This is a genomic window from Ruegeria sp. BF6, assembly GCF_056538665.1.
Genome location: NZ_JBQFTN010000002.1, coordinates 340,943 through 456,285 on the forward strand (window position 1 = coordinate 340,943; position 115,343 = coordinate 456,285).

Sequence of the window (115,343 nt, forward strand, 5' to 3'; positions counted from 1 at the left end):
TGCCGAGGCCGGCACGCTGGCGAAATCCGAACCCGGCGTCGGCATCAACCTGTCTGCTATCGCCAAGGGCTATGGTATCGACGCCGTGGCCGAGACCCTGCGCGAAGCGGGGATCGAGGATTATCTGGTAGAAATCGGCGGCGATCTGGTCACCAAGGGTCAGAACGACAAGGGCGAAACCTGGCGGATCGGCATCGAAAAACCGCAGGCCGGAGCCCAAACCCCGCAGCTGATCGTATCGGTGGGCGATCTGGGTATGGCCAGCTCGGGCGATTACAAGAATTTCTTCGAACAGGACGGTGTGCGCTATTCGCATATCATCGATCCGACGACAGGCCGTCCGATCACGCACCGGACGACCTCGGTCACCGTTCTGGCCGAAAACGCGATGATGGCGGATGCCTGGGCCACCGCGATGCTGGCTTTGGGACAGGAAAAGGGCCTCGAACTGGCCGAAAAGCATGAACTTGCCGTGTATTTCATCTCGCGGGATGTGACAGGCGGCGAAGAAGCCTATATCACCGTTCACAGCACTGCGTTCAAAGACGCGCTTGGCACCAACTAACCGGTAGGACCCACGATGAGCACCTTTATTCTGGCCTTCATTCTGCTGACCCTCGTCGTGGTAGGCATGTCGTTGGGCGTGATGCTGATGGGCAAGACCATCAAGGGCAGCTGTGGCGGCCTGAACGCGATCTCGGGCGCGGATAAATGCGTAGTTTGCCAGAAAGACGTCGATCCGAACTCACCGCTGCGGGATAAGCTTCAGTGCAAGCGCGCGAAGAAGAAGCAGGAGCAGATGGAACGTCAGGCAGAGGTGTAGTTTACGCTTCGCCCAGGGCCGGGAATTGGCTAACTAGGTCCCCATAGACACTTGGGGGGCAATGCCTTGGCCAAAGCCAAAAACATCCTGTTCATCATGTTCGACCAGCTCCGCTGGGATTATCTGAGCTGTTACGGCCACCCGCACCTCCATACTCCCAATATTGACCGTCTGGCCGCGCGGGGCGTTCGGTTCGACCGGGCCTATATTCAATCTCCCATTTGTGGCAGCTCGCGCATGTCCACCTATACCGGGCGCTACGTGCATTCGCATGGAGCCTCATGGAACGGTATCCCGCTAAAGGTGGGTGAGATCACCATGGGTGACCATCTGCGCAAGGCGGGGATGGACTGCTGGCTGGTTGGCAAAACCCATATGAAAGCGGATGCCGAGGGGATGGCGCGGCTGGGGCTAGAGCCCGACAGCCTGATCGGCGCCCGCGTAGCGGAGTGCGGGTTCGACGTCTATGAGCGCGACGATGGAATGCGCCCCGAAGGCCCGGATGGGTTCTATGACCCGGACGGGGCGAAGAAATACAACCAGTACCTCGCCGACAAAGGCTATGAGAGTGACAACCCCTGGCACGACTTTGCCAACTCCGGTCTGGATGCGGATGGCAACGTATTGTCGGGCTGGTTTCTGAAGAACTCGAGCGAGGCGGCAAATATCTCCGAAGAAGATAGTGAAACACCTTATCTGACCGGCCGCGGCATCGAATTCATGGAAAGCCACGATGCCCCGTGGTGCTGTCACCTGAGCTTTATCAAGCCCCACTGGCCCTATATCGTGCCGGAACCCTATGCCTCGATGTACGGGCCCGAGCACGTGCTGCCGGTGATCCGGTCCGAGACCGAGCATGAAGACGCCCACCCGGTGCTGCGCGCGTTCATGGACACGAAAATCGGCCGGACTTTCTCGCGTCAGGACGTGCGAGACGCAGTGATCCCCGCCTATATGGGCCTGATCAAACAGGCCGACGATCAGATGGGCCGTTTATTCGACTGGATGGAGAAAACCGGCCGGATGGACGACACGATGATCGTTCTAACCTCGGATCACGGCGATTTTCTAGGCGATCACTGGATGGGCGAGAAGACCTTCTTCCACGACGCCTCAACCAAAATACCGCTGATCATCTATGACCCATCGCCCGAGGCAGACCTGACGCGCGACACCGTTAGCGATACGCTGGTGGAATCCATCGACCTCGCCCCGACCTTTGTGAATGTGGCAGGCGGCGACGTCGCCTCACATATCCTCGAAGGGCATTCTCTGCTGCCGATCCTGCATGGGCAACAGGATGAAACGCCGCGCAATGTGGTGATCTGCGAATACGATTACTCCGCCTCACCCATCGCCGAAATGCTGAATGCGTCCGTCCGCGATGCGGTGATGTTCATGGTCGCCAACAAGAAATGGAAGCTGATCCATTGCGAAGGTGGCCACAGGCCAATCCTGTTCGATCTGGAGAATGATCCGGAAGAGCTGACAGACCTGGGCGGCAGTGCCAAACATGTCGAGGTCATCGCTGAGATGTACGACCACCTTTTTGCCTGGACCCGCCGCCCGTCGCAGCGCACCACCAGGTCGGAACAACAACTGATCGAGATGCGCACGAAAAGCCGGGGAAGGGGGGTTGTCTTGGGGATCTATGACGAAAACGAGGCTCCGCTGGATCTGACCGTCAAATACCGGGGGCGCAAAGCACGGCCTTTTGCTGAATATATCGGCAAGGACAAACCGCAACGTTATTAATTCTGACCGGCGCGGGTCAAAAGGCGGTTCACCCGCCGGTGGTCAGGCGATACAAGACGGATCAAGAGCAGAAATCCGGAGAGCCGAAATGACCGCCCCCAAACCCGTTGTCCTGTGCATTCTTGATGGTTGGGGCCTGTCCGAGGACACCAAAGCTAACGCGCCCTATCTGGCCAACACGCCGACCTTCGACGCGATCATGACCGCTGGTCCGCACGCGACTTTGACAACGCATGGGCCTGATGTAGGCCTGCCCAGCGGTCAGATGGGAAACTCCGAGGTCGGCCACACCAATATCGGAGCAGGCCGTGTTGTGGCGATGGACTTGGGGCAGATTGATCTGGCGATCGAGGATGGCTCATTCTTCAATAACGACGCCCTGCAGGATTTCATCGCCAAAGTGAAATCCTCGGGCGGCACCGCGCATCTGATGGGGCTGGTGTCTGATGGCGGTGTCCACGGCCACCTGAACCACATCGTTGCCGCGGCCAAAGCGATAACCGACGCTGGCGTTCCCGTCGCGCTGCACGCGATTACCGATGGGCGCGACGTAGCTCCGAAATCGGCATTTACCTGCATCTCCGAGCTGGAAGACCGCCTGCCCGAAGGCGCGCGTATAGTCACGGTCAGCGGGCGCTATTTCGCGATGGACCGCGACAATCGGTGGGAACGCGTCAGTGAGGCCTATGAGGCAATGATCAAGGGGCAGGGCCGTACAGCTGCCTCCGCGCATGGCGCGATTGACCATGCCTACAACCAGTCGGAAACCGATGAGTTCATCGTGCCCACGGTTCTGGATGGTTTCGACGGCGTGAAAGACGGCGACGGGTTCTTCTGTCTCAACTTCCGCGCAGACCGCGCACGAGAGATTCTGCGTGCGATTGGTGAGCCAGGTTTTGCCGATTTCGACACCGGCCCGCGCCCGCAACTGTCTGCCCTGCTGGGAATGGTCGAATACTCGGACGGGCACAACGCCTATATGACCACCGTGTTTCCCAAGCGCGATATTGTGAACACACTGGGCGAATGGGTCGCCAAACAAGGCCTGCGCCAGTTCCGCTTGGCCGAGACCGAGAAATACCCGCACGTCACCTTCTTCCTCAACGGCGGCAAAGAAACACCCGAAGTGGGCGAAGACCGTTTTATGCCGAAATCGCCCAAAGTGGCGACCTATGATCTGCAGCCCGAGATGTCCTCGGCCGAAGTAACCGCCAAGTTCGTAGAGGTGATTGAGGCGGGATACGACCTGATCGTCACCAACTATGCCAACCCGGACATGGTTGGTCACACTGGTGACCTGCAGGCGGCGATCAAGGCCTGTGAGGCCGTGGATCAGGGTTTGGCTCAAGTTGTTGCTGCGCTGAAAAAGGCAGGCGGCGCAATGATCGTGACCGCCGACCACGGCAACTGCGAGCAGATGGTCGATCCTGATACCGGCGGGCCGCATACTGCACATACACTGAACCCGGTCCCTGTGGCATTGGTTGGCGGCCCGGCGGACGCCACGCTGCGCAACGGACGACTGTCTGATCTGGCGCCAACCCTGCTGCAGCTGATGGGGTTGGAACAGCCACCGGAAATGACCGGGAAGAGCCTGCTGTCATGACCATTCGCGCGCTTTTTCTGGCGCTACTGTTTATGACACCAGTTCACGCGCAAACCGACCCGGCCACGGCCGCGCTGAAAGCGGCGCAGATGCTGGAGGGGGCTTCGGTCGCTCTGACCGAAGCGGACAGTGCCCGCGACCGCGTGCGCGCCTTGACCGAAACCATTCAGGCCTTTGAGGCCGGTCTGACTGCCATGCGCGAAGGCCTGCGCCGCGCCGCCACGCGCGAGGCGCAACTGACCGCCGAACTCCGCACCCGTGAAAAAGAAATCGCACAGTTGTTGGGCGTGTTGCAGACCATTGAGACGACTGCCCCGCCGGTACTGATGTTGCACCCCTCGGGGCCGCTCGGGTCGGCCCGGGCGGGGATGATGCTGTCCGAGGTCACGCCGGGCCTTAACGCCCGCGCGCAGACCCTCGCCCACAATCTGCAAGAGGTGCAGACCCTGCGCCAGTTGCAGCAAAGTGCGGCCGAAACCCTGACCGAAGGACTGGCCGGCGTCCAAACCGCTCGCACACAATTGAGTACCGCCATCGCCGACCGAACCGACTTGCCCAGCCGTTTTGTCGAAGATCCGGTGCGCACCGCGATCCTGATCTCGTCAACGGAGACGCTGGAAGGGTTTGCAAGCGGTCTGTCGGAAATCGCGGAAGGGGAAATCGCCGACACTAAGGCCGATATCTCCGACCGCAAGGGCGCGGTCGCATTACCTGCACAGGGTATCCTGCTGCACCGCGCGGGGGAAACGGATGCGGCTGGCGTCAAACGTCCTGGTGTGGTCTTGGGCACGCGTCCCCGTGCAATTGTGACCTCGCCGACAGCCGCCACAATACGCTATCGCGGACCGCTTCTGGACTTGGGGAACCTGGTGATACTTGAGCCTCAACCCGGACTTTTGTTCGTGTTTTCGGGCCTGCAAGAGGTTTATGGCGATACCGGGCAGGTGATCCCCGAGGGAACTCCGGTCGGGCTGATGCCCGGAGAAACGCCTGAAATCGGCGCTATTTTGTCAACAAGCGGTGATGGCACTGGAACTGACCGGTCAGAAACGCTCTATATAGAGGTAAGACAGGATAACAGCCCCGTGGACCCGGAATCATGGTTCCGGACCAGCAAGGATGGATGAACACGTATGAAGAAATTTATGATGGCCGGTCTGGCCGGAACCGTGGCAGGTATAATTGCGACCACTCAGATCGCCGGCCCTCTGCTGGCGCAGGAGGCCGAGAACAATGCCAGCGTCTATGAACAGCTGGACCTGTTCGGCGATATTTTCGAGCGCATTCGTGCGCAATATGTCGAAGAGGTCGAGCCCGAAGAACTGATCGAAGCCGCGATTGATGGCATGCTAACCTCATTGGACCCGCATTCCAGCTATCTGTCGCCCGACGACGCGGAACAGATGCGGGTACAGACCCGTGGTGAGTTCGGTGGGCTGGGTATCGAGGTCACCCAAGAAGAGGGCTTTGTGAAAGTCGTCTCGCCCATCGACGATACGCCTGCGGATGCGGCGGGTATCGAGGCAGGGGATTTCATCACCCACGTCGACGGCGAGAGCATTCTGGGCCTGACGCTGGACAAGGCGGTCGATCTGATGCGCGGCCCGGTCGGCTCGGAAATCGTCATCACCGTTGTGCGCGAAGGTGAGCAGGAACCGTTTGACGTCACCATCATCCGTGACACCATAAAGCTGACGGCTGTGCGCGCCCGCACCGAAGGCACCAGCGTCGTGCTGCGTGTGACAACCTTCAACGACCAGACTTTCCCCAACCTCGAGGAAGGCCTGAACGAACAGATCGAAGAGGCTGGCGGCATCGACAAGGTCAACGGCTTTGTTCTGGATTTGCGCAACAACCCCGGTGGTTTGTTAACGCAGGCGATCAAGGTTTCGGATGCCTTCCTGAATGAAGGCGAGATTGTTTCGACCCGTGGCCGTGATCCAGGCGAGGGCGAGCGATTCAACGCCACCCCCGGCGATCTGACCGAAGGCAAACCGATCGTGGTTCTGATCAATGGCGGCTCGGCTTCGGCGTCCGAGATCGTCGCCGGCGCGCTGCAGGATCACCGCCGTGCCATCGTTGTCGGCACCAAGAGCTTTGGCAAAGGTTCGGTGCAAACGGTCATGCCGCTGCGCGGTGACGGTGCGATGCGCCTGACCACATCGCGTTACTACACACCGTCGGGTCGCTCGATCCAGGCGCTTGGTGTCAGCCCTGACATCATCGTCGAGCAGCCGCGCCCGGCGCCTGTGACGGACGAGGAAGACTCGAACCGTCCCTCCCGGTCCGAGGCCGACCTGCGCGGCAGCCTGAACAATGACAGCCTCAGCGAGGATGAAATCCGTCAGATCGAAGAAGATCGCGCCCGCGCCGAAGCCACCGCCGAGCTGCGCGAGCAGGATTATCAGCTGGCCTATGCCATCGATATCCTCAAAGGTCTGTCGGCTTTCAACCCGAACGGGCCGTCGCAGTAATAGGCCCAGACCGCCCGATGAGCGGTCACTGAAAGCAAATGTTGAAAGCCCCGCTCGTTTTTCGGCGGGGCTTTCTGTTTAGGCTGCGTTTGTCCGGGAAAAATTCTTTGAAGGGCTCAGATCGGCTTCCAGCCAGCATTCACCCAGTTCGCAAACTCCACTTCATCTATCTGACCAGCAGCCAAGCCTTCCATCATCAGCACACCCTTGGCCGGGTCGGGAAGAAAGGCGTACCCATTGAGCCGCAGGAAGGTCAGAGCAGTCACAAATGCCGTTCTCTTGTTGCCGTCGATGAAAGCATGCGCCTTGGCGATGCCAAATGCGTATGCTGATGCAATTTCGGCAAGATCGGCATCAGCGTAGGCCGCAAGGTTCATGGCTCTTGCGCAACCCATCTCCAAAAGGGCGCGATCTCGCGTTCCGGGGGCGCCGCCATGTCGTGAGATCTGTCGGTCGTGAATAGCCACAACCGCCGCCAGCGGTACCCAGATCGGGGTTTTCACGCCAGCGCCTGAAGCAGATCGCGGTTCTCGTCCATGATGATTTCAGCCGCCTCAAGCGCTTCGGCGACCGACGGGTCGTGGGCCATGACTTTTAACGTGCCATCGTCACCGCGCAGGACAAAAAGGGTGTCACCCTCTTTGGCATCGAGGATGGTCAACATCTCGGTGGACAGTGTCATGACGGCCGAGTTTCCGACCTTGCGGATTTTGGTTTCGATCATTGCACCCTCCGGTATATATTAATGTATATACTCATTCGGAGTAAAACTGACAAGTTTCAACTGATTCATGCGGAGTTGGACTTTGTTGGGGTGTGTCAGCTCTCCACCTTATGCAGCTTTTCTTCATCCAGCATCATTGCCAGAAAGACGCCTACCGAAACGGAAACGGTCGCGAAGATGAAGGCCATGTTCATTCCGGTGTCAAAGGCGGCGGCAATGGCGGATTTGACCTTTTCCGCCTCGGCGGTGCTCAGTTTCTCCATGACGGCCTTGGCAGAGGGTGTGGTCAACGTCCCCCCGTTTATAGCTCTTTGATTGGCATCCGACATATCAACTCCGGCGGACTGCAGGCGTTCCCCCAAGCTGCGCAAGCTGACAAGGTACATGATTGCTGTGGCGCAGGCGACGGAAATGGCGCCGTAAACCAGATGAGTCATGAAACTCAGCCCGCCGACAAGCCCTGCCCGTTCCGGTTTCACGGCACAGACGGCGGCGGTGCCGGATGGCCCAACCGTCAGTGTGGCCCCCAGCCCGATCATGGCCATGCCGGGCAGGATCTGGAAGTACCCGAACCCGGCGGGCATCACCACAACGCTGGCTGCCCCGACCGTGGCGCAAAGATACCCCCAGAGCAAAAGCCGCTTGGGACCGAAATCGTTATATAATCGGCCCGACAGGATGGACCCAACCGCCAGAAGAACCGTCAGAGGCGCCAACCCAAAGGCCGATTGCAGAGTCGACCATCCCAGAACCTTCTGCATGTATTGCGGAAAATACATCAGCCCGACGAATGCTGCCGAAACGTTGAACATGTTCAGCCCCAAGGTGATGCGGAACTCGCGGTTCGCCATCATCTGCGGCAGCAGCAGCGGCTCTTTCACCCGATTTTCCACCTGCGGGAACAAGACAAACAACACTGCGCTGACAAGAAACAGCATCAGCAAGGGGGCCGAGGTCCAGCCCCAATCCGCCCCCACATCCAATCCATAGAGCAACAGCAAGACGGCAAAGGACAGCACGGCCATACCGGCAAAGTCGATATGCTCCCCCTGTTTATGCTGGGTTTCACGCTGCATCAACAGCAGGGCGGTCACCATCGAGATGGTTGAAAAGACAACGTTTGCGAGGAAAAACAGCCGCCAATCCCCCAAATTCACCACTGTTCCGCTGATCAGGGGCCCAAACACATTGCCGCAGGTGACACCAGCCAGGATCAACCCCATGATCATTGCCCGATGCTCGGGCCGCGAAACCTTTGTTGCACCAAAAGCCAGCGTGCAGGGCCAGACGCATCCTGCGCCGATACCTTGCAGGGCGCGGGCAACAATCAGGAAGTCCAGGCTGGGCGAAACAAAGCACATAATGGACGAAAACAGAAAGATCGACAGCCCGATCAGCATCATCTTGCGGTGCCCGAACATGTCTCCCATACGCCCCCCGGCAACCATGGTCATGGCAAAGAACAGAGCGTAGATGTTTAGAACCCACTGAGTGCTGGTGATGTCCGCATCGAAGCTGTTCTCAATGGCCGGAACCAGGATCAGCGCGCCGGTAAAGTCGATGCCAATCCCGAACCCCGTCACCATCAATGCAATGACTTTGACGATGCTGCTGCGATCCATAAGCTTGCCCAGACTGCTGCGGGTTTCCCTAGGATGCACGGAATTCCGATGAAAAGATAGGGACTTGCCCCGGGCGGATCACTCAGTAGTGCTTTGCGTCCGTCGAAACGCCCGTTTCAGCATGTCCAGTTCAGCGCGCAAAAGCTCGACCTCGGCCCGCAGGTCATCCGCCGCTGGGATGCCTGCAATGATGGTGAAATCGCCAAGCTTTTCCGAGGTCGCTGCATCAACAATCACAAAGCAATGCACTCCGTCAGACAGCGCGGCCACGGGCACCGGAACCGTCAGGCCCCACCCGTCCTCAGACGCCGAAACGCGCACATCATCGAGATTTTCGCCAAGGTAGCGCACTTCGACCCTTGGCTCGCTATTGGCCTTCAAGTGCCCCTGCCAGAGGCCATTCTCGAACCGTATAGGCGTCAAAGTCGGAAGCGTCATGGTCGGAACTCTCACAAATCGGCGCGGTGGTGGCGACAGAAGGTCAGATCGCGCAACGTGGCCCGGTTCATATCGGGATTCTCGAAGATCAGGTCCAGCCAAATCTTCTCGATCCGCGACTCGTTCAGGGGCAGGTGAGCCAGATCGAAGTCCACCGAATTGGACGGGCTGGACAGGTCCAGTTTACGCAGCACCTGTTCGGTGTTGGGGCCGTGCTGGATGTTGAGGCGGGAAAACATTTCAAGTGGTTGTTCCAGTTCGACCTGCACATCGGCGCGCATCAAATGCTGTTTGGTCAACCCTTGCGCGGCTTCGGCTGGCAGTTCCACGGACAGCGAAAGGAACGAGCCGGAAAATCCGAACACATCGACCGTCAGCCCAAATGCGGCCAGATCCTTGTCGCGGGCATTCCGGGTCTGTCGCATCCCGATCTCGGCCAAGGGGCAGTCGTGAAACAACGTTACCTGTTGATCCATGTGCGCTCTGCGCGGGGCCGAGGCCACCCCGGGGCGTGGCAGTGGCCCACGCCACAGGTCCGGCCGCCAGCACCAGTCCGTCCCCAAAGGTTTGGGAAACTGGGACGACCCGATTCTGGGTCGGGCCAACCGGCCATCAGCCTCGTGGATCAGCATATCCAGCTGCGTGCGCAACTTCCGGGCTTCGTCTCGCTGTTGGCGCAGTTGCGGTTCGGGCGCTTCAGCCGCACCGCGCAACGCCTCGCGCCAACGCGCGACAACTCGGCGGTGAATGTAACGATCCAGAAGTCTGCCCATGGCCTCATCATTCAGAGTGTGGCCCTGTTTAGTCAAAGACGGCGCAGGGAAAAAGGTGAATAAACGATTATGAAGACCAATACTCGCAAATTCGTGAACAAGTCGACGGATGGTCAACCCGGCGGCAATCTGTTAGCCCGCCGCATTCTTGCAATCACCGGGGCCAGTGCGTACCGTCTGACACCTGATTGCATTGGATAATCCTAACAAAGCATCCAATAGATTTGAGGCACGACCGGGGCATGGAATCCACTCTGTTCGCATTCATCTGGAAACATTCCAGAAAACAACAGCTTGTCCTGCTGTTTCTGACAGTCCTGTCGTTTCCCTTCCTCTATGCCTCGCTGGAGCTGCCCAAGCAGATCATCAACGGTGCCATCGGCGCCCCCAGTGACTCGGTCGCGGTGCTGGGGTTCACGGTGACGCAGGTGCAGTACCTGATGATCCTGTGTTTCGCCTTTCTGGCCACGGTTATCGCCAGTGGCCTGATGAAGATGCGCATCAATACGATGAAGGGCATTCTGGCCGAGCGTATGCTGCGCCGCCTACGGTTCACCCTGATCCACCGCACCATGCGCTTCCCGAAATCCTACTTTGCCACCACCAGTCAGGGCGAGCTGGTGTCGATGATCACGTCCGAGGCAGAACCGATGGGCGGGCTGATGGGCGATGCGATCGCCCAGCCGGTTTTCCAGTTCGGCCAGATGATGACCATCGTCACTTTCCTGTTCATGCAGAGCATTTGGTTCGGGCTGGCCAGCATCGCTTTGATCCCGCTGCAGGCGTGGCTGATCCCGAAATTGCAACGCCAGATCAACCTGTTGAACAAGGAACGTATTCAGGAGGTTCGGAACCTCAGCTCTGAGATCGGAGAAAGTGCGGCGGGCATCAGCGATCTGCGCACCAATGGTGGTTGGCGCTATCGGCTGGCGCAGTTCAGCCGCCGGTTGGGGCTCTTGTTCGAGATCCGTTTCAAGATCTACAACAAGAAATTCTTCATGAAGTTCCTGAACAACCTGATCACACAGATGACGCCGTTCCTGTTCTACTCGGTCGGTGGTTATCTGGCGATCAAGGGAGAGGTCACAGTGGGCGCGCTGGTCGCGGCGCTTGGGGCCTACAAGGACCTCAGCGGCCCATGGAGGGACCTGCTGACCTACTACAATCAGGTACAGGACATGTCCCTGCGATGGGAGGTGGTGACCGAACGCTTTGCCCCCTCGAACATGATCCCGGAAGAGCTCTTCGTGGGTGAGCCCGAGGTGATCCCGCACCTGACCGGCGATATCGAGCTGCGCAACGTGACCGTGCGCGACGACGACGGCAAAACCATTCTGGAAGATATCGACCTGATCATTCCGAAAGGCGCACGAGTGGCGATCCAGTCGGGCCATGCGTCCGAGCGCAATGCGCTTGCTAAGGTGCTGACCCGCGAGGTTCTACCGGTGCAGGGTGAGGTCATCATGGCCGGTCATAACCTGAAAGACCTGCATCAGACCGTGATCGCGGCCCGCATCGGTTATGCCTATTCGCGCCCCTACCTGTTTAACGGCACGCTGGGCGACAACCTGTTGATGCCGCTGCGCCCGCATCCCCAACACGAAGCTGACGCGGCACAATCGCCGAACCGCTGGCAGATCGAGGCCGCCCGCGCGGGCAACCCGACGGATTCACTGACCGACGAATGGATCGATCCCGGTCTGGCCGGGCTGGACGATATCGACGACATCCGGGACTGGTGGTTCAAACTTGTCGAGGCGATGGGGATTGACGAGTTCATGTTGCGGCGTACCTTACGCACTCGGTTCGACCCGCAATTGCACCCGGTTCTGGCGCAAGGGGTCGTCAACCTGCGCGACACGGTTGCGGATCGGCTTAGGGAAAAGGGACTGGACCGCCATGTCTACCGCTTCGACCCCGACCGCTTTAACCCGGCTGTTCCGCTTGGCGGCAACTTGCTGTTCGCCACCCCGTCGCGGGATATTACACCGGATTCTCTGGCTAGTGACAGGCGGTTCAGGAACATGTTCGGAATGCATGATCTGGCCAACGATGCCATGACCATGGCCAGTGCCGTGCTTGAGACGCTGGATCAGGCCTTTGGGCGCGACGGCGCGGATCACCCCCTGTTCCTGCGTCTGGGGATGTCGAAGGACATGTACCACCGTCTGCTCGACATCAAGGACCGGCGCAAGGCCAAAGGGGAAGGCGGGATCAGTGATTCTGAACGTTCGTTGTTGCTGACCATCCCGTTCTTGTTGACGGCTGAGCAGATCGGCCCGGATTTCCCCGAAGAATACAAGGACAAGATCCTCTCGATCCGAAGAGACCATGCCGAACGGTTGCGCGGGGCGCTGGACGGCATGTTCGTGCCGCTGTCGCCGGACAATTACCTGCCGCGGCTGACGGTAATGGAAAACGCTCTGTATGGCCGGGTTTCGCTGATGGCGGGTGCCCATGCCGAAGAGATTGAGGACGTAGTGGCACAGGCCATTAACGAGGCCGGCCTGCGGCGCCGAGCGGCATCCACCATGTTCGACTTGCCCACCGGGTTGGGCGGGAACAACTTGCCGACCGTGTTTCAGGAGCGCGCGGCTTTTTCTCGCGCTGGCATCAAACGTCCCGATATTCTGATCCTCGACAAGGCGCTGGCCAGCCATGACTCGCAAAGCCGTCTGCGCACGCGCCTGCGGCTACGCGAACTGCTACCCGACTCGATCATGATTTTCATGGAAGATCACTTTGCCCACCCCGAGGCCTATGATCTGTTCATCGAAATCAAGGATGGGCGCATCGACGGCGTCGCGCGAACCCAGGAAGACCACAAAGAAGGGACCTCGGCTGATCTGAGCCGGAAACTGCAGATTATCGCCTCGACCGAGCTGTTTTCGGGCATAGACGCGCGTAACCAGCGCCTGTTGGCATTCTCGGCACAATGGTATGAAGTGGCCAAGGGTCAGATGATCTTTACCCGCGGACAGTCACCCGATGCGGCCTATCTGTGCATCAAGGGTCAGGCCAAACTGATCTGGACCGAAGAAGGCGGCGGCAAGCGACCCATCTCGATCATCGAACCCGGTCGCCTGATTGGCGATCTGTCGATCATCACCGGCGATCTTCGCCAATTGGATCTGGAAGCCATCACGGATTGCACTTTCCTGCGCATCGGCGCTGAAGAGTTGAGGGCCGTAATCGAAAGCGACGCCTCAGTCGCAGTTCAACTTTTGCAGACCGTTGCAGGATATCTCACCACATTGTCGAACAGGCTCAACACGGTTGAGAACACCGCAGATGTCTTCCCGGACATACCGCATTCTATCGAAGGCGAAAGCACCGGCAACAATGCATGAACCCGCCGCCTACTCCGCCCACGAACGGCTTGTGGCTGATGCCCGCTCCCGGCCCGAGCTTTGGCGCCTGCTGGTCGGACTGGTTATTGTCGGCGTGCTGTATGTGACGTTGAATTCAGTTCTGTTCGCCCTTATCGGAGGTCTGATTCCCCCGGATCAGGCGCAGGGGTTTCTGCGCGGCACCTCAGTTTTGGCCACTCTGCTTCTGCTGATGAGTTTCGGATTTCTGACGCTGGGCGTCGCTGTTGCGGCCCGGCAAATGCAACACCGGTCGTTGAGGGCGATTCTGGGGCAACGCAATCTGTTCCGGCAGCAGTTCATTCTCGTGGCGTTGGCACTGGTGGTTTTGGGCGTGGTGATGGCCCTTTTGCCACCTTATGGAATGGGTGAGCCGCTGACCCAGAATCTTGCCCTGTCCTCATGGCTGCTTTTACTACCTGTATCAGCCCTTGCGGTACTGATTCAGACCAGCGCCGAGGAAGTGCTGTTTCGCGGCTATATCCAGCAGTCCCTGGCGGCCAGGTTCCGGTCTCCGGTGATCTGGATGGGCCTGCCCTCGGCTCTGTTCGCCGCCGGGCATTACGCGCCGGGTGTGACCGGCGACAATGCGCTTCTCGTGACGGTCTGGGCCTTTGCTTTCGGTCTGCTGGCGGCGGATCTGACCGCAAGATCCGGAACACTGGGACCCGCTATCGCATTGCATTTCCTCAACAATACCGTCGCGCTGTTATTCATCTCACTGCCTGACACCCTTAGCGGTCTTGCACTCTACCTGCTGCCGTATGAGATGACAGAGACCGGGCTGTTGCGACAATGGCTGTTCGTGGATTTCGCCGTGATGATTGTCTGTTGGCTGACAGCGCGTCTTGCACTCAGGCGTTGATTGCATTTCCTGCCGTTGCGTCTTATTTGACGTCAAAGCCGCTCAAGCAAGGTTCCGACATGAACTGGATCACAAACTACGTCCGCCCCCGGATCAACTCGATCTTCTCGCGCCGGGAAGTGCCCGAAAACCTTTGGCACAAGTGCGACGAATGCGGCACGATGCTGTTCCACCGCGAGTTGGCGGAAAATCAGAACGTCTGCACCCAGTGCGGTCACCACATGGCGATCACCCCGCGCGACCGGTTCAAGCACCTGTTCGACGGTGGAATTTTCACCGAAGTCGATGTTCCTGCCCCCAAAGACGACCCGCTGCATTTCCGCGATCAGAAGAAATACCCTGACCGCATGAAAGCCGCGCAGAAAAAGACCGGCGAGAAAGAGGCGATGCTGGTCGCCAGCGGAGAGATCGGCCGCACGCCCATCGTCGCGGCCGCGCAGGATTTCTCCTTCATGGGCGGCTCGATGGGCATGTATGTCGGCAACGCCATCATCGCCGCCGCGCAAGAGGCGGTGAAGCTCAAGCGCCCGCTGATCCTGTTCTCGGCCGCGGGCGGCGCACGGATGCAGGAGGGCATCCTCAGCCTGATGCAGATGCCGCGCACCACCGTAGCCGTCGAGATGCTGAAAGAGGCGAACCTGCCCTATATCGTCGTGCTGACCCACCCGACCACGGGCGGCGTGACGGCGTCCTACGCAATGCTGGGCGATGTGCATATCTCGGAACCAAATGCGCTGATCTGTTTTGCCGGTCCGCGTGTGATCGAACAGACCATCCGTGAAAAACTGCCCGAAGGGTTCCAGCGCGCCGAATATCTGCTGGATCACGGGATGCTGGACCGTGTCACCAAACGCACCGAGATGCGCGAAGAACTGATCACCATCACACGAATGTTGATGAACCAGCCTCCGGCGGTGAAAGGCGACCTGCCTGCGCCTGAACCCGAAGAAACCCCTGCCGAAGCACCGGCTGAGGACGCGGACGGGAAATGACCAGCCAGACATCTGACGTCATTCTCGACAGGATGATGGCCTTGCACCCCAAGATCATCGACCTGACCTTGGATCGCGTCTGGCGCTTGCTCACCGCACTGGACAACCCGCAGACCAAACTGCCGCCGGTGATCCATATCGCCGGAACCAATGGCAAAGGCTCGACTCAGGCCATGATCCGCGCGGGGCTGGAAGGGGCAGGGCTGTCGGCCCATGCCTATACCTCACCGCATCTGGCACGGTTCCACGAACGCATCCGACTGGCCGGAGAGCTGATCTCGGAACCCGATCTGACGAAGGTTCTGGATGAATGCTACGCCGCCAACAATGGTGAAAACATCACCTATTTCGAGATCACGACCTGCGCCGCCCTGCTAGCCTTTGCTCGGGAGCAGGCAGATTACACTCTTCTTGAAGTCGGACTTGGCGGCCGTCTGGACGCCACCAATGTCATTCATGAGCCGGCCGTCACGGTGATCACGCCGGTGTCGATCGACCATGAGCAATTTCTGGGCGACACGCTGGGCAAAATTGCCGCCGAAAAGGCAGGCATTATCAAACCCGGCATACCCTGCATCGTTGGGCCACAACAAGACGAAGCGTTGGAGGTCATCGAATACACCGCTGCACGCCTTGGGGCCCCATTGCTGATCCACGGTCAGCACTGGCATGTGCATGAGGAAAACGGCCGTCTGGTCTATCAGGACGAAACCGGCCTGCGCGACCTGCCACTGCCGAACCTGCTAGGAACACACCAGATCCAGAACGCCGGCGCCGCGCTGGCTGTTCTGCGCCACCTGAATTTGGGCGATGAGGCCTATGAGGCCGCCGTGACCAAAGCCGAATGGCCCGCTCGGATGCAACGCCTTAAAACCGGCCCGCTGGTCGCAGCCGCGCCGCAGGCCGAGCTTTGGCTGGATGGTGGCCACAACGCCGCCGCCGGGGTTGCACTGGCCGATGTTCTGGCCAAGCTGCCCGACCGCCCGACGCATATGATCTGCGGTATGCTCAACACCAAGGACGTCTCCGGCTATCTGGCCCCGCTGGCGAAACAGGCGCAAAGCCTGACCGCCGTTTCCATTCCCGGAGAGGCCGCCACGCTCAGCGCCGAAGACACCGCCGCTGCTGCGGCTAAGGTCAACCTGGCTGCGACAACCGCCGACAGCGTTACCGATGCGCTGAGCACAATCGTGGCCGCAGACCCGCAAGCCCGCGTGCTGATTTGCGGCTCGCTTTATCTGGCCGGTAACATCCTGCGCGAAAACGGCTGAAGAAAGCCCGCAAAAGCTTCATCTAGCCGACAAACCGCATGGGTCGCAAACGACGCGCGGCGGCGATAGAGCCCTCTATTGCCCCCAATCCTGATCTTGCATTTCGCGAAGGCGTGAAGCGGTGCGTTCAAATTCAAACGTCCCTTCGCCTTCGACATACAGCATCTCGGGCTCGGCTGCAGCCGAACAAATCAGGCGCACCTTTGCTTCATACAGTGCATCAATCAGCGTCACGAACCGCTTGGCCTCGTTGAAGTTGTTCCGCGACAGGCGCGGAATGTCTTCCAATACCAAAACCTTCAACTCCTCGGCAATCGCCAGATAGTCTGCAGGCCCCAGCATCCGCCCGCATAGATCGTAGAAGGACGCCCGCGCAACCCCGTTGCGAAAGGCGGGCAACTCGACCGCTCGACCCTTGACCTGCAGGATCAGTGGTTCTGCGTCGCCACCCGACAAGTCATTCCAGACGCTGCGAACGCTCTGTCGTGCTTCTGGGCCGATCGGCGTGAAATAGACCGGCGCCCCTTCCAGCCGGTTCTGGCGGTAATCGGTGGGTGAGACCAACTCCCACACCTGAAGCTGTTCCTTGATATGCGCAATGAAGGGCAGGAACAGCTGGCGGTTCAGCCCGTCCTTATACAGATCATCGGGATGCCGGTTCGAGGTCGTCACGACCACAACGCCGCCATCGTACAGCAGGTCGAATAGCCGCCCCACGATCATGGCATCGGTGATGTCGGTGATTTGCATCTCGTCAAAGGCCAGCAGTTTGACAGTCTTCACAACCTCCTGAGCCACCGGGGCCAGCGCATCCTCGACACCGTCCTGACGGGCTTTGTGCATACCCGCATGGATTTCCTGCATGAAGGCGTGGAAATGTACACGTCGCGCAGGGATATCCTGCAACGCGTCAACAAACATATCCATCAGCATCGACTTGCCGCGCCCGACGCCGCCCCACAGATACAAGCCTTTCGGCGCAGGCGGGGCCTTGCGAAACAGCCCGCGCTTGACCGGAGCGGCAAGGGCTGCGCGAATGCGCTCGAAATGGGGGAGCACGGCCTCTTGCGCGTCGTCCCGTGTCAGACTGCCCTCGGCAACGCGGTCGTTATATAGCGAAATCAAATCCGTCATGAAGCCGAGCCATAGCGCCCCCATTCAGGCTTGAAAAGCAGCCATTTTGTTGACGCATCAATTTTCCTTAACCGAAACCGCAAATCTGCTGATTTGACGCGTTGCCCAAAACCGCTAACTTCCGCCGGACCAATACCCCGAGGTCCGAATGCCGCAATTTGCTCGCCTGCTGAACCCGATCCTGATCGTTGGATGTATTATCATCACGGTCAGTTTTGCCGTGCGCGCCTCATTCGGAGTGTTTCAGATTCCCATTGCCAGCGAGTTCGGCTGGTTGCGGACCGATTTTTCACTGGCGATCGCGATCCAGAACCTTGCCTGGGGCATCGGACAACCGATCTTTGCTGCGATTGCCGAAAAAATCGGCGACCGAAAGGCGATCATCCTTGGGGCTTTGACCTATGCGGCGGGCATGGTGCTTTCGGCCTGGTCGATTACTCCGTTCGGACACCAGATGTATGCGTGGCTGGTGGGCTTCGGCATCGCTGGCACCGGGTTCGGTGTTGTGCTGGCCGTGGTCGGGCGTGCCTCTTCCGACAAGAACCGCTCGATGTCTCTGGCAATTGTCACGGCCGCCGGCAGTTTCGGTCAGGTGATCGGTGCCCCGACGGCCGAGTGGCTTATGACCTTTTTGCCGTGGCAGCAGGTCTTCATTGTCTTCGCCGCCGCAATCCTTGCCCTAGTACTGACGCTGCCCTTCATGCGCGCGCCGCAACCGGTCAGCAATGCCGAGCTGGAGGAGAGCATGAGCCAGATCCTGGGCCGTGCCTTCAGCGATCCGTCTTACGCCATGATATTTCTGGGCTTTTTCAGCTGTGGCTATCAACTGGCCTTCATCACCGCGCATTTCCCGGCCTTTGTGACCGAGATGTGTGGCCCGATCCAGCCCGGCGGTGTCCTGCATTCTTTAGGTATCACAACCACATCAGCCTTGGGCGCTGTGGCAATCTCGCTGGTGGGATTGGCGAATATCGGCGGCACGCTGCTGGCGGGCTGGGCAGGTAACCACTTCCCTAAGAAATACCTGCTTGCGGCAATCTATACCGGCCGCACCCTTGCAGCCGCCATCTTCATCATCATGCCGATCACACCAGTGTCTGTCATCGTGTTTTCCGTCGTTATGGGTTCGCTCTGGCTGGCCACTGTACCGCTGACCTCGGGCCTGGTCGCGCATCTCTACGGTCTGCGCTACATGGGCACGCTCTACGGCTTTATCTTCCTCAGCCACCAGATCGGAGGCTTCCTCGGCGTCTGGCTGGGAGGGCGCATGTATGACGTCTATGGCGACTATACAATGGTCTGGTGGATCGGCGTTGCCGTTGGAGCATTCAGCGCCATAGTCCACCTGCCGATCCGCGAGAACAGACCTCAGGTGGCCGCCGCCTGATCACACCTGATATTTGCTGATGATGTATTGGCTGGTCATCAGGTCCAGATGCGCGCCACCACCATTCTTGAACAGTGTGATCGCTGTTGGGTCGGGGGCAAACTGGTCCAGATCATAATAGTCGGCCACCAAATCACTGCGCGTGATCACGCCTTGTTCGATAGGAATCTTGATCTCACCGATATGATCAACAGTTGAGTCAAAACTGTCCATGAAGATACGCGCACGTTGTAGCGCGAGGTCTTCGGCCTCGCGCATATCGAGCCGATACGCACCGACAAGGTTCAAGTGCTGACCCGGGCGTAACCATTCGCCCTTGATGAATGGTTGAGTGCTCATTGTGGCAGTCAGGATGATATCAGCCCGGTTCACGGCATCCGCCAGATCATATTCAACGTCGATATGCCCCAGTGTCGCGGTCATAGCTTCGGCCTTGGCGGTGGTGCGGTTCCACACTCGTATTTTGGCTTTCGGAAATCCGGCAGCAAAGGCTTCGCACAAGGATCGGGCCACCGGCCCCGCGCCCACGATCAGGATGTCGCGGCTGTTCGGGTTCGCCAATCGCAGCGCGCCCAGCAGGCTGTCCCCGGCTGTTTTCCACTTGGTCACCAGGAAAAAGTCGACCAATGCCGCCAATCGCCCATCTGCGTCGTCATAAATGCTGACGGACCCATCAATCACAGGGCGCCCGGCCTGAACATTGCCCGGGAAAATGGTGGTGGATTTCACGGCGATACCCAGCCCGTCAATCCAGGCCGACCGCGACAGCAGCGTGTCAGCATCGCGATAAAGGAACGTATCTTCTATCTGAGCCTTGGGCCGCTGATGTCCGTCGACAAAGGCTTGCGTCAGTTCCACCCAATCCAGATTGGCCTCTCCTTGTGCAAACGGGATTTGCAGGACGTTCATCGGGCCTCCTCCTCGGTCAACAGGCCCTCGGACACCAGACGGTCTGCCCAGCCTTGCGGGCCGGTAAAGTGATGCGTTTGCCACCCGCGCGCCCGCGCCGTTTCGATATTGTCGATCCGGTCATCGGCGAACAGCAAGGCCTCGGGGGCAACCCCGCAATCAGCTTCGACCATTTCGTAAATCGGAACATGCGGTTTCACAGCCTTCATGCGGCCCGAGACATAGTGCCGGTCAAACTCGTTCAGAAACGGGTAAACCGCGGTGGCATAGTCGAAGTTCTGCACGCCGAAATTGGTCAGTGCGAAAACGGGGATATTCTTGGAACGCAAGGCCCGCTGCAAACGAACCGAGTGGGGAATCTCGGGCGCGGCCAGCTCAATCCACTTGTCATGCCACATGCGGATTTCTTCGCGCCATTCGGGGTACTTCTCGGCCCAGTCGTAGATCGTGTCGGTGAAATGATGCCCCTGATCCACCAGATCGTTCATTCCATGCAGATCGACCTCGGTGAACATGGCGCGACGGCGTTCTTCACCGATCACCTTGTCGTAATAACGTTCCGGCTGCCATTCGATCAGAACGTTCCCGATGTCGAAAATTACGGCTTCAATCGGCATGTTGTGCCCCCGTCAGATCAATCCAGCTCGCACCGACTGAACCAATCCCGGCCCAGATTTACAAGGGCGGAACCGCAGCGCGCAGCGCTGCCCGGCCTAACCGGAGGGGGCGCATCTTTGATGCGTCTCTGACGGGCGGGAGCGCTACCCGTGCTGTGCCGCCCTCAATTCCCGCTCCAGTGCGTCCAAAAACCGCGACCGGTCCGCTTTGCCAAAAGGCTTTCCGCCGCCACCAGCCCCCAATGGATTGGCCGCACGCAGGTCAGCCATAAGATCGCGCATTGCCAGTTGCTGACCTATATTGGCCGCCGTAAACGCTTCACCATTAGGGCGCAGCACGCGCGCCCCAGCCTCAACGCATTTCGCGGCCAATGGGATGTCGGAGGTCACCACTACATCCCCACGCCCGCACCGTTCCGCGATCCACTTATCCGCCTCGTCCGCGCCTTCCGCCACGATGACGACCTGCACCAGAGGATTCGCCGATGGCCGCAGCCCGCCATTCGATACCAACGCCATCGGCACTTTGTGCCGGGTCGCCACGCGTTCGGCCTCGGCCTTTACCGGACAAGCATCGCCATCGACAAACAGGGTTGTCACGCGCGTTTTGCCTCTTTCTTGGCAGGTGCAGCGGGCTTCTTTTTTACCTTGAACTCGTCCGGGATTGGCATCCGGTTGAAGGCGTCCAGACCTGCTATTTTGTAGGCCTCGGCCAACGTCGGATAGTTGAAGGTGTTCTGAACGAAGTAGTCCACCGTTCCTTTCAGGTTCAATACCGCCTGTGCAATGTGGATCAGCTCGGTTGCGCCTTCGCCGACAATCTGTACGCCAAGCACCCGGCGGGTTTTCAGCGAGAACAGCATCTTCAGCATCCCGTGCTCCAACCCCATGATATGCCCGCGCGAGGTTTCACGGAACCGCGCCACGCCGACTTCATAAGGAATGCCGCGTTCCTGCAGTTCCTCCTCGGACATGCCGCAGGTGGAGATCTCGGGCACCGAGTAGATGCCATAGGGATACCACGGGCTTTCGGGCAGGGTGGGTGTGTCCAGAGCATGACAGGCGGCCACCCGGCCTTGTTGCAGCGAAGTCGATGCCAGCGACGGGTGCCCGATCACGTCGCCGGTTGCATAAATATGCGGCACAGCAGTTTGATAGGTTTTGCGATCCACCTTGATCCGGTTGCGGTGATCGGTTTCCAACCCGACGGCGTCCAGGTTCAGCCTGGAAGTCGCGCCCATACGGCCAGCAGCAAACAACAGCATCTCGGCCCGGACATGGCGACCGTTTTCCAACGTCAGTTCGACATGAGCACCCGCATCTTCGATTTTCTCAACCGCAGACCCCAAGCGTAGGTCAACGCCGTTTTCGCGGATCTGATGAGTGAAATCATGGATCAGGCGGCTGTCGATGAAATCCAAGAACGTGTCGCGCGGCTCGATCAGTGTCACCCGCACATCCAGCGCCGAGAACATGGTGGCATATTCCACCCCGATAACCCCGGCTCCGATCACAACCAGCGAGCGGGGGATTTCAGCCATCTCGAGGAACTCATCCCCATCCACGATCGTCTTGCCGTTGAAGGGCACGTAATCCGGGCGATAGGTCTTGGTTCCGGTCGCGATCAGGAACTTGGCCGCTGTCAGGCGCGTGGTTTCACCCGCGTCCGTTGCGACCTCAACCTCGTGCGGACCGACGAATTTGGCCAGACCGTTGAGCGTCTCCACATGGTTTCGGTTGAACTGGTGCTCCAGCACATCGACCTCGTGATCCAGCGTCATGTGCAGACGCGCCTTCAGGTCCTCGGCGCGGATTTGATCTTTGACCCGGTAGGAGCGGCCGTAAAAGCTGCGCTCGCGCCAACCGGACAGGTTCAGCACCGTCTCGCGCAGCGTCTTGGAGGGGATCGTACCGGTATGCACCGACACGCCACCGAACCGGTCCTTGCGATCGATCACCAGCACCCGGCGTTTCAGCTTACCTGCCTGGATCGCTGCCGACCGCCCCGACGGGCCGGACCCGATGATGATCAGGTCATAGTCGAAATTGCTCATGTCTCAGTCTCCATACAGCGCTTCGGCGTGGAAGGTGATGTGGTCTTCCATGAAGGTGGACACAAAGAAATAGGAATGGTCATAGCCGGGCTGCAGGCGATAGGTGACCTGCTGGCGGCGTTCTGCGATTGCCTGCGCCAGCGCCTCGGGGCGCAGCAGGTCGATGAACTGGTCATTGGCGCCGGTGTCGATCAGGATCGGGCCGTCAAAGCCGTATTCCTTCATCAGCACCGAGGCGTCGTGTTTGGCCCAAGCGGCCTCGTCATCGCCCAGATAGGCGCTCAGCTGTTTGCGACCCCAATCCGACCCAGTCGGGTTCGAGATCGGTGCAAAGGCCGAAACCGACCGGAACCGCCCCGGCAGATTCATCGCCAGTGTCAGCGCGCCGTGCCCCCCCATCGAATGGCCGGTGATGGCCTGACGATCCATATCAATGGAAAAGTTTTCGGCCAGCAGGGCGGGCAGCTCGTTTGCCACGTAGTCCCACATGTTGAAATGCGGTGCCCAGGGGGATTGCGTCGCGTTCACATAGAACCCGGCGCCCTGGCCCAGATCGTAGTCTTCGTGATCAGCCACGCCCTCGCCTCGCGGCGAAGTGTCGGGGAAGACCACGGCGATGCCTTGTTCGGCCGCCCAGGCCTGAGCGCCCGCCTTGGTCATGGCGTTCTTATGAGTGCAAGTCAGGCCGGACAGATACCACAGAACCGGAACCGGCCCATCCTTGGCTTCGGAGGGAAGAAACAGGCCAAAAGTCATATCGCATTGGCAGGCTGCGGAGGTATGGCGGTAAACGCCCTGCACGCCACCGAAACAGGCGTTTTCCGAAAGGGTTTCCATCTTGCAATGTCCTTAGCTTTGGGTCGCGACATGGCTAAACCTACAGGGACGCGGCGTAAAGGCCGCGTACCTTCGGCGCGCGTATTTTTTGAAGATGCAGCTCAGAGTGTTGCGACCCAGGCGATCACAACCGGCACGGTCAGGATGCTGGCGGCTGTGGACAGCAGGATCGCTGCGGATGCCCGATGCGGGGCCACGCGGTAATGGGCGGCCAGAATATAGACATTCCCCGCCACCGGCAGAGCCGCAGCTGCAATGGCTACCGCAGCCGGAAACGCAGCCACCGGGATCAACCACAACAGCGCCACGGCAACGCAGGCCGGATGGACGACCAGCTTGCAAAAGCTGAGCCACGCCGCGACCTGCACGCGTTCGGCTGATTTAGAAGCAAGCGAGGCACCGATGGCAAACAGCGCACCCGGCGTGGCGGCCCCCCCGAGAATGGTCAGAAAATCGTTCAGCGGGTCAGGGACCGGCACCTGAAATGCTGACCACAACAGTCCGGCAGATATCGAAACGATCATCGGATTTTTCAGCAAACCCATCCCGATCAGACGCAGGGTCGCCGGCGTCAACCGCCCGTCGCGCCCGGCATTGATCAAGATTACGATCAGGGACGAAAACACCACCAGATCAACCGTCAGAACCAACATAACCGGCCCGATGGCGGCTTCGGACAATAGCAGGGCCAGCATCGGAAGACCCAGAAAGCCGACATTGCCGATGGCGGCGCATTGGGCCTCGACCGCAGCAGTGGGAATGTCGAGTCCCCGCATCCACGCAACCAGTGTCGCCAGCGCATAGACAACGACAGTGCCCAGCAAATAGCCCAGTACAAGACGGCCGTTGAAAATCTCGGCGAAGGGCAGGGTTGCGGCAAAGCGGAACAGCATTGCCGACAGCGCGAAGAAAAACACGAATTTGGTTAGGTAGGCGGTTGCTTCTTCGGTAAAAAAACGGCTGCGACCGGCCCAGTATCCCAGGCCGATGATCGCAAAAAACGGAAGCGTGCGTAGAAAGATATCGACCATGGCCAGAGTGTTAGCATTGTTTGACGGAGCGGCAAGCGTTTAGCAAACGCGGTCATCACGCACTAGGTTCTGACGGGAAAATGAACGGATTCCACAGCGTCATACCGAAGGAGATCACGCGAATCGTTGTATCTGAACCGAACGGTTTATAGTTTTAGGGGATCATTCAACCAAGGAGAGCCCATGACAGAGACAGCCGCCATCCTTCGTACGGGTCGCAAATTCGATCAGGTTTTGCGTGGCGCCCGAGAGGTTTTCATGGCGGATGGGTTCGAAGGCGCAAGCGTCGATGACATCGCCCGCGCCGCCGGTGTGTCCAAGGCGACGCTCTACAGTTATTTCCCCGACAAACGACTTCTGTTCATGGAGGTCGCACAGACCGAATGCAAACGTCTGGCCGAAAACGTCATCTCGATGATCGATGATTCCAAGCCGGCGCGCGAAGTCCTCACGATCACCGCCACTCAGCTGACCGCATTTCTGGTATCCGATTTTTCGCAACAGGTCTTTCGGATCTGCGTGGCCGAGCGCGACCGGTTCCCCGAGCTGGGAATGGCGTTTTTCGAAGCCGGGCCTCAAAATGGCCAGCGCCACATGGTTGAGTATCTGGAAAAGGCCGTCAAAAAAGGCGAGCTGGCCATTGAAAACGTCCAGATCGCGGCGGAGCAATTCTCGGAGCTGTGCAAGGTGCGGATCTGGACCAAGGCTGCATTGGGCATCCAGACCAGTTTTAGCCAGTCGGAAATCGACGAAATCGCGCTGCAGGCGGTGGACATGTTCATGGCCCGCTACGGGGTTTGATCAAGAATTGAGCAGGCGCGCGGGCGTTTGCCCAAAGAAAGGCCGGTCGCTCAGTTGATGTTTGACAGGTGGACCATTCTGGAAAACCATCAGGCGGATACAGCGAAGGCCCTGTGACCCTTGACCAGTGCGAACACCAGCTTTTCCCGCCGACTGAACGATTTGCTCGTTCAGATTTACCCCGATCATGATCAAGCCGATCTGGCCCGCCAGGTTACCGGGGCTTTCTGGCCCGCGGGGACGCACCGGCGCAAACAGGGGCGCAAGCCGGGCAACAAGCTGTGGTCGGAAAAAGACAGCGTCCTGATCACCTATGGAAACTCGATTGAGGATCAGGCCCACAAGCCACTGGACCTGCTGCACGATTTCCTGATCCGGCATCTGAGCGGCGTGGTGAACGGGGTGCACATTCTGCCGTTCTTTCCTTTCACTTCGGATGACGGGTTTGCGGTGTCCGATTACTTCACCGTCAGTCCGCAATTGGGGGACTGGACCGATATCACCCGGATCGCGGGCGACTTTCACCTGATGTCGGACCTGGTGCTGAACCATGTCTCAAGCCAGGGCGCGTGGTTTACAAATTTCCTGCAGGGGAAATCGCCGCACGACCGGTTCTTTTACGAAGCCTCGCCCGAAGATGATCTGTCTCAGGTCGTGCGCCCGCGCACCACGCCTCTGTTGCGGCAGGTCGAAACCAATCAAGGCGAAAAACACGTCTGGTGCACCTTCAGCCACGATCAGGTGGATCTGGATTTCTCAAACCCTGAAGTGCTGGTTGAGATGCTGCGGATCATCCGCCTGCATATCGACAAGGGGGTGCGTATCCTGCGGCTGGATGCAGTGGCCTTTGTCTGGAAAGAGATCGGCACAAATTGCATCCACCTGCCGCAAACCCATGCCATCGTGCAACTGCTGCGGCTGCTGTGCGATTACACCACCGAAACGCTGGTGCTGCTGACCGAGACCAACGTGCCGCGCACCGAAAACCTCAGCTATTTCGGCAACCGGAATGAGGCGCACGCGGTTTACAATTTCCCTCTGCCACCGCTGATCCTGCACGCGATGCAGTCGGGTACAGCACGTTACCTACGCAAATGGCAGGCTGCGATGCCACCCGCGCAACTGGGCTGTGCCTATCTGAATTTCACCGCCAGCCATGACGGCATTGGGATGCGCCCCGCCGAAGGGGTTCTGCCCCCCGATGAGAAAGAGCGCATGATCGACACCGTGCGCCGGATCGGCGGGCTGGTGTCAATGCGAGCACTGCCGGATGGGCGCGAAGAGCCCTATGAACTGAACTGTGGATATTTCGAGGCGATGCGCGGGACATTTGCCGGTGAGGATCAATATCATCTGGCCCGGTTCATCTGTTCCCAGACCATTGTCATGTCACTTGAGGGGATACCGGCCTTCTACATTCACTCCCTGCTGGCCACGCCCAACGATCACGAGGCCGTGGAACGGCGTGGCATGAACCGGGCGATCAACCGGCACCGCTGGCACTATCCCGACCTGCTGGCGCGGCTGGCCGATCCGGGGTCAAATCAGGCGCTGGTGTTGTCGGAGCTTTCACGCCGCCTGCGCCTGCGGGCGCAACAACCCGCATTCCACCCGAATGCCACGCAATTCACTCTCCGGTTGGAAGATCGTGTCTTTGGCCTTTGGCGGCAGAGCCTGGACCGCAGTCAGTCTATCTTTGCGCTGCACAATGTCTCGGCCGAACCGGTCCATGTCAGCCCAGCCGAGATCAACATGATCGCCGAGGAGGTCTGGACCGATGCCCTGACCGGAGAAATCCTAGCCGCCAACGGCCCCGATATCGTACTGGCGCCGTATCAGTGCCGCTGGATCACGAACGCGGAATGAACTCGGCCAGATCGTCGGACACCGCTGCCTTCAGACGCAACAGAAACTCTGGATCGGCTGAATGCACACGGTTCCATGTCGGGATGAACGGCGTTTCGTGCGGGTTGTCGAGGAAGACCTGACCGGCGCGAATGATGTTTTCGGCAAACAGTTCGATGGATTTCTCTTCCTTGTGACGATCCAGCTCCAGCCCGTTCATCTTGGCGTCGGTATAATAGCCCTCCAACAAGTCCAGTGCGGAACGATAATACGTGGCCTTGAGCGTGCGGAAGGTGTTGGGGGTGAAAACCGTGCCATCGGCGGCCAGCTTGCGGAAGATTGCCTTGCAGATATCGGTGGACATGCGGGACAGGCCGCGATTGGCGTCTTCGGGCGACAGGTCCTGATGCTTGTGGTCGTAGTTGTCCGCGATCTCGACCTGACAAACGGATTTCGGCGCCAGATTGCGCCACGCCTCGGACAGAACTCCGATCTCCAAGCCCCAATCTGACGGAATGCGCAGATCGGGCAGGGTAGGCGTGCGAATGGCGAATTCACCTGATAGCGGATAGCGGAAGCTGCGCAGGTAATCGAGGTAATCGCGGTCTCCGATCACTTTCTTCAGCGCAATCAACAGAGGGCTGACCAACAGGCGCGTAACACGGCCGTTCAGCTTGCCCGCGCCAACGCGGGGATAAAACCCCTTGGCCATCTGGAATGGAAAGGTAGGATTGACGACCGGATAGACCAACCGGTCCAGCATCTGCCGATCATAGGTGACGATATCGCAATCATGAATTGCCATCACCGAACTGTCGGCGCAGGCCAGCAGGTAACCGATGCAGGACCAGACGTTCTTGCCTTTGCCGGGTTCCTGCGGGGCCAACCCCAGCTTCCGCAGATGCGATTGCAATTTGGTCAGGCGTGGACTGTCATTCCAAATCACCGCATGGTTTTGTGGGAGATTCGCAAAGAATGCACGCGCGTGGCGGTACTGCGCCTCATCTGCTTGATCCAGACCGATGATGATACGGTGCAAATAGGGCACCTGGGCCAGTTCCTCCAAAATACTCGCCAGCGCTGGCCCTTCCAATTCGGAATAGAGGCAGGGCAGGATCAGGGTGATCTTGCGTGTTTCGGCAAAGACCAAAATCTCATGCGCCAGTTGCCCGGCGGGTCTGCTGCGCAGGTTATGCAGTGTCGTGATGTTTCCGTTCTGGTGAAAATCTGCCATGTCTGGTGCCTTTTCTGGGTCAGAGCCCTGCCGTCAGCGTCAGTATCGCATTGGACCAGCCGCGCGGCCCGCTTTGAGTTGTTCTGAGAATTCGCGCCTCAATTTCAGGTGGGAAGAGGGGAACCGAGAGGCCGTCCGGATTGGCAATCACCACACCCTGATCCGCTGCGCGGATCATCTCTCTGTCGTTGGGTGCATCGCCCAGTGCCATGGTCCGCCGGGGCTGCAACCGCATGACAATTTCGGCCATCGCATCCGCTTTGGTTTTGCCGAAAGAAAGGGTCAGAAACCGCCCTCCTTGTCGGGCATGCAATCCGGCGCGTGCGGCCGCCGACAGGAACTCTCTCAAATCAACCTCTGAGCCGGTCCACAGCCCCGGTTCACTGAACCTGCGCCGCTTGGCTAGGACAGCTTGCGCAAGGCCAAGACCAGTATTCCGTGCCACTTGTTTTTCGGTCAGATCACCAAAGCCGACAAATCCCGACGGCAGAGACCTCAGCGTGGACCGAAGGTGCAGATAGCAATCGGTGTCCTCGTCGGTTCCACCGGGCCAAAGTATCCCGGCCCCGTTTTCGACAATGGCGGGCATATGGGTCAGGCCCATATCCTGCTGCAAAGGCCCGATTTCCGCAGCCGTCTTGCTGCTGGCCAGAACCAGCTCTGCGCCCAGTTTCCTCAGGCGGGCAAGCCCCGGTCTGGCGGCTTCCCAGCCGTAGTCGTGGTGGTCCAATAGCGTGCCGTCCAGATCGGAAAACACCAGAAGGGGCAGGGCAGCTGCATCGTTCATCGCCCTCGAAGTAGAAGTCTGCCGATACGCGATGTAAATCCGTACCGACAATTTTTCCATCAAACCGAATGCCTGTGCCTATTTTCTAAGCAAAGACGGTCCAACTCATTCGATAAACGTTCTGGCCAACCGGTCACTGATCGGTTGCGACAGATAGCTGATTACCGCACGTTCACCGGTATTAACGAACAGATCAGCAGGCATACCGGGCACCAGTTCCAGTGCGGCAACGTCCTGCGGTTGCTCGGCATCCAGCTTGACCCGTGCTTTGTAGTAAGGCTCGCCCGTACGTTCATCTTCCAGTGCATCGGCCGAGATATCGAAAATCCGACCGCTGGCTTCAGGCACGTCCGCCTGCGCAAAGGCCGACAGGCGGATGCGCGCGGTCTGACCAATCCGCAGCTTATCGATGTCACCAGTCTTGACCCTTGCCTCGACGATCAGGACCTGATCGGCGGGAACTATATCCATGATCGGCTCACCCGGGCGGATTACTCCGCCTACTGTCGAAACGCCAAGGTTCACGACTCGGCCGCTGGCAGGCGCCAGAACCTGCATCCGCTTCAACCGAGCCAGAGTTCCCGCAAATTGAGGACGGATCAGATCCAATTGCGCCTCAACCACGGCCAATTCCCCGGCGATGACCTCGTCACGCAGTTTTTGCTGGCTAAGCAGCGACAGCTCCAACTCCTGCACCTGATCCTCGGCCTGCGCGATCTGGGTGCGCAACGAGGCATCTAACCCGCCAAGCCGTTCCAGTTCGACCTGCCGCGCACTGACCCGCGTGACCGCCACCAACCCCTTGGCCAGCAACGATTGCAGGTTGGTCAGCTCGGTCCGCGTGATCTCCATCTGGTTTCGCGTCGCCTTTCGTTGCTCATCCAGGCCGGTGATCTGATTGCGCAGCCCGGTGATGCGCTGCGCGTTGATCTGTTTCTCGGTGCGTCTGGCGCGCGCCTCGGCGTCAAACAGCTGTTTCTGGGTTAGGTAGGGAGACACCCATTGCAAGCGGTCCATCCCTGTGCGGAACCCGGCCAGCGCGGTGACTTCGTCGAACTGGGCCTGCCCACTCATCTGCGCCAGCAGACGCGCGCGGCGGACAGATAACTCGCCAAGCTGGCTACCCTGTACGCTAAGTTCAACATTGATCTCAGTACTATCCAGCTGCACCAGATGTTGCCCTGCCTCGACGAACTGCCCGTCCGCCACCAGGATCGATTGGATAATGCCGCCATCCAGATGCTCGACTGTCTTGCGGTCGCCCTCAACCACGAAAGCGGCGGGTGCGACCACGGCCCCATCCAAATTCGAGGCGAAGGCCCAGTAGACACTGCCACCGACGAATACCGCCAGTGTGAACAGCCCGAACAGTACATACCGCGCGATACTGGATGACGTATCGGTGATTTCTTTCAACTGAGTTTCGTGGAAACCAACGGCATTGCCGGAAGATGCGTATTTGATCAGGTCTGTCATAGGGCCGCTCCAGAGATCTGAGTTTCGCTTGACGGGCGTGGGGGTTTCTGCAGCACATTGCGGCTGTTCACCTTCAACACGTCCTGCTTGTCGCCAAACTGGGCCTGGCCACCGTTGCGCAGAACCAGCACCTTATTGGCCGCCTGCAACGTGGCCGGGCGATGGGTCATGACGATCGCAATCGCGCCCCGGTCCTGTACAGCCAGCAACGCATCGCGCAGGGCCTGCTCGCCCTCCGCATCCAGATCCGAATTCGGTTCGTCCAGAACCAGAACAAACGGATCGCCATACAGCGCGCGAGCCAGAGCCAGCCTCTGACGCTGACCACCGGACAAAAAGAACCCCTGACCAATCCGGGTTTCGTACCCGTCCGGCAGCCTACTGATCAGTTCATGCACTCCGGCTTCTCGGGCCGCGCGCAGAACCTCGGCATCGTCAATGGTGGTCGAGAACCGACCGATGTTTTCGCGAATGGTACCGTCGAACAGGTCTACGTCCTGAGGCAGATACCCGAATTGCTTGCCCAGATCCTCGGCGTTCCATTTCGACATCGGGCTGCCATCCAGAAGAACCTCACCCCGTTGCGGATGCCAAATACCGGCCAGCATCTTGCCCAAAGTGGTCTTGCCCGACCCGCTTTGGCCGATCACGGCCAGAACATCGCCGGCTTCCAGATTGAAATCAATTCCACGAATGGTGGCATTCAGTGCGCGCGGAGGGGCCGCCTGCGCAATACGGACGTCCAGAGATTTGAACGCGCGCGGCAGGTGCAGGTTGGGCGGTAACTCGGCAAAATCATCGGTCAGTTGATTGATCTTGCTGTACGAGCCGCGCGCGGCCAAAAATGTGCGCCACTGGCCGATCAACTGATCAATTGGCGCCAACGCGCGGGCCAGAACAATGGTTGCAGCGATCATTATACCGGCCGTGGACTCTCCGGTGATCGCCAGCGCGGCACCAAGGCCCAGAGCCGCGGATTGCAGACTCATGCGGATGGTTTTGGACATCACCGAAAAGCTTGCGATTCGATCTGCGGTGCGGGTCTTGTGTTGATGCGCATCCGCCTGCAGCGCCGTCCAGCGGCGTACCAGATCTTTTTTCATTCCCAGGGCGTGAACCAGCTCGGCATTGTTGTCGCTGGTTTTAAACAACGCGTCAGAACGCCCGCGCGCCTGCGACGCCTGTTGCATCGGAGCACGGGCGCGAGCGTTGTTTATCAGTGCCATAATGGTCAGGGTGACAGCCCCGCCCAGACCCAGAAGACCCAGAAGCGGATGCAGAACAAACAGTACCAACAGGTAAATCGGTATCCACGGCGCATCGAAGAACGCGGTCAGTGTGTTGCCCGCGATGAACTCGCGAAAGCCGTTTACGTCTTCGACCAGGTTTTCACCGGTCTCGCTTTCACCCTGTACCCGGCGGCGCATGGCGGCTCCGAGGACAGGCGCGCCCACGCTCATCTCGAACCGGGCGGCCAGACGGCCAAGGATGCGCATTCGCATCAGGTCAAGGCAGGCAATCACGACGAAAACTCCGGCCAGCAGCATCGACAGGGCAATCAGGGTATCGGGGTTCTGGCTGGTTAGTACGCGGTCGTAGACCTGAAGCATGTACAGCGGTCCGGCCAGCATCAGAAGGTTCAGAAACAGGCTGAAGACAGCGACCGCAACAAAGCCTTTGCGCAGCGACCCCCAGGCGGATTTGACAGGATTGGCGTTCTGGAACATGTCTTGGGCCCTTTCCGGATTGACAGGCGGGGCGACCAAAGGCCGCCCCGCAGGGGATCACTTATGCGACGAAGTCGTCTTCGTTCAGGTCAGCGCTGTTGACACCGGCCAGACGAACCGAACCCGCATCACCAAAGGTGATCAGCGCATCTTCGCCATCCTGAGCGACATTGACATTGCCGCCGAAGTCAGGACCGAAATCACCGAATTGCAGCTGGTCGATGCCAATCTCGAAGTCCTGAACAACGTCGTCGCCGAAGATGCCCGCGAAGACGAACGTGTCCTGTCCCGCGCCACCGATCAGGATATCGTCGCCACCTTCACCGTTCAGCACGTCGTCACCGGCCTGACCGTTCAGCGTGTTGGTCCCTGAGTTACCCGACAGGATGTCGTTGCCGCCATTCGGGCTGCCCGCGTTGTTCGAACCGTTGATGTTTTCGAACCCAAACACCTGATCCAACGTGGCCCCTTCCGGTGCGTTTACCGTGGCGACACCGTTGCCCTCTTCATCAAGGTCCAGAACAACGCCTGGCCCTGCGGTGAACAGCGCTGTGTCGATGCCTTCGCCACCGATAATGACGTCAGCCCCACCAAACGAGTGGATGGCGTCATTCCCAGCACCGCCGTCGAGCACGTTGAACTCGTTATTGCCCAGGATCAGGTCATCCCCGCTGGAACCGACAACGTTTTCGAAGTTGTCGACTTCGGCGACAATCTGGCCGTTGACGATAACGGCACCGTCCTGCGGGCTTTCATCGCCATTGCCGGTCGGGTTCGGCGCAGGACCGCTCAGGTCCAGGTCAATTGTCACGCCGTCAAACCCGGACACATCGATCGTGTCGCTGTCATCCGAACCGACAACCCGCTCGATCGAGCGCAGAACGTCGACTTCAATCTGATTGTCGATGACGTCCTGGCCGACGACACCGGTGCCTCCTGTGGCTTGGGTATTCAGTGTGGCGCCTGCGTCCACCAGCGTGTCCTGCACCACCGCGCCATTTTGACCGGCAGGTGCATTGTGCAGGTGAATGGCCGAGACAACACCCGGGATCGGCGTATTCAGGTCGGCTTCGTTCAGACCAACAACGCTCAGTTCGCTGGAATAGGTGACAAGACCCGTGTTCAGGTTCTGAGTGATGACGACTGTAGCCTGACCCGTGGCTTCGCTGTCCGACAGCGGGCCCGGCTCTTGCGCCGCGTCCAGACCACCGCTGAGTGTGACTGTCCGGATGCCGTTCTCGGTCACAACGTTGTCAACCAGCAACTGTCCGCGGATTTCCCCACCGGGAAAGTCCGCGGTGTGGATGTTGTAATACAAGTTGCCCAGGATGGCTTCCTCAACAAACCACGACGGGTCCGGGATGTTCGAGCCGAACTGGTCGGGGTCATCGACAACTGCATCGATGACCGTAACGGTAAAACCAGTGTCACGGGTCGCGGTGCCGTTGCCGTTGGCATCCAGAGAGACCTCGACCGCAACATCCAGATCCGAGAAATCGGCTGTGTCGATACCGTCGCCCCCGTCGATGAAGTCATTGCCCAAACCACCGGTCAGAACATTGTCGGCATCGCCTGAGATCAGCACGTCATCCCCCGCGCCACCGGCAATATCGCCATTTGTGACGCCCAGGTCGACAAAGATGTCATCGCCGCCGCCCAACAGAACGTTGCCGTTGATCACGCCTTCGTCGTCATTGACGATGGTCACTTCGCCGGCGTCCGATGCGTCGATCGCGTTGACCGTACCGCGGATCTCACCTTCGTTCAGGATTGCGCCCAGAAGGTTCAAACCGCCATCCACGCGAATACCTGCGGCGGCGTCCGAGTCTTCGGAACCCGCGATCAATCCTTCGTTGACGACCACACCCGCAAACGAGGCATCATCCTGATTGGTGAACAGGCGCAGACCGTCTCCGACCTGATTGCCCTCGACCGCGTCGCCGCGCCCTTGCAGCGTACCTTCGTTGACGACAACTGCCGAAACCACATCACCCAAGGTGTCGCCAGTTTGCAGCGAGACGGCCGAACCATTGTTGCCTTCGCCAGCATCGACGAGGCCGGTGTTGGTGAAGCTGTAATTGTCAGCGGTGCCATCGGCATAGACGGTGCCATTGCGCTGATTACCTGTGCCGAGGATGTCGCCTTCGTTCACAACCTCAAGCCCGTCACCGTCTATATTCAGCGCGCGGCTGTCCGAGGTCACAGTGCCGCGATTGACGAAGGACCCGCCTGCGTGATCACCGGTGCCGAAATACACACCGTTCTGAACACCTGCGAACAGGCCGGTTTTCTCGTTGACCAACTGGCCCTGAAAATCGACGCCGTTTACAGCTCGGAACGCACCAACGGTGTTATTCGCGCCTTCGGAGGACACGGTGCCGGTGTTGGTAACGGTTCCCGTGAACAGGGCCGGGCCAAAGCCGCCACCTTCCTGACGCGCTCCTTCCAACCGGAGACCGTCTCCGGCCGTGCCCAGACCGGCGCCCGCGTTTCCGCGCCCGGCGATGGTGCCATCGTTGGTGATCTCGATCTCGCCATTACCGCCTTCGGCCAGCGACAGAGAGATACCAGCACCATTATTGTGCTCGCCTGCATCGATCGTGCCTGTCGAAATGTTGTTGATCGAGTAGTTGCGCGCCGTGTCGTCTGCATAGACAGTCCCGTTGCGCTGATCACCGATGCCCAGAATGTCACCGCCATTGACCAGATCAACACCCGAGCCATCGATATTCACCGCTCGGCTGCCCGACTGGATAGTACCAAAGTTCAGGACGTGCAGATCATGTTCGCCGTTGCCGATATACAGACCGTTGCGCGGACCTTCGATCACACCGGTCGAAGTGTTCAGGATTTCGCCTTCGGTGTTTGCACCATCCGCGATGCGGATACCGGCGGCGGTGCCCTGATTGCTTTCGGTTGAAATCAAGCCGCTGTTGACGATCTCGGTTTCCAGAATCGTGCCTTCAGCGCCATCGTCGATGCGGATGCCATCACCGGCCAGCCCGGTGTTCGACGCAGCCTGACCGCGGCCCTGAATGGTTGCTCCAAAACCGTTGAACACATCGGTTTCAACGCGGTCACCGACCTCATCGCCGACCTGCAGCGAAATACCGGCGCCCTGGTTGTCCTCACCCGCATCAATGGTGCCGCCCGTGAAGTTCGAGATCGAAACATCTTCGGCGGTGCTGTTGGTATAGATCGTGCCGTTGCGCTGATCGCCGGTGCCGATGATTTCACCAAAGTTTCGCACATCAATGCCTTGGCCCTGAATGTCGACCGCGCGGCTATCCGAACTGATCACGCCACCGCGGAAGTTATCGAGATTGCCCGAACTGCCTGCACCTGCGAACTGCACACCGTTGAAGTCACCCGCAATCTCACCGAAGTTGCGGACCGAGGCGCTGCCGGTGACCTGTACTCCGGTAGCCAGCGCATCGGGTCCGTTGTTGGCCTCAATCCGGCCCGAGCGGAAGTTGAAGACATCGACATCCTGACCTTGCGCCAAAACAGCCGCGACCGCGTTATTGGTGACGATTTCACCAATGTTCAGCAGGCGCGAGAAGTCGTTTGCCAGAACAAAAGCCGGAGTGTCATCGACCACGGTGCTTTGAAAGAAGTTGTTGATCAGGGATTGGCCATCGCGGGATGTCTCTTGCGCCAGGGTAGACGTGGTCAAGAGACGGGCGCGTAAGCCTTCAATGAATTGGGATAACATGGGGGACTCCATCATGGGTTTGCATTTTGCGGCCCGCCCGCTGGTCTGGGCGTTCCACGTAGCAAAGGGGTAGTCGCCACCGTTGGTCAGCTATAATTCATCCTGCGAATTGGGCATATAACCAAAGCAAATAGTCACGCCTGCCGTGATGCGCGGCGGTTGCGTGACAAGTAATTTCAATAAGTTAGACGTATCTCGGGACTCAGTCGGCACTATTCAGTGGCGCAGGGTGACGGTTTTGTCAGTGATTGTGATGCCGTTTTCCTGCATCGAAGCCTGTGTTGAGGTATCTAAAGAGCGTCCCCCGTGCGGTTGGAAAGCACGCAATTGGTTTGCGGTCATGAACTTCAGAGACTTGGAATATGTCCTAGCCATCGCCAGACACGGCCAGTTCAGCCAGGCAGCCGTGGCCTGCAATGTATCGCAACCCGCATTGTCCAATCAGGTCAAAAAGCTTGAAAAGGAATTGGGAACCGACCTGTTTCTGCGCCTCAACCACGAGGTGCGTCCGACCGCCTGCGGCACCCGTGTGATCGCAATCGCCGAACGCATCCTGAAAGACGCTCAAAACATCCGGGATACCGCGACCCAGTTCCGTGACCCCGAGGCCGTTCCGTTCAAAGTGGGTATGACCCCGACGCTGGCCCCATATCTAACGCAGTATTTCTCGGAGCTGTTCAGCACACTGTTTCCCAATATGCGGGTCACGATGGTTGAAGACCTGCCGCAAAACATGCTGCGAATGGTCGAAGATCACACGCTTGATGTGGCGCTGGTAGCCAAGGTTAACACCGAGGCAGCGCTTGATTTCACCTCTATCTGGACCGAGCCCCTGTTTCTGGCCGTCCGCGAAGGACACCCGCTGTGCCATTTGCCGTCCATCGCGCCCGAGGATGTGCCTGCCCATGATTTTATCCGATTGCCGCACAGCTTCGGCTATGAACTGGAAAACCGCCTGCCTAAATCGGACCCCGCGCACCGGGTCAGCAAACGGTTCGACCTGAGCGCCTTGCGGTTCGAAACGATCTGTCGGCATATTTGCCACTCGAACGATTGCACTATTGTCTCTGCGCTAGCGGCCGAACAATTCAGGCGCGACGGGTGGCCCCTGTGCTTTGTGCCGTTTGACGCGCCCGGCAACCTGCGCAACCTCGGGGCGGTGACACGCCCCGGCTGTCCGCGCCGACCACTACTGGACCGCATCGGCGACTTTATCAATGAGAAACCACCGGTCGGTGTCACGCCAACCTTTTCGGGCTGATCTCACACCAAAAGTCGTACGAGCGCCAAGGTAGACGGACACTGGCACCTCAAAACCTGACTCTCATACGCTCCTTTTTCCGGCAATAGAGTGCGGCCATACCATTATAAAATCCTCTTGCCCGTCCGATCCAAAAGGTCGAACGTGTTGGTGTATCCTACAGGTTTGCCAACTGGCCGCGGCTACGCGTGCAAGTCAGTTGACAATGGATTTTGTATTTTGGATACATTGGGCAGAGATTTCGCGGCGAACAGAGTCGTCCAAGAATGCTCTGGCCACAAAGAGCAACGCGAATGTCTGAAAAAAACTATTTCTGGGAGACCCACATGAAACTGAAATTAATGGCCGCAACTGCTGCGATCGCCCTGTCGGCTGCCGCGGCACAAGCGAATACGCTGGTCTATTGCTCGGAAGGCTCGCCCGAAGGCTTCGACCCGGCGCTGTTTACCGCTGGTACGACCTTTGATGCCTCGTCGCACCCAATCTACAACCGCTTGCTCGAGTTCGAAACCGGCACGACCAACGTGATCCCCGGTCTGGCCGAAAGCGTCGAGGCCAGCGATGACGGTCTGGAATACACCTTCAAGCTGCGTCAAGGCGTCAAGTTCCATTCGAACGATGAATTTGCCCCGACCCGTGACTTCAACGCCGATGACGTGATCTTCTCGTTCATGCGTCAGAAAGACGAGGGCCACCCCTACAATCAGGTCTCGGGCGGTACATGGGAATATTTCAAGGGCATGGGCATGCCGGAACTGGTCGAGTCCATCGAGAAGGTCGACGACTACACCGTGAAATTCACACTGACCAAGCCCGAGGCACCTTTTGTCGCCAACATGGCGATGGACTTCGCCTCAATCCTGTCTGCGGAATACGCGGATGCGATGATGGAAGCGGGCACGCCTGAAAAGCTGAACACCGCGCCGATCGGCACCGGTCCGTTCTCGTTCGTGGCCTATCAGAAAGACGCGGTGATCCGCTATGCGCAGAACGCTGACTACTGGAAAGACCCGGCGGCAGTTGAAAACCTGATCTTTGCGATCACTCCGGACGCTTCGGTGCGCTATCAAAAGCTGAAGGCCGGCGAATGCCATATCATGCCCTATCCGAACCCCGCTGACATTCAGGCGATGAAGGATGACGCTGACATCAACATGATGGAGCAAGAGGGCCTGAACGTCGGATACCTGGCTTACAACACCACGATGGAGCCGTTCGACAATCCGAACGTCCGCAAGGCGCTCAACATGGCGATCGACAAGAACGCTATCATCGACGTCGTGTTCCAGGGTTCGGGCCAGGTTGCCAAAAACCCGATCCCGCCGACCATGTGGGGCTATAACGATGCGATCACCGACGACGCCTATGATCCGGAAGCGGCCAAGGCGATGCTGGAGGCCGAAGGCGTTTCCGATCTGTCGATGAAGGTCTGGGCGATGCCGGTGCAACGTCCGTATAACCCGAACGCCCGCCGCATGGCCGAACTGATCCAGGCGGATTTCGCCAAAGTCGGCGTGGACGTTGAAATCGTCTCCTATGAATGGGGTGAGTACCTGTCGCGCTCGAAAGAGTTAAACCGCGATGGCGCTGTTCTGCTGGGCTGGACCGGTGACAACGGCGATCCAGACAACTTTCTGGCCGTGTTGCTGGGCTGTGACGGCCGCGAAGCGTCGAACCGTGCACAATGGTGCCACCAGCCGTTTGAAGATCTGATCCTGCAGGCCAAGCAGACTACCGATCAGGCCGAGCGTACCAAGCTTTATGAGGACGCCCAGGCGATCTTCAAGGAGCAGGCGCCTTGGGCGACTATCGCACACTCGGTTGTCTTCATGCCGATGCGCAACGAAGTGCAAGGCTACAAGGTGCACCCGCTGGGCGGCCACATCTTCTATGGCGTAAGCGTCGAGTAAATCACACTCACTGACCGGAGCCGCCCAATCGGCGGCTCCGGTTTCTTTTATTCTGGAGGTCGGCGCCAATGCCGGATTTGTCCGAGTACCGACAACTGGCAAAGGACATGTCAGTAGATGCCGTGGCGCTTGTGCCCGGTCCGAATTTTACCCGCGCTTTGGGAAAACCCTTCATGAGCCACGAGCGACCTTTTGTGGTCGTAATCCCGGCCGAAGGCGCTCCGGCCGCGGTTGTGCCCAATCTTGAGCTGGGCTCTTGGGAACTCGTCGGATTCGAAGGCGCTGTTTTCGACTGGTACGACCAGACCGGCTATGACGATGCGTTTGCTGCGCTGGCCAAGCAAATGCCGCTGACATCACTGGCCGTTGAAGGACAGGTGATGCGGGTCTTTGTCTCCAAGGCGTTCACCAACGCTCTGCCGGACCTGCAGATTGTCGATGCCGAGCGTGAGATTTCGGGTCTGCGGATCTGCAAGACCGAAGACGACGTTGCGGCAATGCAGGCGGCGATTGATATCTCGGAACGTGCATTGGCCCGTGTAATCGCGGATGTGCGCGTCGGTCAGACCGAAATTCAAATCGAGCAGGCCCTTGTTCAGGCCCTGTTTGCCGAAGGCGCGGCCTCGCTGGCCTTTGCGCCGATTGTTGCGGCCGGGGACAATTCAGCGCGGCCCCACGGCAAGGCGCGCGCGGATTACCAGATCAAGCCGGGTGACGCATTGCTGTTTGACTTTGGCGCCCGCAAACATGGATTTGCCGCCGATATCACCCGCACCTTTTTTGTCGAAGAGGTCTCGGACGAGGGCAGGGACGTCTACGACACCGTTCTGCGAGCCAACCTTGCGGGATTCGAAGCCTGCCGCCCCGGCGTCACCGCCCACGATATCGACGACGCAGTGATCAGCGTTCTTGAAGCCTCGCCCTATGCTGACCGCATTCGCACTAAGACGGGTCACGGGTTGGGTCGCGACGTGCACGAGGCGCCGTATATCATGCGCGGAAATGACCAGAAAATTTTGCCCGGGATGGTCTGGACCAATGAGCCGGGGCTTTATGAACTGGACAATTTCGGCATTCGCATAGAAGATGACGTGCTTGTTACCGAGGATGGCTGCCGGTCTCTGACCAGCTTTCCCAAAGATCTCACAATCATAGGTCGCTGATGTTTGGCTACTTACTCACACGCCTTGGCATGTTCGTTCCGACATTTCTGGGCGTAACGCTGATTTCCTTCATGTTCATCCGGGTCCTGCCGGGCGATCCCATCATCGTCATGGCCGGCGAACGCGGCATGACCGAGGAACGCTATCAGGAAATGGTCGAGAAGCTGGGCTTCGACAAGCCGGTCCTGCAGCAATACTGGGATTATCTGGTCGGCGTGATGCACGGCGATCTGGGCGAAAGCTTTGTGACCAAGAAACCGGTCTGGGATGAGTTCTTTGCCCTGTTCCCCGCAACATTGGAATTGTCGATCTGTGCAATGATCTTTGCGGTGGCTCTGGGTCTGCCAGCGGGCGTGATCGCCGCCGTGAACCGGGGCAAATTCTTCGATCGGGCGCTGATGTCCTCAGCGCTGGTCGGATATTCGATGCCGATTTTCTGGTGGGCGCTGCTTCTGATCATCGTGTTTTCAGGCAATCTGGGCTGGACGCCTGTCTCGGGTAGGATCGACCTGCTGTACTACTTCCCAAGCGTCACTGGTTTCATGCTGATCGACAGCCTCTTGTCAGGTCAGTCAGGGGCGTTCGGATCGGCCGTTCGACACCTGATCCTGCCGACCATCGTTCTGGGCACCATCCCACTTGCGGTGATCGCCCGTCAGACACGCTCGGCCATGTTGGAGGTGCTGGGCGAGGACTACATTCGCACCGCCCGCGCCAAAGGTCTTTCGCCTTCACGGATCAACGGATTGCATGCGCTGCGCAACGCTCTGATCCCGGTGATCACGGTGATTGGCCTGTCCGTCGGCACCCTGCTGGCGGGCGCGATCCTGACCGAGACGATCTTTAGCTGGCCCGGCATCGGAAAGTGGATGGTCGACAGCATTTTCCGCCGTGACTACCCGGTGGTGCAGGGCGGCCTGCTGATGATCGCCGTGATCGTAATGCTGGTGAACCTGCTGGTCGATGTCCTCTATGGCATCATCAACCCAAAAATCCGGAGGCGGTGATGGCTGAACTGTCCGCAAACGCGCCAAAAACCGAAATCCGCCCCAGCGCCCTGCGTGAGTTCTGGTATTACTTCAGCGAAAACCGCGGTGCGGTGTTCGGGCTGTGGGTCTTCCTGGCCTTTGTCTTCTGTGCCGCCTTCGCACCCCTGTTGGCGCCCTATGACCCGACCGAGCAGTTCCGCAATCACATCCTGCAGCCCCCAGCGTGGCAGGAGGGCGGCAGCTGGGCCTTCCCGCTAGGCACCGATCCGCTCGGCCGGGATATGCTGTCGCGCCTGATCATGGGTTCGCGGTATTCCTTCTTTGTCGGCATCGTTGTGGTCTGTGTGGCCGTGACAGGCGGTGTGATCATCGGGCTGCTGTCCGGCTTCGCTCCGAAATGGGTCGATACAATGATCATGCGGGTAATGGATATCATCCTGTCCTTCCCGTCACTGCTGCTGGCGCTGGTACTGGTGGCCATCCTCGGCCCGTCGCTGACCAATGCGATGATCGCCATCGCCATCGTGTTTCAGCCCCATTACGTGCGACTGACCCGTGCTTCGGTACTGTCGGAACGGCAAAAAGACTATGTCACCTCGGCCCGCGTGGCAGGCGCAAGCAAGGCCCGGCTGATGTTCAAGACGGTATTGCCCAACTGTCTGGCTCCAATCATCGTACAGGCGGCCTTGTCCTTCTCAACCGCCATTCTGGACGCCGCCGCCCTTGGCTTTCTGGGCATGGGCGCGCAGCCGCCCACACCGGAATGGGGCACCATGCTGGCCGAAGCGCGTGAATTCATTCTGCGCGCCTGGTGGGTGGTCACCTTCCCCGGCCTCGCCATCCTGATCACAGTGCTCGCCATCAATCTGATGGGCGACGGTCTGCGCGACGCGCTGGACCCGAAACTGAAGCGGAGCTGACGACATGAGCCTGTTGGATATCCGGAACCTCACCGTCGAATTTGCCACCGCTTCGGGCAAGTTCCGCGCCGTGGACGGCGTCAACCTGTCCGTCGACAAGGGCGAGTTGATGGCCATCGTTGGCGAAAGCGGCTCGGGCAAGTCCGTGTCTATGTTGGCGCTGATGGGCCTGTTGCCCTGGACAGCAACGATTACCGCCGATCAGCTGAGCTTCGAGGGCATCGACCTGACCAAAATCTCCGCCCGTGACCGCCGCAAGATCATCGGCAAAGACATCGCCATGATCTTTCAGGAACCGATGTCGTCGCTGAACCCCTGTTTCACGGTCGGTTTCCAGATCAAGGAAGCCCTGCGCATCCATCTGGGACTGAACCGCAAGGACCGCCATCAGCGCGCCATCGAGCTGTTCGATCAGGTCGGCATCCCGGCCCCGGAAAGTCGTCTGAACACCTTCCCGCACCAGATGTCGGGCGGGATGAATCAGCGGGTGATGATCGCCATGGCGATTGCGTGTAAACCCAAGCTGCTGATCGCGGATGAGCCGACAACGGCGCTGGACGTGACCATTCAGGCGCAGATACTGGACCTTCTGGTTCGGCTGAGGGATGAGCAGGGCATGGGTCTGGTGTTGATCACCCACGATATGGGCGTCGTCGCCGAAACAGCCGAACGGGTGCAGGTGCAATATGCGGGCCAGAAGGTCGAAGAACAGCCGGTCCAAGACCTGTTCCGCACCCCGCGCCACCCTTATACGTCTGCACTGCTCAGCGCATTGCCAGAACGGGCGACATCGAAAATGCTGCCCACCATTCCCGGCGTGGTGCCCGGTCAGTTCGACCGGCCCAAAGGGTGCCTGTTCAGCCCCAGATGCCAGTATGCGGACGACCTCTGCCGGTCTTTGCCGCCAACGCCGCACAGCGCGGAGTTTGGCAAAGCCCGTTGCCACTATGTCGAGAAGATAACTGCCGGAGAAGTGGCATGACCGCACCTATCGTTCAAGCCAGCGCCTTGGCCCGGCATTACATCGTCAAGGGCGGGTTGCTGTCGAAACCGGCAACAGTCAAGGCCCTGTCCGGCGTGGATTTCGACCTGCAACCCGGCAAAACGCTGGCCATCGTCGGTGAATCCGGTTGCGGAAAATCCACACTCGCGCGCGTTGTGACGATGATCGAGGAGCCGACCTCGGGCAGCCTGACTATCGATGGCGTCGACATCACCCCATCGAAATGGGCGCAGATGCGCGATACGGTGCAGATTGTATTTCAGGACCCTTATGGCTCGCTCAATCCACGCCAGCGGATCGGCCAGATTCTGCAGGAACCGCTGATCATCAACCGCCCTGACATGTCCGCCACCGACCGCGAGGCACGCGCACGTGAAATGATTGACCTTGTCGGCTTGCGCCCTGAGCATTACGACCGCTATCCGCACATGTTCTCGGGCGGACAGCGACAGAGGATTGCTATCGCGCGGGCTCTGATGTTGAACCCCAAGGTACTGGTTCTGGACGAGCCCGTCTCGGCGCTGGATGTCTCGATCCAATCGCAAATTCTGAACCTGCTGGTCGAGTTGCAGGAACGCCTGAACCTCGCCTATCTGTTCATCTCACATGATCTGTCGGTGGTTAAGCATTTCGCAGATGACGTGATCGTCATGTATCTGGGCCGGGCCGTTGAAAAGGCGCCCAAGGAACAGCTGTTCGCAGCCCCCCGGCACCCTTATTCCAAGGCGTTGCTTTCCACGACCCCGCGCGCCGATCCCGAAGCGCGGAAAGAGCGGATCAAGCTGGAAGGAGAACTGCCTTCACCGATGAACGTCCCCCAGGGCTGTGCCTTTGCGCAACGGTGCTGGCTGGCAACCGAGGAGTGCCGCGCGGCTCCACCCGAACTAAGCGGTGAGGCCCATCAGGTGGCCTGTCTGCATCCTTTGGGTTGATCGGACTTATTCGCCTTTTCGCGTGGCAATGACCATTTCCAGCAACTGGTCTTTGGTGCGCCCAATATGCCGGGTCAGCAGGGCACAGGCGTCCTCAACCCGGCCGTCGCGCGCCAGTGACAACAGTTCCCGATGGTCTTTCTTGGCCGGTTCACGCTGCTCCATGACGCTCAGGTGCATCCGGACATAACGGTCGGATTGCACATTGACCCGCTGCAGAATTTCATTGCTCAAACCCCGCCCCGCAGCTGCATAAAGCGCCATGTGGTAATCGTTGTTGAGACTGCCCCACCGGCCCACATCATAGGCGTCGTAGGACTTTTCCATCTCGTCCAGAATACGGTCGCATTCGATGAAATCGGTCTCGGTCATCTGCGGGATGGCACGTTGGAACAGGTCCACTTCCAGCAGCACGCGCAGGTCGAAGATCTCTCCGATTTCCGATAGCGAATGCTTGGTGACCGATGCTCCGCGATTGTTGGTCAATTGTACAAGACCTTCGGCATCCAGCCGCTTCAGCGCCTCGCGAATCGGCATACGCGAGACGTCGTAGTCCTCGGCAAGAGCTTCTTGCCGGATGGTCTCGCCCTCGGCCATTTCACCGCTCAAAATCCGCTCGCGCAGATCGTTGGTGATGACTTCGGGCAGGCTTTGTCGGGGAATCGCGCGGGATCTGGGCATTCGGTCGGTCTCGGGTGCAGGAAACTTGTATCCAAAATACAAAATGAGTGGTGGATTTCCAAGTCCCTTACACGCGACGATTGCTGTCAAGTGACGCACCGCATCCGGCAGCATGATCAACAGGGTTTTTTTCCCGTGTCACATCCTTTCTCCAAACTCGTTTCAGGAAGGTAAATCACGAAAATCGGCACAGACAAGTTTAGTCTCGCTCATTGACTGAGATCATAACAATCTATTCGACAGATGGAGGTATTCTCAGGAGATCGCGCCCAATGCAGCGAATCCTCTATATTGGCTTGAGGCGCCTGATGCGGACATATTCCGAACCGGTCTAAACCCTGTTCGACACCGGGAACTTCAACGAAGTACCGCAGGAGATTTCAGCAAAGCCGCCTGATATCTGGAAACCAATACGGGGGCCGAGGCTGGCCACGACCCCGATCATCGCCATTCCCACAACTGCCGGTACCGGAAGTGAGTTCACCTGCGGGGCACGGCCTGGCAGCCAGAGACCAACAAAAAGCTCTCGCTGGCCCGACCCGATCTCTACCCGGAAACGGCAGTGATCGATCCCGCACCTATGGTGAACAATCTCAGGGGCTGATATTGGTCAACGGGTTGGACACGCTGCACGCGTTGCTGCGCGATCCAAGCAACCTGCAGCAGCGCACCCGGATAGCCCGAACGTCGCTGAGCTCTGGTCTGGCCTACTCCAGCAACAAGAACGCTATCGCGCAAAACCTGTCCTTTCTCATCACGCTGGGGTGGGTGTGCAGCACGGCTTCGCGTGCTCGATCGCCCTGTCCGTAATTTTGCGGTCCATGGATGACCTCGGCGATTTTCGTCAAGACGCATTGCACGAGACTTTCGGACCCAATCTTGCGGCCGGGGCTGATACGTTGAACGAACTCCTGACCAGGCTCGACATTGCCACCTGGTTCGCAGAATACGCCGCTTCCGTGGGTCAGCGCGCGGTCATAATCGATGAAGTCTTCGCCGCAGAGCGAGGCCGAAGTTATGCCGGAACGAAATACACCATTCCCGCTGCGAAGAAGGCGATGCATTCCTCACGCCCGAAAGTGGCCTGACCGAACCCAACTCTGACGCGAGGCAGCGCCTTAACCAAAAACCACAACATGGTTTTGCACACCCCTATCACCACCAACGTGCGGGTCCAACCTGAGCCCGAAGTTACCGCCATCGCGATTTACCTGGGCAGGCATGTGCGTGCCCGAGGTCTATTCGGCTGAATTGTCTGAGTTTGTCTTTGCTGCGGGCGTCAAGCTGTTGAAAGAGTTCAAGCCCGATGTGATGTATTTGTCGACCACCGACTATATTCAGCACAAATTCGCGCCCGAACAGCAAGGCGCGTTGGATTTCTACGCGATGTTTGATCGTTATCTGGGCGAACTGGGCTGTGTGATCCACGACAAGGCGGCAGAGCTGTTCGAGAAACGCGTCTACATGGCCGAGGAAGAAGGCGCGGAAATCCTCTATCACCCGGGTCGTCAGGGCGCGCTGCTGCCGCCCATCGTGGTCGACAAGGTTCCCCATGACAGCGAATTGGTGATGGAAGAGACCTTTGGCCCCATCGTCCCCATCGTGCGCGTGCCGGACGATGACGCAGAGGTGATGGCAATCTCGAACTCGACCGAGTTTGGCCTGTCCTCGGGTGTATGTACCAATGATCTGAACCGGGCGATTGCCTACATCAACGGGCTCGACGTCGGCACCTGCAATATCTGGGAACAACCGGGGTACCGGATCGAAATGTCCCCCTTTGGCGGCATCAAGGACAGCGGCAACGGCGTCAAGGAAGGCGTCATCGAAGCGATGAAATTCTTCACAAACGTCAAAACATACTCCCTGCCATGGCCAGGCTGATCGCCCGTCAGTAGAAACAAATAGGGGTCCGGTCTATCTGGCCAGGGCCTTTTATGTATGGGTCAGCCCTGCACGACGTCCTGACGCTGAATGCCCAGCCCTTCGATACCAAGCTCTAGCATGTCGCCCGGCTTCAGATAGGTCTGCGGGTTTTGCCCCATGCCCACGCCCGGGGGCGTTCCTGTCGAGATCACATCACCCGGTTGCAGCGACATGAATTGCGACAGGTGCGAGACAACAGTCGCCACACCGAAATGCATCGTGTTGGTGGATCCGTCCTGATAGCGGTGGCCGTTCACCTCAAGATACATCGGCAGGTTCTGCGGATCGGCGACCTCATCCCGTGTCACCAACCAAGGCCCGATCGGGCCGAATGTGTCCGCCGATTTGCCTTTAACCCACTGACCCGAGCGATGCAGCTGAAAGTCACGCTCTGACAGGTCATTGACCACGCAATAGCCAGCCACGTGGTCCAGCGCTTCGGCCTCGGAAACGTATTTCGCCTCTTTGCCGATGACGACGCCCAGCTCGACTTCCCAATCTGTTTTGACCGAGCCACGCGGGATTTCCACGGTATCGTTAGGACCGACGATGGCAGAGGTCGCTTTGAAAAAGATCACCGGTTCGGCGGGCAGTTCCATTCCGCTTTCGACGGCATGATCGGCATAGTTCAGACCGATACAGATGAACTTGCCGACCTGTCCAACACAGGCACCGATGCGCGGGTTGCCCTCGACAACGGGCAGCCCGGCCAGTTCGAGCCCGCGCAGGCGCGCCAGACCCTCTTCGCTCAGCACATCGCCCGCGACATCATCAATGACGCCGGACAGATCGCGAATTTTGCCATTCGCATCCAGCACACCGGGCTTTTCCGCGCCAACCGGCCCATAGCGTAAAAGTTTCATTTCCTGTTCCTTTTCAACTCAGATGGTCCAGCCGCCGTCGATGGCAAAGGGCTGCCCTGTGGTGTAGTTGCTGGCGTCGCTTGCAAGATACAGCGCAAGCTCCGCCACCTCATCAGCTGTTCCGATCCGCCCCATCGGTTGGCGCGCGATGAAGTCCGTCATGGCTTGTTCGTAATCCCCGGTGGATCGCAGTCGGTCATGCAGGCTGGGGCTGTCGACCGTACCGGGACAGATCGCGTTGCAGCGGATGCCCTGCGTGACAAAATCCACAGCAACCGACTTAGTCAGACCGATAACGGCCGCCTTAGAGGCACAATAAGCAAACCGGTTCGGCACGCCTTTCAGAGACGACGCGACCGAAGACATGTTGATGATCGATCCACCACCATTTTCCAGCATCGCAGGCAGGGTCAGACGAATGAGCCGGTACATGGCCTTGACGTTCAGATCGAAGCTGAAGTCCCAGTCCTTTTCCTCGCACTCCAGAATGGATCCGCCCGCAACATAGCCTGCGCAGTTGAACAACACGTCCAAAGGCGGCAACTCCGCCGTGGCGGCCTGAACTGCTTTCGCGTCGGTGACGTCCAGTTTCAGGATCTGGATGCCGGTGATTGCAGCCAGTTCGGCCAGCGAAGCGTCATTGATATCACAGGCAATGACCTGCGCGCCCTGCGCCGCAAAAAGCTCAGCCGAGGCGCGCCCGATACCCTGACCTGCAGCGGTGATCAGGGCTGTTTTGCCGGACAGACGGTTGGAACGGGAAGTCATCTCGTCTCTCACACTTGATCAGGCAAAAGGTCGGTCGGCAGGTTCTGATAGCAAACCGGCCGCAGAAAACGTCGGATCGACAAGGTGCCGACCGAGGTTGCGCCGAAATTGGTCGAAGCGGGGTAGGGGCCGCCATGCACCATGCTGTCACAAACCTCGACCCCGGTGGGGAAACCGTTGGCCAGCAACCGGCCTGCTTTGCGTTCAAGCACAGGCACCAGTTTACGCGCGGTGTCCGCATCGTCGGCGTCCATGTGCAGGGTGCAGGTCAGTTGCCCTTCGACAGCACGGGCGATGTCGGTCATCTGTTCAATGTCCCGGGCGCGCACGATGATGCCGGTGGGGCCAAACACTTCTTCATGCAGGCTGTCATCGGCCAGCCAATTGTCGCCGGAAACGACAAACAGGTTCGGGGCAGCGCTGCGGGGGGCGCTGTCTTTGCTGACGATCTGCGCAACCCCGGCCCCCTCGGTGAATTGCGCCACGCCCTTGCGGTACGCGTCGGCGATACCGCTGGTTAGCATTGTCTGTTCTGCCGTGTCGACCAAAGCGGACTGTGCTGCTGCCTGCAGGGCATCTGCATCCGGCCCGTCAACCACGATGGCGATACCGGGGTTGGTGCAGAACTGGCCTGCGCCCATTGTCAGGGAACCCGCCCAACCGGTGCCAATCTCGGCACCACGGGCCGCGGCGGCATTGGGCAGAACGAACATCGGGTTGACCGAGCCCAGCTCGCCAAAGAACGGGATGGGTTCGGGACGCTGCGCGCAGATGTCGAACAGCGCGCGACCGGCACGCAACGACCCGGTGAATCCCACCGCCCTGATCAACGGGTGCTGGGCCAAGGCCGTTCCGACCCCGATCCCGTCGCTTTGGATCAGCGAGAACGTACCAGCGGGATTGCCGGACGCCTTGATTGCGGTATCAATCGCCTGCGCCACGATCTCACCCGTTCCGGGATGCGCTGGATGGCCTTTGACGACAACCGGACATCCCGCAGCCAATGCCGCCGCCGTGTCCCCACCCGCGACCGAGAACGCCAGCGGGAAGTTCGACGCCCCGAACACTGCAACCGGGCCCAGCGGGCGCTGGATCATCCGCAAGTCAGGGCGGGGCAGGGGTGCGCGATCCGGCAGGGCGGGATCGTGACGATGGTCCAGATACTCTCCGACTTCGATGTGGTCCGCAAACAGCCGAAGCTGGCCAACAGTCCGGCCCCTTTCGCCTTGCAGTCGCGCCTCGGGCAGGCCGGTTTCCTGACACCCGATCTCGGTGATTGCATCGCCGCGTGCGTCAATCTCGTCCGCGATTTTCTGCAACAGCGCGGCCCGTTCAGCCCGCATGGACCATCCGAAGATGGCAAAAGCCTCTTCTGCGGCCTGAACGGCGGCATCCACATGCGCTGGCGTCCCTACGGAAAAGTCGTGGCTTCGCCCGTGTGCGGGGTCTGATGAAAAAGTGGCCTCGGTCCCGACCCATTCGCCGGCGATCAGGTGTTTTCCGGTCAACATGTTCTAATTTTCCTTAAATCAGCCCGCGCCGGGCGAGGTTTCGCATCAGGTGGGACGCCCCGAATTTCCATTCCGGGCATTCGGTCGACAAGCGCACCGTGTTGGTCAGCGCACCTAGCTTATCGCTTGAAATCGTGACGATATCACCCAGTTTATGAGTGAACCCTCCCCCCGGAGTATCGCGATCCTGAGTCGGCGCAAAGAGGGTTCCAAGAAACAGCATCAATCCGTCGGGATACTGGTGATGCCGCCCGATGGTCTGGGCCACCAGATCGACCGGATCGCGGCTGATTTGCGCCATCGAGGAATGGCCTTGCATCGCAAACCCATCAGGACCAGCCACGGTCAGCATCAGCTCTGCGGTGCGAACGTCATCCAGCGTGAAACTGTCATCGAACAATCGGATCATCGGCCCGATCGCACAAGAGGCGTTGTTGTCCTTGGCCTTGCTCAACAACAGGGCCGAGCGCCCTTCGACATCGCGCAGGTTGACGTCATTGCCCAGCGTCGCACCCTTGATCTTACCTTGTGAGTTGACGGCAAGAACGACCTCGGGTTCTGGGTTGTTCCAGACTGAAATGGGGTGCAGGCCAACATCCGCGCCAAACCCCACCGAAGACAGCGCCTGCGCCTTGGAGAACACCTCGGCATCCGGACCAATCCCAACCTCAAGATATTGGCTCCACAGACCCTCAGTGATCAGTGCCTCTTTGACCTGCGCCGCCGCGTCGGACCCCGGCACAATGTTGGTCAGGCTGTCACCGATGCGGGCACCGATACGGGTGCGGATTGCCTCAGCCTTGGCCGGGTCACCCGCGGCTTGCTCTTCGATCACACGCTCGACCATAGAACCCGCGAAGGTGACACCGCAGGCCTTAATCACCTGCAGATCGCAGGGGGCCAGCCAATGATGGTCTCCACGCTGCGGACCCAACGTTTCACCCGGTGCCGAGCGCGTATAGTCGGCGGCGTCCTCCCGTTCCAGGACGTCGCGCACCGTCGGTGCCTCTTTGGAGGTGATATCAAACACATGTCCGTCGCGCAGGGTTACAACGGAGGGGCCAATACCCGCGCGCTCCACACGCCCCAACCACAAACCGCTGGTATCCAATTTCGGAAATTTCATTTCAGTCCCTGAGGTTGTAGGCTCGAGCGGCATTGCCTCCCAGCACCGCTCTGCGTTCGGTTTCGTTCAGTGCGCTCAGCAACTCGTCAGTAGTGTCGAGCCAGCGCTGGTAGCTGCTGGCCAATGTGCAGACCGGCCAATCACTGCCCCAGATCATGCGGGACGGGCCGAACGTGTCCAGCAGATGATCGACATAGGGACGCAGGTCATCGACTGTCCAACCTGGCGCGGCTTCGGTGACCAGCCCGGACAGCTTGCACCAGGCGTCGGTATCGCGGGCAAGGGCAGCCATGTCTTCAGCCCACCCGGAAATCGCCCCCTCCTTGATCAGGGGTTTAGACCCGTGATCAAGGACCGCACGCATCTGCGGATGGCGCTCCAACAGCTGGCGCAAAGGGCCGAGATGCTGCGGCAACGTCAGGGCATCAAAGGTGAGGTCGTGACGCTGCACTGCCTCAAATGCCGGGATCAAAACCTCTCCCATCATCCAATTTGGGTCCGGGATGTCCTGAATCATTGGCCGCAACCCAACCAGGATCGGGTTCGCCGACAACTTTTCAATCTGTGTCGGCGCATCAGCGGCTTCGAAATCGACCCATCCGACCACGCCTTTGATGAACGGAGTCCGATCAGCCAGAGACAACATATACTCCGTCTCGGCCACCGTTGGTGCGGCTTGCACCAGAACCGTGCCTTCAATACCTGCCGCCTTGATGAGGGGGGCAAGATCGCCCGGTGAGAAATCGCGGTATATCGCAGCAAGTTCTAGCGTCAGCCAGCCGTAATCACCGCGCGCCAACGACCAGAAATGCTGATGTGCGTCGATCTTCATCCAATGACGCCCTTTTTGAGGATAATGTTGCCGTACAGCCTTTGCTCACCCGTCTGAACGATGGCAAAGGCGTTGGCGGCACGGTCATAGAAGGCAAACCGGTCCAGCCCCTGAATGCGGGCGGGGTTATCTGCCGTCGCATCAATGACGGTCTGAAAATCGGCCACGGCTTCGGGCACGGCGTCCGGGTCACCGACCACCTGCATGGTCAGCGCCGGATCAGGCACGAATGTATCCAACGGCATGACGGACAGTACAGCCCGCAGTATTTCGCTTGCCGAGGACCCGTCGGCGCGGATGCAAATCGGGCCAATGCTTGAGCCCGGAAAATTCGCATCCGCGATCACGATCTCATCCCCGTGCCCCATGGCTCGCAGGGTGTGCAGAAGATCGGGCGAGAGGATTGGGTCGATGTTATGCAGCATTGGCAGCCTCGGCGGGCAGGGGTGCGTCGGGGCAGATCAGTCCCTCGGACTGCAGATCAGACCAGAAACTTGACGGAATCCTGCGGTTCAGCAAGGCGACATTGGCCTGCACTTCGGCAGCGCTGACCGCGCCGGGGACTACGGTTTTGACGCAAGGGTGACCCAGAACGAACTGCAGCGCGGCCGCAATGAGCGGCGTGTCATGCGCGGCGCAGACCGCTTCGATCTTGCGCACGCGATTCAAGATCTCCTCTGGCGCATCAGCGTAGTTATACTTGGCCCCCGGTATCGCTCCGGTGGCTAAGATGCCTGAGTTGTACGGTCCACCCAGAATGATGCCCACATCACGTTCTTCACAGAGCGGCAGGAAACTGTCCAACGCCTCCTGCTCCAGCAACGTATACCGCCCGGCCAACAAAAAGCCGTCGAAATCACCTAACCCCAACAGTTTCTTGCAGACCTGCCATTCGTTCACTCCGGCACCAATCGCGGCGACCTCACCTGCATCCCGCAGCTCGGTCAGTGCGTTGTAGCCGCCACCATCGAACAGTTCGCGCACCTTGGCATCCGACATCTCCTGACTGCCTTGGCTGAAAACGCAGACGTCATGCACCAGCAGGATATCAGCATTGGTGATGCCGAGCCGGTCCCGGCTCGCTTCATAGGACCGCATCACACCGTCATAGGTGTAATCGAACACGATGCGTTTCTGCGGCACGTCTACAAAGGATTCGGGTGTCACCTCGTGCGGCTCGCAATCCAGCAGCAGACGCCCGATCTTGGTCGAAAGCTGGATGGTTTCGCGCCCAAATCGGGCGATCGCCTCACCAAACCGGTGCTCGGACCGGCCGAGCCCATACTGCGGCGCGGTGTCGAAAAACCGGATGCCCGCATCATAGGCAGCCTGTAATGCGGCCTGCGCGTCCTCGTCCGAGACTTTGCGATAGAGATTGCCCAGAGGCGCGCCACCGAACCCCATACGAGTCAGAGGTACTGGTCTTTTGGTGCGATGGTTCAAGAGTTCGGTTTGCGAAACGGTCATCCTGCTTCCCGTGCTGCATGGGTGGTGATGTTGAAAAGATGCGGTTGTTCCTGAATCAGAACCTCGATACGCGGCATGAGCTGTCCCAGGTGGTGCCGCATGGCCGCCTGCGCGGCTTGCTCATTACAGTCCATAATGGCGGCGTGAATGGCGCGATGCTCTTCCAGAGTTTCCGCAATGCGTCCCGGCGTCGGTAGCAACAGCATCCGGGCGCGGCTGACTTGCAGCGATACGGTCTGCGCCACGTCGCTCAGACGTTTGAAACCGGTGAACTGCATCAGCAACGCATGGAATTCTTCGTCAGCCTGATAGAAACCGGGAATATCCTCATCCTCGATCAACAGCTCCTGCAGGCGCATGTTCCGGCTGAGCTGCTTGCGCTGCTCCTCGGTCAAGTCGCGTGCCACCTTGGCAACAGTTGCCAGTTCCAAAGCCTCGCGCAGGAACATACCTTCGCGGATTTCCGGCATCGAGAAAAACGATACCCGCGTTCCCGACTGCGGCACGACATCCACCAGCCCCTCGGCGGCCAACCGGGCAATCGCCTCGGCCACGGGCGCGCGCGAAACGTCCAGCCGCTCGCAGATTGGCGCTTTTCTGAGCGTTGCACCGGGCGGAAAGTCCAGTGACAAAATGGCTTGTTTGATCGCCTGATAAACCCGCTGCGCCAGCGAGCCTTCATCCGACGCAATATCGCGCAAAAGCTGCGCGTTGATGTCTTGTAGTTTGCTCATGGGATCGAACTATCATACTAACATGTTAGTTGACAAGTGCGCGGTCAAGTTTTAGCAATCAGAGCAGTCAAGCGGGGACAAGATGCACGCAAGCCATAAAAATAAGGCCTTCGGAACGGCGACGCGCGATACGGTCAAGCTGAACCCAGATGATAATGTCGTGATTGCGCTGCGCGATTTGCACGCCGAAGACTGGCCAGCCGGCCTGACCACACCCCTGTCCGGCCCTGTCAATCGCGGGCACAAGATCGCCGTAACCGCAATTGCTGCAGGTGAGAGTGTTATTCGCTACGGGCAAATCATCGGACAGGCAAAAAGTGACATCAATCCTGGCGATCATGTTCACCTGCACAATCTTGGGATGGGCGCGCATCAACAGGATTATGCCCATGCAAGCGCCAACACGCCATTGGCGGCACTGAATAAAGGCCGCACTTTTCAGGGCTTTCACCGAGCCGACGGAAAGGTTGGAACGCGCAATTATATCGGCATTCTGACAACGGTGAATTGTTCGGGCTCGGTCGCGCGTTTTATTGCCGAAGCGGCTGTAAAAACGTGCCTGTTGGACAATTATCCCAATATCGACGGCGTGGTACCGATCGTACACGGCACCGGCTGCGGCATGTCAGGTAAGAACGAAGGTTATGCGACCCTGTTCCGCACCCTGGCTGGATATGCCCAGCATCCAAACTTTGCTGGCATTCTGCTGATAGGGTTGGGCTGCGAGGTCATGCAAGTCGCGGATCTGGTCGGCGGCCGTCCAATCCGTCAGGATGGCGCGCTGCGCTACATGACCATCCAGAACGAAGGCGGCACCCGCCGCACCATCGAGCGCGGCTTGCATGAACTGCGCGGTATTGCGGAACTGGCCAATCAGGCGAAGCGCGCTCCGACCCCGGTCAGTGCTATCACGGTCGGAATGCAATGCGGTGGATCGGATGGGTATTCCGGGATCACCGCCAATCCGGCGCTGGGATATGCCTCGGACTTGCTGGTGCGCCATGGCGGCACGACAATCCTGTCGGAAACCTCCGAGATTTACGGGGCAGAGCATCTTTTGACCCGCCGCGCCGAAACACCGGAGGTCGGCCAGAAGCTGATCGATCGCATCCATTGGTGGGAAGATTATACCGCCCGCAACGGCGGTGAGATGGACAACAACCCCAGCCCCGGCAACAAGCGAGGCGGCCTGACGACAATTTTGGAGAAATCGCTGGGCGCAGTGGCCAAGGGCGGCACCGCTCCGATGCGGGACGTCTACAAATTCGGCGAGATGATCGACAAGAAGGGCTTTGTCTTCATGGACAGCCCCGGATTCGATCCTTGTTCGGTCACCGGTCAGGTGGCCTCGGGCGCAAATCTGATCGTGTTCACCACCGGGCGGGGTTCGGTTTCCGGCTATCAGCCGACCCCCTGCATCAAACTGGCCACCAACTCGGAAATGTATGCGCGCATGGCAGACGACATGGACCTGAACTGCGGGGATATCGTCACCGAAGGCATCAGCATCGAATCCAAGGGCGAAGAGCTATTTGAAATGCTGATTCGTGTCGCTTCCGGAGAGCAAACCAAAAGTGAGGAACTTGGCTTTGGGGGCGTCGAGTTCGTCCCCTGGCAAATCGGCGCGGTGATGTAACCCGCGCAGCCCTTGGGGAGAGGGCGATATGGGAGGAGAAATGACAAAACTGGTCGACATGACGGGGATCGACAAGCATTTCCCCGGAGTGCACGCGCTGAAATCCGTGCAGTTCGATCTGTTCCCGGGCGAGGTTCACGCGCTGATGGGTGAGAACGGGGCCGGAAAAAGCACACTGATGAAGATTCTGTCAGGCATCTACCAGCGCGATGGCGGTGATCTGGTGATCGAAGGCAAATCAGTCAGCCCGACCACCCCGCGCGAGGCGCAGGATCTGGGGATCGGCATCATCCATCAGGAACTGAGCCTTATGAATGACCTGACGGTGGCGCAGAACATCTTTATCGGACGCGAGCCGCGCAAGAGTTTCGGCCGTCTGGACGAGGCCGCGCTGAACGCGCAAACCTCCGAAATTTTTGCGTCGATGAACCTGTCGCTGGAACCGAGAACACTGGTTGGTAGCCTGACCATTGCGAAACAGCAGATGGTCGAAATCGCAAAGGCGTTGTCTTATCGGTCTAAGGTTCTGGTCATGGACGAACCAACAGCGGCACTGAACGATGCTGAGATTGCCGAACTGTTTGTCATCATCCGCCGCCTCAAGGCCGAAGGCGTGGGCATTGTCTACATCAGCCACAAGATGGACGAACTGAAGCAGATCGCCGACCGCGTCACCGTCATGCGTGACGGTGAATATGTTGGCACCGTGGACGCGGCGGACACACCTATCAGCCGGATCATCGCGATGATGGTGGGGCGTGAGGTGAATGAGAAACCACTGGACGTTCCGGATCTGGGCGCTGCCGAAGTGTCGCTGCAGGTTTCCGGCCTGACACGGGGAAAGGACATTCACGACGTCAGCTTTTCGGTTCAGAAAGGTGAAATACTGGGTTTTGCCGGGTTGATGGGAGCAGGGCGCACCGAAGTGGCCCGCGCCATTTTCGGGGCCGACCCCAAAGACAGCGGGGAGGTTCGTGTGCATGGGAACCCCGTGTCGATCAAGTCTCCCAAGGATGCGGTGAACGCGGGGATCGGGTATCTGTCGGAAGACCGCAAGCACTTCGGTCTGGCAACGGGCATGAACGTGCGGGACAATATCGCTCTGGCCTCGATGGACCTGTTCACCGCGACGGGTGGGGTTCTGAAAGACGGTGAAATCAGCTCCGCGGCCAAAAGTTACATCAATCAGTTGGGTATACGTACTCCCTCGGACGTGCAGGAGGTACGGTTGTTGTCTGGCGGCAATCAGCAGAAGGTCGTCATCGCCAAATGGCTGCTGCGCGACTGCGATATCCTGATCTTTGACGAGCCCACCCGTGGCATCGACGTGGGCGCAAAATCCGAGATCTACAAGCTGCTTGAAGAACTGGCCGGACAAGGCAAGGCGATCATCGTGGTTTCATCGGAACTGCCCGAGATCATGCGCCTCAGCCACCGCATCGCCGTGATGTGCGAAGGCCGACTGACCGGCATTCTGCCCGGCGGGAAAGACACCACTCAGGAAGACATCATGCATCTGGCAACCCAACGCAAGGCGGCGATGCAGGTAACAGGGACAGTCCTATGACCACAGCCACGGATATCGACAAGAAAAAGCCGCTTGCGGGTCTGTCGGAGAGCGGCGCCTATCAAAAGCTGCTGGCGTTTGCCAGTTTGATTGCCCTGCTGATCGGGTTCTCGATCGCGTCGCCGAATTTCATGCAAACCTCGAACATGATCGCCATTCTGCAGGCCACCTCGGTCAACGGGGTGCTGGCCGTGGCGGCGACTTTAATCATCATCACTGGCGGGATTGATCTGTCGCTGGGCACGCTGATGACGTTCTGTGCGGTGATCGCGGGGGTGGTGCTGACTTATATGGGGATGCCGTTGCTGCTGGGTGTTGCGGCGGCCATTGGGGCAGGTGCACTGTGCGGTCTGTGCTCTGGTACGTTTGTGGCCAAGATGAAAATCCCGCCCTTCATCGCCACGCTGGGCATGATGCTGATCCTCAAGGGCCTTTCGCTGGTAATTTCGGGCACGCGCCCGATCTATTTCAACGACACTCCGGGTTTCGACCAGATCTCGCGCGGGTCCCTGGTCGGAGAGGTTTTCCCAGCGCTACCCATCCCCAACGGCGTGCTGATCCTGTTCCTCGTGGCCATCGCGGCCTCGTATATTCTGGGCCGCACGGTTCTGGGGCGCTACACCTTTGCGCTGGGATCGAACGAAGAGGCGGTGCGCCTGTCCGGAGTGAACACCGACATGTGGAAAATGCGCATCTACGCGCTGGCCGGAGCAATCTGCGGTATCGCCGGTATCCTAATAGCGTCACGCCTGAACTCGGCGCAGCCCGCGCTGGGTCTGGGTTACGAACTGGAGGCCATCGCGGCCGTGGTGATCGGGGGCACATCCCTGTCCGGTGGGCGCGGCACGATCCTGGGTACGCTGATCGGTGCGCTGATCATGGCAGTACTGACCAATGGGTTGCGCGTTCTGTCTGTGGCGCAGGAATGGCAGACCGTCGTGACCGGCGCGATCATCATTCTGGCCGTTTATGCCGACATGGCACGGCGCAAGAAAATTGGCTGAGCTTACACACAAACGACCAACAAGGAGGAGAGAATTATGTTTACACGTCGTTTTATTCTGGGGGCGCTGAGCGCGGCCACCCTTGCGGCTCCGGCCTCAATGGCTGTGGCCGAGGATGTTTTCATTCCGCTTGTGTCCAAAGGCTTCCAGCACCAGTTCTGGCAGGCGGTGAAATCCGGCGCCGAACAGGCCGCAGACGAATATGGTGTGACCATTACTTTCGAAGGGCCCGACAACGAGACTATGGTCGACCGCCAAATCGACATGCTGGCCGCGGCGTTGGCCAACAATCCCAAGGCAATAGGCTTTGCCGCTTTGGACAGTCAGGCCGCCATCCCGCTGCTGAAACAGGCTGACGAAAAAGGTATCCCGATCATCGCCTTTGACAGTGGCGTCGACAGCGACATCCCGGTCTCGACCGCAACAACAGACAACCTGGCCGCAGCAGGTCTGGCCGCAGACAAGATGGCTGAAATGCTGGGTGGCAAAGGCAAGGTCGCCGTGGTCGCGCATGACCAGACCAGCCGCACCGGCATCGACCGCCGCGACGGGTTCGTAAACCGCATTGCCGAGAAGTACCCGGATATTGAGGTTGTCACCGTTCAATACGGCCAAGGCGACCACCTGAAATCTACCGAGGTCACCAAGGCGATCCTGACCGCAAACCCGGATTTGAACGGTATTTTCGGTACCAACGAAGGCTCGGCCATCGGTGTGGTGAACGGCGTGCAGGAACTGGGCACCGAAGGGCTGGTCATTATCGGATATGACAGCGGCAAAGCTCAGAAAGACGCGATCAAAAGCGGTCTGATGGCGGGGGCCATTACTCAGAATCCGGTTGGGATTGGCTATGAAACTGTCAAGGCCGCCGTTGCCGCTCTGAATGGCGAGGAAGTGCCGTCGCTGATCGACACTGGCTTCTACTACTATGACGCATCTAACATGGACGACCCGAAGATATCGGCCGTTCTGTACGACTAACGACCACACCACTCACGGCGAACCGGCCCGCCTGTTTCAGGTGGGTCGGTTTCCGTTTGGCTTTGGTCTACCGTACACAGGCCCGTCGGAGCAATTCCGCCGGGGCCGATGTATTCTCGTTTCGTATTTGATGAACAAGTGTGTTAGGGTCCAGAATGTATTTTCTGACTTTAATTAAAGGTAGTTGATCCATTGCCAGACACATCCAACAGCGTATTCAAGCTGCGTCCCCTCGAGAAGGCGGATCTGGAGGTCATCACTCCCTGGTTTCAGGATATCGAGGACCTCGCCCGATTTGACCGCACGTTACGTATTCCATTCAATATGGCACAAACCGAAGAGGTCTGGAACGGCGCGCTGAACCCATTTGGAAGCGACAACAGATGCTGGTTCGCTATCGAATCCAGCAGCGGACAGATTCTTGGAATGGCGGGACTCGAGGGCATTTCCCCAGTCAACCGGGACGCAGTTGTTGCCATGTTCGTCGAAAAATCAGCCAGACGGTTAGGTTTGGCTATCAGGGCGACCGCTCTGGTTGCCGATTTTGCATTCCGCCAGCTTGGCTTGAACCGGCTTACCTCGTACTATCGGGAAGATAACCACATAAGTCGCGACCTCGTGGAAAGACTGGGGTGTCAGGTCGAAGGGACAATGCGGCAAGCTTGGTTCGCGGATGGAACATTCTACGACATGATCGTCGTTGGCATTCTCAGGCAAGATTGGATGGACAGGCGCCCCATCCTAGCAAACGAACTTGACCGGGCGACAGTCGTGACCCTCGGGTCGGACGGGACTTCGGGTTGGTCCTGGCCACCGCAAGTTGATGAGTGTGAGTAACGGGGTGTGATTTCGCTTTCAGAGCGCAAAAGCACATTTTGCTATAAACTGACGATAGGGTTCGAACGCAGCCCCTGAGACGAGTATTGAATGTGAACACCACAAGTCCAAATCCTTCCATCACGCAGAAGCTGGGCGCGATCCTGTTTGCCGACGTCGTCGGGTACTCGCGCCTGATGAGCGAGAATGAGCTGGATACGTATAATGCTTTAAAATCATTGATGTCTCAACTCGAAGAGACCTGCGCTGCGTTTCAGGGCCGGGTGGTCGAGGTGCGCGGGGACGGTATTCTGGCCCTGTTTGACACTGCCACCAGCGCGGTGGAGTTCGGGGTGGAACTGCACCGTATTGCCAGCCAGCACAACCAAGAGCGCACCGATGATCAGCGACTCATGTTCCGCGCCGGCGTCCATCTGGGAGAAATCCTGATCGATGATCGTGGCATCCATGGCGACAACGTCAATATCGCCGCCCGGCTGCAGGAAATCGCGGAACCTGAAAGGGTCTACGTCAGCTCGGCTGTCTATGACCAAGTCTGCAACCGCCTGCGCTATGGGTATGAGTTTCTTGGTCCCAAACAGTTGAAAAACATTCTGTCCCCTGTCTCAACCTACTGCGTGCGCAGTGAGGTGGCCGGGGCGACAATGGCCGGGACGATGCGGCCCGAAATCCTTGGAGACGTGCTGGAGCGCCCCGACACTCCCTCGGTCGCCATTCTGCCTTTCAGCAGCCAGAGCGGGGACGAGTCGGACAGCTGGATCGCCGAGGGGCTGACCGACGACATCATCATGAACCTGTCCAAATTCCGGAATCTGTTCGTGATTGCGCGGAACTCGTCCTTCTTCTTCAAGACGCAGTCGATGCCACCGAAAGAGGCGGCGCAAAAGCTGAATGTGCGCTATGTCGCCCGGGGCAGTGTGCGCCGGTCGGCAAGCCGCATCCGGATTACGGCGGAATTGATAGATGCCACAACCGAACGCACCATTTGGGGCGAGCGGTTTGATCGCAAGATCGACGATATTTTCGATATCCTGGACGAAGTGACCGAGTGCATCGTGGCCGCCACCGCGGTGATGATTGAATCGCACGAAAAGCGGCGCATGATTCAGGCGATCCCGTCTGACCTTGAGGCTTATGGTTCCGTGCTTCAGGGTCAGCACCATATTTTTAAGTATACACGGAACGACAACCGCAAGGCGCAAGACTTCTACCAATCCGCGCTTGACCGGGACGAAGGCTATGCCCGTGCAGCGGCGGCGCTGTCGCGAACACTGAATATCGACTGGCGTTATTCCTGGAGCAAGGATCCCTCTACCGCGCTGGACCAGGCGTTGTCCTTTGCGCAGCGTGCAATCGAACTGGACCCCACCGATGCGCGTGGTTTTGGGGAACTGGGCTATGTCCATCTGTATCGCAAGGAACATGATGCAGCGCTGCAATCCTATCGGCGTGCTCTGGCGCTGAACCCGAATGACGCTGACATGCATTCCGATTTCGCCGATGCGTTGGCACATTATGGTGACAACGAAACGGCAATCACTCATTTGCAGCAGGCAATGCGGTTAAATCCGTACTTCCCGGACCAGTACCTGTGGCATCTGGGTGGGGCGTATTTCAACCTCAAGCGCTATAGGGAAGCCATTGACGCCGTCAACAAGATGAACAATCCCACCGAAGGACAACGCTTGCTGGCCGCCAGCTTCGCACATCTCGATCAGTTGGACATCGCGCGAGATATTGCGGATAGACATCGCAAAGCGCATCCCAATTTCTCTTTGAAACGGTGGGAGAATGTACAGCCCGACCGCCTGCCTGAGGACACTCAGCATTTTGTCGAGGGCCTGAAAAAAGCAGGGTTCTGAACGAGAAAGGCTCCTGCTGAGCAGGGCCTTTCGCAAATCTATTCTGCTATCCGCCGGAGTATTACCCGCGTCAGTCTTCCGAGCCCCGCGCACGTGCGCCGCTGACCCTGGCTCCGCTTACGCGCGCACCACTAACCCTGGCTCCGCTCACACGTGCGCCGCTAACCCGCGCACCACTCACGCGGGCGCCGCTGATCGCGGGGCTGTCAAAGCCGAAGTAGATGTCCAGCAGCACCTGTTCGAACATACCCGACGTGACATCCATACGCATGGTCTGATCAGCCTTGTCGTAGTTCCAGTACATAATGTCGTTGGCCATCTGATAGTCAGCGGCCGCGACACCGCTTTTGGATGGATCGTTGGGCGCCCGAGAGGCAAGATTTCCCGGCAGATTGCCATCCGTGGCGCTTTTTCCTTTGCCATGAACAAGGAAGATCGCGGGTTCGGGAAGGTCGTAATATGTACCTTCATAGGCGAACCCGTAAATCTTGGCGAACCTGGGCTCATCTTCGCCGTCCTTGGCAAACTGCTTGTCCAGTTGTTTGTTATTTCCCTGTCCGCGCTTGTCGGTGACGACGTATTTCATGTCATCAAGGACGCGTCCGAAAATCAACACTTCGGAAAAACTGAGCAAAGTTTCTGGCATAAACTCATCTCCTGATTGCAGGCTTGACGACATGGGACGCCTCGCCCCCCCTAACGAAGACCCGAAAAGTCACGAGTCAAAATGTTCCTAAAAATCACCTTTCGATTGGATGCCACAAAACCATTTAAAAATAAAGGGTTTTAGGCATCAGTCCGGCACCTGCGTGCGGACCGAATTTGAATGACTGCCTTCTTCAGGATCAAGCAGGCGCGGTCCTGCGGTTGTCAATCCGATGTCACGCACACGGAAGTTGCCTTCGATAATATTGCGAAAAGCACCACCGGTGATCTCTTGATCCACGGCCAGCAGGGCCTTTTCCACTCCGAAATAGCTGAGCATATCCGCATCCAGCATTTCCCACGTGTCAGCCAGATATGTGCCCAGATAGTCGCGCGCCTCCAGCAGGGCGATGCGAAAGCCTTCGGGGTTTTCGGCATATCGCTTGTCGAAAACACCCTGCATTACCCGGTTATAGTCAGGCGATCCTTCCAACTGATCCGACAGGTTCTCCTCCTCGGCCGAGATCAAGCCGTGAACCAGCAAACGCTCGTGATAGATATCGACAAAGATATCGAACATCGCACCGGTCAGGGGTTCGGACAGAGCATGCTCGCTGGACCATCCGGCGGCGAATTCCGACAAGGACCGATCATTCGCCGCAAGCCGGATCTGCGCGTTTTCAGACAGTTCGGCAAATCGGCTGAGGCGGTTGAAGGTGTAGAGGTTCCCCCGCGTGTTCTCCAGTAAATCATCCACCACCGAACCGAAATGCAGCGACGCCAACAAAGCCACCAGATCGGCAGCGGATTCATGAAATCCGTAATACTCACCCGAGGCATCGCCATCTGTTGGCATCCCGATCACGCTGTAGATGATGGCATGGCCGATCTCATGCGCGACCACGTCGAAATTCAGGCTATAGGGCCGGTATTCATCCCCGTGCTCATGGGTGCCACCGGTTTCCAGAAAGCCCCAACCGATATGCGCGTTGTCCAGACTAGGCAGAAGCGACAGTTCCAGACGGTCGAAATCACGGGCGAAATGCCACGGGATCGGGCGGTCGAAATAGCCCTGCCAGACATCCATGGTGAAATGAGCCGAACCGAACAGATGTGCGGCTTCAAAAGCGGGGTTGCTGGGATCGATATGGATGAAGTTGCCGAATTCATCCGGCATGGCGGGCGGCTGGATTTGACCGTCCCAAGGCGGCAGATACATGCCCGGCCCATTTGGCCCCGGCACGATCGCGCCGTAAGGGGTGGTTTTCCCCACCGGGTCAACCGTGTACATGCGCGGCCCCGACGGCCCGGGCCCGATACTGCCTTGTGGTGCAGAAATCTCGACCAGCTCCAGTGGAGCGTTGGGCTCCAGAAACGGAGACTGTGGGTACAGCAGAAACCGGGTACCGGGTTCTTCATCAATCTGTTCGGGTAAGTTCACAATACGCCCTCCCGTGCGGTACTCGGTCAAGTCCGGCGGCCTCTTATTCTGCGGCTCCGGTGTCGGCACCCCTGTGGCAATACAAAAACTCGGCTTCTATCATCTCATAAAACGCATCCCGCCCGTCCAGCCCGAGCGCCACTGCATAAGAGTCAAGGTCATCGGGCACCGGCTGGTCAAGATGAGATTCAAAATACCACAAAAGCACTCGCAACCGGTCCACACCGGACCGGCCCGTCGGAAGAGCCTGTTCCGCCTTGTTGGCAGCCCGGTTCCGCAACTCGGCGTACTGATCCGAGCGGCGCAGCTCCGACAGCATGTGTTCGTCAAGATGGCCCGCCCGTGACGCAGCGGCGGCTTCGATCCGGGCAGCATCCGCCAGCATCGTTTCATAGCCCTCGGGGCTCAGATCATTCGCGGCAATCCACGCCATCAGGTCGGATCTTCGTGACAGGCCGACAGTGGCCCGGTGGGCCTCCATTTGCCGAACCAACTCCGCGCGTTCGGGGGGGCGATCCTGCCTCAAGGCCTCCTCGCGCGATAACAGGGCCAGAATTGCACGCTCCCGCACCTTTGCGTAAAGCTCGGGCTGAAGCCGTAATTCGTCGATCACACTACGGTCGGCGGTACGATTTCCGGAATCAACCCGTGCGCGCAACGCCTTCCACATCAAGGTGGGCTCGGTTCGTGCAATGTCTGACGGGGGCAGGGGGGCTCCGGCCTGATGTTCCGACATACGAGTCAGCATGGCAACCGCATCCTGGGCCTTGGCGTCGATGCGACCCTTCGGCAACCAGTCCGCGAATTCGCTAATACCCGGCAGGTTTCCAAGCGTGCCGAGAATGTCCGGCCAGATGCGATGACGGTAGTGCATCGCCTTGGCGCAGCGCAGCACCTCAGAGGCCGTATCCGGCGGCAATACCCCGACGGTCCGGGCCTGTGCCACAGTCGCGCGAATTGACACCATCGGTTCGCTCAGCGGTTGGAAGCCCAGCTCGGCCGGACTGTGCAGAACCGCAACCTCGTCATCATCCTGCAGCGTACCGTCATAGTAATCCTCGTAAATGCGCCCAACACCGATCATTCCGAAATCAGCCAGCTCTGCCGCGCGCAAAGCGCCCATGCTGGCGCTGCCGAAAACCGGAATGCCCTGTTCGATCGCCCACAGGATTTCCTTGTGCCAGACTGAGGGCACGCCTTCGAAAAACCCGTCGATGATACCGATGGCAGCCGGATTTTCACGCACAACGCGGTATACGTCACCCTGCCGGACGGGGGGCAGGATTGTAGCATCCAAACACTTCAAGACCGCCTCTGGCGCAAGGGTCGGACCGACAAAAATCACCGCAGTCATGTCAGGCCGTCCCTGATGCGCAGCGCCCGGGGACCGGGGATGTAATCCGGTTCGTCATGCGGTGCCTCAAGCCCGGGAATGACGGCCCGGACTACCGCTATATCATATTCCGGCCGCGACAGATCAACCGTCACAACCTGCGCGGCACCAACAGCAGAGAGCCGCTGCAATAACAGGCCCAGATCCTCGTCAAAGGAGTTGGTTACATGAGTCGGACAGTCGCAAAAACTCTGATCCGCCGCGGTACCATCGATCAAATCGCGCACATACTGGCCACGTTCCATTTTGGCCTGATTGGTGAATTCCTCGGGGTCCAGATCATCCCGCGAACCTGAGATATAGGTCAGCCGCGTCTGCGCCGCTTCGGTCAGGGCTCGGAGCAAGGCGATGGCACGATCCGGATGGCATCCATCACCGATGCCAATATGACCGGGTTGCCCACCACCTTCGCAGATCACGCAGCGGAAACTGGCGATGCCTACGTCCGAGGTCGTGTCCCACAGCCCGACCTCCAGCCCTGCGTCGGTAATCATCTTGATGGCTTGGCAACAACGCGGATCATCAACGCTGTCCGGATCAAGACGCGGCGTTCCCTGTTGGTGATGCCACAGGGTTGTGGCATCCCGCTCGATCAGTTCGCATATGGCGTGGCAGCTGGCCTCAGTCAGGTTATTGCCCGAGGCCAGCCCATTGGTGGTGCGGGGAAAGGCGGCCTGACCACCGACCGGCGCGCTGGTATAGTCGGTATCGACCATCTCGAGCGGAACCCAGCACGGTTCATCCCCGGCCAGATCGTGCCCCTGAACCCACAGCATATTCCGATGCGGGTCAAAGTGCCCTCCGGTCACTCGCGGCAGGCCGGTCACGTCGACCACCGCGGTTTCCTCGGCCAATTCGGAATACCTGGCCAGACGTTGCGGTAGCTGAACCCGTTCAGCGTGCCAGGATTCAATCGCTTCCATCACGCCCGAGGCCTCGGCCGCCCGCAACGACAGTCCCTTGCCCAGCGACACCGCAACTGAGCGGGAATTTGGCCGGGCAACCATCACCGTGGGCAATCCGATCCGATCCAGCCCGGTCAGGTTCGCAATTCGGGTGATGCCCATGCTTTTCAGAAACGGCTTGACGATATGCAAGGTCTGCTCGGGGTCGCGCAGCCGATGCGTGTCCAGCACATATTGCTTCTGCGATGCATCGGGCATGTTTCGGACCTTGCTAAAAAAGTGACCGCAATGAAAAATAACCGCGCCGGGCCAGTCTGTTACGCCGCAGGATGCTGGATCGAGCCCTTTCGGTCAACCATTGTGGTGCGCCGTTTGGCTGAAGCCGAGGTGGGATATTTGCCGATACCGCTCCCAGGCTTGCTGGATCACACTGAGATGAGGCGGATTGTTTGACGTGTCCGGCCAACCTTGCGGCTCGAGTGCCAAACCTGAGTGGGCCGTATAGGGTGGGTCAGACAAAGCTGAACGATCCATGTGATTCAGGTGCGTTCTGGAATAAGCTTGCAAGACCGGTTCGGTCGAAGAAAGCGCCAATCGACTCCCCGGCACGAATCCAATATCGCCGCAGGCCTTCCTGAAACCCGTTGGTCTGAGATGCGGCAATTATGGTCGAACGGTTTTGTCTCCACCACCGTTCAGATTGAAGTAACAGTGCAGGGAAAACTGCGGACCGTGGCGCTGTTCGAAAGCGCCTCGATCTCCAATCGCGACGACGGATTTGAAATGCGGTATCCGGCCGACACGCGCAAACCTCCACCGAACCTCATATGTCCGTCAGGCCAACGTCGAGTAAATGTCACGCTGATCTTGGAGCATTGAACGACCTCCCAATCTGCATTGTTGCCCATCCTGTCCACCATGCAGCCAGTGGCACCCGCTTGGCTGCTTGTCGTGTTCTAAGCTCCTTGAACTTGATGTCGACGGCAACTTGAACGTATACAATGGCAAGGCCTGCTGAGGAAGACGGGATCTGGCTCGAGGCACTCCAATCTCGGCTGATAGCATTTTTTACATAACCTTGATTACACCCAAAGCGACTGAGCGTTCTCAGACCTGTCGGAGTACGAAAATACTGGGACCGAATTATTGAGACTCGCTTCCCATTGAATTCAACACCTTAGGATTTTTGCCCTTTTGGAGTGTTTCGACGGTTCAAGTGCGTCAAGTCGACGTTAAACAGAATGCCAATGAGCCTCTTCGCAATCTGGAAACCGGCGCAGTGTGTCTTACTAGGGCTTGGTTGATCAGCAGAATACCCTGCCCCAGCACTCGGCCTTGAGCAGCAATTGGTCCGGCCCAAGTATCGCTGCGATGCGGCCCGTCGAAACAGCCGTTCGCTGCGGTCCAGAATCGCAAGCCATTTGAACTCACAGTTCGCGGGACTTAGCCGACCTTGGATTTTTGAATTTCGTTGACGCAGCATCTTTTTGCAGGCGCAGCACCCGCTTTGCGGCTTCACAATAGCAGATTCACCTGCCCACTGCTGGCGGTATAAGAACAAGCTTTCCTGTATGTTTCTTGGACAGGAAGTCTTCCTGAGCCATCGCGATATCGGACAACGGATAGGTTTTGGCGACTACTGGGCGGATTTCGCCTCTTTCGATATAGGTCACCAGGTTCTCGAAAACCTCGTCTTCCTGAAAGGTGCATCCGAACAGGGTGAGGTCCTTGAGATAAAGGGTGCGAACGTCAATCTCCGAGATGGGGCCCGCGATGGCACCTGCGGTGGCGTAGCGCCCCCGCGCCGCAACACGTCTAGGAAGCTCGGCCATTGATCGCCCGCCACAAGATCGACGACCACGTCCATCGCAGCTTTGTCCAGTTCCGCAACCAGGTCCGCGTTGCGGTCGATCACGCGGTCAGCACCCAGGGCAAGGACGTCATCCGCCTTGCTGGCTGAAGCCAGCGCGGCCACATATGCCCCGCGCCGCTTGGCCGGTTGCACCGCAGCGGATCCGACCCCGCCGGAAGCGCCCGTGATCAGGACCTTTTCCGCGCCCACATGCGCACGGTGCAGCATGTTTTCGGCACTGGAATAGGCGCATGGAATCGAGGCGAGTTCGGCATCGGACCAGTCACAGCTCACCTTGTGGCCCTCGCGGGCCGGGGCCAGGGTAAACTGCGCAAAACCGTCGTCGCATTCTGATCCGATGCTCCAGCATTCATAGGGTCGGTAATCCAAACAGCTGCGCAGCATGTTGCGCACGAGAACGCGCTCGCCGATGCGCGCGCTATCCACACTTTCGCCCGCGGCGACGATCCGGCCACACACATCGGCGCCTTGTATCCGAGGGAATGTCAGCGGTGTGCCGGACCAGCTCGCTTCCTGGTCATCGACCTCGTCAAACCCTTCGCCCCCGCCTGTATTGGTCTCTTCCGTCACTTTCTTGGAGTACCAGCCGATCCGCGTGTTGATATCGGTGTTGTTCACGCCTGCTGCGGTCGTCTGGATCAGCTCCTCCCCCGGACCGGGTGTCGGAGTGGGCACATCTTCGCGGTAATACAACATGTCGATGCCGCCATGGCCGACAAGTTACTCGGCGGTCATAGTTGCTGGGGTGTTTCACTCATGGGATTGGTGTCCTCTTCTGGCGGCTGAGCAATGCGTTTCTAACCTCAACGAGGTTACAGACTAGCAAAACCGCCTCAAACGAGGATTATGTCTGCAAAAGACAGAGTTTTCGTCATGCCAAACCTGAAATCCAAACTGCCCAACCTAAACGCTTTACTGTCATTTGAGGCGGCGGGTAGATGGCTCAGCTTTACCCGTGCCGCCGATGAGCTTTGCGTAACGCAAGGCGCTGTCAGCCGTCAGGTGCGGGAGTTGGAGATCTCCCTCGGAGTGACGCTGTTTCGGCGTGGGCATCGCTCTGTGGCGCTGACCGATGACGGGCGGCGCTACCATCATGCGGTGACAGTCGCCCTTGATCATTTGGCAGATGCGACAACCGATCTTGTTTTGCCACCACAGGACCGTCAGGTGACAGTGGCGGCGACAGAGGCCATCTCGATCTATTGGTTGATGCCTCTTTTGCCAGAGTTGAAGGTCCGTTTTCCCGATATCTCGATTCAGGTTCTGGCCTCTGATGCAGATCTATCGACGGCCCAGGATACGTTTGATATTGGTATTCAATTCGGCCATGGGCGTTGGGCTGGCGTGGATAAGACCTTTCTGCGCACGGGCAAAGCGGTTCCTGTCTGCAGCCCGGGGTTTCTGGATGGGCGGGCCCCGTTCGTGGATGCGGCGGACCTGCTTGATCAGCCGCTGCTGCACTTGGGTGACGCGACCATGGATTGGGTCAGCTGGCCTGCGTGGTTCCGTGCAGCGGGTGTGACGCGCGCAATGCCCACCCCTGCCATGCGACTGAATGCCTATACGTTGCTGAACAAGGCGGCTTTTGAAGGGGCCGGGATCGCGCTCGGCCTGAAGCCGCTTTTGGGTGAGCAGTTCGCGCGCGGCTGGCTGACTGTTGCTTGCGACATCCCGATGCAGACCGAGTTCAGCTTTTACCTGATCGTCCCGTCACAACGGCAATTGTCGCCGGATGGGTGCCTCGTCCGGGACTGGATCATCTCGAAATTCAGAGCCCCATCGCCGCTCTGAGCTATGACTAAAACTGAGGCAAAGCCCCTACGAGAAATGCTTTGACCACCGGAAACTATGCGGCGAGCCTGACCTCGGCCCTATCCGTTAAGCGAGGCTCGGTTCTTCATGAAAATCACCCAAATCTCCGTCTATCAGGTCGATGTACCGATAAAACCTGCCACTATTTCCCACGATCGGGTGATGTCCAATTTTGACATCACTCTGGTTCGGATCAAAACCGACGCCGGGATTGAAGGTTGGGGCGACTCTGTCCCCTGGGGCGCGAATTTTGTCCCGGCCTGGGCACGCGGGGTACGCGCAGGCCTCGAGGAACTGGCCCCGCATCTGATCGGCAAGGACCCCCGAATGGTGGGCGCAATCAACGAGGTTATGGATTTTGAAATGACCGGCCAGCCATTTGTCAAAACCGCGCTTGACGTGGCCTGTTGGGATATTTTGGGGCGATCGCTGAATGCACCGCTCTATATGCTTTTGGGAGGAATGCTGACGGAAGCGCCTGAGGTGGTCGGCTCGATACCACCCGATCCGGGGCCGGAGCTGGAAGAAGCGATTGAACGGCATCGTCGCCACGGCACGCAGCAATTGTCGGGCAAGACCAGCGGCGATGTGGCCCATGACATCGAGTATCTGCGCTGGATGAAAGAGCGGATGCGCCCAGGCGAGTCGCTCAAATATGACGGCAACGGCGGCTGGCGCGTGGATGAGGCGATCCGAGTTGCCAAAGCCATGGGTGATATCGATGTTTATTTCGAACAACCCTGCGCCACCTACGAGGAATGCAAGGAAGTGCGCCGGACCACCGGCGTTCCGCTGATACTAGACGAATCTGCCCTCGACATCGGCGTCGTTCTGCGTGCGAAAGAGGATGGCGTGCTGGATGGGCTGAACCTCAAACTGGCTCGGGTTGGCGGTATCTCCAAGATGCGCCTGATCCGCGATCTGTGCATTGCGCTGCGTGTGCCAATGGAAATCCAAGATAGTTCCTACAGCGAATTGGCTTGCTCGGTCGTCGCGCATATGGCGCATTCCACGCCCAGCCGCGCCATCCGATCCGCAATCAACGCAAAGGGGCTGTTGAAAGAGACGGTTTCAAACGCGGCGGTGGTCGAAAATGGTCGCGTCAGAGTCTCGGATTTGCCGGGCCTTGGCACGACGCCCTTGCTCAATGTGATCGGAGAGCCCATCGCCGTTTATGTTTAGAGCTAAGGATGGCCCATTCTTGCGCTAGGCAGCGACGACTGTGACGCCGCGTTTACAGTAATTCGGTGCCGCGAACACACGAAGCTAGAAATAGCAACGACCGCATAGTGCTCTGGGCTACCGCCCTCCGGCTCCCGAATCCATCATCCAGATGGACCAAAGGCCGGTCATGCACTAACAATCAAATTGGACCACTCAGGTGGGGCTGATCATTACTATTAAGGTGATCCGACATGACCCGTCGCGACACTCTTGACTGAAACTGATTTGCAGCCAGTGGCCACTGTTACAGTCAGGTTGATTTTCTTAGTTTCGCTACCTTACCCTAGTCTGGGAACTTAATGCCGAATGGCATGGTGTTTCGACGAACTGAACAGCGAAGATCACTGTGGAATCAAAACTCGCCACCACGATAATTGCAGATATCTCGGATAGCACTCCGTTCTATGAAGCAATGGGAGACGATCAGGCACAGAAGCTGATACAGTTCGAGATTGACCGACTGAGAGAATCTGCAATTTCCTTTGGTGGCGTTCCTGTAGGGCAAAAGGGCGACGACGTCTTATGCTATTTTCTTGATCAGGATGCTGCGGTTAAGTCGGCATTGGATATGATTGACAAGCCACATGGCACTTTGTTGTCCGTTCATGCAGGAGTACATCATGGTCCAATCGTTTTAGCTGAGAATGGTATTTTTGGTGAAACTGTTAATCTAACAGCCAGACTAGCCGCGGCCGCGAACCCAGGCGAGGCTTGCGTCAGTGAGAGCGTCGCCAGTTATCTGAGCCCAGACATCAAGCAGTTGCTCACCCCGATTGGACCCCTTCACTTGAAAGGAGTGAGCGATCCAGTAAAGGCTTATTCAATGCGAGCACCCACAGACGGGCTGAGTACGGTTGTGCACCCGCCGGGTCTGATTGATCGCGGCGACAATCAAGGAGCCCAGGGGAATAATTTTGCCCTTATTCTCTATCAAAACGACCGCTCATGGCGTTGCAGAGAGGGTGGTGAAATCAAAATCGGCAGATCCAAACAATGCGACGTAGTTATGACACAGCCGTGGGTCTCGCGATTACACGCTGTGCTGAACATGAAAAATGGCAAACTCATGCTAACAGATCGGAGTTCTTCTGGCACGTACGTAAAGTTTGAAAATGAAAGAGAAATTCAACTAAAACGAGAAGCGGTCATGCTTGCTGGCGGTGGTTTGATATCGCTATCTCTTCCCACTCAACACGCCGATGCCCGGCCTCTCGAATTCGAAGTCGTGCGTCGATAGCCATTTCCCAAGTCAATCTTCTGAGTTCTGTGGCGAAAGTCTCAGAAAGATATATTCATTTCGTGCTAGGATCATTTTGCAGTGCTGATTTCAACAAGCTCAGGAGGGAAGCATGCAGCTTATTCATTTAAACCTATTGTGTCGCAGTGGTTTGATCCTAGGAGCGACCGCATTTCTGTCCGCTGTGGAAGTTTCGGCACAATCAGATATGCCTAACGCCTGCCCGGTGGATGGCTGCGAAGTCCGTATCGTTTCGGTCGAAAAAAACGGTGACGAACTTACAATCACCTACGAAGCAAACTTTGAACCGGACGTCTCCAAGAACCACCTACACGCTTGGTGGGGGGAAAGTTATGCTGTCGAGCAAGTCGGCAGGAATGCTCAGAGTGAGTTTAATGTCGAGCAAGGCCGATGGCACCGACACGACGATTACCCCGCTTATGTGACCAAGGAGGCTGCCTCAACGTCGGCACGAGATGGGGCCACAACCATGTGCGTTACTGCGGCTGACAGGGATCACAACATTCTGGACGCGACCAAGTATCATTGCGTGGACGTGCAGGAGCATCTCTGAGGTAAGGGATGAGCCATGAGTTTCCCCGCTTTTATAGGCCGTTATGCCGTAGAAAGGGAAATTGCCAGCGGCGGTTTTGCAGCTGTCGTTTTGGCAAGGGACGAAGAACTGGAAGTCCCTGTCACGCTCAAGATTCTTCATGCAAATCTAGCCAGCAATGAAAAGGTCATTACACACTTCCTAGAGGAAGCGCGGTTGCTGAGGCGCATTCGATCTCCACGCGTTGTGTCCGTTCATGACGTGGGGCGGCTGGAGGACGGGCGGCCTTACTTTGTCATGGACTATGCAGATCGGGGGACTTTGGCGGAACGCCTGAAACGTCTGGAGCCAGCGTTGTTGGCTCAACGTGACGGCGTGGGCATCTTGATTGACGCGCTGGCCGATGGCTTGACGGCCGTTCACGAAGCAAACGTTGTGCATCGCGACGTCAAACCGGCAAACGTGCTTTTGCAACGCATCAAACGCCCGAAAGGCCCTGACATCGGAGACACTTTTAGTGCGCTTGTTGAGCCAGACGAAAGAGTCTTTCTGGCTGACTTGGGAATCGCAAAGGACATGGCGATTGACGTGACTGGGGCGACTATGATGGCCGGAACACCGCTCTATCAAGCGCCGGAACAGGTCGAAAGCGGACAACCTGTTACTCCAATGACCGACGTTTACTCGGCGACGGCACTCATGTGGCACGTTTTGACTGGTCGGGCGCCGCCACCGTTTCACCGTATCTCAGAGAACTTGCCGGAGTTGCCAGAGATGTGGCGCGACTGCATCGGGCATGGAATGGCGCTGGACCCTGAAGCGCGATTTCAGCAAATGGTGTCTTGGCGGGATGCAATGAATGATGCTTTGGACCGGGATCGACGAGAAGCCGCTTCCGAGGCTGTTACGCAGATTTCAGAGAGTCAGGCTGAATGCCCCTACAAAGGACTGGCAGCCTTTCAGTCCGAAGACGCAAGGTATTTTTTTGGTAGGGAAGATCTGGTCGAAGAGCTTGTCAACAGGCTTCAACAAGGCCGAATGCTGGTATTGGGCGGCTCATCGGGAAGTGGGAAATCATCGGTACTTCGTGCCGGATTGCTCCCTGCCTTGGCAGCAAATGCAATACACGGAAGCGAAAACTGGCGTGTTTGTGTTTTCACACCCGGCCGGGACCCAATGACGGATTTGTATTTCCAACTCATCGGGGACAATTCACATCTTACCGCTCAGATATCACTTAACGATTTTATCGCTTTTCCCAGCGCAGCGCGTCGCCTCGCGACGGCCAACGAAGGCGAACTGCTTATTTGCATAGATCAGTTCGAAGAACTTTTTACCCTGGTCACACAAGAGCGCAGAATGAAGTTCTTAGAAGCTTTGTCTGCAATGACCGACCCTGCAGATAGCCGCGTTCGAACTGTGATCACCATTCGCGCCGACTTTTACGCTTCATGTGCAGAAATACCTTGGCTTGCTGACCGGATATCGGAAAACCAACTGTTGGTGGGGCCGATGACCCGTGCGGAACTACGCCGAGCAATCAGTGAGCCTTCACGTGCAGCCGGGCTGCATATGGACAGGTCTCTGATAGACGCAATTGTCGATGAAGCAGGCAAAGAGGCTGGCTCGTTACCTCTAGTGGCGCATTCGCTTTATGAAACCTACATCCGACGCAAGGGTGCAACCATGTCTCTGGACGGCTACAGAGAGGCAGGAGGCGTGGCGGGTGCAATTAGCCAAACAGCCGAAACACTGTTTTCGAACAGTTTTGATGAGGACCAGCAAAAGGCCACGCAGCGATTGTTTTTGCGATTGGTAACACCCGGCGAGGGTACGCCGGATACGCGCAGGTTGCTTCCGATAGACGAGGTTGAACAAGACGTTGCACCGGACACAACCCGGAAGGTTGTTGAAGCCCTGACAGACGCACGCCTTTTGACGGTGGATGAAGACACCGTTCAAATCGCGCATGAGGCCCTTCTCCGCACTTGGCCAAGATTGAATTCCTGGATCGAGGATAGCCGAGACGATCTGCGAATGCGCCAACGTATTCAGCATGACGCTGCAGAGTGGGAACAGGATAGCCGCGAACCTGACTTGTTATATCGCGGAACAAGGCTGTTGGCTGCGGAAGAGTGGTCGGTTGACAACGAAAACGAGTTGGGAAAGCTTGAACGAGAGTTCCTCGGACAGGCGCGTGAGGCGCGTGAGGCAGCTCTGAAGGCATCTAGTCGGCGCAAACGGCGGCGGCGTCTCTACTTTCAGATTGCAGCTGGTGCGCTGGCTGTACTGACCATTGGGGCGACGGGTGCTTCAATTCTGGCAATTCGTGCATCCAACCTTGCTGAAACCAATCGCAAGATTGCAGTTGCCGCGACAGCAGAAGCCAACGAGCGGTTCGCGCGCGCGCTCGGAGCGGCCGCAAATGGCCTATCTCAGTCAGACCCACTGCTCGCTCTTTCCTTAAGTGCAGAAGCCATCGCCCGAGCCAACTCGGCCAGTTCCACCTCTGATGCGCGGTCTGCAATGCTATTGGCGCGCCAGAAACTGAGCGAACCAGGCCTTATTCCGTTGGGTAGCCCACTTACGGTCGGAGACGCTCAAACCATGGACCTTGATGCCGCAGGACAACGGGTGGCCGTCGGATTAAGAGATGGACGAATTGTGATCCACAGCACCAATTCGGATGAAGGTGTTTTGGCTGAATTGGTAGGACATTCGGGGGGGATTCGAGATCTGGCCTTCTCACCGAACGGAAGCCTTCTCTTGTCGGCTGCAACCGACGGAGAGGTCCGTTTGTGGGATGTTGGTCCTTCTCGAATTGGTCCGGTCACAACCCTGTTTTCCGGTGACGATGTCGCGTTCGGCGTAGCCTTCGATTCAATTAGCAGACGCGCAGCCTCTGCAACCGGAGACGGTACGGTACGCCTTTGGGACGTTTCGACCGGGATGCAAATAGGTCCACCCCTTGCGGAACAGCAACTGGGTTTCAAACGAGTCGCTTTTTCCCCGGTGTTGGAAGGTTTGGTAGCCGGAAATGTCGACGGGTCCATCTACGGATGGGTGGACATAGATGCACGTCCGGCCTTTCCGCCGATACCCGGTGGTCCGCTGGGTCCCGATCCTGACCACCTTTCATTCAGCAGCGACGGCAGTCTTTTTGTCGTCTCCCATACGAATGGAAAGGTCACGACGATCGGATTTCCATCAGGTGGTCCAATCGTTGATCGTTTTACCCACGCTGATGCGGTTGTAGCTGCAGCGTTTTCCGGCACAAAAAACGTTCTTGTGGGCGCCACGGTAAACGGAACTCTCATATTGGAAGATGCCAACTTGTTGCCTATTGGGGACGAAGTGCAAGCGCACAGCCAGAGCATCGTAGATATTAAAACTGCCACGCAGGTTCCCATTCTGGCGACACTTGGTAGGGACCAACAGGTCCGTATTTGGCAGGTCGCTTACGAAACAAGCAGCGACAATACCTTGACCTTTGAAGGTGGGAAAAAGGCTCTTGGCATTGCGTATAGCCCTGATGGAAAGAAGATTGCCGTAGGCGATGGCGAAGGCAATGTGTGGATTTGGGATGTAGGCTCCACCATGAAACCCATGTTGTTAAGGGGGCATCGAAATCAGGTTTGGGCCGTAGCGTTTTCGCAAGATGGCCGACACCTTGTCACGGGTGATCGGGATGGCACTATCCGGATTTGGGACCCAATTTCCTTGCAGCTTAAAGAAGAATTCAGCTTGGGTCAGGCGCCGGTCTGGAACATTGCGCCTACCGCCTCATCGTTGTTTTTTGCCGCCGCGGGGAATGGGGTTCATAGAATTGATGCTGCAGACACAAGTATAGTCGAAACGATTGGGTTGCCCGAAACGGCCATAAACCGAGTAACCATTTCTTCGGACGATGCCAGGCTTGCGGCAGCTTCCGCCAACGGAAAGGTCTATATCTGGAGTATTACACGTAATGAGTTGGAAAACGTGATAGACGCGGACGATAACACGCTCTGGAGTGTTGCGTTTTCGACTGACAATTCAAAAGTTGCATCGGCGTCAAGCGACGAAGTGGTAAAAGTCTGGGATTTGGCAAGCGGCGACGAACTGGCGTCGTATGGCGGGCACAAAGGCGGCGCGACGGATATTGCCTTTTTGGCAGATGGCGCGACCTTGGTTGCAGTCGACAGATCAGGAGATTTGCATTGGTGGGACACGGCGGTGAACCGACGTCTCATGCCTGTTCAGAAAGTGCACGCAGCCCCAAGTTGGAGAATTGCACTGGCGCCAGATGGTCATTCCTTTGCGACCACAAATGAAGAGGGTGTGACCCGCGTTTGGGACAGATTGAGTTTGGAAATTGCCTGTGCATTGGGCAACCCGACTTTTGACAGAGAAAGACGAATTCAATTTTTAGGCAGTCAAAAGCCAGAAACCAGTTGTGAGACCTTCCATGAGTAGTCAGGAGTCAGAACTGCAAAAGCCTTTGAGTATCGGAGAGTTCAGCCCGTCTTGTTTCCTTGTTTTCGCGGCAGAAGACCAAGTTTCTTACTTCTCTGGGCTGGAAGATACCTATCAAGAGGATCTTAATTTCTTTGCTCGTTGTCGAAATTGTCGCTGGAGCCCATTTCGTTCCCGGCAAATTTCAGTATCTGCCTGATCTGTCATGAGGAGCGCTTGTGTTCTTGAATCGCACTGGTTTCAACTGACATCACGATGATGGAAACATTGTCTGGCGCTCCCTGCGCAAGCGTAGCTTCGAGCAGTCGCTTCACGGCTGTTCCGTTTGAATGAGACAAAACCTGCTCAATGAACGGAATCGGAACTACATCCGTCAGTCCGTCGCTGCAAATCAAGTATTTCGAACCCTCGCTTACTGGCTCGATACCTGTATGGGGATCAATATCATGGAAACTTGGTGTCCCCCCGAGGGATTGAGACAACGCAGGTTTTTTTAAGCTCGAAAGGGCTGCCTCCGAGATGAGGTCATCCACACTTAACTGGTGCAAAATCTTATTGCGATAACGAAAGACTTTACTGTCCCCCACATTGAACCAGATCAGTTTGTCGGAGAAACAAACCACGCCGGCTACGGTCGTACCCATCCCCTCAAAAAGTGAGTTTTCAGCTGCCAGATCGTATAAATTCCGATTTGTATTTCTTAAGAATTCAACAAGTTCGTAGGGACTCGTTAGTCCCGATGTACGTGAAAGAAATGCGTTTACGGCCATTTCACTCGCGTACTCTCCAGCGCGATGACCTCCCAAACCATCAGCTATCAGAGCCAGTTGGCCGGTGGGCTCAGAAAACTCAAACCTATAGGGCTCGGCCATTGAACGCTGCTCTTTCCAAGATCCCGCCAAGATGCAGTCTTGATTGGAGGGACGAGCGCGTCCGGTGTTTGTAAGGGCCGATCCTAAAATTTTCATGATTGTGTCAATTCAATATACTGTTTTGCGGCTTTCGAGAAATGCGACCATGATTAGACGGCAATGATAAGCCCATTTGTTTTAAACGTATAACTGAAAACGTGATTGCCAGCTTGTTTGGGCGTTCTGCACAGGTCATGCATCATGCATTACAATTCCGCCCAAAATACCGCGCCTGAAAGGTCTACGGTTTTCGCCTAAGATCATCGCCTATGCTGTTTGGGACTGCTATCGCTTCGCGCTCAGTACCGCCGATGTTGAAGATCTGCTTGCGGAACGCGGAGTAGCGGGCAATTGACGCCTCTTGCCTGAAACGATCAGCTACCCACCGCATACTCTGACAGTGATGGCACAGTTTGTGCCCGCGTGAGTCACGATCTGGAAAGCTTGGAACACCATTAGGGCACCACTGACGTGGACCACGCCCCGATATTCTGACGTATCCGGTGTTGAACTCAATTCACGGTTTGACCGAAGACCGCTAGTTTGCGCGCGAACTTCCCCGTTTTTCCACCGGCCTTGATTGCTTGCAAAGCTGACTGAACGTCCGACGACCCCGCCGGTTCATCAAATGCCACGCAAAGCTCGTATAGCAGTTCCAGAATGCTGCCCAGATCACGCGGAAGCACTGCCGGCAGGTCGACCATCATGCCCGCCAACGCAGTTTTCACCACCCGCGCATGGGTGTTGGAAATTCCGGCCAATTGGGTCAATCGCTTGGTCCACCGTCGCAGCGGCAGGTTCGCGTGAAACACAAGGGAATGCGCGGCTGATGCAAACGCGCTTGGGTCAAACAACTGCTGAGCCATCAATGTGGCCATTGCATCAATTGTTGTTGATCCGACACCGTCATCGGCACTGGCAAGATACCAGGAGAGCATGGCGTGTGCCATCACTCCGGGCTTGGGATCGGGGCGGAACAGCGGATCCAGGAACATCAGGCAATGATGATTGGTCAGCTTCTGGTCCAGTTCCAGTTCGAAAATGCCGGTTGCAAAGAACAACTCGGTATGCGCTGGTCGGATCAATCCCACCCAGGAGTTCGGGTGCATCATCCAACTGCTGCCCGGATCGCTCAAAAAAATGTGCTCAGATTTTGCAGGCAGGGCAAAACCCAATGCAGCATCGATATTATCGGGAATTGGCGGGGTGATCCGGATTTTGGGCTTCGGCCAACTATATTGATCTATCCGCCGAATATCTGCGAAGAACTCAAACCGTGCCGGGTGACCCACACCCGGTATTGGTCCGCCAATGAGGGACTCTATGCGTGGATCGGCACGCAGCGGCAGGGTCGACGACCACGCAATCGCCCATAGCTGTTTGTCCACTTCTGGTGGCAAGTCAGCCCCCAACGCATAAGCAAGCGCCCTTTCCGGTTCAGATAGCAGCTGCACGTCGTTCAAGGCCGTTTCATGCCCTTCGGGCGCCAAACGCATAAGCGCCAGTTTGAAATCAGTGTCACCCGGTCGGGCGCCGATCTTTCGGTATTCTGCCAGCCGTTCGATCAACTGTCCCGCCGCCAGATACCCGCGGTTGTCACCGGGCGCCGACAGCATGGGTGCCGCGTGCCCCTTCCGCACAAGAGCAAGCACCTCTTGCGCCCGGGCCGCAAACATCCCCTCAAAGCTGTTGCGTTCAATCCCAAGCGGCGTGTGCCCGGAATACCGAGGCGTAAGGAATGGCTGCAGTTCATCCTCAAAATCCGTCCCGTTGGCCCATGCCAGCGCGGTAGCCACGATTGGTTTTTCGAAGTTCCCTACCCCGCTAAACACATCTTGCACCATGCGGTTTCTTAATTGATTTGCCCGCTTCGCCAGGGGGGACAACAAGGGATCAGCTGCCGCCCCGAAACGGGCCAAACCGTCAAATGCGCGTTCTGTCAAAAACGGGTCGCGACCGTCTTCCAATAGCTCAAGAAACACCGCCACGGCTTCTTCGGCCGAGGCGACCGGACGAAGGACCTCGAGCTTTGCCACCAGATCATCGGCATCAGGCAGAGGGGTTGGTTTGCCGCCCCCCAAAATATTTGCAAGCCTTCCCTGAACTGTCGGCGCGGCAAAGTCCATGTAATCGCGCAGTTTTTCCTGAACCTCTGGTTCAGAGTGCTGGCCCAAGGATTCGATCAGGTCCAAAGCCCTTGCCTGCACATCTCCGGCTTCGGAAATCAGGGCTGATACCGCCATCAGAGCCACGTCAGTTGCCCTGTCGGGATGGCACTTGGCGCAGCTTTTCAGCAATTGCAGCGCCAAGACGGCACTGGATTTCTGGCGGCCTTGTAATGCGGGCTCGATCGAAGCCAACAGCGCGACAGGATCAATTCCGCTCAGTTTGTCGATCCTTTTCAACACCTTCAACGCAAAGGCCATAGTCGGAGGCGCAGAGCTGCCAAGCAAGTCCAGATACCGCGTGGTCCGGTGCAAAACCTCTGTGTCCGTAGGGCAAAGGCTGGTGTGAAACCGCGAGTACCATCCGGCCCGAAACTGCCCGAAATCCCGTTCAAGCGCATCCAGTGAGGCGTCCAACAGCCGGTCTCGGTCCAATGTGCCGTCGTCGCACAGGCCGATCAGGAAATCTGACCAAGATACCCCCGGCCCGCAGTATTTGTCATGTGCGGAAAGGCTAAGGTCACCGCCTCCTTCAACCTCGAAAAACCGCCAGACGTCATGCGTCAGAAACTGCTTACGCGCAGGGCCGGGAATGGCCGCTTGGTGCGCATAGTAACCCAGTATGTAGGCGTCCGTCTGCGGGATGCTGCACTGCCCTTGTGCATAAAGCGCATGGACCACTTCGATCAGGCGGGGGTTGTCTTCAACCGCCGCCAGCGCCCAATCGTCCATCCAACTGAGGTCAAGGGCGCCGAATACATCCGTCAGAGGGATCGAACGCGGCAGGATACGCCAATCTCCGCATCTATATTCGGATGGGCGCGCTGTCGCCAGAATCGCGACTCCAAGCGCATCGCTGTCCTTGGCCAAATTCAGAGCCTGTTTTTTACCGCTGAACTGGGCATCCCAATACGCTTTTTCATACGCTTTCTGCGTTTTAAGCGCGATCGGAGCAAAGGCGCGACGGTCGGCTTCAGGGATACCACAAAGTGTCTTCAGCACGTGACGCACCCGCTTGGTTGAAATCAGTTTCACGAATTCTGCTTCGGTCACTGCAAGCGCTCCATTTCCAGTTCCGCGGCCAGAATGTGCTTGCAGGGGCCGCGTGTGTTTTTGTTTCTGGCATACCATGGGCACGTGCAACTCGGCGCGCTATCGCAAAAACGCACTCGATGAAATGCCGCGTCGCTGATCACCTCTGCACCGTCCTGATCAAGTGTGACCGCCCGGGCATCCACCAGTTCCCGAGCTGCTTTCAGGCGGGGGTTCATTGCCTCGATCCGGTCCATGTCGAACGGAAGAACTCTGTGAAACCAAGTGGAATGGGCAAGGTCAAACCCCACAAGACCCAAGGCCGCCAGACGCGACATAGCCGTGTTGACCCGATCATGAGACAGTCCGCTGCTGTGGGCCAAAGGAGACAGGTTCAAACTGTCCTGCCAGTTAAACTGCGCCCGTAGGGCGGCAATATTCGCTTCATTCCGCACCAGATCTGACAGAAGCCGGCCATCGCCGGAAAACCCGCGCCAAGGTTCGGCATTTAGTACCAGGGTCAACCGCTGCGATCCGAAATCGAGCATCCAGGCCGAGCTTTGCAACGCGTGATTGCCATAGACATGAAGAGCGGCGGCCCTGCCAACTAACGTTTCGAACACCCTTAGTCGATGACCTCCACGCAACGGCACGCTGCCGGGTGCCTGACGGGTCGTGGTTCTGACCCTCGAACCTGAGGCGGCGATCCAGATCCGGTGTTCCGACTTCGAGCGCGGCAAGCTGCGGAGAAACCGCCGGGCCGATACGGAGGGCAACGAGAACGCTTTCTCCATTCCCGACAGGTGCCCCTGCACTTCGCCAAAACCCTTGATCCACCGCAAGGGCAGTGGGACCTTGCGCTCGGTGACGTTGGCGCGTTCATGCGCCAGTCCAACCGCACGGGCTCTGATTGCAATCTCCAGACGACTTTCCGGTCGGGTCTGAGCCAACAGCGCCCGCAATTCGGCCCCGAAATCCACGTTTGTGGTTCCTTTGCCGCGGTGTTCGACCTCAAGAGCGTCTTCATCAATATCCAGACGGATGTAGGCGCTACAACAGGCTGAGAAACCTTCGAACCGGACTGTTGTCGGGCCAACGGTCGCAACGGGATCGGCTTCGCGCAATATCCGTGACAACATGGATGGCGGGACGTAAAACCTTGACCCCACGATTTCAGAAACCGCACGCAACGCTCTGGCTGTCACGTCGGGTTCTTTCGCAAAAGCCTTCAGAAAAGTACGCGGTTCATCGACACCAGTCTGATCCGCAACAAGAAACAATGACCGGTCTTGATCCTGCCCGACCAGTGTCGAGCGGCCTGTATAGCGGTAAACGTGGTCAACTCCGGTCATTCCGGCATTCCTGAAATCTGGCTCAATGAACCATGACTTTATAATGATCTAGGAAACAGATTGACGGGGTAAAGATGTCAACAATGAGACCCTTTACCGTCTGGCCTGCGGGCTGTGATCTTCGGGCATTTGTAAGCTCAATTGTTTTCAACTGGGCAATACTTTTTTTGAGCCTATGTTGAAATCGGAACTCAGATCCTTTCATGCCGGGCCCGAATTGCTGGCCATCACCTCACGCTTGCACCACGCCGAGGTTGATGCGGAAACCGAAAAGCGCGGGATTCGAATTCGTCCCCTGCCCCAATTTGCGGGCGATTCCGATCACGGTTGCCAATGTGGAAACCAGATATTAACTGTTTCACCTGAATGACTGGGTAGAATCTCGATTGGTTCGATCCTTTTCGACACCGTAATTGAGACCAGTTTGGGAACCATATTAGCGTCAATACACTCACCGTGCGGTCATTGGCTTTACAGCAAGTAGCTTTCCGCCGATCCGCTAACTCTCGCATTTTCAGCACCGCGCTATAGATTTAAGATGCGGCCCATCGCAAATGCACAAGCCCTGTAGAGTAACAGTTACCAAAGGCCCCGTACGTGAATATTGAAAATCGCATGATGATGCCACCTCGCCACGAGCTGCGAAAAGTGCGCAATCAGGGCATGACATTTCTGGCGCTGGCGTTTCTGTTCAGCATATTTGTCAACATCCTGATGCTGACCGGGCCTTTGTTCATGTTGCAGGTCTATGACCGGGTGCTGGGATCGCGCGCGGTTGAAACGCTGACGGCGCTGTTCTTGCTGGTGGCACTGCTATACGCGCTCATGGCAATGCTGGATTACGCCCGCGGCAGAATCGTTGCTAGGTTTGGCGCCCGCTTCCAGTCGCAATTGGACGAACGTGTGTTCGATGCAACCATGCGCCGGTCGCTGTACCCGCAGGCACGTTCAGCCCCGGCAACGGCGCTGCGCGATCTGGAATCGATTCAAAACCTGTGTTCCTCTCCCGTTTTGCTGGCGGTGATGGATATCCCGTGGACCCCGGTGTTTCTGGCAGCGATCTTCCTGTTCCACCCGCTGCTGGGCTGGCTGGCCGTTGTCGGCGGTTCCCTGCTGATCGTGATTGCGTTGCTGAACCAGGGTCTGACGCGCCACAAGGTGGCCTCGGCACAACAGGCCTCGGCGCAAGCCAATGCCTTTTCGGAACATGCCAGACAAGCCGCCGAGGTGGTGAGATCGCAAGGCATGCAAGAGGACATCACCCAACGTTGGCAACGCCAGCGGACAAGTGCCCTGCGCCAGACCATCGCTGCCAGCGACTGGACCGGCAGCTTTACCTCGCTGACCAAGTCCCTGCGGTTATTCCTGCAATCGGCGATGCTGGCGCTTGGCGCCTGGCTGGTTCTGCGCAACGAACTGACGCCGGGAGCTATGATCGCCGGGTCGATCCTGCTGGGCCGTGCGTTAGCGCCGGTCGAACAAGCCGTGGGCCAATGGGGTATGGTCGAGCGCGCGCGAACGGCCTGGTCCTCGCTGAACCGATTTCTGGATGCAACCCCGCCCGAAAAGCCACGCACCAAATTGCCCGTGCCCGAGGCTCGTCTGACCGCCAAGGGTTTGACGGTCATCCCGCCGGGTGCGGACAAACCGACCCTGCGAAACGTGACGCTGCAGCTTGAACCCGGCCGGGCGCTTGGCGTCATCGGCAAAAGCGGGTCGGGTAAATCGACGCTGGCCAAGGCCCTGTTGGGCCTGTGGCAACCGGCGACCGGGGAAATCCGACTGGGCGGTGCAACGCTGGATCAATACGATCCCACTGATCTGGGCCAACATATCGGTTACTTGCCTCAGGCAGTTACCCTGTTTAACGGAACGGTGGCAGAGAACATCGCCCGCATGTCGGAAAACCCGAATCCCGAGGCCGTTGTGGCTGCGGCAAAAAAGGCCAAGGCGCATGAGCTGATCTTGAAGCTCAGCAAGGGGTATGACACGTTTCTGGAAGGCAATGACAGCCAGTTGTCCGGTGGCCAAAAGCAACGGATCGCGCTGGCGCGTGCCTTGTACGGGGACCCGGTCATGCTGATCCTGGACGAGCCGAATTCGGCCCTGGATGCTGACGGAACCGAGGCGCTGAATGCTGCTGTTCGAGAGCTGAAGGAGGCTGGCAAATCCACCATCATCATGACACACCGCCCACAGGCGATTTCGGAATGTGATGATCTGGCGGTTGTCGAAAACGGACAGGTAGTGAAAACCGGCAGCCGAGACGAGGTGCTGGCTGCAATGGTACAAAATGCCGGTGCGATCAAACGAGGCCTCAATCAGGTGAAGAAAGATGCAGGATAAGGTGTCTCGAGATACGCGCCCGGTGTGGCGGATCACCGTACCGGCTTTCGTTGGTTTTGCGGCGCTGATCATTCTTGTCGGCGGGCTGGGCGTCTGGGCTGTTCAAACCCGTCTGGCCGGAGCCATCATCTCGCAGGGGAGTATTGAGGTACAAAGCAACCGGCAGGTCGTTGAACACCCTGATGGCGGTGTTGTCGGAGAGATTTTTGTCCGCGACGGAGATGTGGTCTCCGACGGAGACATGCTGGTCCGTCTGGACGATACGTTTTTGTCCTCGGAAAAGACCATCGTTGAATCTCAACTGTTTGAGCTGATGGCGCGGCGGGCCCGTTTGGAGGCCGAACGCGACGGAGCAGGTGCCGAGGAGCTGGCAACCCAGTTGGCGATTGTTCAAGAGCAGGAAAATATAGATGAAGACCTGATCGCAGGTCAGCGGAGCTTGTTCGAAGCCCGGCTGGAGACCCTGACGCAACAAACTCAGCAATTGGGCAAACAGCGGGATCAGATCGAAACAGAGATCGAAGGCACAGAGGCGCAACTTGTCTCTCTGCGGCGTCAGGTTGAACTCATTCAAGAGGAACTGGACGATCAAAAAAGCCTGCTGAATCGTGGCCTGACGCAGGCAAGCCGGGTTTCCGCCCTGCAGCGCGAAGAGGCCAGCCTGACCGGCGAGATTGGTCGGTTGGAGGCTACAGTTGCGCGCTTGGCAGGGCAAATTGCTGCAACAGAGATCGAAATTGTGGAATTGGCCGCCACGCGTCGCGAAGAGGCCATCACGGAATTGCGGGACGTTCAGACACAGATATTGGAATTGGCTGAGCGTCGCCTGTCACTGGATGTACGGCTGTCGCGGCTGGATATCCGCGCACCTGTCTCCGGGACGGTCTATGGCAGTCAGGTTTTTGCGCTGCAGTCGGTGATACAGCCTGCAGAACCGATGATGTATGTTGTTCCTCAGGACACACCGCTGCTTGTCGCTGCACGCGTGGATGCAATCCATGTAGATCAGCTATATGTTGGCCAACCCGTGTCCTTGCGCTTTCCAGCATTCAACCAACGTGAAACACCCGAAATTGAAGGGCAGGTTATCACTGTTTCGGCAGATACCTTCACTGATGAAAACACCGGCCAGACCTATTACCGTGCGGAAGTTGCTCCGGAAGACAGCGAAGTCGAACGTCTGAACGGTCAAGCTTTGTTGCCCGGGATGCCGGTGGAAACCATGATCAAAACTGACGAAAGAAGCCCCCTGTCTTATTTGATCAAACCTTTGGCCGACTATTTCAACAGGGCTTTCCGCGAATAACGGCGACGGTCGTTTTCAGATCTGCTCGATGTTCCCCAACAGGATCGCGGTCATGTCTGTGGCAATCACGTTGTCGACTGCCGTGACGTTTACGCCGGTTTCGTAACTGACATTGGTCTCTGTGATGCCGGACAGGTCTGCGTTCTTGTCCAGGAAAACCCATCCCGCGTCATGCCCCGTCGGCAGGCCGACAGATAGCTTGAGGATAGCCAAGGCGTCGAAAGCATTGACCGTTCCATCCTGATTGACGTCTGCTGCGATCAGGTTTTCCGGCGTCGCAGTCCCCCATGTCGGGTCGAGCCCGACTGAGATCCGTAAAACCTGCAAGGCATCCAGTGCCGAGATTTTGTCACTGGCCAGCGAATAGGTTTTGACGATATCCAACTCACCCTCAAACGTGCCTGAGGGCAAACCCAGATCAAAACGCCCTTCATCACCCGCACGAACGCTGATGGTTCCGCCTCCATCCGGGGTAAAGCGAATCTCGGCGTCTGACAGGCCGGGATTCGCGGTTTCCGAGTTGATCGAGATATCGCCCAAAACGCCGTCCGAACTTCCTGGGTCCAGCCCACCGAAATCTCCGAAATCCACCGGGATGTGATCCGGCCCGCCAAACCCCGCTCCGAACACTTCGGTGCTGGACAGGGGCCCTCCGGTCGCGGAGTTGATGACGACCACCTCGTCGATGTATTTGATTTGCGCTCCCTGCACGGTGGCGGTAAATTCCAACTGTCCGGGACTGCGCAACAGCGGATAGTCGAACAGGTCTAACCGGTCGACCCCTGCCTGGAAACCGTTAATGGTTGTTGGGTCGCTACCATATTGCATGACAAAGATATCCGCCCCGGTTCCGCCATCCATCGTGGTCGCCCCGACACCCGCGATCAGAATGTCATCCCCTGCCCCTCCCACCAGAGTGGTCTCTAGGATGTTGCCGCTGAGTATGTCGTTCTGCGCCGACCCGGTAACCGTACCGAACCCGTCCCGCACGATACCCAGATCATCGATTGAAACGCTGATCTGTGTCAGTCCCGCATCCTGTTGCGAACTGACGAGAATTTGCAGCTCGTTCCCGACATGAGCGACACTTAGCGTTTCGACGTTTTGCAGGCCGCTTTGCACGGTATCGGCAAAACTGTCCAAATACACCAGCTGGCCATTCGGCGTCAGGGTAAAAAGGGTAACACCATCATCGCCACCGCCCGCCACGACAAACACATGTCCATCGGCTTCGATCACGGCCAGATCCTGCGCAGTTTCAAACCGTGTATGCAACGAATCCAGAACGTGGTCGGTTGCAATCAGGCGCCCATCGACTGTTAACTCCATCACGCTGAGCGAGTTGCTGTCCGCCCCAGCCACAACAACCCATGATTGGCCGAAAGCCTGCACCACCTCGACTGCCGTCGGCGTCGCAATACCCAGTGTCGCCAGCGCGTCGCTGTTATCCACCGCGGTCAGGGCGCCGGTATCCTGATCGAAGCTGTAAGTGCCGATCGTGTTGCTGACAGAATCGGCCATGATGACGAAGTGGACTGCCCCGACCTGCAACACCTGCATCGAGTCAGCCTGCCCTGTGACCGAAGCTGCCGAGCTCAGCGAACCATCCCCGTTCACGGTATAGGTCGAGATCTGCCCTGTTCCCTCATGCGCAATAGTCAGCACGCCGCCGAACTGAGCAATGGCCGAGATATCCCCGCCACCGACCAGCGAGTCGGTTTCCTGCAACGCGCCCACGGTCCCGTTTGGATTGATCTCATATCCGACCAGCCCTGTCGCCGTACGCACATCCAGAACAAGCTGATCGTCGCCGGCCAGCACCACGGGTAAGGCGCTGTTACCGACCTGATACGTGATCGTGCCACTGAAGTACTCGGTGTCCTGCAACTGCGGCAGAGCGCCTTCGACCAGTTTCCACACCGCAATCCCACCGCCCGGACCGGTCACGCTGAACAGATACGTTTCGCCATTAAGCGTTTTTAAAGCCGTATCGCCGATACCAGAATCGAGCGCTGTGCTCCCTGTTGCAACCACGCCTTCGAACTGAAGCACCATATCAAATCACCCCACGCCAAATCTGGCACCAACTACAGGATGATCCGATGCCCAGTGCGAAACCAAAGCGGGAATGTGGAGAAAACGAGGAGTTCGGCTTCAGTTTAACTCAATTTTTCTGGTCCGACCGCATGATTCACCGAAGGGAAAGACAGATGAACAAAACCTCGACCCCTCGGGCCGGTGCGGAAACCACATGTGAGGGCAAGATGACCAAAGAACCTGAAACCAAGATCAATCCGGCTGGTGGTCAGCCCGATTTTGAGCGTAAACAGAACATCCGCAAGTGGATCGACGGAAAAATGCGCCGTTGGGCCGGCCGTGGCATTGCTGGTGGGATCGGATCTGCGGTTCTGGCCCTGCCTGCCTTGGCGCAGGCCACTATTGAAGAGCTTTATGCCTTTCAGTTCGCAGAAACGATTCCCGGGGTGCGTTCGGTCAAGCTGCTGGACAATGGCGACGTTCTTCTGAAACTGGCCGATGGTCGAAAACTGGTTGTTGCCGCCGAAAACGTACAGGTGCTGGACAGCGGTGCTGTCATGATTGCCGAGGACGTTGTATCCGAGATTGCTCAGTTCAGCCTGGCCGAAGCTGGCGGCGCCGCCGCAATCGGGGGAATCAGCGGAACCGGGGCTGCTTTGGGTGGTCTGGGTCTGGCGGGTGCCGCTGCCGCTGCCGGCGGCGGCGGTGGTGGAGGGGGCGACGATGTCGCCCCTACGCCTGCGCCTTCACCTACCCCCAGCTACCCCGTTCTCAACCTGGCGGGCTCGCAAGCCAACACATTGAGCAGCGCCAACATGAACCTCGCCACGCCGGAAGGTACGGAAACGGTGGAAGTAACCATTGGCTCGGTCTCAAAGACCGTTACGCCCGAAGATGACGGGTCCTGGAGCGTTTCACTGACACCGGACGAAGCAGCCGGGCTACCGCAGGGTGTGCAAACCGTGACCATTCGAAATCTCGATGCTGAGGGTACAGAACTGTCGTCTGAGACGGTCGCATTCGACGTGGATACTAGCCCCCCAACCCTGACGATCTCAGGGTTTTCCGACGGCGTGGTGATGAACGCGGCTGAACAGGCCACCAATCTGACCATTACCGGAACAACAACGGCCGAAGACGGACAAACCGTCACCGTCTCCCTCTACGGGCAAACCTACGAAGGTACGGCTTTCGCCGGACAATGGAGCGTAACTGTGCCCGCCGCAGGGCTGGCTGTCATGCCAGACGGCGCAACGATTGCCGTCACCGCTGACGTCACCGATCAGGCGGGCAATCCGGCGACACAAGCCGATGCCAGTTTCGAGACGGATTTTACCGCTCCGACGATTTCGCTGGACCCGGTTGCCGGCGGATCGATTGAGTTGATCGATGTCAGCGCCGACCTGACACTTACGGGATCGACCACAGCGCTTGACGGTCGGCCTGTTACCGTGACGTTTGGTGGTCAAACCTATTCGACAACTGCCATCGGCGGCGGCTGGAGCGTAACGATCCCCAACACAGATCTCGTTGGCCTGTCGACCGGCGTGCCAGCCGCGTTCAACGTGACTGTCTCCGATGCGGCTGGCAACATCTCAGTCCCAGCCTCGGTATCCGTCCCGGTTGATTTGACTGGCCCTTCAGTCACCATCTCTCCGCTATCCGTCGGCGCGGTTCTGAACGCTGTTGAAGTGGGGGCTGACCTAACGATCTCAGGGACGACCGGTAATGTACAAGACGGCCAGCAGGTCACAGTCAACCTGAACGGTCAGACCTATACCGATACCGTGTCAGGTGGCACTTGGAGTGTGACCGTCACGGCCGCAGATCTGGCAGCCCTGCCTGACGGAGGGAGTTTTACCGTGACTGCGGACGTTTCGGACGCCGATGGTCTGGCGGCGCCTCAGGTCAATGTACCACTGGGCAAGGATGCGACCGCACCGACGCTTTCAATCGACAGCTTCTCGGATGGTGCTGTGCTGAACGCAGCTGAGCAGGGCACGGACCTGACCATCACAGGTTCCACCACTGCCGAGAATGGGCAGACCGTGACTGTTTCTGTGAACGGTCAAACCTACACCGGCGCAGCATCCGGTGGCGCGTGGTCCGTTACCGTTCCTGCCGCGGACCTGGCAGCCCTGTCGGACGGGGCCACCATTGCGGTCACCGCAGATGTTACCGACCAGGCAGGAAACCCGGCGATCCAGGCCAGCGACAGTTTTGATACAGACTTCACTGCGCCAACGGTGAACATCACAAACCTGTCGGATGGTGCGGTCATGAACGCTGCGGAACAGGGCACCGACCTGGTCATAACCGGTACCTCTGACGCCGCAGATGGCACAGTGGTGACGATCGAAATCGCCCGCCCCGACGGAACAGTGGATGTCACCGGCACCGCCACGGTCAACAGCGGCACCTGGAGCTACACGGCCCCAGCCTCGGACTTGGGCGCGCTTCAGGATGGGGTCTCGTATGATGTCGATGCTTTGGTAGCGGACGCAGCGGGCAACAGCGCCCAAAATAGTGCAAGTTTTGACACCGATTTCACTGCTCCGACCGTTACACTCGATCCTCTATCCGTGGGCTCCGAACTGGACGTGACCGAACAAGGAAGCGACCTGACGATCACAGGCGCAACCAGCGCCGAGGATGGGCAAACTGTGTCCGTCACCCTAAATGGCCATACATACACAGGCACCGCTTCAGGCGGTTCCTGGTCGGCAACTGTCCCCTCGGTCGATCTGGCCGCTCTGTCGGACAGCACCGGCTATCCGATCTCGGCCAGCGTTTCCGATCAGGCTGGTAACCCGGCAACACCGGCTGCGGCTATGCTGACGACGGATTTCCGACCAGTATTGACCATGAGCCCTGTCGGCACGAACAGCGCTATGTCGCTAGCTGATGCTCAAGCATCTGGTGTGACCGTTTCGGGAACTTCGACCGGCCTGAGCGTCGGCCAGGCGGTGGATGTTTTCCTCAACGGAAGCCCGATTGGCAGCGCGACTGTGGCCGTCGATGGCAGCTGGTCTTTGGCCGTCCCAGCATCGGAATTCTCGAGCATCGACGCGGGCGACTCCCTTGACTTCTCAGCAGATGCAACGGTTTCCGGTGGGCCGAACCCTGTAACCGCAACCGACGAGAACACCGCACACGAACCAGCAGCCTATGTCATCACGCAGGCCGGGATTTCCGGGAACACGGTGACCTTCGAGGTCTACGCGGATCCAGACACGGATATTTCAGGCGGCTTCGCCTTGGCTATGAATCTGGGCTTCGACCCTTCCGTTGCGACCTACGACCTCGGGTCTGAGGTCCGCGGTAGTGGTCTCATTAGTTTGGTTACCAACCCGGACGGGGCCTCAGTGATCCGTTACTCCGGCATCTCCGGTATCCCCGATGGCGTCAACCCCGTCATTGACCTGAGCCAGCCCGTGATGACCTTCGACATGACGGTCGTCGATGCAAGCAAACCCATTGAGCTGACGATCGCGACTTCTGTTGGCGGGTATTCCGTCTTCCAACTCGGTACCAATGGTGATGACACGCTGGTCGCAACCGACGTCGACAACATCATCCGCGGGCAGGATGGCAGCGATGCGATTGATGTCTCGGCTGCAGGGCGAGACATTGTCGTGTTCGAGGCCGACCTGGCGGCCAACGGTATCGACATGGTGACAGGATTCACAATTGGCCCGGCAGCCGAGGTTACGGATGCCATTACGTTCAGCGGCCTGAGCGTCGGAACGCTGCGCGGTAACGGAACGGATGTCGAAACCCTGGCAGTAGGTGATGCGATTGGCTCGGATACCGGTGTCGTTGGCCTGACAACGGTTTTAGGCGATTTGTCCCAAAACACGATCGAAACCGCCGTCGAAAGCTTTGCCGGCCTACAAGCGGGTGACGAGATCTACGTTATGGCAACGGACGGTGCTGACAGTGTGTTGGTCAAGGTCGACTACAGCGCTCCAAACTCAGCGTTGGTTGAAACCGTCGCCCAATTCACTGGGCTAGATGATCTGACCGACCTTAGCGCGGACAACATCCTGCACACCGACCCAACCGGGGCAACGGCTTAAGCAACCAAACGGCTGCCGATCACGACGACCGGCAGCCATCCTGTTAAACATGGAGCAGTAATGGCGCAGAATGGCCTGGTTCCTGTCACCGCCGCCCGGCACGGGCATCGATACTGGAAACGTTTCACCTCTTACGAATTTGCGGCCAATCGCACCGAATGTGCGATTGTATTCCGGGAAGTTCCGCAGATTGCCGCCACCTTTCCGATAATGTTCAGAGAAACCGGCGAAGATGTTGAACCCAGGGCCATTTTGTCCCTGTCAGACGATATGCCCACCCCTTTCGTATCACGACAGGGGCAGTGGTTGGCGGCCTATGTTCCATCCAGCTTGCGATGCCATCCGTTTCAAGCCCTGCCCCTTGGAGAAAAAACGTCGAACGGATCCGCCCTGTTTCAGCTGAACGTGGATGAATCATCCGGGCTGCTAAGCACCAATCCGAGAGACGAGTCCTTCTTTGACGCTTCCGGGGATTTGTCGCCAGAATTGCGCGATGTGCGAAGCTTTCTTCAAACCCGCGTTGCAGCCCGTGAGGCGACGCTGGAACTTTGCCAGACAATCAAGACTATGGGGCTTTTTGAACCCGCTGAACCCTTCGACGGGATCACTTTACCCGCTGGGACTTTGTCCATATCAACCCATCGTTTAAAGAAACTAACTCAGGCTGAAAAACTGGAACTGGTCGAAGCGGATGCCTTTCTGCTGATCCACGCCCACCAGATCTCGCTTTGCCATTTAGCGTGGCTGGCACGCGTAGAACAACAGCTTGAAGAGCAAAACTCACTAAAGAAATACACCGAAAATTCAGACATTTCCGATTTCCTTTGTGCAATGGCCAACGCGCAGAATGACGATGTCCTCGGAACCAGTGGGGTGTGAAACACCTATGCCAATACTCAATCGCAGTCTCGGAATTGCACCTTATATCCTCTTCGCCGCAGTGTTATCGGCCTGTACGCCTAAGCCCGACTTGACAGGGGTTGAGATGTCCCTCTCCAGCGGATCCGTCGGGGCCGGTGCAAACACACCTGCACCCCGGCTGACGCGGAGCGCCTTTGGCCAGCGGATCAGAGCCGCCGTGGAAACAAACCCTGATCTGGCACAAAGTGCGACACGGCTGGAGATTGCCGCAGCCAACGAAGATGCCGCCAAGGGAGCGTTTCTGCCCCGGCTCAACGTTGGCGTAAACGCCCGTTCTGAACGCATAGAGTCCAATATTGCCGATGTCACACCGTATCTGCGCATCTCGCAATTGGTGTACGACGGTGGCGCTGCGTCGAATGATCTGGCAGCAGCAAAGGCGCGCGTGTTGCAAAGCCGTGGAGATCAGGTGCAAACGGCATCAGCGGTGGCGCTGTCGGCGATCGAGGCCTATGTCGTGGTTCTGGACCGGCGAAAAATTCTGGATATTTCGACCCAAAATGTCGCAGTTCATGAAGATATGGTGCGTCAGATCACGGAACGCGCAGCGCAGGGCGCGGGATCAAATGCTGATGTTCTGACGGCACGATCTCGGATGGCGGATGCACAGACGCGGCTGGCAGATGCCAAAGCGCGTTTAGACCGAGCAGACGCCCAATATCGTGAGTACTTTGGCTCAGCCCCCGGGGAACTTCCGTCACCTGTCACGGCTCCTAAACTTTCGCGAACCGACTCGCAGATCGTGATGGACAGCCCTCAGGTCAGGCGGGCGGATGCAGCCCTGCTGTCGGCAAAGGCAGAACAGGCAGCCGCCCATGCGCGCCGTCAGCCCGGTGTTGAAATCGCCGCTTTTGCCGATCGGGATGACAGCGACGACGCGAATTTTGGCGTGGATCTGTCGTTCAACTACGAAATCGACAGTACGGGGCAACGCCGGGCCGCAATCGCGGCGGCCGAAGCACAGGTCAAAGAGGCTGAGTTCACGCGGGACTCGGTTATCCGGGACATTCGCCGTGAGTTGGAATTCGTCCGCTCCGACCAGCAAGCTGGCGCAGTGCGTCTGCAGGCAGCCCGCGTTGCAGTGCAAGCCAACGCCGCAAGTGTTACCGCGGCACGCGAACAGTTCACCATCGGCAGGCGCAGCCTGATTGAGATTCTTGACGCACAGAGAGACTATGTGAACGCTCAGGAAAGGTTGATCCTGGCCGAGCAGAACTTTTTCCTGACCAACTACGCTGCGCTGAGTTTAACCGGTGACATTCTCGATCTGCTGGGTGTCTCAACGGTGAAGTGGGACGACGACCTATGACACAGCTTCTGCCTATTTCACGCACGCCTTCACTCACTCCCCTCGAAGCTTGTCTGTTGCATGTCGCAGCCCAACTGGACCGCCCCTTGACAGTGGCCGCCCTGCACGCCGTGCAAACCGGCGCATCAGATGAACTTACCCTTCGCCACGCCATTGAGGTGGCGCAAAATGCTGGATTGCAAGCCGGGTATGGCAAACGCAGGTTGCAGGACTTTGACACAATCCTATCACCTGCACTGCTGATTCTGGAGGATGACAAAGCCGTTGTTTTCCACGGTCGAACACGGGACGGTAATCTACTGGTTTTCGATCCAGACCTCGGGGACGGGATCGGCGAAGTGTCCCAGGACAAACTGAGCCGCACTTATACCGGATTCGCAATCCTGTTTCGTCGGAACCATCGGGCCGAGGTCCCGGGCTGTGAGGTTCCCGCATCCGATCATTGGTTCTGGTCGGCGATGGCGGCGAACAAATGGTCCTATACGCAAGTACTCCTGGCCGCGGCGCTCGCGAATTTACTGGGCCTTTCCACCTCTATTTTCATTATGGTCGTCTATGACCGCGTACTGCCAAACGAAGCTACAGAATCTCTGATAGCCCTAACTGCGGGTGTCGCCCTTGCCCTGGGGTTTGATTTTCTTTTGAAACTGTTGCGCGCCGGGTTCATCGATCGCGCCGGACAAAAGGCCGACATGCAGATGGGGCGGCGCGTTTTCGACCAGGTGCTGAACATCCGCATGAAGTCTCGCACAGGATCTACGGGTGCCATGGCAAGCACCGTTCGCGAGTTCGAAACCCTGCGAGAGTTCTTTACCTCGGCAACACTGGTTGCATTGGTCGACCTTCCTTTCATTGCGCTGTTTGTGTTTGTCATCCATCTGGTCGGCGGGCCGCTGGCCCTGATCCCTGCCCTTGCGGTTCCGATCGTATTACTGGCCGGGGTGGCCGTGCAGCCGGTATTGTCGCGTCTGGCCGAGAAGAGCTTTTCCGATGGCCAGTCCAAGCAATCTGTTTTGGTGGAAACCGTCTCGGGGCTTGAGACGATCAAGACCACGGCAGCTGCCAGGCCAATGCGAACCCGCTGGGAAAGCGCAATTGAACGCCAATCCTCGCATGGTGCACGCAGCCGTATGGTGACGCAGTTCGCCCTGAACCTGACCGGGTTCACCCAGCAGGCGGCACAGGTTCTGATCGTTTTCTACGGCGTGTTTTTGATTACGGATGGTCAGGCAAGCATGGGGGCTCTGGTTGCTTCAGTGATGTTGACCGGGCGTGCCCTGGCGCCTCTGGGACAGCTTGCCCAGACCCTGACCCGTGTCAACCAGGCCCGCAGCGCGTATCGCAACCTTAACGCACTGATGCAGGCCGAAAGCGAAAGACCTCGTGGGCACAGCTGGATCAGCCGAAACAGCTTCGACGGGCGCATCAGATTCAAGAATGTCCACTTCGCCTATCCGGATCACACCGAGGACACATTGGCGGGGGTGTCAATCTCGATCGAGCCTGGTGAAAAGGTTGCGATTTTGGGTCCGATTGGTTCCGGAAAAAGCACAATCTCGCGCCTGCTGCTTGGGCTATATGAGCCGCGAACCGGATCGGTGATGCTGGATGGCGTGGATATTCGCCAAATTGATCCGGGTGATCTGCGTCGCAATGTCGGGTCCGTATTGCAGGACATCTGGCTGTTTTCCGGGACCGTACGCGAAAACATAAGGAGCGGCACTGTCAGACCGCGCGATCAGGACCTGATCCGCGCAGGCAAGGTAGCCGGAGTTGAAGATTTTGTCGCCCGTCATCCCAACGGTTACGATCTGAAACTGGCCGAGCGCGGCGAAGGTCTATCTGGTGGACAAAGACAGGCCATTGCGCTTGCCAGGGCCTTGATTGGACGGCCCCCGATTCTTCTGTTGGATGAACCGACCAGTGCGATGGACGTCAAAACCGAAGCTGAGGTGATCCGTCGTCTGAAGCAGTCAACGCAGGACACCACGATGGTCATCATCACACATCGCACCAGCCTGTTGGAATTGGTGGACCGTGTCATCGTGATCGAAGGCGGACGCGTGGCCGCCGACGGACCCAAGAGTATGCTCACTCAACACGCCCGCAAGGCAGGGAGGCATCTGAATGTCGCGACATCCTGACCTCGCCACCCTCGCGCGCGAGATGCGCGGGCGTTCACCGATACGTGGATCCCTGCTTTTACTAGTGATCTCCTCGTGCCTGATCGCACTAGGCCTTTGGGCGCATCTGACTGAGTTGGATGACGTGACCCGTGTGGACGGGCGGATTGTTCCCTCAGCTGACATTCAGGTGATCGAAGCCACGGAACCCGGAGTTCTGCAGTCTTTGAAAGTTCGCGAAGGACAGGTGGTCGACAAGGGCACGTTGTTGATGGAGTTCGACACAACTCAAATCGACAGCCAATTCAGTCAGGAACAACAGCGCGCCTTCGGCCTAATGGCGCGAACGCAACGATTGCAGGCGGAAATCGACGGTAGTGCTCTGAGTTTTTCACCTGACCTGATCAAAGGCGCGCCCGAAGTCGTGCGATCGGAGACCGCATTGTATAAGGGACGGCAAACCGAGCTTCAGGCAGAGATCTCCATCTTGGATCGTCAACGCCAACAAAGGCAGCAGGAATACGAAGAAGGCCTTGTGGATCGGATCACCGCCGACGAAACGCTCAGGCTTTTAGCGGAAGAGCGCGCGATGATGGAACCTCTGGTGGAAAAACGGATGGAGCCCGCAACAACGCTTTTGACGCTACGCCGCGGTATGGCCGAGTGGGAAGGCCGGAAAACCCGGGCTGTTGCCGTGACCAACAGGCTAAAGACTGGTTTGGACGAGATAGACGACCGCATCCGCGCGACCCGCAGCCGATTTCGCAGCGCCGCGTTAACCGATCTGGCGATGGCAACCACCGAACTTGCGGCATTGCAGCCGGTTTTGCCCGCACTTCGGGATCGGGCCGACAGGGCGCAGGTGCGGTCTCCGGTGCGTGGCATCGTCAACCGGGTACATCGCAGCACAATTGGGGGGTTGGCCCGCGGCGGTGAGGAACTTGTTGAAATCGTACCCTTGAATGACACACTGCTAGTCGAAGCATACGTTCGACCGGAAGACATTGCATTCCTGCATGCCGGACAGTCTGTCAAGGTCAAGATCACCGCCTATGATTTTGCCCGATATGGTGCGCTGGACGGCCAGATTACTCGTATCGGTGCCGACACAATCACCCGGCCCGAGCGAAATGACGAGGAGGTTTTCGTCGTGGAGATTGAAACCAGCAATGCGATGCTGGATGCCGATGGTGTCGCCGTCGAAATCATCCCCGGTATGATTTCCGAAGTCGATATCCTTTCGGGCCGCAAAACGGTATTCGAATACCTGCTGCAGCCCGTAGTCAAAATCAAGGACAGAGCTTTGCGAGAATAGGTACCTCTACAATCGGTACAGGCCTTGCATCTGCCGACCGGGTCGCTCTGACGCCCAAACGCTATTGCGGAGAGGTTACCCTTTCGGACACCGGTTGTTTGAACTGGTGGTCGAACAACTGACGGAACACCCCGTCCTTCTCGATCAGGGTTTCAAGATTGCCTTCTTCAAGGACTTCGCCCTCCTGAATGACGACGATTTTGTCCGCCTCGAGCACGGTCGACAGCCGGTGGGCGATAACAATGGTCGTTACATTCTCGGTCAGCCTGTCCAAAGCCTTTTTTACAAGCGTCTCGGATTCCGCATCGAGGGCACTGGTGGCTTCGTCCAGCAACAGGATTTCCGATTTGCGCAGAATTGCGCGGGCGATGGCGAGCCGCTGTTTTTGTCCCCCGGACAAAAACGCACCATTCTCTCCGACCGGCGTATCGTAGCCATATTCCAACTTGCTGATGAAGTCATGCGCATGGGCAGCACGTGCTGCCTCCATCACTTCTTCATTGGTGGCATCCGGGCGCGCAAACCTCAGATTATCCAAAACCGAGGCCGAGAACAAAAAAGTTTCCTGGCCGACATAAGATATCTTCTGACGTAGTGAGGCAAAAGTCACGCCCTGCAAGTCCTGATCATCAATCTCGACAGTCCCGGAATCGGGGTCGTAAAACCGCATGATCAAACCGAAGATCGTCGATTTTCCACCGCCGGACTGGCCGACCAGAGCCGTTGTCTTACCGGCTTCAAAGGTCAGGTTCATATTCGAAATGACCGGCGTGCCCCTCTTATATCCGAAAGTAAGGTCCTTAAGACGGATTTCACCCGGCCCCGCAACCAGGGTTTTGGCATCGGGGCTTTCCCGCATGGGGTCTTCTTCGTCCAGAAGTTCGAACATCATGCTGATCGGAACCAGCGTGGTCTCGATGACTACGCGCATCTTCGACAGGCGTTTTGCCGGCTCGTAAGCCATCAGCAAAGCCGTAATAAATGACATCAACTGACCGGCCGAGGTTGGCTCGCTGTCTCCGAAGCCGATTGTGCTTATTACCAGAATACCCGCGATCGCAAGACCCGCCAGAAACTCCATCAAGGGGCTGGCGATCGACTGCAGCTTGGAAATCGAATTCGCCCGTTCCTCTACCGACCTGATCGCCCCGTTCATGCGGTTCGTCATATGGTTTTCAAGGCCAAAAACCTTGATGATTGTGATCCCGCCCGACGTTTCCTGAAGAACCCTGATGATTTCAGACAATGCCATCATCTCGGATTGCATGATCGCTTTCACACGTTTCAACAACATGCGCACGCTGACCAACGCAACCGGGCCGACGACGAAAAACAGCACTGAAAGCATTGGCTGCTGGTAGATCATGACGAATACCAAACCAACCAGGGTCAGCAAGTCACGAACAAAGCTTGTCACGACGACGTCTACCAGCCTTCTGGCCGCCTGCGCACCCTGCGTAACCCGCAGCAACAGCCCCGAGGATTCATTACGTGAGAAAAAGCCGACACCGCGTTTTATCAGCTTTGCGTAGAGACGTTCTTGCTGAACAGCAATAATGCGGTTGCCTGCGCGCGCCAGAAAGATCGACTGAATGTACGAAGCTAGCGCCTTGCCAAGAAACAGTCCAATAACGGCGGCGGCGATCAGTGCGACCTTGGATCGCATTTCAGGCTCGGTCATCGCGTTGACAATGTTTTCCATCATCCACGCGGTACCCGCCGTTGTTCCGGCGACCCCAACCATGGCCACCATCGCGATCCCGTACAGCCAGCCCTGATTTCGGAGACTTTCGAACAGCAAGCGGCCAATATTACTAGACTTCCAATTGGCCCAGGTTCTTTTGATCATTCTATTCTCCAAAACCTTCAGCGGTTCCGATACCTGCCAGCGTCGCGGTCTTACCTTGTTCCCAAGCTGCGCCGTTGAGGCGACGATTGAACGCGGTGTTGTTAGTTATGCGCGACCGCGCCAAGAATCCATAGGCAGCGCGCAGATATTGAGGTCGATGTGTCCCGGTTGACATCAGGTGCAACCCTTGTTGGTTCAGTTCGCGTATAACAGTATGTAATTGCTTGCCTATTTCATTATTGTGACAACAATGGCGACCTTCCGTCCAAACCCTGATCGGCGTTTTATTGCCACTCGACATCCCCTAGAAAAATATATCCTGCCCCATAGATCGTCTTGATTAGGCGCGGATTTTTAGGGTCTTCGCCCAGTTTTGTCCGAAGCCGGGATATACGCACATCCATGGCCCGGTCGAAACTCTCACCTGCAGCACCGCCCAGAGCTTCCTGCATCTGAGCCCGGCTAATCAGCCGTTTGGGGCTTTCCAGAAACAGCCGCAAAACCTCGCCTTCCGCGTGGCTAAACGGTATTTCTGTTCCGCTACCATCCTCAAGAACGTAACGATCAAAATACGCGGTCCAGCCATTGAAAATCGCCACATCCGACTGCGACACCTGCGTTCTCGGGGAACGTAGCCTTGCCCGGATACGGGCGACGACCTCGGCAGGATCAAACGGTTTGGTGATGTAATCATCAGCCCCAAGTTCCAGCCCGGTAACGCGATCCTGCACCTGCGCCCGACCCGAGATAATGATCACCGCCGCCCCTTGTTCCAGCGCCAGCCGGTGAACAAGCGCCAGGCCGTCGGTGTCAGGCAAAGAAAGATCGACAAGGCAAACGTCCGGCGTCACGCGTTTCAGCGCAGCTTCGAATTCTCGCGCGCGGGCGAAGCTCTGAGTGCGGAAACCCGCCTCTTCCAGCGCGTCAGTCAGAACGCGCCGGATTTCGGGCTCGTCATCTACAATCGTGACCAGTGGTTGTGTCATCAGGCAGCCTCGGTTCGGATCAGGGCGGACAGTTGCGCTCGGGTAAAGGGCTTGCTCAGCACGGGTGCCAGTGTCAGGGCCTGCCGGTGCAGCGGGTCGGAATGGGGCAATGAAGTCATCAGAATGCACGGCAAAGCGGGTTTAAGCTGTGCCAACAAATCCAGACCGGTCCCCTGCCCTTCCAGCCGAATATCCGACAACACAAACACGATATCGTCAATATCCGCCGTCAGCGCCAGCGCTTCGTCAACAGATGTTGCCTCGATCACCGAGAACCCAAGTTCGACCAGCATATCCCGGAATTGCCAGCGCAGATCGTCATTGTCTTCGACCAGCAGCACTAAACCTTCCTGTATCGGCGGCGCCGGACGATAGGGCAAACGCATGGCCACTGTTGCGCCCGAAGGAGTATTGCGGAGGTTCAGGTCGCCACCGGCAAGTTTCACGGTGTCATAAACCATGGGCAGACCCAAGCCCGATCCCTTGCTGCCTTTGGTGGTAAAGAACGGATTCAGCGCTTTTTCCAATCCTTCTTGGGAAAAACCCGAGCCGGTATCCGATACCGCGATCTCGATCCAAATGTCGCCGATCTTATGAGCACTGATGGTTATCTGACCGAACCCTCCGCAAGCGTCGCGTGCGTTCAGAACCAAGTTCAGCAGCGCGTCCTGTACCATCCCCGGGTCCAGCATCAGCGCCTCGTCGGGCAGGGTGTTGACCACCGACAACCCGACACCGCGTGGCAGGGAGGGCGAGGCCAGAACACGCAGGTCCTCCAGCAGGCCACGCATATCGGTTGCTTTTGGCTGAAAGGTGCGGTTACCGGTCATGTCCGCAATCCTGTTCAGCAACTGACCACCGCGGCGGGCGGTTTGCTGGGTGGCGGACACCAACTCATGTGCCTCGGCGGAAAGGTCCATCTTTTCCAGCCTCGACTGCATTCCCAGAATGATCGTCAGCAGGTTTGAAAAATCATGCGCCAACCCGCTGGTCATCTGCGCCGCCATGGCCCGGCGCCGGGTCTGCTGCAAGGCAACACGCGCCTGGGTTTCCTCAGTGATATCGACCGACATCACATAGACTCCGCCCTCGCCATCCGGAGAAAACGACACGCGGATGCGGCGGGAATCCTGATCTTCGGTAAATTCGAACACCGAGGCTTCGCCGCCATAGGCCTTTTGCAGATGCGGTTCTACACGCAGGAAGGCCACAGCGCCCAATGCATTGGAAATATGCATACCCAGAATTTCAGACGGGCGGCCCGGCATAACCGAGCTGAGACGCCGGTTCGAATAGTCATACCGCCCATCCGGGTCCAGATGGGCAATATGGGCCGGCATCATCTCGGTGGTCATGCGCGTGCGGGCTTCGATCTCGGTCAGCTGGCGCTTGGCCTCTTCCAGCGCGGCGTTGGTGGCGGCGAGTTTTCGGTTAGTCGCAGAAAGCTCTTCGGCCCTGTCCAGCAACTGGCCCGACAATTCCTCGGACCGGGCCCGCAACAGGGCCTCGGCTTGTTTGGTGTTGGTGATATCGGTGTAGACCGAAACCCAACCGCCTTTGGGCAGCGGCGCTCCTTCGACCGAAATCACCCGCCCGTCGGCCCGAACACGTTCCATGTAGTGCGGCTCAAAGGTCAGCGCCTGTTGGACCCGCAATTCCACGGCGGCTTCGACGTCTGCATCCGTGCCGTATTCGCCACGCGCTGCCAGATAGCGGATCGTGTCCCGGAACTGCGCCCCGGGTCGGACCAGTTCATCCGGCAAATCGAACATCACCTGAAACGGTCGGTTACTGACAACCAGCCGCAACTGGCTGTCGTAGATCGACAGCGCCTGCCCGATCAGGTTCAGACCGGCGGTCGTCATCTCTTTTACGTGCTGTTCGGTAATGTCCAAATTCGCCCTCCCCTCAAGACATGCGTAACATTGGATTTGTCACAGGTGTAGGGGGGACGGACGCGACAGATTGGGTCAATATCGCGGTTTGGTCTTCGCCCCGTCCGAGGTCAGGGAACATAGGGACAGCGTGTGATCCATGTTACGCATCCGATGCCGCAGCATCATCCGACCCAGGCGCGCCAGGTCCGTGGCATAGTCGGGGTTTTTCGCAACGTTCTCCATTTCGCCTTTGCCCTGATGATCGAACAGGAGCGGCGGCAAATCCGCGGCGAACTCGACCAGCGTAAACCGCTCGTCCCGCAAGATGCCCAGACACGAGTCGCTGTTACTGGTACCCAGCTGCTGTTGCCACAAGCTCAGTTTTTCGGGGGCCGAGAAATCCAGTTCGCTAAACGAATAGCTGCGCCAATCCTCCGGGACCTCTCCTTGCAGTAAAGGCATCAGGGACCGCCCATCCATCGCGTTCGGAATCGGCAGTCCCGCCCAGTCGAGTATCGTAGGAGTAATGTCGATGGACTCTGTCGGCGCGGTCACCACGGTTCCCGCCTGATCCTGATTGCCAGGCATCCGGATGAATAGCGGCGTGTGATAGGCCGCGTCATAAACCGTCATCTTGCCCCAGGTGTGGCGATCGCCCAGCATCTCTCCGTGGTCGGCAGTGATCACGACAAGGGTGTCGTCATATTGACCGGTATCCTTAAGGAATTGGATGACACGGCCGACATGATAATCCACCTCGGTCGCCAGCCCCAGATAGACCGAGCGCAACATCCGCGCGTTTTCGGGCGTCGGGTCCAGGGTATCAAACCCTTCGACGAAGTCTTTCGCTGATTGCTTCTCTATCGCGGGACCAAAGAAAGGATGCATCGCGCTTTCGTCGGCCACATTTGCAAACCCGGTCGGCAGGGGCAAAGACCCTGGATCGTACATATCATTGTATGGGGACGGCGCGACCAGAGGCGGGTGTGGCCGGATATAGGTCAGATGAGCGAACCAGTTCTGATCCTTGAACGGCGCCATGTTGCTCAGGAACGCATCGGTCAGAAAGGCTGTGTCGCTGTCTTCGGCCCGATATAGGGCAGGATCGTTCAGGCGCGGCGCACCACCGTTTGGAGAAACCGGCTTGTAGACATCCCAGTATTTCTCGAACTCGTACCCCTTCTGCATCAGGTACGACTGCCAGGGATAGGACTCCTCCAACCGCATTTCGATGACTTCGTGAAATCCTGCCATAGGGTTTTCATAGGACTTCAGGATCGGGTCGCCCGGATCGAAGGCTCGCGGATCGGCAGAGGTATCAGTATAGCCGAACAGCATGGGCAGGTATCCGGCCTTACGCATCTCGCTCGCGATGCTTGGCGTATCGTGCCGAAGGGGAGTGCCGTTGCGAATTGACCTGTGGTTCATTGCGTATTGACCGGTCAGGATCGAGGCGCGCGACGGGCCGCAGGGGTTGGTCACCGAAAAGTGCCGGTCAAAGGTTACGGCCTCATTCATGAACGCGCGCAGGTTCGGCAGATCGACATGGGCCGCAAGGGTTCCGTTCAAACAATCTGCCCGCAACTGGTCAATGATGATGAACAGGACTTTTCCGGGTTTGTGCATGTGACCTAACCTGATTCCACCGAAGCATTTCAGGTGTGATCTTTGTCGCGGTTCCCCCGTTCGGGCAACCACTTCCTGATGCGGGGTTTTGATCAGGCATAAAAAACTCAACTTAAACGAAAAGCAGGCTTGATATATGCGATCAATCGCGCCGAGGCCCGGTCGATCCGAAACTGTCACACTACTGCTATTGTGCGGCGACAAATCCCGGTGAGGCGCAAAAATCCGTTGCAGGACAACGCGGTTTCACATCACATATCGCCATGACGCAACCCATGATACATTCGGATCACGACGCCGACGGCGTCTGCTTGCGTATTTCGGGCGAAATGCTGACCCAATCTCTGGAAAAGGTGGAAAAGGCGTTCGCGGCGATTAGGCCGCAGGTTGGCAAGGTCACCTTTGACCTGTCCATGGTCGAGGCTCTTGATACAGGTGGGGCTTGGCTGATTGCCGACCTGGCGCACCGGGTGCGCACCGTTGGGGCCGAGGTCAAGTATGAAGGGCTAAGCCCCGCGCATTCCGCGCTACTTGATACCGTAGCAAAAAACATACCCGACGATCCGGGTATCGAGGCCGAACACGGTAGTTTTGTTGATTGGGTCGCAAGCATTGGTGAGCGCACGGTCGGTGCATGGAAAGACACGCTCTCGATGCTTGGTTTCCTGGGACTGACGCTGCATCGCCTTGTCCGCACCATTTTCATGCCATGGCGGCTGCGTCGGGCGGCGCTGGTGTCGCAGATGGAAGAAGTCGGGTTCAAGGCGATCCCGATTGTGGCCCTGATGGGGTTTCTGATCGGCGTCGTGCTGGCATTTCAGGGCGCCACCCAGCTGAAACAATTCGGGGCCGAGATTTTTGTTGTCGAACTGATCTCGATCTCGGTGCTGCGTGAACTGGGCATTCTGCTGACGGCCATCATCGTTGCGGGCCGGTCCGGGTCGGCCTTCACCGCATCGATCGGCTCGATGAAGGTGCAGGAAGAGATCGACGCCATGCGCACGCTGGGTCTGGACCCGATCGAAGTGCTGGTGATCCCGCGGGTCGTTGCCCTGCTGATCATGCTGCCGATCCTTGGTTTTATTGCCGATATGGCTGCCCTTTTGGGTGGCGGCTTGATGAGCTGGATCGATCTTGACATCAGCCCCGGCATGTTCGTGACCCGTTTGAAGGAAAGCACAGGTATCTGGCACTTTGCCATCGGCATGATCAAGGCCCCGTTCTTTGCGCTGGTAATCGGCGTTATCGCCTGCTGGCAGGCGATGCAGGTCAAGGGATCGGCCCAGAGCGTCGGCCAGAGAACAACCGCCTCGGTGGTTCAAGCCATCTTCTTGGTCATCGCGTTAGACGCACTGTTCTCGATCTTTTTCTCGGTGCTGGACGTCTGACATGGACGGGACCGTGCTGGAACAGACCTCGGACACCAACGCCCAGCGTGAGGCGGTGATCCGCGTCCGCAACCTGACCAATCGGTTCGGGCCGCAGGTGGTGCATCAGAACCTCAACCTGGATGTCTGGCGCGGCGAGGTGCTGGGTATCGTCGGCGGATCGGGCACTGGTAAATCGGTGCTGCTGCGGACGATTGTCGGGCTGAACAAACCTGCTGCCGGCAGTATCGAGGTGCTGGGCGTCGATGTGCTGAACGGCCCCGAAGAGGAGCGTCGACGCATTGAAAAACGCTGGGGTGTTGCCTTTCAGGACGGCGCGCTGTTTTCCTCGCTGACCGTTTTGCAGAACGTCATGGCGCCGCTGCGCGAGCATACCGGGATCAGCGAAAAGCTAATGCAGGCCTTGGGCAGCCTGAAGATCAGCCTTGTTGGCCTGCCCCAACTGAGCTGTGGCAAATTTCCTTCGGAACTTTCCGGCGGTATGCGCAAACGCGCAGCCCTGGCCCGCGCTTTGGCGCTGGACCCCGAGATCGTTTTTCTGGACGAACCCACTGCCGGGTTGGACCCGATTGGGGCTGCGGCCTATGACGAGTTGATCGGTGAATTGCAGCACGCCCTGGGATTAACCGTTTTCATGGTCACTCATGATCTGGACAGCCTTTACGCGATTTGTGACCGCATCGCGGTTCTTGCGGAAAAACGCGTTCTGGTTGAAGGACCGATTGAAGATATGACCAAAGTCGATCATCCTTGGGTGCAGGAATACTTCACCGGCCCCCGGGCGCGCGCGGCGCAAGAGAAGGGGTAGGACAGGTAGAGACCATGGAAACCCGAGCGAACTATATCCTGATCGGCGCCTTCACCCTTGCGGGTATTCTGGGCGCATTTGGCTTTTTCCTGTGGCTTGCGAAATTCGAGGTATCGCGGCAATACGCCTATTATGACGTGCTGTTCGACAATGTCTCGGGCCTGTCGGCTGCAGGTGGCGTCAGCTACAACGGACTACCGGTCGGGCAGGTGATCTCTCTGCAACTGGACGACACGGATCCGTCAAAAGTGCGGGTCAAACTCGAGGTAGACGCTGATATCCCTGTGACCGAGGATACAATCGCACAACTGCAATCTCTGGGCGTGACGGGCGTCAGCTATGTAGAACTGACCGGAGGGTCATCCACCGGCACCAAATTGCCGGAAAACAGCGTGATTAAAAGCAAGCGCAGCGCAATCCAGTCCTTGTTCGAAGGCGCACCCAAGGTTCTGGACGAGGCCGTCACCCTACTTGAAAACCTCAATGCCGTGGTCGATGACAAAAACCGCAAATCGGTCAGTGACATTCTGGACAACGTCGCTTCGGCGTCGGGCAAACTGAACAAGACCCTTACAGATTTCGAGAACCTGTCATCGGATCTGGGCGGCGCGGCCAAGAAGCTTGGCGATTTTACAGATCGGCTGGACGAGTTGGCCGACACTGCCGAAAGCACTCTGACGGCGGGCACAGATACACTGAACAGCGTGAAAACGGCCTCGGAAACGGCCACAGCGGCTTTGGACAGCGCCAAGACCACTATCCAAACTGCCGACCGTGTCATTCAGCAGGATATCCGCCCGCTGATCGAACGGGTGACGACTTTGGCCGAAAACCTAAACGGCCTGTCGGGTGAGGCTGACGTGGCCCTGGCAACGATCTCGGAAACCTTCCTGAACGCCAACAAGACACTGGGTTCAATTACCGGTGCGATGGAAACCGCAAAAGGTACTCTGACCTCGGCAGAACGCGCATTCGACTCGGCCAACGAGGTAATAAACGAAGATATCGGCACGGTGATGAACGACATCCGCACGGCTGCGAACGAAGTGTCCTCGACCGTGAAAAACGTCACCGAACGGCTGGACGATATCTCGAACGATATCCTGAGCGCTTCCCAATCCGCCTCAGAGCTTTTGGGCACCATTGACGGAATCGTGCAGGCCAACCGCCGCCAGCTGTCGGACTTTCTGCGCGTTGGTCTGCCGCAGTTCACGCGTTTTGTAGAAGAATCACAGCGACTGGTCATCAGCCTGGACCGGCTGGTGGACAAGGTCGAGCGTGATCCAGCGCGCTTCCTACTTGGAACCCAGGCATCGGAGTTTCGTCAATGATCAGGCTTTTTATTGTGGTTTTTGCCCTTGTGTCGCTGGGGGGGTGCACAGGTTTGGAGACGCTCCGGCAAGCCTCCAAGCCAAACGACCTTTACCTGCTGACGCCTAAAAGCACGTTTTCTGCCTCGCTGCCGCGCATTCAAAGGCAGATTGTTGTACAGGAGCCAACCGCCACCGCAGCAGTCAACACCGACCAGATCGCTATCCAACCCACGCCGTTGCAGGTTCAGTACCTGCCGCGCGCACGCTGGGTGGATCGGGCCCCGCTGATCGTTCAGGCGCTGCTGGTCGAAAGCTATGAAAACAGCGGCAAAGTCGCTGCAGTTGGCCGATCAACTGTCGGACTGCGTGCGGATTACGTCATCGTGCCTGACCTGCGGGAATTTCAAGGAATAGTAATCAGCGATGCTAACGGCAACCAAACCATCAGGGTGGAAGTGCGTATCAACATTAAGATCATTGACGAGTTTGAAGACAAGATAATCGCCTCGAACTCGTTTCAGGAATACGTGATCGCGGCCAGCGATCAGACACCGGATCTGGTTAAGGCTTTTGATGAGGCTCTGGGCAAAACCATGCGGGATGCAGTGGAATGGAGCGTGCGTAGAATCAACACCCACACCGCCAACACTCCACGACAATTCTAGGGTCCGGTGAACGGGGCGCTGACGGACGCCAGCGCCCGTGGCTAGTATTATTGCACCAGCGTTTCGGCCAGGCGCATCAGGGTAACGGCCTCGGCTCGGTAGCCGAACGGATCTTGACCTTTGGCTCCATTAGCCAGCGCGATCGCATCCTCGTAAGACCAACCACCCAGATACTCCCCGCCACGCAGCAGCTGGCCAAAACCCGCGATGGCATATGAGAACCGGACATCCCCGGACGCCTGTCCCTGCCCCGACAGGATGGGTTCCTCAATCAACTGGCTTTCGGTCGCACCGGGCTGTTTGTAACGCATCTTGAAGAACCCGATTTCGTCGGTCCCATCGGCTGCCGGTTGTTCGGCATAGCGCAACGGACCATTTCGGATTGCATCCGAGCCGACGGGCGTTACCTCGTAGATCGCGGTCACGGTATGGCCAGCGCCGATATCCCCCGCATCCACCTTGTCGTTGGAAAAATCTTCGCGCCGCAGGGCACGGGTTTCGTATCCGATCAGGCGATACTCGGCGATTTGCGCGGGATTAAATTCGACCTGAATCTTGACGTCATTGGCAATCGGAAACAGGACTCCGGTCAACTGATCTACCAGCACTTTACGCGCCTCACCCAGTGTATCGATATAAGCCGCCTGCCCGTTGCCGTTCTGCGCCAGAGCCTGCATGGTCGCGTCGTCCAGATTGCCGCGACCAAAACCCAGAACACTCAGAAAGGTGCCACTGTCGCGTTTACGGGCAATAAAATCCTTCAGGGCCTCGGGGTCCGACAAGCCGACATTGAAATCCCCATCGGTGGCCAGAACGACGCGGGTTACTTCACCATCTTCAGCCATGCCTTCCGCCACCTGATAGGCTTGTTGCAACCCGGCCTGTCCAGCCGTCGAGCCACCCGCCTCCAACTGATCCAGCGTTGACAGGATTTGGTTTTTCTCCGACGCCGCTGTCGGCTCCAACACCTGTCCGGCGCTGCCCGCATAGGTGACGATCGAAACCTGATCCTCGGGCCGCAGTTCCGACAGCAACAGCCGGAAGGATTGTTTCAGCAACGGCAGTTTGTTCGCGTTGTGCATCGACCCGGAGGTGTCGATCAAAAAGACCAGGTTCAGCGGCGGGCGGTTCTCAATCTGCGGAAGCGCGCCCTGAATGCCAATATGAACCAGTTGTGTACCGTTGTTCCAAGGCGTTGGTGAAACGGTTATGGTCGGCCGGAACGGCGCGTCTCCTTCGGGCGCGGGGTAGTTGTACGGGAAGTAGTTCACCATCTCTTCCACCCGCACCGCATCTTTCTGCGGCAACTGGCCGTGCATCAGCGACGACCGGACAATCGAGTAAGAGGCCGTATCAAGGTCTATCGAGAAGGTCGACACCGGGTCTTCCGCCGTGACTTTCAGCGGGTTGGTATCGGCATTGGCGAAAACTTCGGTATTCTGTTCGGGGGCTACATAACGATCATCCTGAACAGGCGAAGGCGCAATTGACGTTGTGCCGCCGAACAATCCCGCACTCGCCATAGGCTCTGCGGTGGCACCCAAACCATTCGCTTTCCGTTTGTTTAAGTCTTGGGGAAGCGGTTGTGCCGGAGTAGATTCATCAATCACCGCTGGCGTATCAAAAACTGGTTCCGCCAGGCCGTCCTGCAAAAGATCGCTTTCGACCGCTACTTCCTGATCCGCTTCCGCCGTTTGAACCGGCGCCTCGGCCCGGCGGCTTTCGGTCCAAGAAGTCGGGTTCACCACATAATCCCGTGTCTGCGGCAGGATCACAATCAGAGCCACAGCGGCGACGGCGGTTGTCGCGGTCAAAGCACCGCGATGCGAGAGGGCATTCAACATGGATTTCGCTCCTTCTGTCACGCGGGCCATCAGGCCTCGCTTGACAGTCGGACGCATGGCGTCGCGCGATCCTTGGGCGCGGGTAAAAGTTTTTTTCGCCTGTTCCATATTTTCCGCCCGCCGCCGCGCGTCCGGCGTGGGCGTAGCGGCATGCATCAGCGTTTTGAGGTTTTCTAGATCATCTGTCATTGAGCCAGCTCCTCTTGCCGCAGTGCTCGCAGGCGCTTGCGGATGTCCGACATGCGCCAGGACACAGTGCCCTCGGACACGCCCAGCACTTCGGCGGCTTCGGCATGGGTCATCTCATCTTCCAGCGTCAGGGCCAGCGTATCCTGCAGGTCCTGCGGCAGCGATCGCATGGCCCGCTGCAGCCAATCGACGGCTTCGGCGGTTTCCGCAGCCTCGGCCCGGCGCATCTGTTCGACATCGCCCCACCCTGCAGCAGCACGACTGTGGCTGGCCTGACGGCGACGCGCGTCCTCGGCGGCGTTCACGACGACCCTGTAAAGCCAGGTGGTAAATTTGGCCTGTGCACGGAATCCGGCAATCTTGGCGGGCAGGGCCGCGCAGATATCCTGCGTTAGATCCTCTGCCTGATCGGCACGCCCGGCAAGGCGAAAGGACAGGCGAAAAATCCGGTCGTAATGCCGCGCCAACAGGGCAGCAAACGCGTCAGCGTCCCCTTTTGTTGCGGCTTTGGCCAAATCCTCGTCCGAAGTTGTCATGCGCATCACGATGGGTAAGACGGATCAAAAAGGTCAATTCTTGGCGGCCGGGCAAAAAATAATCAGAAATGATCCGCCGAGGCTATTTTCCAATCCGCTGCAAACTCATCCGGGATCGAATCTGTCAGCAAGACCCCTTCGTCAATGAACGTGTACAGTTCGGCGTAGGTCCATTCCCTTTCATCCGCCGTACGGCGGCGGATATCGTCCGGGCGCAACTCCGAGACCTTTTCCTTACCCATCGCACCCAGAAGCTCTCGAAAACTCTCCAACGTGGCGTCGTGAAAGCGATGCACCCGTTTGCGTTTTTGCGGCACATGCACAGCCCGCCCACGGATCGGGTCCTGCGTCGCCACGCCCGAAGGGCAGCGGTTGGTGTTGCAGTGCAACGCCTGAATACAGCCCACCGCAAACATCATCGCCCGCGCCGCATTGCACATATCCGCACCAAGAGCGAATTTCTCAACCATGTCATAGCCGGTGGCGACCTTGCCCGAACAAATGATCCGGATCTTGTCGCGCAACCCTACACCACGCAGGCAGTTGTTGACGAAAATCAACGCCTCGTTCAGCGGCATGCCGAGTCGGTTGGTGAATTCAACCGGGGCTGCACCGGTGCCCCCTTCAGCCCCGTCGATGGTGATGAAATCGGGCAGGATACCGGTTTCCAGCATCGCCTTGCAGATTGCCATGAACTCGGACGGCCTACCGATACACAGCTTGAACCCAATGGGCTTACCGTCCGACATCTCTCTCAGGTGTTGCACGAAACGCAACAGGCCGGTTGGACCTTCAAAGGCCGAGTGGATGGGCGGAGAAATAACGTCCTGATGCTCGGGCACGCCGCGGATTTCCGCGATTTCTTTATCTACTTTGGCCGCAGGCAGCACCCCACCGTGGGAGGGTTTCGCGCCTTGGGACAATTTGATCTCAATCGCCTTGACCACATCCTTCTTTGCCTTTTCGGCGAACAGGTCCTTGTCGAACCCCCCTTCAGGCGTGCGGCATCCGAAATATCCTGTGCCAATCTGCCAGATGATATCGCCCCCTTCGGCCAGATGATGCGGGGACAGGCCGCCCTCACCTGTGTTATGTGCGAAAGAACCGTCTTTGGCCCCGCCGTTCAAAGCCCGGATCGCATTTGCGCTGAGCGCACCAAAGCTCATGGCCGACACGTTCAGACGAGACGCACTGTAGGGTTGGCTGCATTGCGGGCCACCCAGAATAATCCTCTCTTCGCTTTCCGGAACCTCCTTGGGGGCAAGCGAGTGATTGGCCCGTTGATAGCCCACGGAAAGGATATCGTATTGGGTGCCAAAGGCCTGAGTGTCGACCTGCCCTTTGGCGCGCGAATAGATCAGGCTGCGAACGATCCGGTTGTAGGGGCGACCGCTTTCGTTGGTCTCCACGAAGTACTGCCGGATTTCCGGGCTGACGAATTCCAGCATGTACCGGAAATGGCCCAGAACCGGGTAATTGTTTAGCACATTGTGCTTGGTGGTCAGCATGTCATACAGGCCAACCACGGCATAGGGGATCAGGATGATGAGCAACCAATGCGCTGGCGGCCAAAAAAAACCCCACAGCAAGGTCAGAGGCAGGCACACGTAACTAAGAAAATAGTAAAGTCTGCGTACAACCATTTCGTGCTCTCCTAACGTGCCGCCAAATCAACGTTGTAACAACCGTGGATCAAATCGGCGTTTGATTGCAAGCGATTGTACCCAGCCTCACGCGATCGGGCGGTTTTGTGAGGCAGGCAGAGGGGTTGGCCACAGTTGATCACCCTTGCAGCAATAGGTATGCCAAAACAGAGATTAACTTGGGCAGGATAACCGGCCGTGACACAAACCCGACCCGCCATCCGGACCACGGCAATCATGTTCATCGCCGTCTTCGTGGGCGGCGCTGCGGGGTCGCTGCTGCGCGAGGCTTTCTCGGCCCAGATCCCTGGCGCACCGTTATTGACCGCGACTTTCGGCATCAATGTCGTGGCCTGTTTCGTTCTTGGCTGGCTCTATGCGGTTCGGAACCGGGTCCACGCGCATGTGCTGCATTTGGGCGCGGTGGGGTTCTGCGGCGGGTTGTCGACGTTTTCCTCCTTCGTGGCCGAACTGGAACGAATGGCTGAAACGCAAATTTGGAATGCAATTTCGGCCGCCTCGCTTGAAATTGCCGTCGGCCTTGCCGCTGCCATTCTGGGCGAGGCCATCGGACGACGGCTTCACAGCCCGAGGTCCGCAGGATGAGCGCGCTTTACCTTCACGCCATGTTCGGGCTGGGGGGCGGACTGGGCGCGGTACTGCGGCACTGGATCGCCTTGCGGGTCCATCATGACCTGCCCCTTGCAACCCTGATCGTGAACGTCTTAGGCAGCCTGCTATTGGGTCTTTGGATCGGATACCTAGGCGGGCCGGTCGATCTGGGCGAAGAAGAAAGACGGCTGGTTTTCGGCTTCTGCGGTGGTTTCACCACATTTTCCAGCTTTGCTTATCAATCACTGGAACTGCGGAGGGAACGGACAATTGTGCTGGGTGCAGGAAATATTCTGCTGAGCCTCGCCCTGTGCTGGTTTGCCCTGTGGCTGGGTCTGGTACTGACGCGCTAATGCGCGGGAACGGCAGCCTGAGTGCCAGGTTTCGGTGCTTTACAGAAAAACAGCAGCGGTATCGTCGCCAAGGCCAGCAAACCAAGATTGTTGAACACGGTCAGATAGGAAATCAGCTCGGCCTGCTGGCTGATCACCTGTCCCAGAATGGCAGCCCCTTCGGAACTTTCGGGCGTCAGACCAAGCGGCTGCAAATAGGCCTGCGCTGCCGGGTTGTAGGGCGTCACGTTCTGGCTCAGCACAGCCGTGTTCGTCTGCAACCCACGCACCACCCAAGTGCCGACCAGAGAAATCCCGACCGATGAACCCAACTGACGCGTCACGTTGAACAAGCCCGAAGCTTCGTCTTGCCGGGACTTCGAGATGCTTTCAAAGGCCAGAATCGACATCGGAACAAAAACCAACCCCATGCCCAACCCACTGACGGCCCCCGGCCAGGCCAGTTCCCAGAACCCTGCATTCATGTTCAGCGCGCCCATCATGAAATTGCTGACGGCCGTCAAAAGCATCCCCAACCCGGCCAGAAAGCGCGGATCAAACCGCGACACAAGCACTGCGCCCGTCACAACCATCGATAACCCTGCCGTTATACCGCGCGGGATGAACAAATGCCCTGAGGCGATAACGGGATAATCCAGCAGGTTCTGCACAAAGGTCGGCAAGATCGCAATGCCGCCAAACAGCGAGATGGCAAAACCAGCGATAACCAGATTGCACAGGGCAAAGTTGCGATCTGCAAAAAACCGCAGATCAACAACCGGCCGTTTGGTTGTCAGTGCGTGAACGACGAACCCCAATGCACCCAGAACCGATGCGATCAGCGCCACCTGAATGACTCTTGATGACAGCCAATCCTTGGTCTCTCCCTGATCGAGGATGAACTGCAGACACCCGATGCCAATTGCCAGAAGGGCAAGGCCTGCCCAATCGATCCGCACCTCTTCGGTTTCGTCCTCAGGCAACTCACCCGCCAGCAGCAGCA

Annotated in this window: 89 protein-coding genes and 2 pseudogenes (2 of these 91 running past the window's edge); 46 read left to right on the forward strand and 45 right to left on the reverse strand. The window is 58.0% G+C overall.

What is annotated here, in order from left to right; all coding sequences use genetic code 11:
• From ACR0IM_RS09730 to ACR0IM_RS09755, 6 genes are all read left to right on the forward strand, one after another.
• Positions 1–565 carry the 3' portion of an FAD:protein FMN transferase gene (locus ACR0IM_RS09730; protein ID WP_480681715.1) on the forward strand. The gene continues 461 nt to the left of window position 1, outside the view, so the window shows 565 of its 1,026 coding nt (coding positions 462–1,026); its start codon lies off the left edge, out of view; it ends in the stop codon at positions 563–565.
• A 15-nt stretch (positions 566–580) separates the two neighbouring features.
• A complete protein-coding gene (nqrM, locus tag ACR0IM_RS09735; protein WP_480681716.1) occupies positions 581–823 on the forward strand; it encodes a (Na+)-NQR maturation NqrM in 243 nt (80 codons plus the stop codon).
• Positions 824–919: 96 nt separating this feature from the next.
• Entirely contained in the window at positions 920–2,578 is a 1,659-nt protein-coding gene (locus ACR0IM_RS09740; RefSeq protein WP_480681814.1) for a sulfatase-like hydrolase/transferase, read from the forward strand.
• Between the two features lie 88 nt (positions 2,579–2,666).
• On the forward strand, positions 2,667–4,184 hold the full coding sequence (gpmI, locus tag ACR0IM_RS09745; protein ID WP_480681717.1) for a 2,3-bisphosphoglycerate-independent phosphoglycerate mutase: 1,518 nt from the start codon (positions 2,667–2,669) through the stop codon (positions 4,182–4,184).
• On the forward strand, positions 4,181–5,311 hold the full coding sequence (locus tag ACR0IM_RS09750) for a murein hydrolase activator EnvC family protein (protein ID WP_480641576.1): 1,131 nt from the start codon (positions 4,181–4,183) through the stop codon (positions 5,309–5,311). Before gpmI ends, ACR0IM_RS09750 begins: the two co-directional genes overlap by 4 nt.
• Positions 5,312–5,317: 6 nt before the next feature.
• Entirely contained in the window at positions 5,318–6,658 is a 1,341-nt protein-coding gene (locus ACR0IM_RS09755) for a S41 family peptidase (protein ID WP_480641575.1), read from the forward strand.
• A gap of 116 nt (positions 6,659–6,774) precedes the next feature.
• Here the strand turns inward: ACR0IM_RS09755 and ACR0IM_RS09760 are convergent, their stop codons facing one another.
• The 5 genes from ACR0IM_RS09760 to ACR0IM_RS09780 all read right to left on the reverse strand — a co-directional run bounded on the left by ACR0IM_RS09760 (position 6,775) and on the right by ACR0IM_RS09780 (position 10,215).
• Positions 6,775–7,161, reverse strand: coding sequence for a type II toxin-antitoxin system death-on-curing family toxin (locus ACR0IM_RS09760; RefSeq protein ID WP_480641573.1), 387 nt, complete (start codon positions 7,159–7,161; stop codon positions 6,775–6,777).
• Complete coding sequence (locus ACR0IM_RS09765) at positions 7,158–7,382, reverse strand: AbrB/MazE/SpoVT family DNA-binding domain-containing protein (RefSeq protein WP_480641572.1); 225 nt, start codon at positions 7,380–7,382, stop codon at positions 7,158–7,160. Before ACR0IM_RS09765 ends, ACR0IM_RS09760 begins: the two co-directional genes overlap by 4 nt.
• 95 nt (positions 7,383–7,477) lie before the next feature.
• Positions 7,478–9,004 carry an MFS transporter gene (locus ACR0IM_RS09770; protein WP_480591149.1) on the reverse strand — a complete coding sequence of 509 codons (1,527 nt, stop codon included), beginning with the start codon at positions 9,002–9,004 and terminating at the stop codon, positions 7,478–7,480.
• Positions 9,005–9,082: 78 nt separating this feature from the next.
• A complete protein-coding gene (locus ACR0IM_RS09775; protein WP_480591147.1) occupies positions 9,083–9,442 on the reverse strand; it encodes a hypothetical protein in 360 nt (119 codons plus the stop codon).
• Between the two features lie 11 nt (positions 9,443–9,453).
• Positions 9,454–10,215, reverse strand: coding sequence for a DUF6478 family protein (locus ACR0IM_RS09780; RefSeq protein WP_480591145.1), 762 nt, complete (start codon positions 10,213–10,215; stop codon positions 9,454–9,456).
• 242 nt (positions 10,216–10,457) lie between these two features.
• Here ACR0IM_RS09780 and ACR0IM_RS09785 point away from each other — a divergent pair, with 242 nt between their 5' ends.
• The 4 genes from ACR0IM_RS09785 to ACR0IM_RS09800 are packed head-to-tail and all read left to right on the forward strand — an operon-like array spanning position 10,458 to position 16,711.
• Complete coding sequence (locus ACR0IM_RS09785; RefSeq protein ID WP_480681718.1) at positions 10,458–13,565, forward strand: ABC transporter transmembrane domain-containing protein; 3,108 nt, start codon at positions 10,458–10,460, stop codon at positions 13,563–13,565.
• Positions 13,558–14,448: a CPBP family intramembrane glutamic endopeptidase gene (locus ACR0IM_RS09790; protein WP_480641570.1), complete on the forward strand. Its 891-nt coding sequence runs from the start codon at positions 13,558–13,560 to the stop codon at positions 14,446–14,448. Before ACR0IM_RS09785 ends, ACR0IM_RS09790 begins: the two co-directional genes overlap by 8 nt.
• 59 nt (positions 14,449–14,507) lie before the next feature.
• Entirely contained in the window at positions 14,508–15,440 is a 933-nt protein-coding gene (accD, locus tag ACR0IM_RS09795; RefSeq protein ID WP_480681719.1) for an acetyl-CoA carboxylase, carboxyltransferase subunit beta, read from the forward strand.
• Positions 15,437–16,711, forward strand: a complete 1,275-nt coding sequence (locus tag ACR0IM_RS09800) for a bifunctional folylpolyglutamate synthase/dihydrofolate synthase (RefSeq protein ID WP_480681720.1) — start codon at positions 15,437–15,439, stop codon at positions 16,709–16,711. The genes accD and ACR0IM_RS09800 overlap by 4 nt, the downstream gene beginning before the upstream one ends.
• A 75-nt stretch (positions 16,712–16,786) precedes the next feature.
• Here the strand turns inward: ACR0IM_RS09800 and zapE are convergent, their stop codons facing one another.
• A complete protein-coding gene (gene zapE, locus ACR0IM_RS09805) occupies positions 16,787–17,845 on the reverse strand; it encodes a cell division protein ZapE (protein WP_480591135.1) in 1,059 nt (352 codons plus the stop codon).
• Between the two features lie 148 nt (positions 17,846–17,993).
• Here zapE and ACR0IM_RS09810 point away from each other — a divergent pair, with 148 nt between their 5' ends.
• Entirely contained in the window at positions 17,994–19,232 is a 1,239-nt protein-coding gene (locus ACR0IM_RS09810; protein ID WP_480681721.1) for an MFS transporter, read from the forward strand.
• Here the strand turns inward: ACR0IM_RS09810 and ACR0IM_RS09815 are convergent, their stop codons facing one another.
• The 6 genes from ACR0IM_RS09815 to ACR0IM_RS09840 all read right to left on the reverse strand — a co-directional run bounded on the left by ACR0IM_RS09815 (position 19,233) and on the right by ACR0IM_RS09840 (position 24,680).
• A complete protein-coding gene (locus ACR0IM_RS09815) occupies positions 19,233–20,141 on the reverse strand; it encodes an ornithine cyclodeaminase family protein (protein WP_480681723.1) in 909 nt (302 codons plus the stop codon).
• Positions 20,138–20,758, reverse strand: a complete 621-nt coding sequence (locus ACR0IM_RS09820; RefSeq protein ID WP_480681724.1) for an HAD family hydrolase — start codon at positions 20,756–20,758, stop codon at positions 20,138–20,140. The genes ACR0IM_RS09815 and ACR0IM_RS09820 overlap by 4 nt, the downstream gene beginning before the upstream one ends.
• Before the next feature lie 144 nt (positions 20,759–20,902).
• A complete protein-coding gene (locus ACR0IM_RS09825) occupies positions 20,903–21,358 on the reverse strand; it encodes a YaiI/YqxD family protein (RefSeq protein ID WP_480681726.1) in 456 nt (151 codons plus the stop codon).
• Positions 21,355–22,812, reverse strand: coding sequence for a Si-specific NAD(P)(+) transhydrogenase (gene sthA, locus ACR0IM_RS09830; RefSeq protein ID WP_480681727.1), 1,458 nt, complete (start codon positions 22,810–22,812; stop codon positions 21,355–21,357). Before sthA ends, ACR0IM_RS09825 begins: the two co-directional genes overlap by 4 nt.
• A gap of 3 nt (positions 22,813–22,815) precedes the next feature.
• Positions 22,816–23,649, reverse strand: coding sequence for an S-formylglutathione hydrolase (gene fghA, locus ACR0IM_RS09835; protein WP_480681729.1), 834 nt, complete (start codon positions 23,647–23,649; stop codon positions 22,816–22,818).
• Between the two features lie 101 nt (positions 23,650–23,750).
• Positions 23,751–24,680 carry an AEC family transporter gene (locus tag ACR0IM_RS09840; RefSeq protein WP_480681730.1) on the reverse strand — a complete coding sequence of 310 codons (930 nt, stop codon included), beginning with the start codon at positions 24,678–24,680 and terminating at the stop codon, positions 23,751–23,753.
• 183 nt (positions 24,681–24,863) lie between these two features.
• Between ACR0IM_RS09840 and ACR0IM_RS09845 the strand changes: the two genes are divergently transcribed.
• Both ACR0IM_RS09845 and ACR0IM_RS09850 read left to right on the forward strand, forming a co-directional pair.
• Complete coding sequence (locus ACR0IM_RS09845; RefSeq protein ID WP_480591120.1) at positions 24,864–25,481, forward strand: TetR/AcrR family transcriptional regulator; 618 nt, start codon at positions 24,864–24,866, stop codon at positions 25,479–25,481.
• A gap of 120 nt (positions 25,482–25,601) precedes the next feature.
• Positions 25,602–27,347: a sugar phosphorylase gene (locus tag ACR0IM_RS09850; RefSeq protein ID WP_480681732.1), complete on the forward strand. Its 1,746-nt coding sequence runs from the start codon at positions 25,602–25,604 to the stop codon at positions 27,345–27,347.
• Here ACR0IM_RS09850 and ACR0IM_RS09855 read toward each other — a convergent pair.
• From ACR0IM_RS09855 to ACR0IM_RS09875, 5 genes are all read right to left on the reverse strand, one after another.
• Complete coding sequence (locus ACR0IM_RS09855; protein WP_480681734.1) at positions 27,331–28,560, reverse strand: glycosyltransferase family protein; 1,230 nt, start codon at positions 28,558–28,560, stop codon at positions 27,331–27,333. The two genes, ACR0IM_RS09850 and ACR0IM_RS09855, sit on opposite strands and share 17 nt — an antisense overlap.
• A gap of 19 nt (positions 28,561–28,579) precedes the next feature.
• Complete coding sequence (locus tag ACR0IM_RS09860) at positions 28,580–29,347, reverse strand: HAD-IIB family hydrolase (protein ID WP_480681736.1); 768 nt, start codon at positions 29,345–29,347, stop codon at positions 28,580–28,582.
• 105 nt (positions 29,348–29,452) lie between these two features.
• Entirely contained in the window at positions 29,453–30,823 is a 1,371-nt protein-coding gene (locus tag ACR0IM_RS09865; protein WP_480681738.1) for an HlyD family type I secretion periplasmic adaptor subunit, read from the reverse strand.
• Complete coding sequence (locus ACR0IM_RS09870) at positions 30,820–32,550, reverse strand: type I secretion system permease/ATPase (RefSeq protein ID WP_480681740.1); 1,731 nt, start codon at positions 32,548–32,550, stop codon at positions 30,820–30,822. Before ACR0IM_RS09870 ends, ACR0IM_RS09865 begins: the two co-directional genes overlap by 4 nt.
• A gap of 61 nt (positions 32,551–32,611) precedes the next feature.
• Entirely contained in the window at positions 32,612–36,265 is a 3,654-nt protein-coding gene (locus ACR0IM_RS09875; protein WP_480681742.1) for a beta strand repeat-containing protein, read from the reverse strand.
• A 340-nt stretch (positions 36,266–36,605) separates the two neighbouring features.
• Between ACR0IM_RS09875 and ACR0IM_RS09880 the strand changes: the two genes are divergently transcribed.
• From ACR0IM_RS09880 to ACR0IM_RS09910, 7 genes are all read left to right on the forward strand, one after another.
• Positions 36,606–37,526, forward strand: a complete 921-nt coding sequence (locus tag ACR0IM_RS09880; protein WP_480681744.1) for a LysR family transcriptional regulator — start codon at positions 36,606–36,608, stop codon at positions 37,524–37,526.
• Positions 37,527–37,852: 326 nt separating this feature from the next.
• Positions 37,853–39,436, forward strand: coding sequence for an ABC transporter substrate-binding protein (locus ACR0IM_RS09885; protein ID WP_480591105.1), 1,584 nt, complete (start codon positions 37,853–37,855; stop codon positions 39,434–39,436).
• A gap of 68 nt (positions 39,437–39,504) precedes the next feature.
• The gene (locus ACR0IM_RS09890) at positions 39,505–40,599 is read left to right on the forward strand and encodes a M24 family metallopeptidase (protein ID WP_480681746.1); all 1,095 of its coding nucleotides are present in this window, start codon (positions 39,505–39,507) and stop codon (positions 40,597–40,599) included.
• Positions 40,599–41,606: an ABC transporter permease subunit gene (locus ACR0IM_RS09895; protein ID WP_480591101.1), complete on the forward strand. Its 1,008-nt coding sequence runs from the start codon at positions 40,599–40,601 to the stop codon at positions 41,604–41,606. The genes ACR0IM_RS09890 and ACR0IM_RS09895 overlap by 1 nt, the downstream gene beginning before the upstream one ends.
• Positions 41,606–42,508 carry an ABC transporter permease subunit gene (locus tag ACR0IM_RS09900; RefSeq protein WP_480681748.1) on the forward strand — a complete coding sequence of 301 codons (903 nt, stop codon included), beginning with the start codon at positions 41,606–41,608 and terminating at the stop codon, positions 42,506–42,508. Before ACR0IM_RS09895 ends, ACR0IM_RS09900 begins: the two co-directional genes overlap by 1 nt.
• A gap of 4 nt (positions 42,509–42,512) precedes the next feature.
• The gene (locus tag ACR0IM_RS09905; protein ID WP_480681750.1) at positions 42,513–43,490 is read left to right on the forward strand and encodes an ABC transporter ATP-binding protein; all 978 of its coding nucleotides are present in this window, start codon (positions 42,513–42,515) and stop codon (positions 43,488–43,490) included.
• A complete protein-coding gene (locus ACR0IM_RS09910) occupies positions 43,487–44,443 on the forward strand; it encodes an ABC transporter ATP-binding protein (RefSeq protein ID WP_480641557.1) in 957 nt (318 codons plus the stop codon). The genes ACR0IM_RS09905 and ACR0IM_RS09910 overlap by 4 nt, the downstream gene beginning before the upstream one ends.
• Before the next feature lie 6 nt (positions 44,444–44,449).
• Here the strand turns inward: ACR0IM_RS09910 and ACR0IM_RS09915 are convergent, their stop codons facing one another.
• Both ACR0IM_RS09915 and ACR0IM_RS09920 read right to left on the reverse strand, forming a co-directional pair.
• On the reverse strand, positions 44,450–45,124 hold the full coding sequence (locus tag ACR0IM_RS09915) for a GntR family transcriptional regulator (protein WP_480591095.1): 675 nt from the start codon (positions 45,122–45,124) through the stop codon (positions 44,450–44,452).
• Positions 45,125–45,831: 707 nt separating this feature from the next.
• A complete protein-coding gene (locus ACR0IM_RS09920) occupies positions 45,832–46,188 on the reverse strand; it encodes a hypothetical protein (RefSeq protein WP_480591093.1) in 357 nt (118 codons plus the stop codon).
• A 343-nt stretch (positions 46,189–46,531) separates the two neighbouring features.
• On the opposite strand from ACR0IM_RS09920, the pseudogene ACR0IM_RS09925 reads away from it, so the two are divergent.
• A pseudogene (locus tag ACR0IM_RS09925) lies at positions 46,532–47,008 on the forward strand (aldehyde dehydrogenase family protein); the annotation flags it as partial.
• Between the two features lie 62 nt (positions 47,009–47,070).
• On the opposite strand, the gene ACR0IM_RS09930 reads toward ACR0IM_RS09925, so the two are convergent.
• Genes ACR0IM_RS09930 through ACR0IM_RS09965 form a run of 8 tightly spaced genes read right to left on the reverse strand, consistent with a single transcriptional unit; the run spans position 47,071 to position 54,351 of the window.
• Positions 47,071–47,913, reverse strand: a complete 843-nt coding sequence (locus tag ACR0IM_RS09930; protein ID WP_480641555.1) for a fumarylacetoacetate hydrolase family protein — start codon at positions 47,911–47,913, stop codon at positions 47,071–47,073.
• A gap of 18 nt (positions 47,914–47,931) precedes the next feature.
• Entirely contained in the window at positions 47,932–48,681 is a 750-nt protein-coding gene (locus ACR0IM_RS09935) for an SDR family oxidoreductase (protein ID WP_480681752.1), read from the reverse strand.
• Between the two features lie 8 nt (positions 48,682–48,689).
• A complete protein-coding gene (locus ACR0IM_RS09940; protein ID WP_480681754.1) occupies positions 48,690–50,192 on the reverse strand; it encodes an aldehyde dehydrogenase (NADP(+)) in 1,503 nt (500 codons plus the stop codon).
• A 13-nt stretch (positions 50,193–50,205) separates the two neighbouring features.
• Positions 50,206–51,318, reverse strand: a complete 1,113-nt coding sequence (locus tag ACR0IM_RS09945) for a fumarylacetoacetate hydrolase family protein (RefSeq protein ID WP_480594907.1) — start codon at positions 51,316–51,318, stop codon at positions 50,206–50,208.
• 1 nt (position 51,319) lies between these two features.
• Positions 51,320–52,150: an amidohydrolase family protein gene (locus ACR0IM_RS09950; RefSeq protein WP_480594904.1), complete on the reverse strand. Its 831-nt coding sequence runs from the start codon at positions 52,148–52,150 to the stop codon at positions 51,320–51,322.
• Positions 52,147–52,575, reverse strand: a complete 429-nt coding sequence (locus ACR0IM_RS09955; RefSeq protein WP_480641550.1) for an RbsD/FucU family protein — start codon at positions 52,573–52,575, stop codon at positions 52,147–52,149. Before ACR0IM_RS09955 ends, ACR0IM_RS09950 begins: the two co-directional genes overlap by 4 nt.
• On the reverse strand, positions 52,565–53,617 hold the full coding sequence (locus ACR0IM_RS09960) for an aldo/keto reductase (RefSeq protein WP_480681756.1): 1,053 nt from the start codon (positions 53,615–53,617) through the stop codon (positions 52,565–52,567). The genes ACR0IM_RS09955 and ACR0IM_RS09960 overlap by 11 nt, the downstream gene beginning before the upstream one ends.
• On the reverse strand, positions 53,614–54,351 hold the full coding sequence (locus ACR0IM_RS09965; RefSeq protein WP_480641548.1) for a GntR family transcriptional regulator: 738 nt from the start codon (positions 54,349–54,351) through the stop codon (positions 53,614–53,616). The genes ACR0IM_RS09960 and ACR0IM_RS09965 overlap by 4 nt, the downstream gene beginning before the upstream one ends.
• An 82-nt stretch (positions 54,352–54,433) precedes the next feature.
• Between ACR0IM_RS09965 and ACR0IM_RS09970 the strand changes: the two genes are divergently transcribed.
• The 6 genes from ACR0IM_RS09970 (at position 54,434) to ACR0IM_RS09995 (ending at position 62,238) form a co-directional block, all read left to right on the forward strand.
• Positions 54,434–55,987 (forward strand): UxaA family hydrolase, encoded by a 1,554-nt coding sequence (locus ACR0IM_RS09970; protein ID WP_480681758.1) that lies wholly within the window; start codon positions 54,434–54,436, stop codon positions 55,985–55,987.
• 40 nt (positions 55,988–56,027) lie between these two features.
• Positions 56,028–57,554 carry a sugar ABC transporter ATP-binding protein gene (locus ACR0IM_RS09975; protein ID WP_480681759.1) on the forward strand — a complete coding sequence of 509 codons (1,527 nt, stop codon included), beginning with the start codon at positions 56,028–56,030 and terminating at the stop codon, positions 57,552–57,554.
• On the forward strand, positions 57,551–58,558 hold the full coding sequence (locus ACR0IM_RS09980; RefSeq protein ID WP_480641545.1) for an ABC transporter permease: 1,008 nt from the start codon (positions 57,551–57,553) through the stop codon (positions 58,556–58,558). Before ACR0IM_RS09975 ends, ACR0IM_RS09980 begins: the two co-directional genes overlap by 4 nt.
• Before the next feature lie 36 nt (positions 58,559–58,594).
• Entirely contained in the window at positions 58,595–59,539 is a 945-nt protein-coding gene (locus ACR0IM_RS09985) for a substrate-binding domain-containing protein (RefSeq protein WP_480681760.1), read from the forward strand.
• A 192-nt stretch (positions 59,540–59,731) separates the two neighbouring features.
• Positions 59,732–60,376 (forward strand): GNAT family N-acetyltransferase, encoded by a 645-nt coding sequence (locus ACR0IM_RS09990; RefSeq protein WP_480681761.1) that lies wholly within the window; start codon positions 59,732–59,734, stop codon positions 60,374–60,376.
• A gap of 92 nt (positions 60,377–60,468) precedes the next feature.
• Positions 60,469–62,238 (forward strand): adenylate/guanylate cyclase domain-containing protein, encoded by a 1,770-nt coding sequence (locus ACR0IM_RS09995; protein ID WP_480641542.1) that lies wholly within the window; start codon positions 60,469–60,471, stop codon positions 62,236–62,238.
• A 70-nt stretch (positions 62,239–62,308) separates the two neighbouring features.
• On the opposite strand, the gene ACR0IM_RS10000 is transcribed toward ACR0IM_RS09995, so the two are convergent.
• The 6 genes from ACR0IM_RS10000 to ACR0IM_RS10025 form a co-directional block, all read right to left on the reverse strand.
• On the reverse strand, positions 62,309–62,884 hold the full coding sequence (locus ACR0IM_RS10000) for a hypothetical protein (RefSeq protein ID WP_480594883.1): 576 nt from the start codon (positions 62,882–62,884) through the stop codon (positions 62,309–62,311).
• 147 nt (positions 62,885–63,031) lie between these two features.
• Positions 63,032–64,324: a gluzincin family metallopeptidase gene (locus ACR0IM_RS10005; protein ID WP_480681762.1), complete on the reverse strand. Its 1,293-nt coding sequence runs from the start codon at positions 64,322–64,324 to the stop codon at positions 63,032–63,034.
• Positions 64,325–64,367: 43 nt separating this feature from the next.
• Positions 64,368–65,678: a TfuA-like protein gene (locus tag ACR0IM_RS10010; RefSeq protein ID WP_480681763.1), complete on the reverse strand. Its 1,311-nt coding sequence runs from the start codon at positions 65,676–65,678 to the stop codon at positions 64,368–64,370.
• Entirely contained in the window at positions 65,675–66,880 is a 1,206-nt protein-coding gene (locus tag ACR0IM_RS10015) for a YcaO-like family protein (RefSeq protein ID WP_480641540.1), read from the reverse strand. The genes ACR0IM_RS10010 and ACR0IM_RS10015 overlap by 4 nt, the downstream gene beginning before the upstream one ends.
• A 1,271-nt stretch (positions 66,881–68,151) precedes the next feature.
• Positions 68,152–68,397, reverse strand: coding sequence for a zinc-binding dehydrogenase (locus ACR0IM_RS10020; protein WP_480681815.1), 246 nt, complete (start codon positions 68,395–68,397; stop codon positions 68,152–68,154).
• Positions 68,292–69,191, reverse strand: coding sequence for an alcohol dehydrogenase catalytic domain-containing protein (locus ACR0IM_RS10025; protein ID WP_480681764.1), 900 nt, complete (start codon positions 69,189–69,191; stop codon positions 68,292–68,294). Before ACR0IM_RS10025 ends, ACR0IM_RS10020 begins: the two co-directional genes overlap by 106 nt.
• Before the next feature lie 177 nt (positions 69,192–69,368).
• Here ACR0IM_RS10025 and ACR0IM_RS10030 point away from each other — a divergent pair, with 177 nt between their 5' ends.
• The 5 genes from ACR0IM_RS10030 to ACR0IM_RS10050 all read left to right on the forward strand — a co-directional run bounded on the left by ACR0IM_RS10030 (position 69,369) and on the right by ACR0IM_RS10050 (position 77,776).
• Entirely contained in the window at positions 69,369–70,286 is a 918-nt protein-coding gene (locus ACR0IM_RS10030) for a LysR substrate-binding domain-containing protein (protein WP_480681765.1), read from the forward strand.
• Positions 70,287–70,394: 108 nt separating this feature from the next.
• Positions 70,395–71,489 (forward strand): mandelate racemase/muconate lactonizing enzyme family protein, encoded by a 1,095-nt coding sequence (locus tag ACR0IM_RS10035; protein WP_480681766.1) that lies wholly within the window; start codon positions 70,395–70,397, stop codon positions 71,487–71,489.
• 388 nt (positions 71,490–71,877) lie between these two features.
• Positions 71,878–72,768: an FHA domain-containing protein gene (locus tag ACR0IM_RS10040; RefSeq protein WP_480681767.1), complete on the forward strand. Its 891-nt coding sequence runs from the start codon at positions 71,878–71,880 to the stop codon at positions 72,766–72,768.
• Between the two features lie 112 nt (positions 72,769–72,880).
• On the forward strand, positions 72,881–73,342 hold the full coding sequence (locus ACR0IM_RS10045) for a hypothetical protein (protein ID WP_480594866.1): 462 nt from the start codon (positions 72,881–72,883) through the stop codon (positions 73,340–73,342).
• 15 nt (positions 73,343–73,357) lie between these two features.
• A complete protein-coding gene (locus ACR0IM_RS10050; protein WP_480681768.1) occupies positions 73,358–77,776 on the forward strand; it encodes a WD40 repeat domain-containing serine/threonine protein kinase in 4,419 nt (1,472 codons plus the stop codon).
• A gap of 203 nt (positions 77,777–77,979) precedes the next feature.
• On the opposite strand, the gene ACR0IM_RS10055 is transcribed toward ACR0IM_RS10050, so the two are convergent.
• A complete protein-coding gene (locus tag ACR0IM_RS10055) occupies positions 77,980–78,648 on the reverse strand; it encodes a PP2C family protein-serine/threonine phosphatase (RefSeq protein WP_480681770.1) in 669 nt (222 codons plus the stop codon).
• Positions 78,649–78,898: 250 nt separating this feature from the next.
• Here ACR0IM_RS10055 and ACR0IM_RS10060 point away from each other — a divergent pair.
• Positions 78,899–79,030 (forward strand): annotated as a pseudogene (locus ACR0IM_RS10060) (IS6 family transposase); the annotation flags it as partial.
• A gap of 169 nt (positions 79,031–79,199) precedes the next feature.
• On the opposite strand, the gene ACR0IM_RS10065 reads toward ACR0IM_RS10060, so the two are convergent.
• Together ACR0IM_RS10065 and ACR0IM_RS10070 are read right to left on the reverse strand one after the other, a co-directional pair.
• Positions 79,200–81,905, reverse strand: coding sequence for a DUF6493 family protein (locus tag ACR0IM_RS10065; RefSeq protein ID WP_480681772.1), 2,706 nt, complete (start codon positions 81,903–81,905; stop codon positions 79,200–79,202).
• Positions 81,902–83,236 (reverse strand): SWIM zinc finger family protein, encoded by a 1,335-nt coding sequence (locus ACR0IM_RS10070; RefSeq protein ID WP_480681773.1) that lies wholly within the window; start codon positions 83,234–83,236, stop codon positions 81,902–81,904. The genes ACR0IM_RS10065 and ACR0IM_RS10070 overlap by 4 nt, the downstream gene beginning before the upstream one ends.
• A 615-nt stretch (positions 83,237–83,851) precedes the next feature.
• Between ACR0IM_RS10070 and ACR0IM_RS10075 the strand changes: the two genes are divergently transcribed.
• A complete protein-coding gene (locus ACR0IM_RS10075) occupies positions 83,852–85,582 on the forward strand; it encodes a type I secretion system permease/ATPase (RefSeq protein ID WP_480594856.1) in 1,731 nt (576 codons plus the stop codon).
• Entirely contained in the window at positions 85,572–86,888 is a 1,317-nt protein-coding gene (locus ACR0IM_RS10080) for an HlyD family type I secretion periplasmic adaptor subunit (protein WP_480594855.1), read from the forward strand. The genes ACR0IM_RS10075 and ACR0IM_RS10080 overlap by 11 nt, the downstream gene beginning before the upstream one ends.
• Positions 86,889–86,903: 15 nt before the next feature.
• Here ACR0IM_RS10080 and ACR0IM_RS10085 read toward each other — a convergent pair whose 3' ends face one another.
• The gene (locus ACR0IM_RS10085) at positions 86,904–88,943 is read right to left on the reverse strand and encodes a dockerin type I domain-containing protein (protein WP_480681774.1); all 2,040 of its coding nucleotides are present in this window, start codon (positions 88,941–88,943) and stop codon (positions 86,904–86,906) included.
• 155 nt (positions 88,944–89,098) lie between these two features.
• On the opposite strand from ACR0IM_RS10085, the gene ACR0IM_RS10090 reads away from it, so the two are divergent.
• The 5 genes from ACR0IM_RS10090 (at position 89,099) to ACR0IM_RS10110 (ending at position 98,672) form a co-directional block, all read left to right on the forward strand.
• Entirely contained in the window at positions 89,099–93,004 is a 3,906-nt protein-coding gene (locus ACR0IM_RS10090) for an Ig-like domain-containing protein (RefSeq protein ID WP_480681775.1), read from the forward strand.
• Between the two features lie 60 nt (positions 93,005–93,064).
• A complete protein-coding gene (locus tag ACR0IM_RS10095; RefSeq protein ID WP_480681776.1) occupies positions 93,065–93,883 on the forward strand; it encodes a SapC family protein in 819 nt (272 codons plus the stop codon).
• 106 nt (positions 93,884–93,989) lie between these two features.
• Positions 93,990–95,234, forward strand: coding sequence for a TolC family protein (locus ACR0IM_RS10100; RefSeq protein WP_480681777.1), 1,245 nt, complete (start codon positions 93,990–93,992; stop codon positions 95,232–95,234).
• Complete coding sequence (locus ACR0IM_RS10105; RefSeq protein WP_480681778.1) at positions 95,231–97,378, forward strand: type I secretion system permease/ATPase; 2,148 nt, start codon at positions 95,231–95,233, stop codon at positions 97,376–97,378. The genes ACR0IM_RS10100 and ACR0IM_RS10105 overlap by 4 nt, the downstream gene beginning before the upstream one ends.
• Positions 97,362–98,672: an HlyD family type I secretion periplasmic adaptor subunit gene (locus ACR0IM_RS10110; protein WP_480681779.1), complete on the forward strand. Its 1,311-nt coding sequence runs from the start codon at positions 97,362–97,364 to the stop codon at positions 98,670–98,672. Before ACR0IM_RS10105 ends, ACR0IM_RS10110 begins: the two co-directional genes overlap by 17 nt.
• 61 nt (positions 98,673–98,733) lie before the next feature.
• Here the strand turns inward: ACR0IM_RS10110 and ACR0IM_RS10115 are convergent, their stop codons facing one another.
• The 4 genes from ACR0IM_RS10115 to ACR0IM_RS10130 all read right to left on the reverse strand — a co-directional run bounded on the left by ACR0IM_RS10115 (position 98,734) and on the right by ACR0IM_RS10130 (position 105,010).
• Entirely contained in the window at positions 98,734–100,521 is a 1,788-nt protein-coding gene (locus ACR0IM_RS10115) for an ABC transporter ATP-binding protein (protein WP_480681781.1), read from the reverse strand.
• Between the two features lie 284 nt (positions 100,522–100,805).
• Positions 100,806–101,507, reverse strand: a complete 702-nt coding sequence (locus tag ACR0IM_RS10120) for a response regulator transcription factor (RefSeq protein WP_480594843.1) — start codon at positions 101,505–101,507, stop codon at positions 100,806–100,808.
• The gene (locus tag ACR0IM_RS10125) at positions 101,507–103,402 is read right to left on the reverse strand and encodes a PAS-domain containing protein (protein ID WP_480594841.1); all 1,896 of its coding nucleotides are present in this window, start codon (positions 103,400–103,402) and stop codon (positions 101,507–101,509) included. Before ACR0IM_RS10125 ends, ACR0IM_RS10120 begins: the two co-directional genes overlap by 1 nt.
• Before the next feature lie 75 nt (positions 103,403–103,477).
• Positions 103,478–105,010: a sulfatase-like hydrolase/transferase gene (locus ACR0IM_RS10130; protein ID WP_480681782.1), complete on the reverse strand. Its 1,533-nt coding sequence runs from the start codon at positions 105,008–105,010 to the stop codon at positions 103,478–103,480.
• Positions 105,011–105,285: 275 nt separating this feature from the next.
• On the opposite strand from ACR0IM_RS10130, the gene ACR0IM_RS10135 reads away from it, so the two are divergent.
• From ACR0IM_RS10135 to ACR0IM_RS10150, 4 genes are read left to right on the forward strand one after another with little or no spacing between them, the layout of a single operon-like run.
• Positions 105,286–106,398, forward strand: a complete 1,113-nt coding sequence (locus ACR0IM_RS10135; RefSeq protein ID WP_480681783.1) for an MlaE family lipid ABC transporter permease subunit — start codon at positions 105,286–105,288, stop codon at positions 106,396–106,398.
• Between the two features lies 1 nt (position 106,399).
• A complete protein-coding gene (locus ACR0IM_RS10140; RefSeq protein WP_480594835.1) occupies positions 106,400–107,206 on the forward strand; it encodes an ABC transporter ATP-binding protein in 807 nt (268 codons plus the stop codon).
• Between the two features lie 14 nt (positions 107,207–107,220).
• On the forward strand, positions 107,221–108,537 hold the full coding sequence (locus ACR0IM_RS10145) for an MlaD family protein (protein ID WP_480681785.1): 1,317 nt from the start codon (positions 107,221–107,223) through the stop codon (positions 108,535–108,537).
• Positions 108,534–109,184, forward strand: coding sequence for an ABC-type transport auxiliary lipoprotein family protein (locus tag ACR0IM_RS10150; protein WP_480594832.1), 651 nt, complete (start codon positions 108,534–108,536; stop codon positions 109,182–109,184). Before ACR0IM_RS10145 ends, ACR0IM_RS10150 begins: the two co-directional genes overlap by 4 nt.
• Before the next feature lie 47 nt (positions 109,185–109,231).
• Here the strand turns inward: ACR0IM_RS10150 and ACR0IM_RS10155 are convergent, their stop codons facing one another.
• The 3 genes from ACR0IM_RS10155 to ACR0IM_RS10165 form a co-directional block, all read right to left on the reverse strand.
• Entirely contained in the window at positions 109,232–111,085 is a 1,854-nt protein-coding gene (locus ACR0IM_RS10155; protein ID WP_480681816.1) for a vWA domain-containing protein, read from the reverse strand.
• Positions 111,086–111,213: 128 nt separating this feature from the next.
• Entirely contained in the window at positions 111,214–111,753 is a 540-nt protein-coding gene (locus tag ACR0IM_RS10160) for an RNA polymerase sigma factor (protein WP_480594830.1), read from the reverse strand.
• 62 nt (positions 111,754–111,815) lie between these two features.
• The gene (locus ACR0IM_RS10165) at positions 111,816–113,396 is read right to left on the reverse strand and encodes an FMN-binding glutamate synthase family protein (RefSeq protein WP_480681787.1); all 1,581 of its coding nucleotides are present in this window, start codon (positions 113,394–113,396) and stop codon (positions 111,816–111,818) included.
• A 198-nt stretch (positions 113,397–113,594) separates the two neighbouring features.
• On the opposite strand from ACR0IM_RS10165, the gene ACR0IM_RS10170 reads away from it, so the two are divergent.
• Together ACR0IM_RS10170 and ACR0IM_RS10175 are read left to right on the forward strand one after the other, a co-directional pair.
• Complete coding sequence (locus ACR0IM_RS10170) at positions 113,595–114,002, forward strand: fluoride efflux transporter FluC (protein WP_480594826.1); 408 nt, start codon at positions 113,595–113,597, stop codon at positions 114,000–114,002.
• Positions 113,999–114,361, forward strand: coding sequence for a fluoride efflux transporter FluC (locus tag ACR0IM_RS10175; protein ID WP_480594825.1), 363 nt, complete (start codon positions 113,999–114,001; stop codon positions 114,359–114,361). The genes ACR0IM_RS10170 and ACR0IM_RS10175 overlap by 4 nt, the downstream gene beginning before the upstream one ends.
• On the opposite strand, the gene ACR0IM_RS10180 is transcribed toward ACR0IM_RS10175, so the two are convergent.
• Positions 114,358–115,343 carry the 3' portion of a DHA2 family efflux MFS transporter permease subunit gene (locus tag ACR0IM_RS10180; protein ID WP_480681789.1) on the reverse strand. The gene runs 538 nt beyond the window's last position, so the window shows 986 of its 1,524 coding nt (coding positions 539–1,524); the start codon falls outside the window, past its right edge — the gene reads right to left on this strand; its stop codon occupies positions 114,358–114,360. The two genes, ACR0IM_RS10175 and ACR0IM_RS10180, sit on opposite strands and share 4 nt — an antisense overlap.

What these genes read in the sequence shown, in the direction of transcription:
- ACR0IM_RS09895 (WP_480591101.1), top strand. Translation starts at nt 40,599, where the DNA reads ATGTTTGGCTACTTACTCACACGCCTTGGCATGTTCGTTCCGACATTT.
- ACR0IM_RS09930 (WP_480641555.1), bottom strand. Translation starts at nt 47,913, where the DNA reads ATGAAACTTTTACGCTATGGGCCGGTTGGCGCGGAAAAGCCCGGTGTG.
- ACR0IM_RS10035 (WP_480681766.1), top strand. Translation starts at nt 70,395, where the DNA reads ATGAAAATCACCCAAATCTCCGTCTATCAGGTCGATGTACCGATAAAA.
- gpmI (WP_480681717.1), top strand. Translation starts at nt 2,667, where the DNA reads ATGACCGCCCCCAAACCCGTTGTCCTGTGCATTCTTGATGGTTGGGGC.
- ACR0IM_RS10100 (WP_480681777.1), top strand. Translation starts at nt 93,990, where the DNA reads ATGTCCCTCTCCAGCGGATCCGTCGGGGCCGGTGCAAACACACCTGCA.
- ACR0IM_RS10070 (WP_480681773.1), bottom strand. Translation starts at nt 83,236, where the DNA reads ATGACCGGAGTTGACCACGTTTACCGCTATACAGGCCGCTCGACACTG.
- nqrM (WP_480681716.1), top strand. Translation starts at nt 581, where the DNA reads ATGAGCACCTTTATTCTGGCCTTCATTCTGCTGACCCTCGTCGTGGTA.
- ACR0IM_RS09970 (WP_480681758.1), top strand. Translation starts at nt 54,434, where the DNA reads ATGCACGCAAGCCATAAAAATAAGGCCTTCGGAACGGCGACGCGCGAT.
- ACR0IM_RS09860 (WP_480681736.1), bottom strand. Translation starts at nt 29,347, where the DNA reads ATGAACGATGCAGCTGCCCTGCCCCTTCTGGTGTTTTCCGATCTGGAC.
- ACR0IM_RS09985 (WP_480681760.1), top strand. Translation starts at nt 58,595, where the DNA reads ATGTTTACACGTCGTTTTATTCTGGGGGCGCTGAGCGCGGCCACCCTT.
- ACR0IM_RS09960 (WP_480681756.1), bottom strand. Translation starts at nt 53,617, where the DNA reads ATGACCGTTTCGCAAACCGAACTCTTGAACCATCGCACCAAAAGACCA.
- ACR0IM_RS10095 (WP_480681776.1), top strand. Translation starts at nt 93,065, where the DNA reads ATGGCGCAGAATGGCCTGGTTCCTGTCACCGCCGCCCGGCACGGGCAT.
- ACR0IM_RS09755 (WP_480641575.1), top strand. Translation starts at nt 5,318, where the DNA reads ATGAAGAAATTTATGATGGCCGGTCTGGCCGGAACCGTGGCAGGTATA.
- ACR0IM_RS10080 (WP_480594855.1), top strand. Translation starts at nt 85,572, where the DNA reads ATGCAGGATAAGGTGTCTCGAGATACGCGCCCGGTGTGGCGGATCACC.
- ACR0IM_RS09810 (WP_480681721.1), top strand. Translation starts at nt 17,994, where the DNA reads ATGCCGCAATTTGCTCGCCTGCTGAACCCGATCCTGATCGTTGGATGT.
- ACR0IM_RS09910 (WP_480641557.1), top strand. Translation starts at nt 43,487, where the DNA reads ATGACCGCACCTATCGTTCAAGCCAGCGCCTTGGCCCGGCATTACATC.
- ACR0IM_RS09765 (WP_480641572.1), bottom strand. Translation starts at nt 7,382, where the DNA reads ATGATCGAAACCAAAATCCGCAAGGTCGGAAACTCGGCCGTCATGACA.
- ACR0IM_RS09865 (WP_480681738.1), bottom strand. Translation starts at nt 30,823, where the DNA reads ATGACAGACCTGATCAAATACGCATCTTCCGGCAATGCCGTTGGTTTC.
- ACR0IM_RS10015 (WP_480641540.1), bottom strand. Translation starts at nt 66,880, where the DNA reads ATGCCCGATGCATCGCAGAAGCAATATGTGCTGGACACGCATCGGCTG.
- ACR0IM_RS09800 (WP_480681720.1), top strand. Translation starts at nt 15,437, where the DNA reads ATGACCAGCCAGACATCTGACGTCATTCTCGACAGGATGATGGCCTTG.
- ACR0IM_RS09875 (WP_480681742.1), bottom strand. Translation starts at nt 36,265, where the DNA reads ATGTTATCCCAATTCATTGAAGGCTTACGCGCCCGTCTCTTGACCACG.
- ACR0IM_RS09840 (WP_480681730.1), bottom strand. Translation starts at nt 24,680, where the DNA reads ATGGTCGATATCTTTCTACGCACGCTTCCGTTTTTTGCGATCATCGGC.
- ACR0IM_RS10160 (WP_480594830.1), bottom strand. Translation starts at nt 111,753, where the DNA reads ATGACAACTTCGGACGAGGATTTGGCCAAAGCCGCAACAAAAGGGGAC.
- ACR0IM_RS09750 (WP_480641576.1), top strand. Translation starts at nt 4,181, where the DNA reads ATGACCATTCGCGCGCTTTTTCTGGCGCTACTGTTTATGACACCAGTT.
- ACR0IM_RS10130 (WP_480681782.1), bottom strand. Translation starts at nt 105,010, where the DNA reads ATGCACAAACCCGGAAAAGTCCTGTTCATCATCATTGACCAGTTGCGG.
- zapE (WP_480591135.1), bottom strand. Translation starts at nt 17,845, where the DNA reads ATGACGGATTTGATTTCGCTATATAACGACCGCGTTGCCGAGGGCAGT.
- ACR0IM_RS09955 (WP_480641550.1), bottom strand. Translation starts at nt 52,575, where the DNA reads ATGCTGCATAACATCGACCCAATCCTCTCGCCCGATCTTCTGCACACC.
- ACR0IM_RS09940 (WP_480681754.1), bottom strand. Translation starts at nt 50,192, where the DNA reads ATGTTGACCGGAAAACACCTGATCGCCGGCGAATGGGTCGGGACCGAG.
- ACR0IM_RS09820 (WP_480681724.1), bottom strand. Translation starts at nt 20,758, where the DNA reads ATGCCGATTGAAGCCGTAATTTTCGACATCGGGAACGTTCTGATCGAA.
- ACR0IM_RS10055 (WP_480681770.1), bottom strand. Translation starts at nt 78,648, where the DNA reads ATGGCCGAGCCCTATAGGTTTGAGTTTTCTGAGCCCACCGGCCAACTG.
- ACR0IM_RS10050 (WP_480681768.1), top strand. Translation starts at nt 73,358, where the DNA reads ATGAGTTTCCCCGCTTTTATAGGCCGTTATGCCGTAGAAAGGGAAATT.
- ACR0IM_RS09785 (WP_480681718.1), top strand. Translation starts at nt 10,458, where the DNA reads ATGGAATCCACTCTGTTCGCATTCATCTGGAAACATTCCAGAAAACAA.
- ACR0IM_RS10025 (WP_480681764.1), bottom strand. Translation starts at nt 69,191, where the DNA reads ATGTTGTATTACCGCGAAGATGTGCCCACTCCGACACCCGGTCCGGGG.
- ACR0IM_RS09975 (WP_480681759.1), top strand. Translation starts at nt 56,028, where the DNA reads ATGACAAAACTGGTCGACATGACGGGGATCGACAAGCATTTCCCCGGA.
- ACR0IM_RS09885 (WP_480591105.1), top strand. Translation starts at nt 37,853, where the DNA reads ATGAAACTGAAATTAATGGCCGCAACTGCTGCGATCGCCCTGTCGGCT.
- ACR0IM_RS09770 (WP_480591149.1), bottom strand. Translation starts at nt 9,004, where the DNA reads ATGGATCGCAGCAGCATCGTCAAAGTCATTGCATTGATGGTGACGGGG.
- ACR0IM_RS09935 (WP_480681752.1), bottom strand. Translation starts at nt 48,681, where the DNA reads ATGACTTCCCGTTCCAACCGTCTGTCCGGCAAAACAGCCCTGATCACC.
- ACR0IM_RS09920 (WP_480591093.1), bottom strand. Translation starts at nt 46,188, where the DNA reads ATGCATCGCCTTCTTCGCAGCGGGAATGGTGTATTTCGTTCCGGCATA.
- ACR0IM_RS09965 (WP_480641548.1), bottom strand. Translation starts at nt 54,351, where the DNA reads ATGAGCAAACTACAAGACATCAACGCGCAGCTTTTGCGCGATATTGCG.
- ACR0IM_RS09855 (WP_480681734.1), bottom strand. Translation starts at nt 28,560, where the DNA reads ATGGCAGATTTTCACCAGAACGGAAACATCACGACACTGCATAACCTG.
- ACR0IM_RS10165 (WP_480681787.1), bottom strand. Translation starts at nt 113,396, where the DNA reads ATGGTTGTACGCAGACTTTACTATTTTCTTAGTTACGTGTGCCTGCCT.
- ACR0IM_RS09890 (WP_480681746.1), top strand. Translation starts at nt 39,505, where the DNA reads ATGCCGGATTTGTCCGAGTACCGACAACTGGCAAAGGACATGTCAGTA.
- ACR0IM_RS09945 (WP_480594907.1), bottom strand. Translation starts at nt 51,318, where the DNA reads ATGAAATTTCCGAAATTGGATACCAGCGGTTTGTGGTTGGGGCGTGTG.
- ACR0IM_RS10175 (WP_480594825.1), top strand. Translation starts at nt 113,999, where the DNA reads ATGAGCGCGCTTTACCTTCACGCCATGTTCGGGCTGGGGGGCGGACTG.
- ACR0IM_RS09980 (WP_480641545.1), top strand. Translation starts at nt 57,551, where the DNA reads ATGACCACAGCCACGGATATCGACAAGAAAAAGCCGCTTGCGGGTCTG.
- ACR0IM_RS10135 (WP_480681783.1), top strand. Translation starts at nt 105,286, where the DNA reads ATGATACATTCGGATCACGACGCCGACGGCGTCTGCTTGCGTATTTCG.
- ACR0IM_RS09780 (WP_480591145.1), bottom strand. Translation starts at nt 10,215, where the DNA reads ATGGGCAGACTTCTGGATCGTTACATTCACCGCCGAGTTGTCGCGCGT.
- ACR0IM_RS09900 (WP_480681748.1), top strand. Translation starts at nt 41,606, where the DNA reads ATGGCTGAACTGTCCGCAAACGCGCCAAAAACCGAAATCCGCCCCAGC.
- ACR0IM_RS09845 (WP_480591120.1), top strand. Translation starts at nt 24,864, where the DNA reads ATGACAGAGACAGCCGCCATCCTTCGTACGGGTCGCAAATTCGATCAG.
- ACR0IM_RS10120 (WP_480594843.1), bottom strand. Translation starts at nt 101,507, where the DNA reads ATGACACAACCACTGGTCACGATTGTAGATGACGAGCCCGAAATCCGG.
- ACR0IM_RS09815 (WP_480681723.1), bottom strand. Translation starts at nt 20,141, where the DNA reads ATGAACGTCCTGCAAATCCCGTTTGCACAAGGAGAGGCCAATCTGGAT.
- ACR0IM_RS10000 (WP_480594883.1), bottom strand. Translation starts at nt 62,884, where the DNA reads ATGCCAGAAACTTTGCTCAGTTTTTCCGAAGTGTTGATTTTCGGACGC.
- accD (WP_480681719.1), top strand. Translation starts at nt 14,508, where the DNA reads ATGAACTGGATCACAAACTACGTCCGCCCCCGGATCAACTCGATCTTC.
- fghA (WP_480681729.1), bottom strand. Translation starts at nt 23,649, where the DNA reads ATGGAAACCCTTTCGGAAAACGCCTGTTTCGGTGGCGTGCAGGGCGTT.
- ACR0IM_RS10075 (WP_480594856.1), top strand. Translation starts at nt 83,852, where the DNA reads ATGATGATGCCACCTCGCCACGAGCTGCGAAAAGTGCGCAATCAGGGC.
- ACR0IM_RS09740 (WP_480681814.1), top strand. Translation starts at nt 920, where the DNA reads ATGTTCGACCAGCTCCGCTGGGATTATCTGAGCTGTTACGGCCACCCG.
- ACR0IM_RS10030 (WP_480681765.1), top strand. Translation starts at nt 69,369, where the DNA reads ATGCCAAACCTGAAATCCAAACTGCCCAACCTAAACGCTTTACTGTCA.
- ACR0IM_RS10045 (WP_480594866.1), top strand. Translation starts at nt 72,881, where the DNA reads ATGCAGCTTATTCATTTAAACCTATTGTGTCGCAGTGGTTTGATCCTA.
- ACR0IM_RS09775 (WP_480591147.1), bottom strand. Translation starts at nt 9,442, where the DNA reads ATGACGCTTCCGACTTTGACGCCTATACGGTTCGAGAATGGCCTCTGG.
- ACR0IM_RS09870 (WP_480681740.1), bottom strand. Translation starts at nt 32,550, where the DNA reads ATGTTCCAGAACGCCAATCCTGTCAAATCCGCCTGGGGGTCGCTGCGC.
- ACR0IM_RS10105 (WP_480681778.1), top strand. Translation starts at nt 95,231, where the DNA reads ATGACACAGCTTCTGCCTATTTCACGCACGCCTTCACTCACTCCCCTC.
- sthA (WP_480681727.1), bottom strand. Translation starts at nt 22,812, where the DNA reads ATGAGCAATTTCGACTATGACCTGATCATCATCGGGTCCGGCCCGTCG.
- ACR0IM_RS10150 (WP_480594832.1), top strand. Translation starts at nt 108,534, where the DNA reads ATGATCAGGCTTTTTATTGTGGTTTTTGCCCTTGTGTCGCTGGGGGGG.
- ACR0IM_RS09880 (WP_480681744.1), top strand. Translation starts at nt 36,606, where the DNA reads ATGAACTTCAGAGACTTGGAATATGTCCTAGCCATCGCCAGACACGGC.
- ACR0IM_RS10085 (WP_480681774.1), bottom strand. Translation starts at nt 88,943, where the DNA reads ATGGTGCTTCAGTTCGAAGGCGTGGTTGCAACAGGGAGCACAGCGCTC.
- ACR0IM_RS09905 (WP_480681750.1), top strand. Translation starts at nt 42,513, where the DNA reads ATGAGCCTGTTGGATATCCGGAACCTCACCGTCGAATTTGCCACCGCT.
- ACR0IM_RS10010 (WP_480681763.1), bottom strand. Translation starts at nt 65,678, where the DNA reads ATGACTGCGGTGATTTTTGTCGGTCCGACCCTTGCGCCAGAGGCGGTC.
- ACR0IM_RS10090 (WP_480681775.1), top strand. Translation starts at nt 89,099, where the DNA reads ATGAACAAAACCTCGACCCCTCGGGCCGGTGCGGAAACCACATGTGAG.
- ACR0IM_RS10155 (WP_480681816.1), bottom strand. Translation starts at nt 111,085, where the DNA reads ATGCGTCCGACTGTCAAGCGAGGCCTGATGGCCCGCGTGACAGAAGGA.
- ACR0IM_RS09950 (WP_480594904.1), bottom strand. Translation starts at nt 52,150, where the DNA reads ATGAAGATCGACGCACATCAGCATTTCTGGTCGTTGGCGCGCGGTGAT.
- ACR0IM_RS10115 (WP_480681781.1), bottom strand. Translation starts at nt 100,521, where the DNA reads ATGATCAAAAGAACCTGGGCCAATTGGAAGTCTAGTAATATTGGCCGC.
- ACR0IM_RS09915 (WP_480591095.1), bottom strand. Translation starts at nt 45,124, where the DNA reads ATGCCCAGATCCCGCGCGATTCCCCGACAAAGCCTGCCCGAAGTCATC.
- ACR0IM_RS10140 (WP_480594835.1), top strand. Translation starts at nt 106,400, where the DNA reads ATGGACGGGACCGTGCTGGAACAGACCTCGGACACCAACGCCCAGCGT.
- ACR0IM_RS09790 (WP_480641570.1), top strand. Translation starts at nt 13,558, where the DNA reads ATGCATGAACCCGCCGCCTACTCCGCCCACGAACGGCTTGTGGCTGAT.
- ACR0IM_RS10145 (WP_480681785.1), top strand. Translation starts at nt 107,221, where the DNA reads ATGGAAACCCGAGCGAACTATATCCTGATCGGCGCCTTCACCCTTGCG.
- ACR0IM_RS10110 (WP_480681779.1), top strand. Translation starts at nt 97,362, where the DNA reads ATGTCGCGACATCCTGACCTCGCCACCCTCGCGCGCGAGATGCGCGGG.